This is a genomic window from Enterocloster aldenensis (genome assembly GCF_003434055.1).
Lineage (GTDB): Bacteria > Bacillota > Clostridia > Lachnospirales > Lachnospiraceae > Enterocloster > Enterocloster aldenensis.
The window spans coordinates 57672-155543 of record NZ_QVEX01000012.1 but is presented as its reverse complement, the minus strand read 5'-3'; the positions used below and the strand labels follow the sequence as shown (position 1 = coordinate 155543).

The following is a 97872-nucleotide window of genomic DNA, read 5'->3' as shown; positions in this document are numbered from 1 at the left end:
GGGGTACCTATGGTGGATTCCTTAGGGCAGATGGCGGGAATAAATTTTCAGACACGCTCTAGGATAATGGGGATGCCGCAGGTTCCCTGCCTGCGGCATTCCCGCTCCTTAAGGGTCCACGGACGGATTGTAATCAATCCTTTGCAGGCGGATACTCATTGCAGAGCAGCCTGTAAGGCGCTTCGTCTTCTTCTATGGTCGGGAATCTTCCCAGCGGATTCAAGAAACGGTTGTCCGTATTGTCATCATTGCACATGGATACTTCCCCAATCAGCACAGGTCCGCCCTCGGGAATGACGAACTCATGGTACAGGTATGGGTACAGGGTCAGGCTTTCGCCTGGATGCAGGATTACCTTGGTCCCGGCCGGCATGGTATACCGACGTCCGTCCTGACAAATCTCAACGTCCGTGTCAGCCAGCTGTTCTGTCTCCTTATCCGCATTGTAAAGGGTGAATTCAATGTCATTACCCCCTCGGTTGATAATGTCCTCCATCTTGCCCCAGTGGAAATGCATGGGGGATACCTGTCCGCTGTCACACATGATGATCTTCTCCGCATACGGTTTCTGGTACTTTGGATTATGTACATTCCCATTGCGGATTGTAATCAGCGCAAGGCCCAGCTTGTCAAAGTCCCCCTCGCCGTAATCCGTCACATCCCATCCCAGCATGTTATCCCGTATCTCATCATATTCATGTCCCTTATCCTGCCACTCCTCTGGCGTAAAACCCAAGTAGGGCGGAAGTTCAAAACAGTGCTCCTTCATCAGGGCTTCAAACTTTTTAATGACTGCGTTGATTTCTGATCGTTTCATTCTGGTTCTCCTTTTATTTTAATAATCCGTTCCCGGCAGTTCCTGATTGCCTCTTCACCTTCCAGTACCGTGAACCGGATCTGGTTCACTTCCTTTTCAAAGGGCTGCAGGTAATGGACCTTGTCCTGGCTGATATGATATGGCTTGCCGTACACACTGGAGTTGGAAGGTTCCAGGCCCAGGGCATAATCCCCGGAAGCCATGGACTTCCATTCCATGAAGTAAGGCAGGTTCTTCCGGTTAAATTCCAGGCAGAGGGCCAGTTTCCTGCCGTGGTTCACCACCATGGCCATGGTGGTGCCTGATTCATCCTCAGCCATGTCATGGAGGAAAACATATTCCGGTTCATTTGGTTTTGGTTCATCCATCCAGTTCCATCTGTCCACATGCTGTTCTGCAAAGGCTTCCCTTCCTGTCACCTGTTTTACCGGCAGCACCAGCTCGCAGGTCTCATCTAAAAAGGGATAACCCATATTGCAGTGGTAGAGCAGCATCAGGGGTTCCGGGCGGAATGCCTGGTTCTCTATCTCATCCGTAACCAGGATGGAGTTGGAACCCAGCCTTGTCTCTATGGTCCTTCTAAGGACCATGTTCTCCCCAAACAGTTCAGCTTCCCGCATCTCCCCCTTCACGGAAATCACATACTCGTCCCCCTCAAAGTAAGCGTCCGCCCCCGCATGTTCGGCCGGCGTTGTCCTCATCCTGCCATGCATGGGGTAATCCCTGCCATCCACATTGCAGGGCGCGCAGATTGTTTCCAGGCCGCAGGTGAACAGAAGCCCGCCCATGATACTTCTCTGGGCTTCCTGTCCATGGGTGTCATAATGCCCCCGCCCCATCAGCCCGGGCTTTGCCATAAATGACATATTCATGCCCTTATATGAAAGATCCGATATGTCCAGGCATTTATCCGCCATCACATGAAAGGCCATGTGGCCGGATTTGATTTCCCAGGCATTCATGTTTTCCGCACGGCCCTCTTTATATGCCAGCGGTCTTACATAAGCCAGCTGCTGCATGCTGCCGGCATACTTCATCCATTCCTTTTTCATGTCCCACACTCCAGTTTCCTTTGTTTCAGCCATCCCTGATTCAGGTTCCCCTGCTTGGGTTTTCCTGCTTTAGGTTTTCCTACTCCAGGTTTGCATGGTATTTCCACAGGCTCTTCATGTCAATCTGCTTTTTATCAATAATCATCTTGGCGACGGTATCTCCCAGTATCAGGAGGCTCTGCTCAAAAAGTGAGGTCATGGGCTGTACGGAATCAATCTCATCTTCCAGATAATTCTTGGTCCGCACGGGAATCCGCACCATGAACTCAGCCACGTCCTTCATCTCACTGTCCGGATTTGAGCCGATGTGCACCACCCTGGCCCCGGCTGCCTTTGCCTTTTTTGCAATCCCCAGGGGGAACAGGGTGGAACCGCTGCCTGAACCCACAATCAGCAGGTCATTGCCTGTAATGGCCGGTTCTGTGATTTCTCCCACATAGTGGGTGCAAATTCCCAGGTGCGCCAGACGTTTTGCAATGGACTGAAGGGACAGAAGCACCCTTCCCACACCCACAAAAAACACCTGGTCCGCGTCCAGCACAGCATCCGCCAGCGCTTCCACTGCCGCCGGGTCCACGCTGCCAAGGGCCGTATCCAGTTCCTTTAAAACCGTTGTATATGTATTTCTGTACTCATCGCTGTAATATCCCATCCCATCACTCCTTCGAATCCCCATTCAGGGTTTTTGCCAGGTCATTGACCGCCCTCAGGCTTCCCACCAGGTCGTCCTTTTTGATGCAGGTGCTTCCCGCCACGAATATGTTGGCAATCCCCCTGCCGTAATCCTCTATGTTCTTTGGGGAGATCCTTCCGTCCAGAATAATTCCGGTATCCAGTCCCCTGTCATCTATCATCTTCCTCAGGTCCCTGATTTTACGGTCCCCGTAGGATACCTGGGCCTCCCCTGCGCACTGGGCAAAACCGGGATTGATTAACATCAGCAGGACCGCATCGCACTTGTCCAGGACATAATCAAGGACGGTCAGGGGGGTCCCCGGCTTCAGGGCCACACCGGCCCGCACACCCTTTCCATGGATATAGTTTAAAAGCCCGTCCACATGGTCCGCTGTCTCAATGTGGAATACGATCTGCGAAACACCGCATTCCAACAGTTCATCAATAAAGTACTGAGGATTGGCCGTCATTACGTGGGCCTCAAATTCCAGGTCCGTCTTCTTCCTCAGCTGCTTTACCGTCTCCAGCCCCAGAGGCATGCTTGGACTGAAATGCCCGTCCAATATGTCCACATGCAGCATCCGGATGCCGCTTTCCTCCACCAGCCTGACCTGCTGCTCAAGGTTGCACAGGTCCAGGCAGATAAGGGACGGCGAAATAATGCAGGATTGGTTCCATATTTCTTTGCTCATCAGTCTTCCTCCAAATACAGTTCAATCTCCGCCCTGGCGGGAAGGGATGCAATGGCTCCCTTGGACTGGACGCACAGGGAACCGCTTACATTGCCGTACCTCATGGCGTCCTCCAGGATTTCCCTTGTAAATATGCCTGTTCGGTCAGCGCCTTTTATCAGCAGCCTGGAAAGGAAACCTCCCCAGAACGCATCCCCTGCACCCGTTGTATCCACAATGGCGTCCGCCCTGCGTCCCTTTACCACAAAGGAGGTTCCTGCGAAAAAGCACCTTGCCCCTTCCGATCCCAGGGTTTCTACCACCACCGCCACCTGGTTCTGCTTCATGACCCGGTCTATGTTTTGCCGCCCCCCAATCATGTCTGTCTCTTCCTCTGAAATCTTTAAGAGGTCCACGTATGGAAGGATACCCATGACAGCGTCCGCTGCCGCCTGCCTGTCGTCGTCCCACATCAGGTTTCTGTAATTCACATCAAAACTCACCATCTTCCCCATCTCATGTCCCCGTTTCAGCGCATGGATGGTTGCGGCCCTGGCCTCCCCCTTTGACAGGGAACAGGAACCTCCATGAATGACCTTGCAGCTCCCAAGGTACCCTTCCTGGATATCTGATACGCGCAGGAACATATCCGCGCCCGGCTTCCTTGCAAAGGTGAAGCTCCGCTCCCCGCCGGGTGTGAGTGAGACAAAGGCCATGGTGGTAACCGCCTCCCCGCACAGCTGCGGGCTTAAAGGAGTCACCTTATTGTCTTCCAGGGTCCGTATCAGGAAACGGCCAAAAGCATCGTCCCCCACCTTGCAGAAGATTCCGGCGGACAGTCCGTTCCTGGCCGCCGCAATGGCCACATTGGCCGGCGCACCCCCCGGATTGCGGATATAGCTGCCCTCCTCTGTTCCCGGGATAAAGTCTATGACCATCTCCCCAACCGTAATGATATCCACAGCATCATCTCCTTTTCCTTACTTTATTTTCATCATAATCCCTTTAATTAGTAAAGTCAATATACTAATTGAATATTGTATGATTTATCTATTAATTGGATGTTGTTTTTGTGCGATATGCACAGGACAGGGCTGAAAGTAGGACTGTATTACAAAAGTGGACTCCATGACAAAAGCAGGACTCCATCGAAAAAGGGCGTGCCCGGCATCCTCTTACGCCCCGGCACACCCCTTGGGTATGTCTAAAAAACATGCTCTAATCCAATAGCATATTCCCCTCGTACACCTGATTCAGCACATTGCAGACAGCTCCCAACAGCTGTGAATCCTCCCCAAAGTACGCCCGTTTCACCCCGGTCCTGCTCCTGTCCCTGGCGAATTTAAATTCATTGATTCCATCCTCCAGCTGTTTGACATACTTTTCAGGCAGATGGACCCCATCATATCCAAGCAGGACCAAGTCCAGGTTCAGCAGGTTTACGGTGCTCACCAGGGCAGAAGTTATCTTTTCCGTCACATCCTCGAATATTTCGCACATCCGGTCTGTTTCCTTCATCTGGCAGAATCCGGCAAAGCTCAGGGACTGGCCCGTGGCCTTCCTCAGCCGCCCCAGGATTTCATCCGTATTCACATACAGTTCCAGGCAGCCGCGGTTTCCGCAAATACATTTTTTCCCCCTGTAGTCAATGCTCACATGACCAACCTCAGGCGCCAGCTTCCTGGAGTCCACATACAATGCCCCGTTTTTTACAATGCCGCAGCCCACGCCCCTTGCTATGCCTAAAAGCATGAAGCTGTCCCTGTTCTTCCCATTCCCATAGAGTAGTTCTGCCAGGGCCGCGCTCTGGTTGTCATGGTCCATGAACACGGGCAGGGAATACCTGTCCTCCAAAAGACTGGCCACCGGTATGTCATGGATACCGTAAAAGTAAGGCGGGTTCAGTATCATGCCCCGGTCAAAATCAATGGGACCGATACTGGAAATCCCAATGCCCAGAATGTTCTTTTCATATTCAAGCATGGCGTCCGTCAGGGCGTAGATAATGGATATCAATTCCCTTTTATCCGGCTGCTGCAGCATGATGGTCTTCCTGTGCCGTACATTCAGGTAAAAATCACAGAGCACGGCCTCGCACCGGTCCCTGAGGATCAGGATCCCAATGGTATTAGGCGCGCCCGATGGTATCCTGAGGCTGATGGGGTTGCGGCCCACGCCATCGCACTGGTCCACGCCGCCCTCTTTTACAAGCCCCTTATCCGCCAGTTCCGACACCATGTTGGTTATGGCCATCTTGGTCATGCCCATGTGGGCCACCAGTTCCACACGGTTGTTGCAGGTCCCGGTGGCAATCAGTTTTAAGATCTGGCCCCTGTTATGTTTTTTTACATCAATGCGTTTTGTCCCCAGTGTCTTCATGATATGTTACTCCGTACCTTTCATTTTGGCTGTCCCGCGTTATAAGCAATCTTAAGGTCAGTTTACAAGAAACTACATACTACATACTACATACAGACCGTGAAACAGGCTGCTGACAAAAATCATTCTAAAAGAGGACTTGAAAAATCAAGTCCTCCATATATCATCTGTTTAGAAGTAATCAAAAGACTTTGCCCGTCTGATGATTGCGCTTCGGATGCATGGCAATTTATAGTTACCAGCTATCCTCTGATTTCGGTTCAACCATACATGGTTATTCTATCATGGAGGAGGTTCAAATACAATGTCAATCATGGATTATTTTAATTGCCATGAAAGAATTAATAATCCTCAACCCTGACCTCCCTTCCATCCTGGAACTTCCGCTCCATTGCATGTCTGGCCTTACGGTTCTCCACGCTGTCAAAGATAATGGAAAAATCATAGTCCTCCGGATATAGACGGTCGGCCTTGACCCTGAGTTTCAGGCGTTTGTAGTTCACCATGCGCTTCTCCTTCTTTACCTGCACCAGGACATTTCCCATCTGGTCCGCAGGCTTTACCACAATGCCAGGCTCCCCGGCCGGTTCCACGCTCACGCTGTCCCCTCTTGAGAATATCCCTGATACATCCGTGGACTCCGCTTTCTTCTTCATCACCGTGATACCCGGTTCATATATCCTCTTTATACCGTCCTCTTCTTCCTGTTCCAGCCCCAGTTCCTGCTTCAGGCTTTCCTTGATATCCCCGTAAGCCTCCCCTGCAGCCACCTTAAGCATGTGTCCTGGCATTCCCAGGCGTTTTGCAATGTAAAGCGCACAGCTGTCCCCGGATTTTCCCATTTCCAGGCAATAAAGAGGTTTTAGGTTTTCCCTGTCAAATGCCATTCTGGCGCTGATGATTTCCCCGTGTTTCCTTGCATAGGACTTGACTTCCGGGTAATGGGTGGTCACCAGGTACAGGCAGCCGCGAAGGCGCAGCTCTTCCAGTATGGCAATGGCAATCCCCATGCCTTCAGCCGGGTCCGTGCCTGAGCCCAGTTCGTCCAGGATTACCAGGCTGTCCCTGGTGGCCCGGCGGAGTATGTCCATTACATTGGTGATATGGGCTGAAAAGGTTGACAGGTTATCCGTAAGGTTCTGTCCGTCCCCTATATCGCAGAGCACCCGGTTCCTCATGGCCACATCACCGTAAGCGCAGGGCAGGTGCAGCCCGCATCCGGCCATCAGTGTAAACAGCCCCACGGTCTTTATGGCCACGGTCTTTCCGCCTGTATTGGGGCCTGTTATGATCATTCCGCGTTTCCCACCGCCGATTTCAAACTGCAGGGGCACATTGGAGTCAGGGGGCAGCAGGGGGTGCCTGGCATCCTTCAGGCAGATCCGCCCTTCTGTGTTGATGGAGGGTTCCCTTGCCTCCATCTGTGCGCTGAGCTTGCCTTTGGCAAAGATGAAGTCCAGCTTAGCCAGGGTCTCCAGGTTGCTTTTTATGGATGTTTCCTGGGATGCAATCATATCCATCAGGCTGTAGAGGATCTTCCTCTCCTCGCAGTCCTCTTCCACCAGCAGGATTTCCCTCTGGTCCTGGAACCTTGCCACTGCTTCCGGTTCAATAAACACCGTGGCCCCTGTGGATGAGCTGTCTATGACGCTGCCAGGCACCCTGGACTTATACTCTTTTTTCACAGGAAGGCACAGCCTGTGGTTCCTGGTGACCACAAAGGCCTCCGACATATACTTCTTATTATTTTTTAACAGGGAATCCGCCTTATCCTTAATCTTTTCTTCCAGCGCGCGGATTTCCTTGCGGATTCCCCAAAGCGCGCCGGATGCATGGTCGTCAATCCTGCCATGGCGCACCGACCGCTCAATCTCCTCCTTCAGTTCTGTAAGGGGATATAAATCATCACTGTAAAATGCAGCCGGGATGTGATGCATTTTCCCACGTTCCAGATATGACTGCATCCGCCTGACGGCTGCCAGGAACATCCCCACCTCCTCCATTTCCTCCGGAAGCAGCAGCTCCCCAAGCACTGCCTTTTCCACAATATGCCCGATCTGTTCCATGACAGGAAGCGGCGGCGTGCCAAGAAGGTCCAGCATCTGCCTGGCCTGGGTGGTGTCCCTCATATTCCGTTTAAGTTCCCCTTCATCCAGGTATGGCTGAAGGTTCCTTATCTTTTCCTTTGCCTGCGGTGAATTGGCGTATTCTGCCAGCTGTTCTATGATTTCTGTAAATGCGACTGCGTCAAATGTATGATTCATTGTATCTGTTTTCCTTTCCATCCTGTTTATTCCTTACCATCCGTTTCATGAGAATAAAAGTGGAAAATAAAAAACCCATGGACATCCACCAACAGGTTTCGCCACATAGGTCTGACAGGTGCTGCATCCACATGCCGCAGCACACAATTCCATATGTCCATCTGTTATGGATGACGGTACAACAAATTACGCCCGCAGACAATCCGGTATCCGAATCACACCCGGAACCCCATTACCTGCGCAGCACGGACCTGCTGTACACCATAGATTCATTATCTTCCACTAACAGATACAATTAACAAAAAGACGCCTCGCTTTCAATTTCAAAAATATTCTGATACAGATAATAACAGAAAGTTGATGAAAGGTCAACTGGAAAATTTTTCAGCACATACGGTCCTGCGCCATGATTTCCATCCCCACGCCCACTTCTGACACATTCAGGGTTTCTGCCATTTTTATTTTTGCCTTCAGGGATACACAGTGGCATGGATAAAGTGTCTTTACCCCCATCCTTTCCAGATAACGGATGGTCTGCTCCAGCCTGTTATCCACATCGAACAGATGGAATCCTCCCAGAATCCCCACAATCCTGGATTCCCCGCACACTTTGACCGCATAATCCACAATATTACAGATACCGCTGTGGGAACATCCTGTGATGATGAACAATCCATGCTCCGCCTTACACACCAGGGCCGAATCATCCTCCAGGGTGTCCTGCTGCCAGCCGTCCTCTATTTGTCCGTTCACACACGGTTTTCCCTGCCCCCCTGCATCTGCATATCCGCCGTCCCAAGGTTTCCTCACCCCGATTGCATCCCTGCCTTCAAACCCGTTTTTCCGGGGAATCTGCCCCAGGAACACACAGTTTTCAGACAGGAACCACGGTTTCACGGCAGGAATATAGCTAAAACACGTTTCAGCCACATTCCTTCCCCAGGGGGAACCAATGTCCTCGCCGTCACATACCTTGGGTTCAAAGCATCCCGGATGGGCAACCAGCCGGATGTCCGGGCGGGGATGCTGGATTCCCATGCAGTCCGCGCATACATGGGCAAGGCCGCCCGTATGGTCGTTATGTCCATGGGACAGAACGATGTGCGTTATATCTTTCATATCCATGCCCATGGCCCCTGCATTCTTAAGGAACACATCGGAATATCCTGTGTCAAATAATATACGCATGCCGTCCATTTCAATATAATAACACACCGCTGGTTCCCCCACAAAGTACCGGTCAATCAGTGTATTGTTGTCAACCAATACCCGTATCTTCATAAAGCCCTCCTTCAATCCGCCTTCCGGCTGTCCCTGCCGCCTGTCCGGCTGCCTGTCCCTGCCGCCCTGTCCCTGCATCCTGCGTGCAGATTACAGGCATGGGCGTCTTTAACATGGGCCAATCCATCAGATAAGCATGGTCAGCCCGTCCATATCCCCCAGCGCCTGCTTCATTATATCCAGGAATCCCACGGCATACCGGGCGCATTTTCCTTTTTTTACAAGATAATAAATCACGGATTCAGCGGGGCCGTCCTGCAGTCCGCAGATATCCGGCCCGCCCCCCGCCTCAAGCATCCTGGCTATGTATTCAGGCGCAATGACCCAGCAGCCCTTTTCCCTCAGGAAATACTCCATCAGCGACATCTGGTCCAGCATCACACGCGGCCTCACCCCCAGGCCGAACCAGTAATCGTGCCATGTGTCATATTCCGGGTTCCAGGGCAGGCGGATTTCCTTTTCCGGGTCAAGGCACGAGGGGGACAGCATTCTTTCCGGCTGCCTGGGAGAATCCTCCAACAGACCGGATACCGCCAGAACCATCTTCCCCTTAAAAGCCGGGACCGTAAGGACGTCCTGGGAAAACATGTCATCCGATACAAGAGCCAGGTCCAGGCTGCCATCCTCCACATACTTATAACCCTCAAAGGAATGGCATTGATGGAAATTCAGGGAGCAGTCCGGATTTTTTTCCATAAAACGTTCAAGGACCATGGGCATCAGGTATGTGCCCACGCTTCCCACCGAACCGATGTGGAAAACACCTGACCGGTCCATATCCTTAAGGGCCCTGCTTTCATTCCACACGGTCTTCCATCTTTCAGCCAGGGAAATGAATGCCTTGCCTTCTGCTGTCAGCCCAACGTTCCTCAGTCCCTTTTTACGGATGAACAACTGATACCCCAGCTCCTGCTCCAGGGCGCGGATGCGTCTGCTGAGGGCGGGCTGGGTCACATAAAGCACTTCCGCGGCCGCCGAGATGCTCCCGGTCCGGACAATGGTTAAAAATGCCTCAATCTCCCGTTCTGTCATGTCCTGTCTCCTAAAATATAAATAACCATTTATATAATAAGGCCATAATAGGCATTTTACAACTATATTTTTCCGGTATATCCTGTATGTGATTTGTTTTTACGATTTGGAAAGGAAAGGACAGCTTTTATGAAAAACCTTACATCAGGCAATATCAGATCCCAGCTCATGTTCCTGGCCCTGCCCCTCATAGCCGGCAATATGCTCCAGCAGTTCTACCATACCATCGACGCCCTGGTCATCGGGCGCTTTGCCGGGCCGGCCGCCTTTGCGGCCATCGGTGTTTCCGGTACGGTCATGAACCTTTTTATCTTTGTCATCAATGGATTCTGCACCGGTATATCCATTATCCTGGCGCAGTTTTACGGCCGCGGCGACCAGAGGGGGTTTTGCAGGGAATTTTTCACCTCCCTGGCATCGGGCTGTGTATTTACAGCTGCCATCAGCATCCTTGGGATAATGTCCCTGTCCGGCGTACTCCAGATGATAGGGACACCGGCCGAAGTTGCCGCACCGGCGCAGGCGTATCTGGTCATTATTTTCTGCGGGCTTATGACAACCTTTCTCTATAACTTCTGCAGCGCTGTCCTCAGGGCTGCGGGGGACACCAGGGCCGCCCTTTTTTTCCTGGCGGCTGCGGTGTGTGCCAACCTGGCGCTGGACCTTGTGTTTGTGGCGCTGCTTCACAGAGGCGTTGCCGGGGCAGGGTGGGCCACCATACTCTCCCAGGGAATTTCCGTGCTGCTCTGCCTCCTATACATGAAGCAAAAGGCGCCTGTCCTGCTTTTGCACAGGGATGATATGGTTCTGGAACCATTCCTCTTAAAGAGGACCTGGAGGTGCTGTTCTGTTACCGCGCTGCACCAGTCCAGTGTCTACATAGGAAAACTCCTGGTCCAGGGCACGGTCAATTCCCTGGGCACAGGGACAATCGCAGCCTTCACCGCCGCCAGCCGGATTGAAGGATTTGCCAATTCATTCGGGGACAGCGGCTGTGCCTCCGTGGCTGTCTTCGTGGGCCAGAACATGGGCACTGGCTGCAGCCGCCGGGCCAGGGAGGGATTCCTGGCCGGAATCCGCCTGCTCCTGCTTCTCGGCCTCCTGTCCTCCTTTGTCATGTATGTGACCGCCCCGGCTGCCATGTCCTTCTTGCTGGGCGCAGGAAGCGGCGCTGCCTTTTCCCAGGGAACGCAGTATCTGAGGACCATATCGGTCTTTTATGTATTATGCTTTGCCGGAAACGGCCTTGTTGGGTATTTTAATGGAACCGGGCGGGCCGCCATCCCCATGGCCGGGGCAATCATGCATCTTACGCTGCGTGTGGTCTTATCCTGGAAATTCGCCCGGATTACAGGGCTTGGGGCGGTTGGGGCCGCTACCGGTATAGGGTGGCTGGCAGCAGTCGCCCTTTGGTGGGGCATCTATCTCCATGGCAGGAGAAGCAGGGTTCTGGATGATTGTTCCGGATGATTAAGGGCTGTCTTTAAGCCCCAGCTTTTCGGCATTTTCCTTCATGCTCCCTTTGGTCTACCGGTTTACCTTGTCCAAGGTCATTCCCAGCATACCGCAGACCACTGACATGGGAAATGTCCCCTGCCCGCGCACTTAAGAAAGGCAAAGCCCGGGGCGTGTCTGAAAATCCAACACTGCCCCGGGCATCCTTTCCACATCCCTATGATTTTGCCGGATAAATCATGACGCGGTTCCCACGGATCATAATTTAGCCAGAACCTCATCCAGATCCATTGTCCTGGTGCCGTCCTCCATCTCAAAGAACGGGATTCCGATTCCGCCTGCCTGGCGGACCTTGTCATATAACCCGCAGCTTTCCCTCACGGCCAGGTATGCTTTCAGGTCAGGAAGGCTGGCGGACAGGTTCCTAAAATCCATTTCCGCGTTCTTTTCCCTCAACCTGCAAAGGGCATATAAGGTGTCGGGACATAAGTGGCTTCCAATTACAGTGATTTTCATATTTCATATTCTCCTCTCAAGTCTTTTATTTTTAGGCGCGTTCCAATCCCGGCGCCTCAGGCGTCATTTCCTCTTCCCTTTTTATCTGCCTGTTAAGCCAGTCCTTTCCTTCCACCATACGTGTGACCATCATGGAAGCAATGGTATCGCCGCTTGCGTTCAGGCAGGTCGCTGCCGGATCCACCAGGAAACCGATGGTTGCAATCAATGGAAATGCTTCTGCAGGAAAGCCAAAAAGGCTGACTATCAGCATTTCCCCGACCAGTCCGCCTCCAGGCGCGCCAGACAGTACAAATGCGCTGAGCACTGCAACCGCCATGGACATGGCATAGGTCCCCACGCCGGTAAAGGGCTGGTTAAAGATACCGAACAGGAAGCTGATTTTAACAATTGCAGATAACACGGAGCCGTCCATATGCATGGTGGCGCCCATGGGAAGCACGATATCTCGGATATCCTTTGGGACTCCAATCCGGTCGCAGGCCTCTGCATTTACAGGAAGGGCCGCAATGGAACTCTGGGTTGCGAACGCGGTAACCGCCGGGTTCAGGATATGCCCAAACATCCTGCCGACCCCTGCTTTGCCGCCTGCGAAATATGCATAGGCCGGAAACGCGGTAAAGAAGTATAAAAGGCACATGGGGTAATATACCAGCATGGCATGTCCATAATCCCCAATCAGCCCGGGGCCGAATTCCCCTACCAGGGAAGCAAAGTAAGCGCCTAACCCGATGGGCGCGTACATCATGATGATACTGACAATCTTCATGATAATGGCATTCAGGTTATTAAGAAGCTTTCCAACCGGACTTTCCTCGCCTCCGCAGGCGCTGACACAGAAACCGGACAGGATTGCAAATACAATAATCGGCAGCATGTTCCTCCTGCTCATCAGTCCTGAGAAATCATCCACGGTCAGGGCCCCCACAATCATGTCGCCCACACTGGACATTTCCTCCATCTGTGCGCTGGCAAACTGTATGCTGGTGCCGGCGGCAGGCGGGAAGATATTGACCACCACCAGGACCAGTACGCCTGCAATGGCGCCTGTTACCACGAATACGGTGACCAGGCTTCCCATAATCCTGCCAAGACGTTTCATGTTGACCATATTACCCACTGCGCTTGCTATGGACACAAACACCATGGGTACCACAATGGTAAACATCAGGTTCAGGAAAATATCCCCCAATGGCGCCAGTACCTTTGCCTTTTCCCCCAGGACAATCCCCAGCACTGCCCCGATAGCGATTCCTGATAATAAAATGATTGGAAAACGGTAATTTTTCCAAATAGTAGATTTATTCATACCTTCCTCCTCCTTCTCCTTTGTTTTTATAATCTGCCCACAGCTTCCTTAAGCTGGTTTAACGCCGTTTCAAGAACACATCTGGGGCAGGCCGCATTTAACCGCATGTAACCGGACAGGCTGCGTCCGAAGGTGTAACCCTCGTTTAATCCAAGGCCCGCCTCCTCAATCATGAAACTGCGGAGCCTTTCATTATCCATGCCAAGGGACCGGCAGTCCAGCCACACCAGATAGGTTGCGTCCGGGACAGTGGGCTTAATCTGTGGGATATGGGCTTCACAGTACTGCCTGATAAAATCAAAGTTGGCTTCCAGATATGGCAGCAGCTGTTCCAGCCATTCTTCCCCTTCATTAAAAGCAGCTTCCATTGCCACTGAACTGAAGGCATTGTTCCTGTGGATGTCCATGGCCATCCAGAATGTATCGAACTTCCTTTTCATCTCCTCATTTGGGAAAATAACCGCGGAGGCCTGGAGTCCCGCCAGGTTAAATGTCTTTGTGCCTGATATACAGGCAATCACTTTTCCCGCGATGTCTTCTGAAAGGGTTGCTGTGGGTATGTGCTTCTTGCCATGGAAAACCAAATCTGAATGGATCTCATCTGATACCAGCAATACATCATTCTCAATACAGATCCGTGCCATCCTGTTCAGTTCTTCCCTGGTCCACACAATTCCCAGCGGGTTGTGGGGGCTGCACAGAAGGAACATCCTGGCCTGCTTTGCCTTTTCCTCAAAGTCCTCAAAGTCAATGGACCAGGACCCGTCCTTTTCCACCATCTGGTTCTCAAGCACGTTCCGCCCCCAGGCCTCCGTTACATCGTAAAACTCAGAATATACCGGCGTCTGGATCAGAATGCTGTCACCTGGTTCTGAAAACAGCTTGACAAGAGAGGACAGGGCAGGCACCACCCCCAGGCTCCAGCTCATGAGCTCAGGCCTGATTTCCCATCCATTGCGCCTTTTCTGCCAGCCCCGTATGGACTCAAAATAAGAATCCGGTCTGGAGGTATATCCGAAAATCCCCTGTTCGGCTTTTTCCTTCAACGCATCTATGATGGGCTGCGCCGTCCTGAAATCCATATCCGCGACCCAGAGCGGAATCACATCCTGCCTTCCGAATTTCTTCATGCGTTCATCGTACTTTGCCGCCCTGTTCCGGCTTCTGTCGATTACTTCATCAAAATTATATTCCATTTTTATGCCGCCTTTCTTTTGGTATCCTGCTTCTGTGAATCTATTAAATATATAAGCAAAACCCGTGCCAACTTCCGGGAACAGCAGCCGGAAAAAAAATTAAAAAGGCCTGATTCACTGGGAAATCAAGCCTTTTTTCGAATATGGACAGGGACGGGGAATTATTTTCTGTTATTGTAAATATTTTCTTGACAGAGATGAGGGGTGGTATATAAGGATATTTTGATTTCAATCGGTTTAAACAGGTTCGATTAGGTTATATCGGGTTGTATTTGATTATATTTGGTTATATTTGGTTGCATGATGGACTTTCAGCAGCCCTCCCTGCGGTTCCTGTTTTTTATAGCAGTATGATGAAAGCGGTGCTGCTACTCCCTATGTTCCCAGATTTCACGTCCCAGACAGGTCATACGGCTTCCTCCCCTTCCCCTGCTGACCCGCGCCAGGCCATATTCCTTCAGGATACCAAGGATTGTCCTCACGCCAATCTGGGACAGGAAGAATTTCTCCTTCTTTGCACATTCCAGAATCCCCTCCCGCCCAATGGCCTTTCTTTCCTCTGTACATTGGTATAGAACCTTAAGCACAAACCAGTATTCTTCCGAATCAATCCCCTTTTCCTCCATGGCCTGCTGCCACGGTACAGGACTGCCTGGCCGGGGGCTGCCCGGAGCCGTTGTCCCAGATACCTGCTGCCCTTCTTCCATTTCCTTGTTCTCATATACAAAGGTTGGGGGAAGATCTTTAACCGTTATGACCGGGCTGCCTGTAAAGCTGAAGTATTCAGCCAGGTTCCTGAGCTCACGTATATTTCCGGGCCAGCTATAATGAAGGAACAGATCCTTTACTTCATCCGATAACACAAAATCCCCCTTCAGTTCACTGTTAAAACGCTCCATTAAAAGGAATACGTCATCGCCTCTCTGGCGCAGGGGCGGAATCAGGACAGGCAGGGTGTTCAGGCGGTAATACAGATCCCTTCTGAAGCTTCCGTCCCGCACCTTTTCCTCCAGGGATTCATTGGTGGCCGCCACAATCCGTACATCAATACTGATGATCTTGTTGCCTCCCACCCGCATGATCTCATGTTCCTGAAGCACACGCAGAAGCTTTACCTGCAGGGCAGGGCTCATCCCCTCCACCTCGTCCAGAAACAGGGTGCCATGATGGGCAAACTCGAACAATCCGGGCCTTCCGCCCTTTTTTGCCCCTGTAAACGCTCCCTCCTCATATCCGAACAGTTCACTCTCCAGCAGGTTCTCAGGCATGGCGGCGCAGTTAATTGCCACAAAAGGCCCCTTGGACCTCCGGGATGCCTGATGGACCGCATTGGCAAACAGTTCCTTGCCGGTGCCTGTCTCCCCGATAAGGAGAACCGGGGATTTTGTTACCGCCATGCGCCTGAGTATCTGTTTGGTCCTCTCAATGCCTTCGGATACCCCCACCACATCATCAAAACCATACTTGGCCCGGTAGCCCTTGTGCATCAGCTGGTTCCTTAATTCATGCTGGCGGTTCTCAGCATCGTTGAATCTCTGTAGAATGGCAAATGCACCTATGCAGTCATCCTTCCTCAAAACAGGGACCACGGTCACACCCACGTTAACCCCGTTAATCCGGATGACCTTTGGCTCTATTTTCTCCTTTGACTTCAGGCATTGCAGAAGAGGCAGGTAGGCCAGGGATGAGGACGCCTGTTTATGCAGGACCAGGGAACGTTTCAGACCTGTAATCTCCTCCGCCTTTTTATTCATGGCAAATATCTCCGCCCGCTCATTAATCCCGATAATGCCCTCGTCCAATATTTCCATGAGGATGTCAAACTGGCTTTCCAGCCTTCTGGAACGCGCAAACATCATATCAAAATTATAAGTGCTGGTGACAACGCTCCCAAAATATTCCTGGAACCTGGGAGTCTCCAGAAGTTCCTCCAGCCCCAGCTTCAGCGCTGCTTCAATCATGGTTTCCGATGTCAGGCACCGGTGCCCGATGTTCATCACATGTTCCACTCCCCGGGGCACATAACGCTCTTCATCCGGGGTCACTGCCATCGTGACGCCTTCCACCGGCTCAGCACCCGGGTAAAAGGGAATGAAGCTGATATGGTTGACTCCCAGCTGGTTCAAGGTAGCCGTGGCTTCACGGACCATCTTTTCCGTCATGTTGACAAACAGCGCCTTTGTACCGGCCGGAATGGTCCGCAGCCGCCGGATGGTCTCCCACATATAGGTCACGTGTATCTCACTGATCTGGGCATCAATGGGTATGTACTGCGGAACCTCCTCCCTGTTATCAAAGGCATCCGTGGACATCATGTACAGATCAGCCCTCACCATATTGGAAATAGTCCCCTCCATCACGCTGTAGGACCGCACCTTCACATAATCCCCAAATAACTCCTGCACCTGATTTCCATAAAACGCACTGGCCCTTGGGTCCAGGGCTACAATTGCAACCTGTTTTACCATATTCCCCTCCACTTTAACCATTAAAACCATTATATATCCGATACGCCTGGGATTTCAACCATAAATTGCATCATTTCCCCCAAAAAATGCCCCAAAAGCATTCAAATCCATTGCAGATACCCCATATGGAATCCGGCACGTTTCTTGCTTGTAATAATCAGTAACCATATCTGTACCTCAACACAGATATCCGGCACTGCGTCAACCGCGCAGTACGGGCCAAATCACAGATAACAGCAGGAGGAGACTTAGATGAATCGGGAAGAACTGATTACTTTATTAAAACAGGAGGTGGTTCCGGCCCTGGGATGTACGGAACCAGTATGCGTGGCCCTGGCCGCTGCCAGCGCAGCCAAGGCAGTGGGCGGCGGCATCTGTTCCATCCACGTAGAAATGAATCCAGGCATCTACAAAAACGGAATGTCTGTGGGCATCCCGGGATTTGACCGGGTCGGCCTTAAGTATGCGGCTGCCCTGGGCGCTTATCTGTCCAACCCGGAAAAGGGACTGCAGCTGTTAGAAAACCTGACCCCTGACATCAGCAGCCGTTCCATCCGGCTGGTGGAGGACAATCAGGTGGGTATTGAAATAAAAGCCAGCGAAGCACAGCTCTATGCCCATGCCGTGGTTACCACCACCGCAGGACGGGGAACCAGCACCATCCGCAATACCCATTCCAACATTGTATATACTGCACGGGAAATATTTCCGGAAGGCAGGCTTGAAATCCTGGACCAGAAAGAATACTCCCTGTCCGGACAGACACAGCTTCATAAGGAACTGACCCGGATGTCCATATCCGGCATCGTGTCCCTGATAGAAGAATGCAGCCAGGAGGAACTTGCCTTCATGAAGGAAGGCGCGGACATGAACAGCCGGATGGCAGGATATGGACTGGAGCATGAGCCGGGCATCGGCATTGCATCCTGCCTGAAAAAATACAGCGCCACCGGCATCATGGGCAGCAGCCTGATGACCAGGATCATGACCGTCATGGCCAGCAGCGCCGAGGGGAGGATGTGCGGCTGTCCCTATGCGGTCATGAGCAGTGCCGGAAGCGGCAACCACGGACTCACCGCCATCCTTCCCGTACTGGAGACAGCAGACTATCTGGGCGCATCCAGGGAACAGCTGGTCAAGGCCCTGGCCATCTCCCATACCCTTAATGTCTATATCAAGGAATTCACAGGGAAATTATCCGCCACCTGCGGCTGCGGTGTGTCTGCTGCCTCCGCTGCTTCCGCTGCCATGGTATGGCTCATGGGCGGCAGCCACCGGCAGATGGGCAATGCTATCATCAATATGAGCGGCAACCTGACCGGAATGATATGTGACGGAGGAAAAATCGGCTGCGCCCTGAAGCTGGCCACTGCCAGCAGCGCGGCCCTCATGAGCGCCTGTCTTGCCATGGAAGGCACGGTCCTTCAGCCAACGGACGGGATCTGCGCCGGCACGCCGGAAGAAGCTATCCGCAACATGGGCCGCGTCAGCAATCCGGGCATGGCGCAGACAGACCGGACAATACTGGAAATCATGATGGAGAAGGGATGATATAAGAGGCCGGCGGATATCTGCCTAAAAGAACGGGCCCTGGGACTATGCAAGGGCTATGTGCCGGTGTTTGTGTGCCCGGCCGGAATGCAAAAAAACAGAAGGCGGATCTGGAGCGCCCCACGCCCAAATCCGCCTTCTGTTTTTGCATTCCGGATACATCCCCGCCCCATTACACCCCTTAATTTAAATCAAATTTTCCGGATTCAGGCACTTCAGTTCATCCAGCACAAACATCCCGTCCTTGCGGATCAGCACATCGTCAAACCAGATTTCCCCGCCGCCGTATTCCGGTGTCTGGATACAGATTAAATCCCAGTGCACCGCAGAGTGGTTGCCGTTATCCGTGTTGTCATAAGCATTGCCCGGGGTCAGGTGGAAGCTTCCGGCAATCTTCTCATCAAAAAGGATATCCCCGATTGCCCGGTGGATCTGGGGGTTTACGCCAAAGGCAAACTCTCCCACATAGCGGGCTCCCTCATCAATATCAAATATCTTATTCATGCGGTCCGTATTGTTGGAGCTGCATTCCACAATCTTACCGTCCTTAAACACCAGCTTCACATTCTGATACACAAAGCCGTCATACGGCGCCGGGGTATTGTATGTTATCACCCCATTGACAGACTCCCTGACCGGCGCCGTGTAAACCTCGCCGTCCGGTATATTCTTATTGCCGTGCATGCCATAACACGGGATACCCTTGATGGAAAAGGTGATGTCGGTCCCAGGCCCCAGGATATGTACCTTGTCCGTGCGGTCCATCAGCGCTTCCAGCTTCTCCATGGCCTTTCCCATCTTATCATAATCCACCAGGCAGGCTGCAAAATAAAAATCCTCATATTCCTCAGTGCTCATGCCGGCCAGCTGGGCCATGGCATCATTGGGATAGCGCAGCACGGACCACTTGGTGTGGTTGCAGCGTTCCGCCAGATGGATGGGCCCCCAGTAATGCTTGCGGTAGTATCCGTTTTTCTCATCTGAAACACGGTTCCACACACTGATGTTATCCGTGGCCCGTATGTCGATGTAGGCGTCCATGTCCTTCATCCGTTCCAGCTCATAGGATGCGATTTCAGCCATGTGCGCCTCGCTGCTTCCCTCAATCAGGGCGCCTTCCACCTCATAATCAAAGATGTGTACAAAAGGCTTTCCTCCGGCCGCGTAGGCCTCCTCCACCAGCGCCTTTAAAAGGCCTGTCTGCTTTCCGTGCAGCTCCAGAAGGATTTTCTCATCCTTCTGGAGATACACTGCATGGTTAATTAAAAACTTGGCAAATTTACGTATACGTGGGTCTTCCATAATAAACCGATTCCTTTCCTTTCATATCCCAGGGCATTAAGCGCAGCTCCCTGGCACTGAACCTTATTAAGATTTGCTGTCCTTATACAGAAGCTTATAGGTCTCTTCCCCCTTGAATCCGGTCAGAGCGCTGACTAACACAATCACAACCACTGCTGCCGGGACAGCCACAATGGCGCTGGCAATCCCGTAGGGGCTGTTAAGCGCCATGGTCCATACAACCGTCACCACGCCGCCGGTCAGGATTCCCGCAATGCCGCCAGCCTTTGTCACCTTCCTGGAGAACAGGGCAAACAAAAGGGCCGGGGTAATGGCCGCACCATACATGGTATAAGCTGTCATCTGCAGGCTCAGGATGGTTGGGAAGAACAGGGTCAGCACGACCGCCAGGATGGTGAGCACCAGGATGGTGGCGCGCATGAAGCGGATTTTCTGCTTATCATCCGCGTTCTTGTTCAGATATTTGCCCCATACATCATATGTAACATTGGTGGCAGCGCTCAGCAGATAGGAATCAGCCGTTGTAACGATAAATGCCACGCAGGCTACCAGCACCACTGCGCCCAGCACAAATGGCAGGTAATTAACCGCAAGTGAGAAAATAATGTTGGACGGCACGTCCAGGCTTGGGAACAGGGCAATTCCTATGGTACACATAAGGATAATCAGCACACAGACCGTGATTTCTGCTGCAAACAATCCAAGATTGGACTTCTTTGCCTCTTCCGCACTCTTGGCGGACGCAAAACGCTGCATCATGTTCTGGTCGCCTAACAGCAGGGAAATGGTCGGTATCATGTAGCCGAGAATCGCAATCACGCCCAGTCCCCCGGTTCCTGTCAGCCGTTCCGCGGGTATGGCAGCCATGGCCTCAGACCATCCGCCGGCCTTGCCGATCAGCATGGGGATGGCAAGGAGGAAGCCGCCTACCATCAGCAGCGCGCTGACAGCATCCGTATAAGCCACGGAAATCATCCCGCCGGAAACAGTCAGGAGCAGGATGCCGACCGCTGACAGCACGGTTGCCAGGTTTGCATCCATGCCCGTAATCAGGCTGATGATATTGCCGGCCGCCTTAATCTGTGTTGCGCAAAGACCCACATAAGCCAGCATGATGCAGATAACAGCAATGATGCTTGCCCCGTCGCCGTAGCGTGCCGCAAATACCTCAGGCACCGTAATCTTCGTGCTGCTGCGCACCTTGCTGGATATAAAGTACAGAAGCAGCATGCCGATGGGCGCTCCTGCAAAGTGCAGGGTTCCCACAACCGGACCATACAGGTACACCACACTGGCGCTTCCGGTAATACCGCCGCCTCCGCACCAGCTTGCAAGCAGGGTCCCTATCAGGATCATAAATGGCAGCTGACGCCCCGCAACCACGAAATCGTCAGATGTCTTAACTTTTTTCTTACCCATCACAATGCCATAGATGATGATTCCGGCAATGTAGAGCAGGATACAAACCAAATATCCCATATCTAACCTCCAATTTATAAAATTTTAATAAAATCATACCAATTAATTGCAGATTAGTCAAACATGTTTTCCTTTCCCGTACCCCCGGTCCCTTTTCCGTGTTCCAGGTGTATGATCCTGGTGCATCCGGTCAGGGTGGACATCCGATGTGATATGATCAGCAGGGTTTTATGGGAATATTCTTTTTCCAGGGTCTTTAACAGCTCCTTTTCGTGCAGTATATCCAGGCTGCTGGTGGGTTCATCCATCACCACCACGTCAGGATCAGCCAGCATGACCCTGGCAATGCCCACCCGCTGGCGTTCCCCTCCGGACAGGCGGCTGCCCATGGCGCCCATTTCAGTTGCATACCCGTCCGGCAATGTCCGGACAAAATCATGGAGGCCCGCACGTTTTGCCGCTGTCATGATTTCATCCATGGACGCCTCCGGTTTTCCCAGGGCAATATTGTCCGCAATGGTGCCGTTGAATAGAAAGGTATCCTGTTCCAATACCGCTATCCTGCGGTGCAGTTCTTCCAGTGAAATCTGGTCAATGGAAATGCCGTTAATCCGGATGGAACCTTCTGACGGATTCCAGAACCGCAGCAAAAGGCGCAGCACCGTGGATTTGCCGATGCCGCTTTCACCCACGATGCCAACCTTGTCCCCTTCCTCAATCTTAAGGTCAAAGCCGTCCAGGATTTTTCCCCTTTCCTGTGAATAGCCAAAGGAAACATGGTCAAATTCAATGCTTCTTATGGTCCCTGCGGTCTGGGGATGTGCTGTTTCCACAATCTCAGGCCGCGTATCCTCAATGATGAACAGCCGCTCCGCTGCCGCAAAAGCCTCCAGCAGGCTGGATATGACCATGGTCAGCGAAAACGTGGAGGAAAAGGAAGCTACCGCCACAAAGGATATCACGACCGTGCCAATGGGATTGGAGGCGCCGTTGGCAGCAAGGACAGAGGCCGCCAGAAGGATCAGTATCCTGGCCAGGTACACGAAAAAGGTAGGGGCTGAGGACACGGCCTGCTTATGCATGGTCAGCCCGTGGGCTGCCTGGTTTACCTTCCTGTTCTGTTCCAGCACACGCTCCAGCTGCCTGTTCCCAAAGCCAAATATCTGGATATCCTTGATTCCATACACGCTTTCCAGCACAAGGGATTTCATCTCCCCAAGCCTTGTCCTGTAACGCATGCCCACCGGCCTTCCCGCTTTCATGGCAAGCAGGGGCAGCAGGATGCTGATTATCGCGTACACGGGCAGCAGCGCTGCCGCAAACAGGGGATTGATATACAGCGCCAGCCCAAGGGTTGTGCACGGAAGGATGATTACCGTAAACATAGGCCCGATGGTGTGTGCAAAAAAATACTCGATTGTCTCAATATCCGACACAGCCACGTTCAGGATATCACCCTTGGTCCTGTCCATCAGGCAGGCGGGCGCCAGTTTTCGTATGGTCTTAAACAAATGGATCCGCATGGATGCCAGGAGCTGATATGCCCCTGCATGGGAGGCCACGCCTTCCAGATAACGGCAGGCCACTATCAGGATGGCACAGGCCGCCATCAGCGTCCCAAACAGCACAGGACTTCCCTCTGGCAGCCAGTCTGCGCAGGCAAGGATCCAAAGGGCGCCAAATCCCATAAGCCCCATATGGGAAAGATTCCCCACAATACTTGCAATGGCTGCCGCTGCCAGAGGCGCTTTGACCGGAGCCGCAACCTTTAACAGACGGATGGTCATCTCACGGATTGAATATTGGAATTTACGCTTCATGATTCCCGCCCCCTTTCTGCCAGTGCTTCCGGCTGCGCCTGTCCTTCCAGCTGCGCCTGTTCCGTCACCAGCCTGTGATACAGGCCATGCCGCTGCATCAGCTCCTCATGGCGGCCGCTCTCTGAGATTTCCCCTCCGTCCAGGACATAGATGCAGTCAGCGCTGCGGATGGTGGACAGCCGGTGGGAAATGATGATCAGGGTCCTTGTCAGGGCCAGCCTGTCAATGCAGTTCCATATCTCCTGCTCGCTCTCCACATCCACGCTGGAAGTTGCCTCATCAAAAATAATATATTCAGCCTGGCACAGAAGCGCCCTGGCGATTCCGATTTTCTGCCTCTGCCCGCCGGACAGCCTGCCGCCGCCATCGCCCACATCCGTAAGAAGACCGTCCGGCTGTTCCAGGACCCAGTCCTTCAGGCGCACCTGTTTAAGCGCCTCAAGCAGTTCCTCCTCAGAAGCATCCTCCTTTGCAATCCTCAGGTTGTCGGCAATGGTTCCCGCAAACATGCTGACGGACTGCGGAACCATGATAATATGCTTTCTAAGCTCCTCGGGCGTAAAGCTGATATAGTCCCTGCCTTCCAGTACAATCCGTCCGCCTGCCGGGTCAAAAAAGCGCATGAGAAGCCCGGCCACCGTACTTTTGCCGCAGCCGGAAAGCCCGGCCAGGGCAGTCACCTTTCCCCGCCGGATTGTCAGTGAGACATCCTTAAGCGCAATGTTCCTTCCCGTATAAGTGTGCGAGACATGCTCCATCCGTATTCCCATATAACCCGTCTCATCCTTTGGGAAATCCGGGCAATAGGGCCTGGAAGTATCCATATCCAGCAGATCCGATACCTTCTCCGCCGCCGATACACCTGCCAGCGCCGTATGGGTGGCTCCCATGAGCTGGCGCACAGAGTCAAAGAAGCTGTAGGACAGAAGCAGCACCATAAGGGCCGCGCTGAATGAAACATTTCCCCGTACCAGGTTAATGCATATGATTCCAGTGGCAGCAAGGACGGCGCCGTATATCATACCGTCCGTCATCAAAAAGGACAGGAAATTGACCTTCATCACATCCATGATTTTCCGGTTAAACGCATCTGCCTTACCGGTCAGCACAGCGGTCCTGTCCTCATCCCTTTCAAACAGCTTAAGCGTGGCCAGCCCCCGGACACTTTCCAGGTAATAACCGGTCAGGTCCTCCAGTGAGGTCCAATACTCTGTCTTGAGCAGTTCAATCCTGGACCGGAACACATTATTCAGCGGCAGCAGGATAAATGCAATGGCAAACAGCAGGATTGCAACTGTAAGGGAGGCCCCCTTGAGCTGGAAAAACAGATAGACCGGGGCGCACATGCAGTAAATCAGCCCCGGAAGATACTGGCTGTAATAAGTCTGCATGGATTCCACACCGTCAACCGATGACGTGATGGCTGAAACCGGTCCTATTTTCTCGATGTTGCCTGCGTCCAGCTCCAGGACCTTGGAAAAAATCCTGGCCCTCAGCCCGGTCCTGGCCCTGGCCGTGCAGCGGTACTCCGCCTCTCCCCGGAGAAGTTCGGAACAGAGCATGAGAAATGCCGCCGCCAGCGCGGAAAGGATGGCAGCGCCAGCATCCTTAACCGTCAGGGACGGCGAGGCAATATTGCCCAGAAAGCCTGAAATCGTTTTTGCAAACGCTGCCGCCCCAATCAAAGTCACCATCTTAAGTCCGGCGATTGCCGCCATCCATCCCCACAGTCCCTTTGATAGTTTCAGCAGTGTCCGGTTCATCAAAAGCATATGGTTACCCCCTGTCCTATATGTACCGGTACCGCCATGGACCGCACGGTACCGGAATTCATGAAAACGCTATGAAGCGGCATAGCCTTATGGTGGCCATGCCGCTCCGTTCTATTAGCATAAGCTAACTACTCTTATTCTACTACAAGGCCCGTATAAGGTCAAGCAGTTTAACTTCCTCATTAATCCACAAGCTTATCCAGTTCCTTCACATGCTCTGTCTCATTGGATGTCTTATGGTTTGCCTTGGAGGCATAAAGGTTCACTGCTGCCTGGGATTTCTTTATGGGCTGCATGGTTCCTGCCCCAGCCACGCATCCGCCCGGACACGCCATTCCCTCTAACAGGTAACCGTTGTATTTGCCTGCCTTGGCCATGGTAAGAAGCTTCCGGCAGTCCTTAAGCCCTTCTGCGTTGGCAACCTTGATTTCCCTGTCCGGGAAGCGCTGGTGGATGACGTCAACCACTGACTTTGCAACGCCTCCTGACACGGCAAAGTTACGCCCGTCCATGGACGCGTCATTGACACCGTCCGGGTCCTCCTCCATTTTCTCAATCTCCACATGCTTTGCATCAAAAATCCCGTCCATCTCCTCAAAGGTCAGCACAAAGTCCACATCACTGCGGATATCCGTCCGCATGGCTTCCAGCTTCTTGGCCGCGCACGGACCGATGAACACAACCTTGGCGTTCTTATGGTGCCGTTTAATCAGACGGGCTGTCAGGGTCATGGGGGTCAGGGCCATGGAAATGCAGTCAGCCTGTTCAGGGAACAGCTTCTTAGCCATCATGGACCAGGCCGGACAACAGGATGTGGCCATGAACGGAAGCTTTTCCGGTACCTCCTGCATGAAGTCAATAGCCTCCTGGGTGGCGCACAGGTCGGCGCCCACAGCCACCTCAAAAACATCGGCAAATCCCAGCGCCTTCATGGCCGCACGCAGTTTGCCCGGCGTCACCTTCTGGCCGAACTGTCCCACGAATGCGGGCGCCACGGCAGCATACACACGCTCGCCGGACTGGATGGCGCGGATGACCTGGAATATCTGGGACTTGTCCGCAATGGCCCCAAAGGGGCAGTTCACAAGGCACATGCCGCAGGATACACATTTATCATAATCAATATCCGCCTTGCCGTTTTCATCTGAGTGTATGCAGTCCATGCCGCAGGCCGCTGCACACGGACGTTCCTGGACAATGATTGCATGGTAGGAACAGACATCCGCGCACCTTTTGCACCGGATGCATTTGTCCTGGTCAATATGGGAGCGTCCGTTGGAACGGTCAATGCTCACAGCATCCTTAGGGCACACCTCCACACAGGGGTGGGCCAGGCAGCCCTGGCATCCGTCCGTCACCATTACCCGCATTTCATGGCAGGCATTGCATGCAAACTTCATCACATTGATAAGGGGAGGCGTATAATACGTCTCAGGCTGGTCCGCGGCTTCTATATTATCCGATATCGGCGCAGGGTCAGCCGCGCTGCGGTAGGGAAGCCCCATGGCCAGTCTCAGCCGCTCCCCCACAATGGCCCTTTCCAAGAATACGTCGCTGCGGTAATTGCCAATCTCTCCCGGAATGATTTTATAGGGAAGTTCTTCTATCCTTTTATCCACAGGCCATTCCGTGTGGTAAGCCATGCGGGCCACTTCCCTGAATATCCTGTGCCTGATTTCCTGTATACGCGTTTCTACGCCTCTCATGGTGTGCCTCCTTAACATCTATCTGTCAACCGGTTCTTTTTTACTTGATAATACAGTACCGATTATATAGGAAAGGCACGCAAATGCAAGTATATTAACTTATTTTTAACCATTGTTCCTGATTTTAACCATCCGCCAGCTCCCTGACGGGCAGCAGTTCAATGTATCCCCTGGTTCCTATGGGTTCCAGCTGGATCCGGGGATTGTCCCTGTCCCATCTGTACCCGGCCGCCGACGGTTCATACCGGCTGATGGCTGCCTGCACCTGACCGATTGCTTCACAGTAGTCTTCCTCGGCAAATGGTTCCCCCTGGAACATCAGGTATCTGCATGCAGGAAACGTTATCACATCAAAACCTTCAGGCACCACGCCGTCATAATCCGCCGCCACCTCCACGCCCTGCACATACACGGACGTGCCCGGCTTTACATAGGCGCCCGGCAGCCACAGGCACACCGGCTCCCCGCTGATGGAACGGATGCTTGTGAGCAGTCCCCACACATCGCATCCCACCTCTTCACAATACGTAAAATACTCCTCCGCCTTTACGCCCCGTTTTACCAATACCTTGCGCTCCGGCTTTTGGATTTCCCGGATAAATACATTTTTAACTGCTTCCATGCTTTTCTCCCTTCTGATATACCTGTACTTGACTCCGTAAGGTGTAAACAGATTGATAGGAACCGGGTTCAGAGCATATTCCTTTGGATTGCATCCAAATTCCCTGGAAAATGCCCTCTGGTAGCCGTCCACACTTTTAAATCCCATTTCAAAAGCAACATCCACAACCTTTATCTTCCCATCCCTCAGTCTGAGCGCTGAACGCGAAAGCCGGAACCTGCGGATATAATCCGAAGGAGTCATTCCCACATGGCGTACAAAAAGCCGGTAGGAATACCAGGGTGAATACAGGGAACATGCGGCCAGGGCTCCTAAGCTGATTTCCTCATCCAGATGCCCGGCTATATAATCCTGCATCCTCTGCACCGCTTCAATCTGCACCGCATCAACCTGCGTGGATACGTCCTGCCCCGCTTTGTCCCGCGCTGCTTCAATCTGTCCCGCGTTCCCTTTTATCTGTTCCATTATCTGTCCACCGCCTTACACACACATTATAATCATCATAAGGAAAATGCTCTCGACTTTTTTTGCCCTGTTCCATCCCAGCATTCCCAGGGTGCGCCAGAACAATCATTCCAGCCGTCTGAGCGCCCCGGTACATATAAAAAAAGGAGGGGCAGGAATCAATCCGTCCCACCCCCCGGCATGTCAGAAAACACGTATCATACGCAGCACTGCTTCCGCCCCGCCGCTGTCATGGTCACCGGTAACATAATCGGCCCGCTCCTTTAATTCCTCAGGACTGTTTCCCATGGCAATCCCATAACCTGCAAACTCAATCATTTCCATATCATTGTCACCGTCCCCAATGGCAAGGGTTGCCTCCCGGCCAATGCCAAGGCGGCCGCACAGCCACTCCATGGCCCTGCCTTTGTTGACAGACGCCCCATTGATTTCAATGTTGCCTGCCATGGAACTGGTAATCCGGACGTCCCCTCTGGCCTCCAGCCTGGCTTTCAGCATTTCCCGGTGGCGGTCTTCCAGGAAGAATACGTTCAGCTTCTCTGCTTCCTCCCATAAAGCCTCAAGCCCGTACAGGCTTGGCACCATCACATGGTCCTTTTGGAAATACCGGATGAAATTATCATCTGTTACTTTCCGGGCCGCCTTTTGCACATCCCCTTCATTTATATAGGATCTGCCCTGGGAAAACAGCTCAATGTATCCTTCCTTCCCTTTCATGGCCTCCAGCACCTCTTTTACCACGCCTGAGGGAAGCTTTACCCGGTACAGGGAGGTCAGGGACCCAACATCCCATATCTGCGCCCCGTTTGCCGTTATTGCATACCTGATTTTCCCCATCTGCAAAAGCTCCCTGGGAATTGACCCCAGATATCTGCCTGTACACGGCACCACCAGACAGCCGGCCTCATTCAGAAGCCCTATCCGGCGAATGGCCGCCTCCCCTATGTGGTTGGCGCTGTCCATAAGGGTACCGTCCAGGTCAACTGCGGCCAGCCTGATATCCTGCGTTATTTCCATACTGTCCCACACCTTTCACAGGCAGCAGCGAAAGCAGGGAATCTTCCTGCCGTCAATCACTGAAACAGCCTCCCCATCCCGCTGCGCCCCCATCTTTTCATAAAAACCTGCAGCCTCCCAACTGGTGACAAAGTGTATTCTGCGAATACCATGATTCCTGCACCAGAAGGTTAAATGCTCCCACATCCGCCTCCCATATCCCTTACCCAGATATGCTTCTGCAATGTAGAAATATTCCAGCACGCACCTGTCCCCCTCGGGAATCACTCCCCAGAAAGCAGCCGGTTCCCCATCCTTCTGAAAAACAAATACAGGATGTCCTTCAATGAATTCCTGGGTGATGTTGAATTTCCTGTCAAATGTGTCCATAAACGCCTCATCAAAGCCCCAATGGGCCTCTGATTCCCTGGCAATCCGCCTCAAACAGCCAGTATCCCCTGCCGATGCCCGGCGCCACTGCCCGCTTCCGGCCTTCTCATACCGGTCCCCATAAAGGGATTTTGCTTTCTGGGTATATTTCCTGACAAATCCAGCCTTGCTGTCAGTGTAGGCGTCACGGTCATGTTCATACTGCTTCCACAGTCCCAGCTTCAGCGTCTCATACTCCTTAGCCGCATCCGGATAATCCCGCATATAATCCCTGAAATACAGCTCATCATGGTCCCCGTCCTGTCTCAGATGAAGGTGGTATACACGCTCTGCAAACCCTTGGGGTGTATATCCTTTATTAAAGGACAGCCTGCTGCCTGTTTCCGACATGCAGACATACCCGTTCTGTTCCAGTATGTCCCTCACGCCCCCCATGTCTTCCCCTGGCTTCATTTCCACAAGGATATCAATAATCGGCTTAGCCCATATGGTTTCCATGGATGTGCTGCCCACATGTTCCACCCTGCCGATACGGTCCATGGGCAGCATGCATTCCAGGCAATGGGCCTCCTCCTCAAACCATCCGGCCCAATCCTCACTGTGACCTGTCAGGAAAATCGGAAACAGCTCCCACAATTCTTCCAGCGGCAGTTCAGTTAATTTTCTCTCCACTTAAATCCTCCCCGGCCCTGTCCGGTATTCTGGCCCTGGCCTCCTCCCGGTCCCTGGACTCCTCCTGCTTCCTGGACTCCTCCCGGTCCCTGGCCTCCTCAATCTTCCTCTCCCAGGCTTCCTTCGTCCCTTTCATCCTGCGGAAGTAAGAGCTCATTTCATCCGCCATGCCGGACAGCCGGTTCAGCAGGGTGGAGAAATCCTTAAGCATCTCATCATCCTTAAAATAAGGATACACGATATCGTGGTCAATCTCGCTCCAGCCTTCCTCAAACAGGGTCCTGCCCTGAATCTCCACGTAATACCCCTTATACTTGATGATATAATGGAGGGAACGGTAAATGCCGTCCGACCGGATTTCAATCAGGTCCTCATCGTATATCCTGGAATCCCCGTTACGCCTGTAGACCTTGGGCCGCTCTGCAATATAATAATGCCTGGAATCCCCGTCAAAATCCTGGATCCTGTCCCGTACATAAAGCCTGGGGTCATTCTCAAACACACTGGTAATATAGTTATGGAAATGGATCCAGTCCTCACGGTACAGGAAAAAAACGCGGATGCCGATAAGGTCTGTCACATATTTATGGTAATTGGTCCGGTTGATATCCTTAAACCGTTCAAAATGCTCCACCCTCTTCCGGATGATTTTTTCCAGAAGATGCCCCGGGTCCTTTGTTCTGTAGCGGTAGGAATGGATTCCGGCCCGCTCGATATCATACAGATAATCGTAGACGAAATCCTTGCCGATATTGCGCAGCTTCCCCTCCATTGCCTGGTAATCCTCATAAATGGCAGCCAGTTCCTCCCACGGCATGTCCGCTGCCTCAAAATCTTCCTGTTCTATATTATAGCTTTTTAAAAACTCGTCCCTGTCAATCATCATAAACCTGTGGTCCCTTCTATAAATTTATACGGAAGGGGCATTTTCCTAAAGCATCCCTGATACTGCTTTAGTGTTCCTTCATCACAAATGCCCTGTCATCAATTGCCCTCATGGTTGCCAAAATGCCGTCAAGATGGTCGTATTCATGCTGTATCAGTTCCGCCATATCACCTTCCAGTGCCAGCGAACACTCTTTCCACTGCCCGTCCCTGTAATGGATGACGCACCGTTTATGCCGCCTTACCCGTACCAGCAGGTCAGGAAATGACATGCAATCATCCATGACATCCATCTCCTCCTCATCCGGAAACTCAAGCCTAGGATTGATGAACAGCACCGGCGTGTCCAGATGCCTGTATATAACACGCTTTTTCACGCCAATCTGAGGCGCGGCAATGGCCCGTCCCACGCCATAACGCTTCCGGAATGCCAGAAGCGTGTCCTTAAGGTCCTCCTTCACTTCCTCCATCCAAGGCAGCTCTTCCCTGGTCACCTCACCGCACACCTGGTATAATTCAGGATTACCCAGCAGTAAAATCGATTTCTCCATTCCATCATCCCCTTGTACTATTTTCAATCATAATGCATGACGCCATTATAACACGTTAACGCAAAAAAATCCTCCGGAATTTTAACCCAGAAGATTATTTGGGGAGGATGGTCTTGGGGCGTATGGCCTTGGGCGTATGGCCTTGGGCGAATATCCATAAGAGGATGGCCTGGGAGGATAGCCTGGGAGGATAACCTTGGGATGAACCGGGGAAATGGATTTCTTGAACCTTCGCCGGTAAAATGCTATACTATGGGTAAATCCCAAGGAGGAACACAATATGAAAACAATCGGATTAATCGGCGGCATGAGCTGGGAAAGCACCGTCACCTACTATAAGATTATCAACGAAACCGTTAAAAAAGAGCTTGGCGGCCTCCACTCCTCCAAGTGCATCCTCTACAGTGTTGACTTTGATGAAATAGAAAAATGCCAGTCCTGCGGGGACTGGGACAGGAGCGGGGACATACTGGGGCAGGCCGCCCGTTCCCTGGAAAAAGCCGGGGCGGACTTTATTGTCATCTGTACCAACACCATGCACAAAGTCGCTCCCCGGGTCCAATCCTATATTTCCATCCCCCTGCTCCACATTGCAGATGTAACAACGGAGTGCCTGAAGTCCAGGGGAATCAGGACCGTGGCCCTGTTAGGCACCCGTTACACCATGGAACAGGATTTCTATAAAGAGCGCCTGATCCAAAGCGGGCTTAAGGTCCTGATTCCCGAAACACCCCAAAGGGAGCTGATTAACCGTGTTATCTTTGATGAACTCTGCCTTGGCACCATTTCCCCTGAATCCAGGTCCGGGTTTCTTTCCATCATCCGGGAGCTGGCACAGAAGGGGGCCCAGGGCGTCATCCTGGGCTGCACGGAAATCGGCCTTCTGATCAGACAGGAGGATACGGAGATTCCTCTTTTTGATACCACGGTCATTCATGCCAGGAAGACTGCCATGGCGGCTGTGACCGGCCGGATATAGGTTCGCCCCCTTTGCTCCGCATCTGATGACGGCTACTGCTTCACGATAAATGACTTCCGCTTGCTGACAACATCAAATATAACTGCCGCCAGCAGCACCGCGCCCTTGACCACCTTCTGCAGGTTCTGGTCCACACCCATGATACTCATGCCCAGGTTCAGCACGCCCATCAGGGTGGCCCCGATGATGACTCCCGGAACCGTGCCTGTACCGCCGTATGCAGAGGCGCCGCCTATGAAACAGGCGCCGATGGCATCCATCTCATAGTTGTTGCCCGCAGTGGGATTGGCGGAATTAAGCCTTGCCACGGTAATCATGCCAGCCACTGCTGCCAGAAGCCCCATGTTAAGATACGCCAGGAAATACACCCGGTTGGTGTCAATACCGGAAAGCCTGGTGGCTTTCTCGTTGCCGCCCACCGCGTAAAAATAACGCCCGGTGGTTGTTTTTGATGAGATGTAACTGTAGATGCCAATGATTACGCTCACCCAGAGAAGGGCGTTGGGGATTCCTTTATATTGCGCAAGCTTGAACATGAAAAACAGTACAACCACGCTGATAACCACAATCTTTGCAACTACCCCGCCAAATGGGTCCACCCGATAGCCCTTCTGCATTTTCTTCATGCGTCCGCGCAGCACGCTGGCGGCGTAAACCATGCACACGGCAATCCCTGCCAGCATACAGGTAATGTTAAGTCCCTTACCGCCAAAGAAATCCGGTACGTATGTATTAAACAGGTTTAAGAACCGGTCCGGAATCGGCGACAAGGTCATACCCTGAAGCACCACGTTGGAAAGTCCCCTGAACATCAGCATACCGGCCAGGGTTACGATAAAAGGCGGAATCCTCACATAGGCAATCCAGAATCCCTGCCACGCCCCCACAAGCATGCCGATCAGCGCCATGGACAAAAGGGAAAGGTAGGGGTTGATTCCCATCTTAATCATCATGCTTCCGCCGATGGCGCCCACAAAGCATACCACGGATCCAACCGACAGATCAATGTTGCCTCCTGTCAGTATGCAGAACAGCATGCCGGTTGCCAGAATGAATACGTAGGCGTTCTGGGCAATCAGGTTGTTTACATTCTGGGGCAGGAGCATTTTCCCGCCTGTGTTGGCAGTAAACAGGATAACCACCACGGCCAGCACAATTACCATTGTATATTTCTTCAGCACCTCGGATAATTTCAACTTGTTTTCCATACTCTACTCTCCTTTATCTGATTTCAGGATACAGGACATGATATATTCCTGGGTGGCTTCCCCTGCATTTACCTCGCCCGCCATCCTGCCCTCATTCATGATATAGATACGGTCAGACATCCCCAGGACCTCCGGGAGTTCTGAGGATATCATGATAACGGATTTCCCCTCCGCTGCCAGCTGGTTGATGATGCAGTATATCTCATACTTGGCTCCCACATCAATTCCCCTGGTTGGTTCATCCAGAATCAGGATATCCGGCTCCGCAAACATCCACTTGGCCAGCAGCACCTTCTGCTGGTTCCCTCCGCTGAGGTTTCCCACGTTCTGTTCCACCGAAGGACATTTGGTCTTCAGCTTATCCCTGTACTCCTCGGCAACCAGATATTCCTTATCTTTATCAATGATGGTCTTACTGCTCACCGCATCCATGTTGGCAAGGGTTGTATTCGTCCTGACTGAATTAGAAAGAATCAGCCCATTCCCCTTCCTGTCCTCTGTCACATAAGCCAGCTTATGGCGGATGGCGTCCCGGACCGAATGGAGGGTCACTTCCTTTCCATGGAGAAAAAGCCTGCCTGTAATATTGGTTCCGTAACTTCTGCCGAAAATGCTCATGGCCAGCTCCGTCCTCCCTGCCCCCATAAGGCCGCAGATTCCAACTACCTCTCCCTTTCCCACCTGGAAGGAAACACGGTCCACCACCTTCCGGTCCGGATACAGGGGATGGTATACGCTCCAGTCCTGCACCTTAATGGCAATATCCCCCACCGCGATGCCTTTACGCTTTGGGAAACGGTCCACCAATTCGCGGCCAACCATGCCTTTGATGATCCGGTCCTCTGTGATGGCATCTGTTTCCTTATCCAAGGTCTCTATGGTAGATCCGTCGCGGATAACCGTAATCTTATCCGCAACATAGGCTATTTCATTCAATTTATGGGAAATGATGATGCTTGTCATGCCTTCTGATTTGAACTTCAAAAGCAGCTCCAGCAATGCCTTTGAGTCGTCCTCATTGAGAGAAGCCGTGGGTTCGTCCAGGATAAGAAGCCTGGCATGCTTTGCAAGGGCTTTGGCTATCTCCACCAGCTGCTGTTTTCCCACACCGATATCCTTTATTAAAGTATGGGAGGATTCAGAAAGCCCTACTGTCTTCAGGTATTCGTCGGCCTCACCATACGTTTCATTCCAGTTAATTGCATATTTTTTCCCTTTTTCATTGCCCAGATACATGTTTTCAGCAATGGACATATACGGCACCAGGGCCAGTTCCTGGTGAATGATTACAATGCCTTTCCTCTCGCTGTCATTGATATGGCTGAACTTACACACTTCCCCGTCATAGATGATATCTCCCTCATAGCTTCCATAGGGATAAATACCGCTGAGCACATTCATCAGCGTGGACTTCCCTGCACCATTTTCCCCTACCAGGGCATGGATTTCCCCCTCGTCCACCCGCAGGTTCACATCATCAAGAGCCTTCACGCCCGGAAATGTCTTGGTGATATTTTTCATTTCCAATAATATTTTTGCCAACGTTCTCCCTCCCTAAGCCTATTTCAGTCAGGGACGGCTGTCCTGAAGCATTTCAGGAGAATCCCTCCGCTTCATGTACCAACCGTCCCTCTATTGTCTTTGTCTTACTTTACCTGGTCCTCCGTGTAATAACCGGACTCAATCAGCATTTCCTTATAATTGTCAATGGTTACAACTACCGGCTCACATAGGTAGGTGGGGATGATTCCTGTTCCGTTGTCATAAGATGAGGTATCATTGATTGCCGCCTCGCCGCCCTGCATGACAGCGTCAACCATCTTAACCACCTGGGTTGCAAGGGTACGGGTATCCTTAAACACGGACATGGCCTGCTTGCCATTTAACATGTTCTTCACATTAGCAATGTCACAGTCCTGTCCGGTAATGACAGGATATGGGCCTGTGTAGGAAGCTGCCAGGGCGTTCTCAACCCCAAGGGCAGTGGAGTCATTGGAACAGAGCACTGCATCCAGGACCGTCCCGTCAGAATAGTTGCCTGCAATAATGGTGTCCATACGGTTCTGCGCTTTTTCAGAATCCCAGTTGGCAGTAGCTACCTGCTCAAATGCGGTCTGTCCTGATTTCACAACCAGCTTTCCTTCATCAATATACTTCTGTATCACATCCATTGCCCCGCCAAAGAAGAACACACAGTTGTTATCAGCCGGGTCGCCTGTAAAAAGCTCGATGTTCTTTGGTTCGGCTGCATTTTCCAGTCCCAGCGCCTCCACCAGGTATTCTCCCTGCTTCTGGCCTACCTTATAGTTATCAAAGGTTGCATAATAGCTGACCGCGTCTGAGTTCATGATCAGACGGTCATAGGAAATAACCGGTATGCCTGCCTCCTTGGCCTGGGAAAGAGGCTCGCCCAGGGAACTTCCGTCAATGGACGCAATTACCAGCATCTGGCAGCCATTGGAAATCATGTTTTCAATCTGTGATACCTGGGTCTGGACATCATTGCTCGCATACTGTAAATCCACCTCGTATCCAGCTGCCTCCAGCTCTGCCTTCATGTTGGCGCCGTCCTGGTTCCATCTCTGAAGGTCCTTGGTAGGCATTGCAACGCCGATGAGCGCGCCTGCGCCGCCTGCCGCCGGAGCGCCGTCCTGGGACGCCTCTGTCTTTGCCTCCTCTGCCTTTGCCGCCTCCGTGTTTCCCGCATCCGCTGCGGCTGTTGCCGCCACGCTCTCCGCCGGTTTGCCGGAACCGCCGCATCCGGTCATCATACCAGCTGCCATGGCCATTGTCAGTGCCGCTGCAATCAATCTCTTTTTCATTATAAAATCCTCCTCCAGACACTTATTTTTGATAGTTTTATCCTATCACAGGACGGACTGGACTTGCTTGTGAACCATTAGCACAAAACTATCGGTTTGCCAATGGGGACCTGGACAGCTGGACAGCCTGACAGCAAAAAAATGCTATATGGCTGTATTTTGTTCCGGTAAAAACATGAAAAAAGCAGCCATATCAGAATCTGATATATGCTGCCTGGACAATCTGCAGTATGGGGCTTACTTCTTTACATTCAGATAAACATCCTCCTCAGCGTGGAACCCGCCCTTTATGATTACATCATCCATGTTCTCCTTTGTGACCGCAACCGGAAGCAGTTCCCGGTATGGGACATCATAAGTGCCGTCATGAATGGTCTTGGTAATACCGGTAAGTTCCTCGCCCCTGCCCAGCATGACCGCATACTCCGCTGCCAACCTGGCCTCTTCCTCCACTGACTTGAAGGCAGTCATGTTCTGCGTCCCTTCCACAATCCGCTGACATGCCATCAAATCCCCGTCCTGTCCGGTAAGGATTACCTTACCTGCCAGCCGTTCCTCGGATAGCGCCCGGAATGCCTGGGTTGCCAGGTCATCGTTGCCGCACATGACCCCCACGATATCTTTGTGCCGGGAAAGCCCTTCTTTTACATAGGTAAATGCATGCTCTGCCAGCCATCCCTCACAGTTGGCCTCGTATACAACATTCAGCCTGCTGCCTCTTATGACGTCGTCAAACCCTTTCCTAATCTGATGGACATTGCCATCGGTCTGGGGCCCCTGAATCATGAAAATGTCCCCGCCATCCGGCGCGTATTCCAGGAAACATTCCGCCATCAGCCGCCCCACCAGTTCATTATTAAAGGATATGTACAGGTCGCAGTCTGAATTGTTAATCAGCCTATCATAGCTGACCGTCTTAATGCCTGCGTCCTTGGCCTTCTTCATCACATCGGACAGGGCGTCGCAGTCCCCGGCCACCACCGCAATCACATCCATCTGTTTCCTGATGAAATATTCAATCTGCGCAATCTGCTCCTGCACGTCTCCGTTGGCGTTCTGCACGTTCACATCCGCCCCCAGTTCCTTGGCCGCGGAGACAAACACATCACGTTCCCGGATCCAGCGCTCAATCACATAGGATTCAAAACTCAGGCCAATCTGCAGACGGTCCCCTGTCTCCTCCTGGCTGGTTTCAGGCACCTCCTCTGTCTTCCGGCATCCGCCCAAGGCCATACATGTGTATATGGCCAGAATAACGGCAAGTACGGCAGTAATCATTCTTTTTCCCGCCCCAGCGGTCTTATCCGCCATCTTCCTGCCCCGTTTTCCCTTCTCCATCCCATCACCTCTCCCTGTACTCGCTTGGTGTCATGCCCTCATACTTTTTGAAAATGCGGCTGAAATAATTGGGGTCGCTGTAACCGCACATCAGGCACACCTCCTTTATGCTGTACCTGGAATCCTCCAGCAGGCGCATGGCATGGGTTATCCTGGTACGTGTCAGATACTCGATGAAGTTCTCCCCTACTTCCTGCTTAAACAGCTTGCTGAAATAATAGGGACTGATGTCCACCAGCCGTGACACATCATCCAGCGAAATATCCTGGGCATAATTATCATTGATATAACTCTTTACCCTGAATACCACGTTTTCAGATTCCCGTTCCCTGGATGTACTGATGTTATCACAGACTTCCCTTGTTTTCCTGACGAACCAGCAGCGCAATGCGGCCATGTCGGCAGCGCCCTGGATTTCCTCCAGATAATTTTCCCTGTAACGGAACCCATAACGGACGCTTCCCTCCTCAAATGCCATCATTTCCAGGCGTATGATCAGTTCCAGCACCTTTACCTCGATATTGGCCCTCACATTCCCGTCATGTTCCAGCATCCAGTCAAAGAACTCGTTGGCACAGGCTGCGGCACCTTCCTTGTCCGCCTTTGCCCCTCTCTGAAAATACTGGTTCTCCAGTTTTAAGGGATACTCCCCGTCATAATTCGCAATGGCCGGTATATCTGTTATATGTACCACATGGCTGTCGCTCTCCCTCAAGGCCCTTAACGCCCCCTTGTAGGAATCCATAGCCTCCTCCACAGGAGTCACCATGCCGATGCCTCCCCGAAACTGCATGTCAATGCCAGCTTCCAGCCTGTAAATCATGTTCCTGGTCCTGGTAATGATTTCCACCCGCTCTTCATACCGGGTTTTCTCCCTCTCAAAGGGCACGAACAGCACAATCCTGTTCCCCATGACAGGCCCTGTGATACAGTCAAAGTAGTCCTTTACCAGTTCCCGGAGCTGGGTGTAATACTTATTCAGCCTGACGTTTGCCCCCACTGCGTTGGTCATCAGTCCGTCCACCACACCATCGCCAAATTCCAGGACAATGGCAAAGCCATACCGGACTTTTATATCCAGCATCTCCAGATAATCCTTCCGGTATATATCCGTGTCATCCCGGAGCAGATTATAGATAAATCCACTCTCAATCATGGGGACCACCAGTTCCAGCTTTTCCCGGATTTTCAGGTCATCGCTAAGTTTCTTCCTGGCCTCCTCCACCTGGTGCATGGCGCGGATGCACACATCCAGTATCTTCTTTTTGTTCACTGGTTTTGTGATGAACTCCATCACCCCCAGGTTGACTGCTTCCTGGGCATAGGAAAATTTGTCATAAGCAGTAATGATGATGAACACCATGGAGGAGTTGAACCTGCGCACCTCGCGGATGGCCTGTATGCCGCTTAAACCAGGCATCTGGATATCCACAATGGCAATATCCGGCCGGAATGCCTCTGCCTGCTCAATGACGGCCCGCCCGGTTTTCACACAGGCCACCTGGCATTCGCTTCCAAAGTTGGACAGGATAATACTTTTAATGGATTCCAGCATGATCCCTTCATCGTCAGCCACTAATATCCGGAACATCTCCATCTTCCTCCTTCTTCGGGATGGTCAGGATAACCGACGTGCCCTGATCCGTACCCTTGCTGTTAATACTGAAAATCTGATCCGTACTGTAATAAAGCCTTAGCCTGGCAATTACATTCCCCAGCCCGATGCCGGTGGAATCACTGTCCACGGTTGTATGGCTCCCCGACAGGATCATCCCAACCTGTTCCCGGGTCATACCTTTTCCATTGTCCTCCACCCGTATCTCAATCCGCTCCCCCTTGTCCTGCACCTTAAGATGTATTTCTCCCTGCCACTCAACGCCGCGTATGCCATGGTTCACTGCATTTTCAACCAGCGGCTGAAGAATCATACTGGGTATCTTATAATCCAGGACCGTCCCATCCAGATCAGAGTCATAGAGGATATCCCCTGCAAACCGCACATTGAGGATGTAGATATAGTTGTCCACGGTTTCCACTTCCTCCCGTATGGTGGCGTCCCCCGACCCCTTTTTTACATTGTACCGGAAAAAGTCAGCCATTTTTTCTATAAACACCGAGGTTTTCTCCGCATCCTCCATCACTGCCAGCTGCACCCCTGCGTTCAGGGAATTAAAAAGGAAATGGGGGTTGATTTGGGACTGAAGGTATTTAAGACGCGCTTCCTTCAGGTGGTTTGCCATCAAAAGCTCCCGGGCCTTCATCTCCTGCTCTTTTTCAGCGCTTTCCTTAATCTTATTCACATATTCGTCCAGGCTGTCCACCATCTGATTGAAGGTTCCCGTAACAATCCCCAGTTCATCCCTTGTTTTTATGGGTGTCACCTTAACATGGAAATTCCCCTGGCCAACCAGCTTGGCCGTGTGCGCCAGATTGGTTAACGGGGTCACAATATCCCTTGTCATCATCATCATGACCGCAAGGCTGATTACCATCACGATGCAGAGGATCACAAGACTGATGATTTCCAGGTAGCGCAGGGCGGACTGAAGCGTCTTGTAGCTGGCTGAGTTATTCTTGAACTGACGGCCGTTCAGTACGGAGATATCATCATTGATGAATTTGTAAAGGCGCAGGGCGGACTCATAGGAGCTTTTGTATTTCTCCACGTTCAGTCCCCGCTTGGCCTGCACGGTCTCATCCGTGATGGAAAGATAGGATTCAGACATGCTGCGTATATTCTTTTCCAGAATCTGGATGGGATTGTCTGTAATCTTCCTGCTAAGTCCATCCAGAAGGTCCCGGTATTCCTGTTCTGCTTTATAATAGGCGGTCAGGGAATCCGAATCCTTGACCTCCAGATATTTGTACATGTAGTTCTGTACCTCTGCCAGACAGTCAGACAGTTCATTCAGGTTCACATTGCTGGAGTACACGGAATCCATCCGCACCACCATACGGTTGATTTGGGCATAGATTAACAGGTTGCTGGCAAAAAGCGCAGCAGCCGTCAATGCGATTTCCAGAAACAGTTTATGTGCAATCGGGATATTTCCCCAGATCCTGTCCCAATATCTCCCCATACACGCCCACCTATCCTTGTATCCATCCATGCCCGTATACATCCATGCCCATGTACATCCATCGCATGTCCATCCAATCACCGTACCGGTCCCATACGGGCACCGGCCTGTCTGAGACTCAGCGTCCCCTGCGCATAAAGCCGGATACATTTTCACTGTCCACAAACTGCAGGTCCACACTATAAAATGAATTGGTCCGGCCGTCCCGGATGCACTCCATCATGGCCTGGACGCTGTACTTTCCCATCTGTTCCGTATCAATATAAAGGGACATGGCCATGGTTCCCCTCCGCACGGCATCCAGTGTGGCAGGAGATTTGTAATATCCGATTACCTGGGTTTCCCCCACCCGGTTATAATCAATCACGGCCTGGTACACTGCCTCGGTATCCACCTCATCCATGCATACAATGATATCCGGGGCCCCCTGGTCATTCTGGAACAGGTTCCAGACAATCTCCTCGGATTCAAAGGCCCGTTCAGAGGAAATCCTGATTTCCTCTACCCTTACCCTTCCCTGGGTCTCCTCGGAGGTAACCATCAGGTTGTTGATCTGGCTGAAAATCTGCGACTGGTTACTGTCAATGGCATTATCATGAAGAAGGACCGTAATCCTCAGGTTCTCTTTCTCTTTTGGAAGTATATTCCATATCTGGGCCGCATACTCCTGGCCCAGCTGGTATGGATTAATTCCCACATAACTCTTACGCCCGGTCTTTGGCGCATCATTCAAAATGGTAACAACCGGTATTCCTTTTTCATTGGCTTCATTGATTTTCCCTTCCAGGGCCTCCTCCGCCGTGCACTCCAGCAGAATGCCGTCCACCTTGGCGGCAATACTCATATCCATAAAGTCCGTCATGGTATAGGAGGATGACTGGCTGGTTCCTTTAAGTTCCACATAAGCATTCTGGGCAGCCGCCTCTTCCCTGACACAGGTATATGTATCCTTCCAGAACTGCGACTCCGTATTGCCTACAATCATCACAAAGTAGCGGTCATAGGTCCTGGAATTCTCCGCGTACTCCACCCCTATCTTCTCCAGCACGTAACCATAAAAGGAAATGGTCAGCAGGGTGAGGAATACAATACAGAACAAACCAGCCAGTACCAGCCAAAACAGTTTTTTTTTATTCCGGTCCATCTCCCCACCTCCTCTCCTTTTAAATCCCGGGTCCCGGTCCAGGCACCGGGCAATACTTATCTTCTGTCATCATACAGAAAATATGCCTCACAAACAAGCAAGGCGGGAGAGCCCATATAAGGCTTTCCCGCCTGGTTTACCGGCAGTCTGTCCGGGGCCGTATGGCGGACGTCCCTTTTACAGTCCACTTAATCCTGCTAAAGCATTTATTTACGCAAACGGATTCTCCGTCTTATAAAGCATGCCCGCAGGCTGGTTAAATCCAATTTCCTCCACATCCACGCCGATGAATTTGAATATCTCGTAAATTGCCTTCCCATAATGTCCGAATGCAACCGCGCCGTGGTGCGGGAAGTTCTTTTCAATCAGCACATGGCGGTAGAACCTGCCCATCTGCGGGATTGCAAAGATACCGATGGCGCCAAAGGAACGGGTGGCAACCGGCAGCACCTCTCCCTGGGCAATGTAGGCCCGCAGCTTGTTATCAGCCGTGCTCTGGAGACGGTAGAAGGTAATGTCGCCAGGGATGATGTCGCCTTCCAGCGTGCCCTGGGTCACTTCCTCAGGAAGGGCCCTGGCCATGATTAACTGGTACTTCATCTCACAGAAGGACAGCTTCCCTGAATTGGTGTTGCCGCAGTGGAAGCCCATGAAGGTTTCCTTCTGGGTATAACCGTACCTGCCCTTGATATCCTCTTCATAAAGGTCGGCCGGAACCGAGTTGTTGATATCCAGCAGGGTGACCGCATCCTGGCTCACGCATGTGCCGATGAATTCGCTGAGCGCGCCGTAGATATCCACCTCGCAGGACACAGGAATCCCGCGTCCGGTCAGACGGCTGTTGACGTAACAGGGCACAAAGCCGAACTGGGTCTGGAATGCGGGCCAGCATTTGCCTGCAATGGCAACGTACTTGCGGTATCCCCTGTGTCCGTCTATCCAGTCAAGGAGGGTCAGCTCATACTGTGCCAGCTTCTCCAGGATTTCCGGCTTTTTATTGCCTGTACCAAGCTCTGCTTCCATATCTTTTACCACATCCGGGATGCGGGGATCCCCTGCATGGCGGTTAAATGCCTCGAACAGATCCAATTCCGAGTTTTCCTCAATCTCAACCCCCAGATTGTAAAGCTGCTTAATCGGCGCATTGCATGCAAGGAAGTTAAGGGGTCTTGGACCAAAGCTGATGATCTTAAGGCTGCTAAGTCCAATCACTGCCCTTGCAATGGGCACGAATTCCGCAATCATGTCCGCGCATTCCTCTGCCGTGCCCACCGGATACTCAGGGATATATGCTTTAATATTGCGCAGCTTCAGGTTATAGCTGGCATTGAGCATGCCGCAGTACGCATCGCCCCTGCCCTGGACCAGGTTGTTCCCGGATTCCTCTGCCGCTGCAATGAACATGGACGGTCCGTCAAAATGCTTTGCCAGTAATGTTTCAGATATCTCAGGGCCAAAGTTGCCAAGATAAACCACCAGGGCGTTGCAGCCCGCCTTCTTCACATCCTCCAGGGCCTGCACCATGTGGAGTTCGCTTTCCACGATACAGATTGGACATTCGTATAGATTGGATGCATCATATTTCTTCTTATACGCCTCTGTCAGGGCCTTCCTCCTGTTTACAGAAAGGCTTTCAGGGAAACAGTCGCGGCTTACAGCCACAATACCTATCTTTACTTCCGGCATGTTAATCATAGTTATGTATCCTCCGTTTGATTATTTTAATGTTCCACTGTCATTGGGACAGGCGTGTCCTTGCGAAACGTTCTATCCTACAGGGAAATGTTCTCCCCCTTAAGGCCAATCCACGCGCCTTCGTCCAGTCCGCCCTCTTCATGGCCAATCAGCCATTTATTCCTTGCCGTTATCAGCTTTTCCTCGCCGCACCTCACCTGCGGCTTGTGGTCAAGGTCTGTGTTGGTTCCTCTTGGAAGCACCACCACGCACCGGAACCCACTGTCCGCTGTCTGGCACGGCGCGTAGTGGAGGGTGGTGGCATACACTTCCACCAGGGTGCCTGCCGGGACCAGGAAGGCCTTTACCTTGGATGTGTCATATGTAAAATCCTCTTCTATATCCTGCTGCCTTCCTAACAGCAGTACCAGGTCCGTCACAGCCAGGTTCACCTCGGAATCCCTGTGGTACTCCAGGGCATTCAGTTTTTTATTATGGCCGTTGCAGTATCCCAGCTGGATTCCCATCTGCCCATAAATCCCGTCAGACAGTTCCCTGCCTATGGGCAGCGCCTCCAGCCCGGGTACGGAAGCCACATAGACCACACCCTCAGGAAGGGGCGTGGATTCCATGGCCTTCATAAGACCGCTTACATCGTATCCGCTGATTACGCGCCCATATGGCCTGAACTCCGGGCTGGACACATTCAATAACTCCATATCATTTCCTCCTCATCATGGGCATAGGTAAGCCCTTTGGCGGGCCCGGCGCCGGGCAGCGCCGGGTCCGCGGCTGTTTTGGTTTTACCCCTTCATCCCGGCCAGGTCCTTAAAGCCGTCCTTCAGGCTGCGGTACAGGTTCTGGTATATCCTGTGGTAACCTGCATAAACAGCGGCTTCCTCCTCCACCGGTTCCGTGCTGCTCTTTTCACGGATGATCCGGCCGCAGGCTGTCTCCACATCCGGATAAATGCCGCAGCCCACGCCGGCCAGTATGGCTGCCCCAAGGGCAGGTCCCTCATCCATCGCCACGGTCCTGACCGTGCAGTTGTACAGATCGGCCAGCATCTGCCTCCAGACAGGGCTCTTGCCGCCGCCTCCGCAGGCCATCATCTGCGTTACCTCCACTCCCATCTCCTTCAGTATCTCATTGCAGTCGCACAGGGAGTAGGAAACGCCCTCCATCACAGCCCTTAACAGGTGCTTCTTGGTGTGGATGGCGGAAAGCCCGAAAAATACGCCCCGGCAGTCCGGATCCAGATGGGGGGTCCGCTCCCCCATCAGGTAGGGCAGATAAATCAGCCGGCTGCTCCCTGGTCCGATTTCCGCCACATCCTTATTAATCAGGTCGTAGACATCGCAGCCCCTGGCCCTGGCCTCGGACACATAATCCTGGCAGAACTGGTCCTTGAACCACTTAAGGGAAAGACCTGCGCCCTGGGTCACGCCCATGATATGCCATGCGCCCGGCACCGCACAGCAGCATGTGTGCACCCGGCCCTTGGGGTCAATGGATACCTTGCTGCTGTGCGCAAACACCACGCCGGAGGTCCCGATGGTGGTAAATGCAGTGCCGTCCTTCACGATCCCGGTCCCCACTGCGGCGGCCGCATTATCCCCTGCGCCCCCAACCACCTTCACATCCCCGGTCAGCCCAGTCTGTTCCGCCACCTGGGCAAGCACGGTCCCTGTGACCTCACAGGACTCGTAGACCCTGCCCAGCATGGATTCATCAATATCAAGGGCCTTTAACACTTCCTTGGACCAGCGCCTGGCCGGCACATCCAGAAGCTGCATGCCGCTGGCATCCGACACCTCGGTGGCAAACTCCCCGGTCAGCACATATCGTATATAATCCTTTGGAAGAAGGATATGGCGGCATCTGCTGTAATTCTCCGGCTCATGCTTCCTGACCCACAGTATCTTGGCTGCCGTCCATCCGGTAAGGGGCGGGTTGGCCGTAATCTCAATCCACCGCTCCCTGGGCATGATTTCAAGCATATCCTCCACTTCCCTGCCGGTCCTCTGGTCGCACCAGATGATGGAGGGGCGGATGACCTCACCCTCTCCGTCCAGCATCACAAGTCCGTGCATCTGCCCGGATATACCGATTCCTTTAATGTCTTCTGCCGGCACGCCGGACTGCTCCGTCACTGCCTTGAGGGTTGCAAGCACCGCATCCCTCCAGTCCTCCGGCCTCTGCTCCGCCCATCCGTTCTCCGGCTGATACAGCGGGTATTCCCTGGAAGCAGATGCTGCCACGGCTCCATCCTCATCAAACAGGACGGTCTTGGTTGCAGACGTCCCCACATCAACCCCAATCAGATAATTCATCTTGCCATTCCCCTTTCTTTGGCAGCGTATGATTCCAGTAACCGGAACCTGCTGTAAACGCATCCTATCTACGATTATACCAGAACAGGATTGTCTTTCCAGATTCAAACTTGACTTCATGACAGCACTTTTTTGCCCTTTTCAGCCTTCCCCGCCGGGATGGGCGGACATTTTAATTTTCCCCGTCCATCACCTTCCTGTATTCGCTGGGCAGGCACCCGTACCGCTTCACAAATGCCTTGGAAAACGCCCGTCCGTTGGGAAATCCGTTGTTCAGCGCCACTTCGCTTAAGCTGTGGCTGGTATTCATCATTTCCCGCAGCCCGTACTCCGTCCTCAGGTCCAGGAGATAGGTCTTGTAGCTGACGCTGGCATACCGTTTGAACATCCTTGAGAGATAGGTGGGTGAAAAGCCAAAGGTGGCTGCCACGCTTTCCAGCGTTATATCCTTATCGTAATTATTCTTCAGATACGCGGTTATATTGGACAGCTTATCCAGATGGCGCTTCTGCCGGATGCTGCCCTGGTCGTCCTCCTTTTTCATGAACCGGGTGACCAGCAGGTAAAGCAGCTCCAGGAACAGGCTCCTGACCTTCAGCTCATACCCAAACCCCTTTTCTTCATAAGTCCGGTACATCCGTACGATCAGCTGCACCAGGTTCAGGTTATCCTCCTCTTCCTGTTTGGTGAACAGCGCATAGTCCCCGTCCTCAAGATACCCTGCAAAACAGGAAACCGGTATCTGCACCACGACGGTGAAATTGGGGTCCGGGACCTCAATGGAATGTATCTCATTGGAATTGACAATCACAAAATCAGCGGCCTTCAACAGAAGCCTCTTATTGTTGATGAAAAATTCAATCTGCCCGTCCAGCACCAGGAAAACCTCAACCGAACGGTGCCAGTGCTTAGCCACCCTGTAATTGCCGTCCCTGCCCTCAAACAGGAACAGCCTGAACGGCAGATCCTCATTGGGCATTACCAGTTCGTGCTTATAATCCATATCCATCCCCCCTCCTGCACATAGAAACCCTGAAGCAGGGCCTGACACAACGTATGACACTGCTCCTGACACAACTCTTTCTTGCTCTTTTCATTCTATCAGAAATGCCGGTGATTTGGAATAAGAATCCAAAGTATTAAGGGCCGGGAAACCTTTTGGAAGTTTCCCGGCCCGGAACAGCCCCGTCTTTTCAATTATCAGCAGATCATATCCGCGCCCCCATCTTCCCCATGGCCCCGTGCAGGCGCCTGAGGCTTTCCTCATCCTGCCCCACATAAGGTGAATCAATGAGATATTCTTCCAGAATCCTAAGGTTTTCCTCATTGCCCTCCACGCCCAGGTCATCCAGGGTAAGGGGCATGTCCATACGTTCCATGAACCGCTTAAGCTGCTCCATCTCACCCTCCAGCTGGTTGTAGTAGAGCTGGGCAAACAGCGCCACGGCCACGATTTCACCGTGCAGGGCTGCCTCTGCCTCCTTTGTGAAGAAGGTGCGCACCCCGTCATACATCATATGGCCCAGGGCGGACTGGCTGAAGCTCTTGGTTATGTTGGCTATGACACCTGTTACCGCTATGTTGATGAAGGTTATGTCCTCCACTGCCTTGGTAACCTTGCGGCAGCGGATGTCCTCGATGGCCTGGGGACCGTATTTCTCCAATACGTCGTAGGTGTATTCCGACATCTTAAATGCGGTGAACAGGTCAAAACGGTTGTCCTCCAGCGTCATCACCGGCTTACCGTTCTGGATTTCAATCCGCTTGGCCATGGCGTCCAGTATGCCTGCGGCCGCGTAACGGATGGGACAGCTGGCAATCACGTCCATGTCCACCAGAACAGCGTCCACCTCATGTTCAAACCTCCAGCAGGTCTTCTTGGCGCCCTGCGGTGTGTACATGACACTCATGGTTGTAAATGCGGCGCATGTGGCTATGGAGGTGGGGATATTTACCGTCCCAAGCCCTGCCGTCTCAGCCAGGGCCTTGGAGAAATCCATGATCCTTCCTCCTCCCACCCCCACTACTTCATCACAGCCGGCTGCCAGGCATTTCCCCGCATATTCCCCTGCCGCCTCAAAGCTGCAGGGACCGCTGTAAATCTCTACCACATAGTCCAGGCCCGCTGCCTCAAATCCCGGAATCAGCTGCCCCTTAACCGCGTCAAAGGCCCGGGGTCCTGCTATCACAAAGGCCTTTTTGCCAAACCTGCGTATCTCCTGCCCGCACTCCTTCAGGATGTTCCTGTCCTGGCGGTAACGGCCCGCCCCGAATTTTATGGCGCTGTCCAACACAATCTTCTCCATGGTATCTGCATCCCTTCCTTTTTCTGAAATTGATTCTGGATGCATCATACCATCTCAAATCCCGCGCTTCAACAGGACCTCTGTTTTTCTAATCGCTTTCGGTCATTGTAACACTATTTTATACAAATTTGTCTGTTTAGGTCCAATGCCTCCCATGGGATTTCCGCCCGTATGCCAGCTGCTTCCCATATGCCAGCTTCTTCCCGTATGCCAGCTTCTTCCCGTATGCCGTCACCAGTCTTCCATCAACCGGCTGCGTATGACCATCAGATGGTACTCCATGGCATCATATGCATCCGCCCCGCGCTTTAGCGCAATGGCCCTGGCAATACGCCTGTGCTCCTTCACGGTTTCCTCCATATGGCGGGTGGCGGAAATGCTGTCATGAAGCACCAGCATCTGATGGATATAGGGAATCAGGTTGTGGATTGCCGCGTTCTGGCTGCAGTTGGCCACTGCCTGGTGGAATTCCATGTCTTTCCTCACATAATTCTCCCCTGCCGCCACCATGGCCTCCAGCTCATCGCACAGCCGGAACAGCAGTTCCCTGTCCTGCCGCTTCGCGTTCTGGGCTGCCAGGGAAGCGGATTTTGGTTCAATGAGCAGGCGCAGCTCCAGAAGGTCCCTGGCCAGCTTGGTTTTATCATAAATCAGGGAAAATCCCAGGGGATCCTCATTGACCCCCATGCTGCCGGATACGAACGTGCCCGCCCCCCGCTCAATGACCAGGATTCCCCTCTGTTCAAGGATTTTCTCCGCCTGGCGGATGGTGGAACGGCTGACCTCGAAACGCTCCGCCATCTTGATTTCATTGGGAAGCTTCTGTCCTACCCCGTAATTTTCATGGTGGAGCATGGACATGACCGCGTCCGCGGTCCGTTCCGGCAGGGATTTCTGGTTTACCTTTTCCATCTTTCGTACAGAATCCGGGACGCCGGGGTCTGTACGGGAATCCATTCCAGCCATCTGTACCTCCCCTCTACCGGGATTCCGGGAAGTCAAACAGGTTCAGTCCGATTTCCCTGCTCATCCTGCGGCCCACTTCCCCGGGCAGGATGTCCACGAAAATTTCAGCGGTGGCGCTGATCACAGCCCGCACCAGATGGCCGCCGTGGCATTCTCCCTTGACCGGGTTTCCTATCACCCCATGGAGGTGCAGGTATGGTTCCCCGTCCTTTCTCGTTATGCTGCCTGTCAGGGATGCGATTTCATAAGCCCCCTTAAGGCATTTTCCCTGAAACGCCTTTGTATCCGTATCAAACAGGCCCAGTTCCACCTCAGAGGCGGCCCCAAGCCCTGATACCTCTGCCAGGCTGATATCCTCCTGCTCACAAAGCTTTGTCAGGCACTGCACCACTTCTTCCTCCGGATCCAGCCTGAGTACCAGCTTATGTCCAAACCTCCTGTATTCCATCACAAGTCTCCTTTCCGCTTTTATGAAGCCCCCATGAACGCCTTTATCCCTGAAAACGCCTTCATGGCATCTTCCCTTCCCAGCCTGTACATCTGCTCAATCCGCTCCGGCCTGCGCTCGGTACGGCTGATCTTAATGCGCCTGCTTGGGCGTATGACCAGTATCTCCCCTTCCCGTTCCAGGCGGCTGATTTCATCCAGTTCCCGGTTATATACCAGGTGGCGGCTGGCCGCTGTCTCCACAAATTCAGGATATTCCCTGTAGGCCCTGCGTATCAGGGGCAGCATGGGGTTCTGTTTCTTGCGGTATCCCTCAGGCCGGGTCAGTATCACCAGGTCCTTCTTAAACCCCATCTTCCGGAACGCCATGACCGGGATGGAATCAGCCACGCCCCCGTCCAGCAGCTTCTTCCCATCCAGTTCCACGATCCGGGAGGCCAGCGGCATGGAAGCGGACGCCCGCACCCAGTCAATCCGGTCGCCTCTCAGGCTGGGACAGCGGTGGTACACCGGCTGTCCTGTCTCCACATCCGTGCATGTGACATAGTATTCCGTGGAAGACGACTCAAATGTCTCATTATCAAATGGGTCTAACGTTTCCGGCAGTTCACGGTAACAGAAATCTATCCCAAACATATCCCCTGTCCTTATCAGGGACCGCATGCTCATGTATCTCGGGTCGCGGCTGTACTTCAGGTTATACCGGATGGAACGTCCCTTCTGTCCTGAGACAAAGCTGCATCCGTGTATTGCCCCGGCAGACACGCCGATAAGGCCGTCCGCCTTTATGTCATTCTCCAAAAGCACGTCCAGGACACCGGCGCCGTATATACCGCGCATCCCTCCGCCTTCTACAACGATTCCTGTTTTCATTCCTTCACCTCTTGCTTCATTCCGTCATTACTTTATTCTATAATTGCTTTATTGTGTCATTACTCAATCCATCCACCGGTGCATTGTCTCCAGCAGGCGGTCCAGGTCCAGGGGCTTGGTGACATGTTCATTCATCCCTGCCTGTTTCGCCTTATATGCATCATCTGCAAAGGCGTTGGCTGTCAGGGCGATAATGGGAATCCCGGCCCCGTCCGGGCGCCTCTGGTCCGCGCCCATCCGGCGGATGGCCATGGTCGCGCCGTATCCGTCAAGGACCGGCATCTGGATATCCATAAGGATAAGCCCAAAAGTGCCCGGAGGATTTTCCTCAAATAATTCCACTGCCTCCCGGCCATTTGCAGCGCATGTTATCTCCAGTCCGCACAGGGACAGAAGTTCTTTTACGATTTCCCGGTTCAGCTCATTATCTTCTGCCAGGAGGATCCTGGTGCCGGGCCGGAATGTCCTTGGCGCCTTAACAGGGGGTTCCCGGTCCTGGCTGTGGGTTTTGTCCTGGTCCATGACCAGCTTCAGATATATGGTTACCACGAACCGTGTCCCCTTATTCAGATGGCTCTCCACCTGGATGGTCCCGTTCATCATCTGCACCAGGTTAAGGGTAATGGGCAGGCCCAGCCCTGTTCCCTGGGTCTGACTGACCCGCTCATCCTCCGCCCGCTCAAAGGGAGTGAACATCTTTTCCTGAAATGCCTGAGTCATGCCGATCCCGTCATCCTCCACAATGAACTCAAAGCAGCCCACACCGCTCCGGCTGGACAGCTTTTCTTCCAGTGAAACCTTGATTGTCCCATTTTCAGGGGTGTATTTGACCGCGTTGGACAGGAGGTTGAGAAGGATTTCCTTGACACGGACCATGTCCCCGTGCACGGCGTCATGCACCAGCCCTTCCAGGCGCACAAACAGATGCTGCCCTTTCTGCCCGATATCCGTCTGGATGATTTGTGCCACCTCCTCCATCATACCGGACAGGCTGAAGGGATTTTCCACCAGGCAGACGCTGCCGGATTCTATCTTTGACATATCCAGCACCGCATTAATCAGCTCCAGGAGATGGTCCCCTGACGTATGTATCTTCAGAAGGCAGTCCTTGAGCTTATCCCTGTTATCCAGATTATGTTCCGCAACAGCGGCCATTCCCAGGATGGCATTCATGGGGGTACGGATATCATGGCTCATCCTGGACAGGAATTCGGATTTGGCCTGGTTGGCCCGGTTAGCAGCTGCATAGGCCTCCTCAAGGGCCTGTTTGGCCTTCTTTTCCTCTTCCCTGTGCTCCAGTTCCTTCTGTTTCTCAGAACTGATGTTGCGGATTGCAATAATAATGGTCTTGGGACGGCTCTGCTCCATCGCCACCAGGTGGATCTCCAGCCGGTACCAGGATCCCCCGTCCTCCTGTCCGGCCAGACGGAACTCGGCCTCCATATGTTCATTTTCCTGGGTGATTTCCTGAAGCAGCCAGTCCCTGGCGCACATGTCCCCCACCCGCTCCCGGTCAGCCTCGTCCGTCTGTTCCAGGATATACCGGTTCAGGCTTTCCGAAAACCGCCCTGTCCTGGGCAATGGTTTCTTCCTGCCGGCATCCGGTAACCGCACGGCGTAATAACTGTCCTGGATAAGATTTACATAAAACATGCTGACATACACGCCATTGATTGCCTGCAGGGCCGACTGGTTCATATACAGGTGTTCGCTGTTTTCAGATAAAAGGGATTTCATCTCATGGATATTATAGATGGCGCCCACCACGCGGTCCGGCTTCCCTTCCTCCACAATCAGACGGCAGTTCACCCTGTACCATGTATAAACGCCGCGCTGCCCTTCAGGCGTGGCGCAGCGCACTTCAAAGCATTCCGCCCGCCCCCCGCAGATATTATCAAGCACAAGGGGGATATCCTCCGGATGGATGATTTCCTGTTCCAGAAGGATGTTGGAATAATTGTGGAGTTCATTCCTCCAGACCCCCATGCCGGACCGCGGCTCATAGCTGATGAACACATCCTCATCCATAAGGTATTCAAACATCACGGCGGCGCTGGCTTCCATGGACACCCGGTACATCTCCTGCTCACGTTCCAGCTGCACCTGAAGCGCCTTGCGCTGTGTAATATCCACTATGGTCCGCTGGATGATATGGTCTCCCTCCGGCGTGGTCCCAACCACCATGTTGGTCCCTTCCATCCAATGGACGGAACCGTCCTTCCACCTGGCCCGGTACTCCTTATCCTGCCTGCCACCGGGCTGTTTCAGCATGGCGTAGCAGCTGCGCAGCAGATCCTGGTCCTGGGGAAGCACATTTCCCAGCACACCGTCATGCCAGTCAGCAAGTCCCTCCTCCATACTGTCATAACCCTGCAGCAGGATGGCTGTCCGGTTCGTGGAAATCAGCCTGTAGCTTCCGTCCCTGCCGTGGGAAAAACGGACAATGCCGCAGGGCACGGTATCATAAATACTGGCAAGCAGCTCTGTCTGTTCCCGCAGACGCTGGGCATTTTCCTCTGACTGGGTAATATCCAGATATATGCTGTTCACCATCCATCTGCCGTCCGCATCCTGGGCCTTCTTGCCGCTGTCAATAATCCACTTAAGGCTACCGTCCCTGCAGCGCACCCTGTAACGGGTAGAATAGGTAAGGCCGCCGTTTTTAAAGGCCGCCTCACAGTCAGCCAATGCGCCCGGCAGATCAGGCGGGTACACGTTGCCCACCGCTGTCCCCCCGGTGGCTTCCATGAATTCATCCACCGTATATCCAAACAGGGCCGCTGCTTCCCTGCTGACAAATGCATAGGAATAGGTATCATCATCATTGCTGATTTTCAACCCGCCTGCAATGGAGGACATGATTACCTCCATCTGCCGGTTCTTCTGGCGCATCTCCTCCTCCAGGATTTTCATGCGCTCCTCCACATAGTCAAAAGACTGGCGGCCTATCTTTTCAGGAAATCTTTCTCCCTCCATCATCTCCTGGTATGGATTGGAGCAGTGGATGTGCGCGCATAAGAGCCTGTCCCCTTCCTCCTGAAATACAAAGGACACCCGCTGATGCGCCTTCAGGTACATCCGGGTGCTGGGATCTGTGGCAATCCACATCCGTCCTGTAACAAGATAGATTCCCTCTGAAGGCTGTATGGCGTCATATTCCTCATCCCATATATTGCACCGCGGGATGCTGCCTTTCATCTGCGCAAACGCCTTCACGCACGCTTCCCGGCCCACAATATATTCATCCTCCCCTGCCCCCATCCACAATATGTCCGGGGCAAACAGGGAAACAATCCCTTCCACGTCATTTTCACAATAATGCATATGCATCATCCGGCCGGCAGTCTCTTTTGCCTCTTCCAGACGCCTGTAATCTGTTCTTCCATCCCATTTATTCACAATAAAAACCGCCTTCTCTGTTGCGTGGACATTATATCAGGTCTTAGGAACTGCCGCAAAATGACTTGTGCGGGTCATTTTGCGGCAGTCCCTTACTTTATGTCCGCCTCTCAGATTCCGCTGCGGGCGCATATATCGCCCAGACAGCATGCATCACAATGGGGCCTGGTCCTGGCCGTGCACACATCCCTTCCATGGTAGACCAGCCTGTGGCAAAAGTCGCTTCCCTCCTTGGCCGGAACCAGCTTCCACAACGCCATCTCCACCTTCTTCGGGTCCTTAATCCCATCCACAAGGCCCATGCGGTTCACCAGGCGGATACAGTGGGTATCCGTGACAATGGCCGGCTTGCCGAACACATCCCCCATGATCAGGTTAGCGCTCTTGCGTCCCACTCCGGGCAGCTTGAGAAGGGCGTCAAAGTCATCCGGGACCCTGCCCCCGTATTCTTCCTGAAGGATTTTCATGCAGGCGCTTATGTCCCTGGCCTTGCTGTGCCCCAGGCCGCAGGGTTTTACAATCCTTTCAATATCCTCAACCTTGGCATCCGCCAGGGACCGTACATCCGGATATCTGTCATACAGGTCCTTAACCACCACATTAACCCTGGCATCCGTACACTGGGCAGCCAGGCGGACACTGACGAGCAGCTTCCATGCCTGGTTATAATCCAGGGTACATCCTGCGTCCGGATATTCTTTTTTCAGGCGTTGTATGATTTCCAATGCCAGTTCTTCTTTTGTCATGTCACACTTCCTCCGATATTGGTATTCCATGGCCGTCCATGGTCAATCCCTGGAACAGGTGCCTCCTTATAAGCCACAAGTATATTCTATCGCATTTATATTTCCGTAGCAAGCCACATAAACGGAATGTTTCATCCACCGCGGAATATATATGACATAACGGAACGGAAATCCAATCATCCAAATAAGGAGGGGTGCAAATGTGTACAGCAATCACCATACGGACTTCCCAGGGCAATACCTGTTTTGGCCGTACCATGGACTTTTCCTATCCCCTTGACCCAGAACTTTACATATCGCCAAGAGGTTATGAATGGAACAACCTGACAGCTACCCACAGAATCCGCAGCCGCTACAGTTTCATAGGCGCTGCCCAGGATCTTCCCCCTGTGATTTTCGCGGACGGCGTCAATGAGATGGGTTTTGCGGCAGCTGTCCTTTATTTTCCCGGTTATGCGAAGTACGATGACAGTGGATCCGGGGATATCCCTGAAGATCCAAGACCTCCCATTGCAGCCATTGAGCTGGTCAGCTTCCTGCTGGGGCTCTGCGCGTCCGTAAGACAGGCAGCCTCCATGCTTGACACCATACGGATCGTGGGGCGGAAGGACAGCATTACCAATACGGTGGCTCCCCTGCACTGGATCCTGGCAGACCAGGACGGGGCCTGCATGGTTGCCGAGCGCACGGAGGGTGGACTGCGGCTCATGGATAATCCAATGGGCGTGCTGTCCAACAGCCCTGATTTTCAATGGCATATGACAAATCTCTGCAACTATATGAACCTGTCGCCTTACCAGCCCCAGGAGGCTGAATGGGGCCGCGTGAAAATGGCGCCCTTGGGCCAGGGCGCGGGCACACTGGGCCTGCCCGGGGATTTTACACCTCCCTCCAGATTCGTAAGGGCCGCCTACCTGAAAAGCCATTCCCCCATTCCGGCCAGCCAGAAGGAAGCCCTTAACACAGGATTCCATATTCTGGAAAATGTCAGCATCCCCAAAGGCGCGGTGATGACGGACCGCCATACGGCTGATTACACCCAGTACACCGCAATGATCGACCTGTCCGCAAGGAAGTACTCTTTCCGCACCTATGACAACAGCCAGATTGTTTCCGCCTGCCTGGAGCCGGGCCGGGATTATGGCAGCAATATGGTATCCCTTGGAAAACTTAGCAGTCCGGCGGTCACGGACAGCTGGGAGGTCACGTCAGCTTAGGCAGGATTTCCTCCAGTGCCTCCACCGCATCATTTAACCTCTCAAGCTCATCCTGGGTCAGCTTTTCCTCCAGCATCTGGATGAATGCCGTATTCTTAAGGTAATATTCATCCAGATAGGAGACTGCCCCCGGCGTCAGCCGTATCCATGTGACCCTGCGGTCATCCGTGCCCTGCACCCGTTCCACAAACCTGCTTTGGCTCAGCCTGTCCACCAATTTTGTCATCTGCTGCTTGGGTACCTTCATCTGATGGGCCAGTTCCGACATGGTGGCTGTACCGCATGCCCGCAGCGTCTCCAGGCAGTAGTATGTCTCCAGGCTCATCTCATTGTCCAGCGTGTCCCGAAAAGGCTTTACCAGTTTGGAATGCCAGTCCGGCATTACCAGCAGCAGGTTTTGGACAAACCGTTCTGATGCTTTTGCATTCTTCATATTCTTCTCCCATTGACAAATTCCCATTAAAATGCTATCCTTGTTAATTAGTAAATAAAATATGACTATCATACTTCTATGACTTTTTCTCTTTGATTATATATGAAATGTAATCAAAGTCAACCACTATCCAATTATCAGCCAGAACAAAGGAGATGCATACATTCATGAACATCCGGTTTAAGATTCCCGCGCCGGTACGGGACAAATTCCGCTTCGGCACACTCAGTTTTATTTTTATTGTTGCATACATCAATGTCTTCCAGCTCATTTTCGGCCCGGAAAATTCCATTGTGGGCGTCATTTTCACAATCATGATGTCCGCCTCCATGGCCCGTGACCTGACCGCTGCTCCTGTCCGCCACCTGATTGCCCAGTCCCTGGTGCTGGTCTGGATGGCGCTGGCCGCCTACTGGGTAAATGCCCTTCCCATGCCCATGTCGTTTATGATTAATTTCGTCACACTGTTGGGGATCCTGTATGCATTTACTTATGAGTACTCCAGCCATCTGTATTTCCCTTACATCTTATCCTATCTGTTCCTGATATACATTTCCCCTGTCAGCGGGGCGCAGCTTCCCAGAAGGCTTATGGCCATGCTGGCCGGGGCCGTGTCCATCATGCTGTACCAGTGGTTCATGGGAAGGAAACGGGTGGTTGAGACAGCAAAGGATGTCTTATGCGGGATGATTGATATGATCAGCCATTATATTGGCAGCCGTCTGGAGGGCAGTGTGGATGCGCCGGATTTCCCTTATATGCGCAGCCGGCTGTATCAGCTAAGCCGGACCGTATATGAGCGCAGGAAACGGATCCTCTGTATCTCCGACGCCAGTTTCTACATGGTAGACGCGGGCCGCGGCCTGGAACACCTGCTGGTCCTTATCAATGAACTGCCTGCCCCCCTGTGCCGCAATGACCGTGACCTGCTAATAAATGTACGCTCCCGGCTGGCTGCTTTTCATTCCTTTCTCCAGCAGGAAACAGGTGGCATCCCCCTTATTGATTCCTCTGTCCCTGCTGCCCCTGAAAGCAGCAAGACCTCTGTCCTGTTCCAGAACAGCCTGAATTATATCCGCGACAGGCTACTGCACATGACAGACCCCCAGAACAGGTCCCGCTACCGCGAAACCTCCCTGTCCTTCCGGTTCCGCCTCATGGCAGCCCTGGACCTAAGCCCGGTGCGGGCTGTTTACGCGCTGCGCACGGCCCTGGTGCTGTCCGCAGCCGCCTGCCTGGTGCAGGCCCTTGGGATGCCCCACGGCAGATGGCTCCTGTTCACCCTGGCCTCCGTATCCCTGCCCTATGCAGATGATGTGCCTGCCAAGACAAAGAAGCGGATTCTGGCAACTATAACCGGCGGCCTGGCCTCTGTTGTGATTTATTCCCTGGTTCCCTCGGCCGCCGGACGCACCGCCGCCATGATGCTCTCCGGTTACCTCTCATTTTATTTTACCGATTACGCCGAGACATTTGCCTGTTCCACCATCGGCGCCCTGGGAGGCGCTGTGTTCATGAATGCATTCGGCTTTTGGCAGGTGGGAAATATATTCATCATCCGCCTGGGTTATATCCTGGCCGGCGCAGCCCTTGGACTGATTGCCAACTGCTATATCATCCCCTACAGCCGCTCCATGGCCACCAGACATCTGCTGACCAAATACCAGACCCTGACAGAACTCCTGACCCGTATATGCAGCGCCGATTATGTGGATACCCAGCTGTATTACAGCCTGGTCATCCAGGCCCATCTTCAGGAGGAAAAGCTGGCCAGCAACGCGTATCTGGAGGATTGGGCGGAGGTTCCGGACATTCTGGCAAAGTGCAGGGAAAAGGTACATAATGCCCACCGGATGCGGATTGAGGAGCGGATGGATGCCCCGGTATTCGAGGCCGGGCACCTGGTTTGACACACGGTGCATTGGTTCCTGCAGCGGAAAAAAGATGGCGTGCCGGTTAACTGAGGCCGGCACGCCATCTTTTTTTATCTTAATCTTACCTTATCTTAATCTTACCTTATCTTAATCTTATCTTATTTTATCCTGTCTTATCTTAATTTCATCTTCCTGTCATCACCCTCTGTCTTTTTATTCCTTTCCTTTATTTTATGCCCTTACCTTGACGGGATCCACAGCTTCATCCTTCAATGGGGATATACTTCTTATCCTCCACCGCGGGCCTGTTCTCTGCTTTCGGAACCAGCATCTTCAGGGTGCCGTCCTCAAACTTAGCCTTGATGTCCTGCTCGGTCACTGCATCCCCCACATAGAAGCTTCTGCTGCAGGAACCTGAATAGCGCTCCCTGCGGATGTATCTGCCGTCAGACCCCTTCTCGTCCTTGCTGGTATTGGCCGTGGCCCGGATGGTAAGATAACCGTCCTTTAATTCAGCCTTTACATCTTCCTTTTTTACTCCAGGCATGTTCATGGTAATCTCATAACCTGCATCCGTATCCTTGATATCTGTATTCATCATATCAAAGGTGCTGCTTCTGCCAAATGGGTAGTCAAAAAAGTCATCCAATAAGTTTTCTCCAAAAATACTAGGCATCAACATAAATCATCTCTCCTTTTCTATGAAATAAAGTTGTTGTTTGTTTTGTTCTATATGTAATATAACACGCATTTTCTATGTTGTCAATATACCCTGCTGACTTTATATTTTTTTAATATTTTAATAGCCCCCATGGCCCAGATAGTCCCCCGCCCCCCAAAAAGAGGCCTGGTGGGGCAGCGGCTGCCGGGCTCTTCGTTAAATTTTGCATGAAATCCAAAAATCTTACCATGGAAAAACCGGACCATACCTCCTATACTTATAAGAACATGAATTGAATGTTCTACAAAGGAGTGAATACTTATGACAAGCATGTTAGTCAGGTTCGAACAGCCAAATCAGGTGGTTGATTTTGTCAATACCATCAGCCTCTTTGATTATGACGCTGATATCAAATATGGCCGCCAGATTGTGGATGCCAAGTCCATACTGGGTGTTCTCTATCTCGCAATTTCACGCACCGTGGAATTGGTCCTTCATATTGACGAGGACGGATGCAGGGATTTGAGGAAGAAAATCGCAAAGTTTATTGTATAGGAATGTTGTTCCGCTTGGAATCCTGAGACGGACAAAAGCCGGGGCAGTCTGCTGCCACGGCTTTTGTTTACATCCTTCAACTATATTTCCTGCCTTAAACCTTTCTTTTTCCCGCTGGTTGGCCGCGGTTCAGGCAGATTTTTCCATACCTCACATTTTCATCAGCCGTCCTAAGGCATGATCAAAGAACATTTTGTAGGACCTGCAGAAGTAATTGCGCCCTTGTCCGTTTTCTTCCCGGACCCTGCGGCAGCCTCCCCTGCAAAGCTTAAAATACCGGCAGCTTCTGCATTCCCCGTCCTGGTTCCGGGACAGTTCCATGAACTTCACCGCCTGTTCTTTTGCGGCAAAACCCCCAAACTCCTCTTCCCGTATATTGCCCAGCTTCCATTGGTCCAGCACATAGAAGTCACAGGGATATATGCTTCCGTCAGCCTCCACCACATGCTGGATACTGCATTGTCCCCGCATGTCACATGCCTCGGGCGGATACCCCTTAAGCATGCCCAGATAGTTATCAAAGTTGCGGATGGATATCAGGTGTCCATGGCAGTAATCATCATACCACAAATCGAACAGTTCACAGAGAAAACGCCCGTATTCCTCGGGTAGAAGGGAATATTCCTCCTTTCCCTTTTCACTGCCCAAGGGGTCCAGGCAGGGGATGAACTGCAGATAACGGAAATCCTGCCTGCGGTAGAACTGGTATACTTTCCGTACGCTCATGGCCGTGGCCTTATTGACCACGGTCAGGATATTATATTCTGCCTTATATCGGTTACAGAGCCCAATGGTATCCATGACCTGGTCAAAGGATCCCTTTCCATCATAATTCTTTCGGTAGCGGTTGTGGGTATGTATGGTCCCATCCAGGGAAATTCCGATGAGGAAATGGTTATCTGCCAGGAAACGCACCCATTCCTCAGACAGAAGGTATCCGTTGGTCTGTATGAAGTAGCTGATTTCCAGGTTCTTGTGGTTGTATTCCTTTACCAGCTCCACGAACGTTTGGTAGAAATCCAGACCGATCATGGTCGGTTCCCCTCCCTGGAACCCAAACGAACACTGGCCCGTGGCATATGCAAGCGCCTTGCGGATCAGCGCCCGGCTTGTCTCTTCCGACATGAAGCCGTAAGACGGGACCTCCCTCTTACTCATCAGGTCATGGTAAAAGCAATAGGTGCAGTTCAGGCTGCACATGCCGGAAGACGGCTTTATTAAAAGATTTAACGGCGGCATCTCATTCTTCTCCTCTTTTGGTCTATTCTGCGCACTGCTGACAGCATCTATTATACACTAAAAATCCAGTCCGGGATAGTCAGATTATCTATCCCACGGATCTGGCCGCGGCGGCGGCCAGATCAGACTTCATCGGAGTTAGCTGCGATATCTTTTATAGATGTCTTATACGGGGTCTGCCATGTATTTCAGGGCCGGGAATCATGATTCCTCCATGACCGGCGCGCCTGTCATTGCAGTTTCCCGCCTGATATGACGGCACACCAATATAAGCGTAATACCCAGACACACTGTCTCCGAAACCGTCGGCGCCCACCAGATTCCCCGGCCGGCCGCCAGGGCGATACAGCCGGCCAGGGCCCCGGCCATGATGACCATTCCCCTTCCCAGGGAAATCACCAGGGACTCCTTAGGCCGCTCAATGGCTGTAAAATATCCGGCGCCCACAATATTAAATCCCAGCACCAGGAACGATAGGCTGAAAATCCGGAACACGGCCGCGGAGTACTCCCTCAGGCTTTCCAGGTTTTTGGAAATAAACAGGGAAACCATCCCATCCGCGCCTGCCATGGATGCCAGGAATGCGGTTCCTGCCATACCCACAGCGGTTGTAACCGCATACCTGAGCAGCCTGTTGCACGCCTCCTGCTGCCCTTTTCCATAATAAAAGCTGATTAACGGCTGGATGCCCTGGGCAATCCCCACCATGGACATGACCACGATGGTATTCACATATGCAATGATGGTATAGCTGACAATCCCCTGTTCCCCAATACAGCGTAAGATGGCGTGGTTAAACATAAACACCGTGAAACCGGCCGACAGTTCCGTAAGTCCTGAGGAAAGCCCGATCTTCACCACCCGGCAGAACTGTGCGAAATTCCAGTCAGGTTTTGCAAACCTTATGGTTGCCTTTTCACTAAGGAAATGCCTCAAGTATAAAAATACGGTCAGCATCTGTGAAATCCCGGTTGCCACACCGGCGCCCCCTATGCCCCAGTGGAACACCATGACAAACAGGTAATCCAGGACGCAGTTTGTCAGCGCGCCCGTTGTCACCGCAATGGCGGCAAAGCGCGGGTACCCATCGGTCTTAACCAGTGTCTCAAAGGTGTAGGAGCTTATAAAAAACCAGGTAAACGGCAGGATGGACAGGATATACTGCCGCACGTATCCAACCGTGGATTCAGTTGCCCCCAAAAACATCACCAGCGGGTCCAGGCACAGCCATACGGCTGCCATGATCATCAATGCAATCAGGCCTGAGACCGCCAGGTTCTGCGTATTGGCCTGGTTGGCTTCCCTGTGCTTTCCCTGTCCCAGGAAAATAGCCACAATGGTGGATGTGCCCACTGCAAAAAGAATGGACACGGAAAACAGGAAATTCACAAAGGGCGACGCAATGTTAACAGCTGATAAAGCCACCTCCGACACACCCCTGGCCACAAACATCCCATCCACCATGGTATACAGCGCAAATATCCATTGGGCCAGAACAGACGGCCAGACAAACCTCCAAAATGATTTCTTCAGTGACACTCCTTCGAAATTCATGATCCTTCTCCTTTTTATTCACACAGCTAATCTTGCAAATAAAGTATAAACCTTGGTATAATACCAAGGTAAACAGCAATTTTTGCCATATTTAGGAGAGATGACATGTCAACATTTTATAAGATTGGGGAGATTGCAGCATTATACGGCATCAGCACGGACATCCTGCGCTATTACGAGGAACTTGGCATCCTGGTTCCCCGCCGGGCGCCCAACGGCTACCGCGTGTACCGCACCGAGGACCTGTGGTGCCTCAATGTCATCCGCGACTTAAGGGAGCTGGGCTTTTCCATGGACCAGATACGTTCCTATATTGAAAACAGAAGCATCGGCTCAACCCTGGAGCTGTTCCAAAAGGAAATGCATGTAATAGACCAGCAGATTGCAAGGCTCAACTCCCTGCGGGATAATATCATAACAAGACGGGAAACCATAACCCAGGCCGGGAAGCTTGTCCTTGGCCGGATTGTTTTAAAAGAAATGCCGCCCAGGCCCTGCCACCGGATCATGCAGAGCTACGAGACGGACGAGGAAATGGATATCCTGATTAAGCAGCTGGTATCCTTTGGACCGGACCGACAGTATATCATCGGCAACAACCAGATGGGCTCCTTTGTCAACCTGTCCGATGCCCTGGACGGGCGCTGCCAGCAATATGACGCAGTGTTCATCCTTCATCCGGACGGGGAGCATCACATTGAGGCAGGATCCTACCTGTCGGTATGCTACTGCGGCAGCTTCAGGCAGACGCGCACCTATGTGCCCCAGCTTCTCCAGTATGCCAGGGACAATGGCATGGCAATCCGGGGTCCCCTGCTGGAGCTTTTGTGGATTGACATCCATACCACCAAGCATGTGGAGGAACAGGTGACGGAACTGCAGCTGAAGGTAGAGGTCGGGCAGGCCGGGATTTCATGACCCAGTCTCCATACCGCTGTCATCCATGTGATCCGGCAATACGGAAGCGGCTTTCCCTCAGCCCTCAAAATACAGCTGCTACCTGACCTTAGCCGGAACCCCCACCGCAACCGCGTAATCCGGTATGTCCCGGATTACGGCGGCTCCGGCTCCAATCACCACTTCTTTTCCCACCCTAATATCATCAATAACCGTACTCCCGATTCCTATAAACGACTTTCTTCCAATCCGTGTATGTCCGGCCATGGACACTCCCGGACAGATATTCACAAAATCCTCCACCACACAGTCATGTTCCACAATCGCACCGGTATTTATGATACATCCAATCCCAATCCGCGCATTGGGGTTAATTACCGCGCGGGCCAGCACGGTACACCCCTGGGAAATACTGGCGGACGGGCTGATGATGGCAGTGGGATGGACGATTGCCGCCAACGGAATCCCCCATGCCTTCACCTGGTTAATCTTCTTCTCGCGCAGTTCATTACTGCCAACTGCAGCAATAACCTCATCATAGGATTGAAGGAAATGCTTTAAATCAACCTTTGCCTCTTCATGAATATGATATCCCGGAATCTCCCGATGGCCTTTCTCCTTCATATCCAGAAAATCAATCCCATCGTATTGCCTCATTGCCAGGGCACAGTCCAAAGTCACAGTCCCCTGGTCCCCGGCTCCCCAAATTAATAAACGTTTCATATCCATTTCTCCCATTTTGTTATGTATTGCCCGGCAGCCCTGCCGGCTAAACATGATTCCATGTCTTTTTGAGACTGTGGGATGAGTGACTACCGTTCCAAAGCGGCCCATGGAACACGCCTGCATTTTATACGCTTTTCCATCAACTACAAGATGCACACTGATCTGCCGTGCATATTTCCTGTCCGCAGTCAGTCCATCCAGCCTTACATCCATACTGTCAATCCGCGGCACCGCAATATACTGTACATGAAAAGGGTTCAGGATAAAAAGCGCGGCCAGTTCCCCGCCTTCCTCATCAAGCCAGAATGTACTCCATTCCATTTTACATTCCCGGCTGGCATGAAAGGACGTTCGAAGGGGAAGCCTCTGCCTGAGCCAATACAGCAGGAACGGGGAACCGATAAACCACCCGGCATACAGTGGAAGCAGCCAGAAAAACAGGGGACTGATCCTGGTTCCGATACTAAGCAGACGGTCCACCGCCGGCCAAAGCGCCAGCATGACAATATAATATATATAATTTATTTTCCTCATCATCCCCCCGTCCGCCTGATTCAGCCTGACAATCCCATAACAAATCCCGGTACATTACCGGTTATGGCTATATAAACGGCAATCAGAATTGTGATTATGACAAGGGCCAGCAGATAAAAAAATATGCCAAGAAGAATATACCGGATGATTCTGGCAAACAGGGATATCTTCTTGGGTTCTGGCCGTATACCGGATGGGTGGGGATTGGATGGCTGGGGGGTGGATGACCGAGGGTTGGATGACCGAGGGTTGATGGCTGGGGGGGTATATGGCCGGGGGTTGAATGGCCGGGTGCCGCCAATCATTACATGGCCGTTCCCTTTCATTTCCAGATCCGCTTCTCCGTTTTCCGATTTGCTGTTTTCCGCTTTACTGTTTTCTACTCCCCCGTTTGTTTCTACCTTACTTAACATGTCCTTCATACGCCCTGTTAATACAGCCACGGACCCCACCACTTCACTAGCCGTTTGTATGGTACACTCCGGGCAGGCGCCTCCCTTATGGCTGCATCCACATACAGGGCATTTATGTTCGAACTCAGATGCCCCGCAGTTAGGACACTGTAAACAGCTGTCCTCTATCTCACTTTTGCAGTATGTACAGATTTTCATCAACCACCACCCAAATGAATCTTTGGTTTTCCTTACCTGATTTTAAATAACTGTCTGTCCCGGACCATCAGTGCCTGTCAAACGTATTTTTATAAGCCCATTCTTTCAGACAGCTGCATGAACAGGGCTTCCCCTTCTCCTGCATTGCCCCTTGATTTTACGTGTTAAAGTATTTCCGTCTGCTTTAAATCCAGGCATGAGGCGCCTTTATTTACGTGTTTTCTAACCCGGGTCATATGTTAAAGGAACTCCGACATATTAATACACGGACGTATTTTCTTTTCTGTTTCCAGGCCATGCCGCAAATCATATTCCTTGATTGCCATCCGGTATATTCCGGCCAATGTGGCGATATTGAGATGTGGGTCCCCAAAATGATACGATGCTTTTCGAATGGTCTCATTCAGTATTTCATTTATTTCGTCCTGATTCTTTTTGGTGATTGTGCGCGCCCAACATTTTTGGCAAAAATTCTCAACATTTTTGGCAAAATATTTTGGGAAAACGGGAGCCTGAAATAGTTCTCTTCAAGCTCCCGTTTTTGTCACTTATTTTGAGAATTCTGCTTTAAGAATTTCCTTCTCGCTATCCGTCAATTTCGCATAGGAGTTAATTATCTCTTCCGCACTTCCCTCTCCATTTTGAAGTCTTACTTTTATTGAATTAACGAATATTACTTTCTTCCATGCTTCCATAAAGTCAACCTCCCATTATTTGAGCAAGTGCTACTGACATGGCATCAATCAACTGCACGTTATTATCTACCTTACGTTCTAAATCACTTTTTTTCAACAGCCTTATTGTAATCAGATTATCAATTAGAGCTGGCTCTGCCGTCACCTCTTCTGAAACGGTATGGCCTTCTTCATCCACAATAGCTGACCAGCCCCCTATAGCTTCTTTAACAATATAATCATTCTGAATGTTATATGTATCTAACTTAGAATAATTCATGTACTGATTTTCGAGGATTCCCTGGTCTGACATCAAAGTAAGTGTAGAAAGCTCACTCTCTGTCTTGAAAAGTTTCAACAGGTCAATTTCCTGGGCCTGAGACTGTAATATTTGAACTTCTAGGGATGGAACATTTTGGTTCCTTATTACATTAAAAACTGGAACGGATATTCCTGTCATAGTGACCAATCTTGACATCACATTTCCTCCTCTTCTTCTGAATCATCTATACCGTTGTTATTGCAATCAGATGGTCCCCCTTTACCACTTTGATGTTTTCCCGGAAATGGTACATTTGCCGGCGCATCATACAGATATGGAGTTGGCTGCTTTTCTGCAAAATCCGGTCCTATTTCTTTCTTCTGTTTTGACATAATCTTGTCCTCCTTGTTTTTGAATAAATATTTAGACTTTGTGGTTATATAAATGATAAAAATCAGTGCATAGTATCACGCAATACGGATTTAACAATGAGTGCAGTCACACTGATTGAAGATATCATAGATTCTGAAATAACGGGTGAAATATACTATCGTGTAAAATCAGGCATATGCTACATAAGGTGCCGGATTATTACGCCATCTGCTTCTGCAAGGGAAAACGTGCTTATTTGTAGTGGGATGCCTAAATCTGCCATAGGACAAAGCCGCTACTGCTCGAACGGTATAGGAACTGCTGCTATAGGTGTGGTTTACATTGATAATAATTCGACCGAACTGAAGATTAATTTGTCAGGCCAGGCGGGGAATGGATATGTTTCCTTTTCATATCCCATTAATCAATAAATGATTATTTTGATGTTATCATGAAAGTTCCAATCATAGTGATTTGACTATTTGCTGCTAATGTTTGATTAGTGTTAACATTCCCGTTCACGGCTATGTAAACAGCCTTTTCATTATGCTTTATATCCCATGCTATAGTATGTTCTGCTACCTGCCTTTTGAATTTGAGTAAACATGTGTATGGACTAGCATCTTTTAAAATATCAACTACTACATAACTGTGTACCAATAGTCCATAAGTACAGATAGCGCCAAAATCAGTATGTATTTTTGCATAATCTGTATCTTCAAACCAAGATGCACTAGGAAATTCTCTTTTATAATTCAAATCCGTATTGCGCACATCAGTATGTTAATTCATCAAAAACTCATTTTTATTCATTTTAGTTGCTGTGTACAATACGGATTTATCAGACCATGGAATTGTTAAGGCATATTCTGGGGATGCCGTCATTAATTCGGATTGGGTAAGTGCTGGAACCGTGGTATACAAAGTCCTTAACGGTACGTGTTTTGTGGATTTTGATATCACTGTAAAGCAGATTACAGCAATAAACACGCTGATTGTAAGCGGACTGCCTGAATCAACAATCGTCAGGCACGGGCGCATTACAGGCTGGGAAAACGGCGACATTTCTATGCCGTTTTACTTAAATAAAAAGGATATCATTGCAAATCCCTGTGGTGCAGGGAGGTATGCAGGATGTCTTTCCTTTTCAATTATATAGTTCGCCAACCGGTCCAACCGATTCCAGCAAGAGTATAACTTCGGACAAACAAGTTAGTATCTGACACTGCAAAAGCAACCTGAATAGCCCAGGCAAGCTCAAGAGACATACCGATAACAAAGCCATTACCAAATCCACTGACTCCCTGCTTATATGGTGTATTGAGTGTATTATTATCCCAAATTGCCATTACTACCGTCTCGCTTTTACCCTCAGTAAGGAAATTGCAGTCAGCAACTCTGCTCGCAAACCTGTTACTTAAATCCGTATTATGCCCGGAAATGCAAAAATATAGCACGCATAACAATTCTATATAATTATAACTGTGCTCAACATCCCCCATAAGCGTACTTTAAGTAAGCCTCCCATCTGGCAGGCCAAAAAAATCCTGTCAGATTTTAAGAGTTAGGATGCAGCATACATGTCGTACTCATATCTAATCTTTCCGGCACCATTTTTTGCATATATCCTGGTGGTTTCTACACTCGAATGCCCCATCAAATCACATAATGTTGGAAGCGGCATACCTTTGTTCAATGCACGCGTGGCAAATGTGTGCCTCAGCAAATGCGGAAATACCCGCTTACCCAGCCCTGCCTTTTTTGCAATCTTCCGGATAATGTTCTCCAGGGCATTCTTCTTTAATCCTTGATAAGGTGCCCTTTTTGATAGTATCACAGCCCCGCTCCTACGGTCCCCCAAATATCGTTCCAAATATTCCATCGCACGGTCATTAAAGAACACCATGCGCTCCTTCTTTCCCTTTCCTAATACTTTCCCACATCCCGCCTGAAGGTCCATATCTTCTACCCGCATACTGACCACTTCGCTGACACGACAACCACTTGCCAGGAACAGCTCCAGAACTGCATTGTCACGGATATTGGTTCCACAGGCAATACGCAGTTTCTCTACTTCACGGCTGGTCAATGCCTCCCGTATTTCTGCTACATACTTGATTGGGTCCACGGTGGACATAGGATTTTTTGAGATGTAGCCTCGTTCATGTAGAAAAGTAAAGAAGGAGCTTGCAATGCGCCGTTTGTGGTCTTTGGTGCTGGAGCTAATCTTTCTAGCCTGCTCATAATAATTAAGGCATTCCACCACATCCTCTCCCGCGATTTCCTGTACTGGCTTACCTACATAAATCAGTAAGTCCGTCAAAAAACGCTGGTATTGATTGACTGTACTAACCGAATAATTTTCAAACCTGATTTTCCCGATGAAAATATCCAATTCTGGAAAGCTGATTATGTTGGTACTCAACCCGGTTTCCCTTTTGGATATTTCGTAGTTTCGCAACACTGACGATAGTGCCCCGTCAATCACCTGCAGCGCAGGCCGGTCCAGTTCATTGGACAACCTGGCCATAAGCTCATCTTTTAACCTTACTTCATCCATTTGTTCTACCTCCATACAATAAATTTGGTATCTTTATTGTATGATAGGAGGCTTGGCAGCACCAGACTGCTTTACTGTGCGCAATACGGATTTAATTAACCCATTGCTTATAAAAACATTTACATATTCACAATCCATAACTCTTGCGCCTAATGGTGGACAGGAGATACGTATACCGATTACTGTACCAGATGGATATATGTTTCTATGTGTTACCAATGTAAAAAGCAATGGGAACGTTGCATACGCATGTTACATAGCGTCATCTTCAAACATCCTGACTTGTTTCGTGGGCAATGACCGAAATGAGCAGAAAATAATCCCGCAGGGTATTTCGGCAGATGCGCTGTTCATGAAAAAATGGTGGTGAATAATCATTTAAGCTATTGCAACTTTCCAGTCCATGAATCTTTCCAGGTACCATCAGTATCTAAAAATCGCAATGTAATACGTTTCTCGCCACTGTAGTAGAAATGTATTGCGTAGCCTGCTGCCATCGACATATTGTAATAGGAGCGAAAACCGAATGATTGGTCTGCATCATCGAAAAAAGGCTGTATTATAGCTACTTTTTCAAAGTTAAAACATGAAGCAAGTAATTTTAAATCCGTATTGAGCCCACTAATACTTTTTTGCAGCCCGTCTGTTATCTTCGTGATTTTGGGTCCCACATCCGCTGCCAGGACCTGCTGTGTGTTGACGCTGTCCAGCACATGGCACAACATGCTTTTTTCTATCATCTTGTTTGCCAGCCGCTCCAGGAATGCATCATTGTTAATCAGCTTCCCGAACAGGGCATTGTATACATCCGCGTGGACCGGGTCTGAGGTTTCCAGCTTTCTCAACTCCCGGATGAGCGCCGCCTGTTCTTCATTTATCTCAAAATTCGCCATCTTCCCTGCCTCCTAAAAGATATCGTCAAACGCAAAGGTCATCTCCTCGTCATCATCCTTGTTCTTGTCCGAACAGGTGCGTATCATCACCAGGTCACCCTCCGCATCACACAATGCCATCTCATTGATGGACGTGTTGGCCAGTTCCTCCCTGGATAAGGTACAGATATACCGGAAGTTGGTGTCCGTCACCTGCTCGATGCTGCTCAGGTCCTTCCGTAACAGCTCGTTTTTCAAGGTGTTATCATCCTCTGATGGCGTCCCGTCCGCGCCGTTCCCAAATGCCATCTGTGTGACTGCCGGCAATGCCTTGATGCCCGCCCTGGCCTTCAGTATCTTATTCTTACTCAACTTGGTTATCGTTGTACTTGCCATCAGATTTCCTCCTCTATGACTTGTGCATCCATATGTTTGGCTCCATCATTGTACGTGCTCCCATCATGGATTCTCCAGTGATGCCAGGTTGTACATGTCAGCCTTCCCTCCTCATCCTCCTCCATCCGGCTGCGTATGTGCAGGTAGGGCAGGTGGTTTCCAATCACATTGTCATGATGGATGCTTCCATCGTTGTCGTGCTCCCCGTTCAGGATGTTATTGTTATACCAGCGCATCTCCGCCCGTATCAGGATGTCATGGGGGCGGATGCATTCTTCCAGTCCTGCGTCCTGAATCCGGTACAGGAAACGGTAACGGTCCAGCCCGCTTACCTTCTTTACCCGCCGTACCTCCCGGCGGATGATATCATGGCCGAGGTCAAAGGAATCATCTATATCCCGGGACAGGATGACATAAAATTCCGCCCAGTGCTCCCGGCTGCCCTCCAGTTCATACGCCGGCACCATCTCCACATCGGTAAAGCCCAGGGACCGCACCGCCTGGAGCGTGCCCACCTCCGTCCCGCCAAGCCGGCAGGTGTCTGCATACATCATCAGCCGTACCCGGAAGTTTTCCCAGGTTTCGCCCTCATAGCGCGTCAGTTTCCGGTCCAGGCCATGCTCCGGAAGCATCCGTGGGCTGGCTGTCCTTACCATGCCTTCCTCCCGTGCCCGCCGGAGCATGGTCTTGTTTTCATCGAACAGCCGCCCGGTCACTTTGAAATAGATATACCACTGGTTCCTGGCCTTCCTTGCCTGTTTGAAGGGCGTGGACAGCAGATAATACATATATTCCCCGAATGTCTCCAGCATGGCGTCCCTCCTATGTGTTCCTTACCTTGACCGTGATACTCCCCAGCATGACCACATTCCCGGCCGGCAGCTCCACATCCACTGCGGGGGCCGTGAATACGGTCTTACGGTAGTCCGGTATGCTCTGGCGGAGCACATACCGGATATCATCCTGTAAGAATAAGTTGAAGTCCGTCCGGTTGGACAGGGACATGGCCCCCGCTATCAGGGACCGGGCCGTTTCCTCCACATCCGTCACCCCTGCCCCCTGTTTGAGGTACAGGGTGATGTCCACATCCTGATAGGTGATGGTTCCGGACTTTGCCAGGTAGTCCTCGTAATTATCCTTCAGCTGGTCCGCCGCCGCCTGGGCCTTGCGCACCAGCTCCTCGCTGGCTTCCCCCGCCGTCCCCACCACAATCACATCCACCGTTCCCTGCCCCCTTGGATGCTGGTCATCAATGTAGGCGCACATCACACCCGGGATGGCCTCCACGGCTGCCTTCAGCTTGGCCGATGTGGTATTGGTGGACAGTTCCTCCCAGCTGGACAGGGTCCGGCTGCGTAAGCCGGCTTCGCTCTCTTCATCTGCCCCCTCGGAATATATCCATCCCTGCCGGTTCGTGACCTGCGACACGCCCTCCAGGTATATCATGCTTACCCTTATCTGGTCCTCACTCACATTGTAGCGCGCTCCGGCCGCTTCCGCCTCCACCAGCACGCTGCCCTCCGCCTGGCCGGCCTGTATCACCGTATCCTCTAACGTGTAGTAGACCAGCTCATCCCCGTTGATGTCCGGGGCCGTCTTGAACATATGTCCCTTCGTCACGGTCAGGGCCTGCCCGTAATCGGACCTGACAAGGGTCACATATCCCTGGGTCCGGGTCGCCGCCTTCCGGAACTTGGAAAAGTCCGCCGCCTTCAGTTCCAGCCACCTGCCTTCCGCATGCCGCAGGAACTGGTTGTTCAGGATGGTCCGCGCCAGACGGAGCAGCTCGATGTGTATCTGCACGCAGATACGTGTCAGCCAGTAAAAGACGCCTCCGCTGCCCCACTTGGTGATGGTAAACCCTTCCGCCGCCAGCTCCTCCTTCAGCTCCTGCATCTTTGTATCGGCATCAGGGACCGGTATGATTTCATCCAGAATGCTTTCATCAATCAACGAGTTTCACCTCCGCCCCGTCCAGTTCCAGGTCCATCTGATAGGACACATCCTCATTTGCAATCTTAAATCCCACATGGATGTTCACTATGTCATCCCCCATCCGGGACACGCCAACCCCAATGCTGTGCGGGTTGATTTCATCCCGCTTCCTTAACTTTTCCGTGACCCGGTTCTTTATCTGCAGCTCCTCCAGTTCGCCTATCTCCCGGTGGCAGAAATCCAACAGCGACCATCCGTAATCGGAATCAAAAAAACATTCCCCCTCCATGGTCAGGGCCTCCAGGCGGATGTCCTGCAGGAAACAGTCCAGGCCGCCCGCCAGTGCTTCCTCTCCCGATGCCAGGGGGACCGGCTGCCCGGTATCGTCTAACATCAGGTCCGTTTCCGTCAGTATCATAAGCATCTCCCCAGGATGTACGGCCGGCACTGCCCATATAAAAGCCCGACTGCCACTACATCCCCTTTCTTCAGGACCTGCTCCGTCCTTATATAAGGAATCGCGGGAAAGGCTTCATCCGTCTCCCCGTTTTCCTTCAGCAGCCGCAGCGTCACATACGATGCCCCATCCTTCACGGTCCCTTCCATCACCTTTGCCTGGTACAGGGCCGGATGGCGTATATGCGGATAGTCTGTCCCTATGGTCTCATTCACCGTCAGTTTGACAAATTCGTCAAGAAAACCGGCCATTTTGAATCCCCTTCCTTCCAGCTAAAATGATACATACATCCTCACGCTTCCCGTTTCATCCGCCTTCACCCGGACCGAGGTCACAAGGGCCTCCCCGTCAAACTTCCGGTGTCTTATCCGGATACGCTCTCCCTGGTGAATCCACGGGACCCCGATGGTCTTGATTTCGTTACCGCCGTTCCATTGGTTGAAGGAAAGGATGTTCTTCCCTTCCTCCAGTACATAGATAAGCGTCTGCTCTTCCCCGGTCCCCCAGAAAAACCGGCCGGACCGGAAATAAAAGGATGCCTCCAGACCCCAGACCCGGCCCACCTCCTGGATAAGCTCCGCCACATTCATGCGCGGGACCGGGACCACATCCTTTTTGGGGTACATGGTATCGGACAGGCGGTAATCCGCAATCCCGGCCCTTCCAAGGCCGAACCGGATGATATCCTGCGGACAGCAGTCCAGGAAGGTCTCCTTTACGTAGGTCCGTTTCAGGAACAGTGTATCGTCCAGTATCCGGTAAGGCCCCAATGCCTGGCCGTCCGCCATGTATCCGGTTAAGAGCGTGTCATAATCCCCGTCATAGCCCAGTTCCACCTGGGCCGGGGCCATGGATGCAAGGTCCAGGAGCCCGGCATAACCGGGGTCATATTCCAAGGTGGCCCAGCTGCACTGCTCCCTCCGGCTGGAATGGCATTCCACACGGATTCCCTGCGTGAATACCTGGTCCCCAACGGTTATCCGGAACCGTGGCGTAATCAGTTTCCGTTCTGCCATGCTACCTCCTATGTATCCCGGGCCGGGCTCTCCGATGTCTTATCCTTAATCCTGGGGGCCTGGCCTCTCTGTGTGTTCAGGTATTCCTGGTAGCCGGTACTGATTCCCTGGGCCTGTGACGTCCCTGCCTTGCTGCCGGAGGATGCGTTTTTCCCGCTTCCCGCCGCCTTGGTCTGCACGGTGACCGGCAGGCACTCCCAGAATTCCAGCGCTGCCTCCCCATAACTGTTTTCCGTCTTCTTGGACAGGTCGATTCCTTTAAAATACACCAGGTTCAGACCGCAGGCTGCGGCCTGGCTGTTCACCACCGGCAGCGGTATGGCAGCCGTCTGCCCCGGCGGCTTGAACAGCAGCTGGATGGTCTGCACCATGCCCTCAACGCTTTCCCCGGCACTGGGTTCCAGCAGCAGGTCCACATTCATCTTCAGCGGTTCGTACCCATTGGGCTGGTAGCCCAGGGTCACGTTATTGTCATCCGTCACCGCGTCAATCACGGCGGCCCCGGTTATCTCCAGCTTCTTTACGAGGCCCGGGACGGCCACCCCCGCCACCAGCATGGATGTATCCTTTATGTACAGCATTCTTCCTTCCTCCCAGCCGCTTTCTATGCAGGCGTGACCGATACGTTCCCGTTGGTCTTTTCCTTGATGTCGTCAATCAGCTTGAATAAGAGCGGCAGGTCCTTCAGCCGTTCCAGGGACACATGCAGCTCCAGGCGTTGGATGACGGTCCCGCCTCCCTGCTGCCTCTGGCTCCATATGTTTCCCTGGCCGGACGGTTTCCTTTCTTCCTTCCCTCCGGTCAACAGCCTGGCAAAAGCCGCGCCTCCTTCCTGGTTTTCATCACTCAGTGCCTGGAATGCGTCCCTCGCCGTATCCGCCGGCAGGGAGGCCGTCTGGCTCATGCCGGTATGGATGGTCTCAAACACACGCCGGCCGGACAGGGTAAGCTGGGACAGGGGTCCCTCCTTCGCATCGGAAAAGGGCAGCATCTGCCGGATTCTGGACAGGGCCCCCTTCACCGCCTCCACCGGCTTGTTCACGGCGGAACGGATTCCTTCGGTAAAGGTCTCCATTATCTTGGTGCCGGACTGTTTGAACAGACCTACTGCCCCGTCCACCACACCACGGACCTTTGCCAGGCCCTGGCTCCACAGCTCCTTGATGCCGTTCATCTTTCCTCCCGTCAATGTATTCAGGAAATCAAAACCTGCCGTATAGTAGCCCTTGACGCCCTCTACCGCAGCAGCCGCAATCCCACGTATGCCCCCGCCATTCTGTTCATAGGCATTTTTCATGTTGTCCAGCTTCTGTCTGACAGTCCCGACCGCAGCCCCCATCACGTTGCCCATCACGTTCCGGACCGCCTCCATCCGGCTGCTGACAGCCCCGCGGACCCGGTTGAACACATTTGATACCGTGGAGACAATCGCGCCGCCAATGTTGAAGAAGAAGTCCTTCATGGCCTGCAGGCCCGCCCGTACTTTCTCCACACAGGCATTCCAGACGTTCTGGATGAAGGCGGATACCTTATCCCAGTTCTTCCAGAGCAGGATAAGCCCGGCCGTCAGGGCCGCAATCCCGATGACAATCCAGGTCACCGGATTGGCTAACAGGGCTGTTGTGAAGCCCCACACACTGGATATCAGGCCCGGAAGGGCCGCAGCTGCCGAAGCAATCCCCTGCCGGACCATGTTGAGCAGGCCGGCCCCCATGGCCTTGATTCCATCCGCGGCGTACATCCCGTAAATCCGCAGGGTCTCAAAGCCGCTTTTTAAGCCGCCCACCATGCCGATGGTCCGTGTTATCGCCGTCCCGAAGATGCCGATGATGGAGGTCACGCTCCCCGTCACGGTCAGGAACATCCCGAGGAACAGGACCGCGTTCAGGATGCCGGATGCAAGCCCCTGGTTCTCCGCAATCCATTCGGACGCCTTCCCCACGGCCTGCCCTGCCTTCCCAATCCAGTCATTCACGGTCGGCAGCAGGTTCACCCCCAGCTCCTCCGTCACGTTGTGTAACCGCTGTTTTAACACCGTATACTTCTGGGATTCCGTTGCGTTGATGGCCGTTGCCATCTCCTGGGCGGCGCTGCTTCCTCCTCCCAGTGCATCATACATATCCAGGATGCCCGTCTGCAGTTCGCCTGTCTTCCCGTACAGGAGGTCGATGACGGCCACCGCCTCGTCCGAGCCGAAGGCCTCTTTTATCTTTTTCTTCTCCACCGCATCAATGGTATCCCCATACTTGCTTTTCAGGATTCCCAGGATTTCCGGCAGGCTCCTGAGCTGCTTGTCAGCGTCCAGGAAGTTGAGCCCCAGCTTCTCACCCGCCCCGGTGGCGGCATTTAATAACGCCTTATATTTGGTGGCTGCCTCGCTGCCCGACATGGTGGCCTGCAGCATGCCCAGCACGGACAGCTGCTCCTCCAACGGCACATTGGCCGATGTGGCGGTCCCTCCCAGGGCGCTGATGGCCGAGGCCATCTCCGAGCCGCTGGTCTTATACGCCTTGACAGCGGTCGCAATACCGCCCGCAAACATCTCCCCGAATTCCAGGTCTGACAGTTCTGAGTAATACCCTTTATAAATGCCATACCCGGTCGCAAACAGGGAGGTCATCTCCCCGGTCGTGGACTTGGTGGCCTTGGCCGTCAGGCCGGCCAGCTCCGTGAACTGCGCCACCCCTTCGTCCGTCAGGGACGCGATGCCCGATTTGATGTCATAGGCGGCTGTGATGAAATCAGCCTTTGTGGTCCCGGCCCAGGTGTCTGAAAACTGTCTGGCCGCATCCTCCACCGCTTTCAGGTCTGTGATTCCCAGCGACTTAAGCTCTGCCAGGGCATCCTGGGTCTCGAAGGTGGAACCGGCAATCTTCATCATCCCGTTTGTGATTCCCACGCCCGCCGCCGTCATCCCACCTCCGGCCAGGGCCGCCATCCCAAAACCGGACTGCAGGCCCGACAGGCGGGAACCCAGGTTCTGGGACGCCCTCCCCATGGGGGCGGTCAGCTGGTCCACCATGTTCAGTACCACGCTCAGCTTATAAACAGATTCCATCCCCATGGTTCGTTCCTCCTTGTGTCACGGGCTCGCTTATGTTATGATGATGGTATAAAGATGTGTTTGGAAAGGAGGCGCTTGTATGTTCCATGGGCTCTGGCTCATAATGGCACTCATACTGGCCGTCAGCCTGTCACTGTACCTTGTGGTCATGGCCGTCCTTGTCACCGCATATCTCCTGTTCTGTGGTCCCTATCTGTGGTGGGCCTGTGCCCATCTCCCCAAGGACAGGCGGCCCTTCTCCATGGGACGGGATTTCCACAACGCATGGCGTTTTTACCGCTCCAGGCTGACAGGCAAGCCCCCGGTCTTTCTATGACTGGGGCTTTTTTATTCCTGGAACAGGTTTCCCAGTGCCCGGGTGAATCCCTGTTCCAGGTCATCCTGCCGCCAGCGGCGTGCGCACCTGGCCAGGCCCGCCAGACGGATGAAGTCATCCGCGTCCATCCCGTCCAGTTCTCCCGGTATCATGCCGGAAGGCAGGTACATATGGATGAGCAGCCGGCTGGTCCCCACGAAGTCCGCCTCCAGTTCCCCCTGCGCATCCTCTATAACTTTTTTACTGCGGTCGCCTTTGACAGGCCAAGCATGGCCAGCAGCTTCTCCCCAACCGACAATGCCATGGCCGGGTACTCCTTAAAGTCCGCCTCCAGCGTCTCCCGCTGGTCCGGATGGATGTTATCCAGGCAGAATGCCGTCAGGGCCTTGCTGTTTGAGGTCTGGACCGTCTTTAAGTACCGGTCGTAGGATGGGGTTTTGGGTTTACGGAAGAAATAGGTCTTGTCCTCCTCCGTCTCGTCATCCACCTGGAGGGTGACGGTCACCTCGTAATACTTCTCATCCGTCCCCTTTAGCTGCTCTCTCAGTTCCTTTGCTTCCATTTCTTTCTCCTCTTTCTTATAATTAGAAATTCACGCCGTTTAACTTCCCGCCACGGCAGGCAAAACCGTCCAGGGATACCGTGTTCTCCTTATCCCCCTGCTTTGCGGAAAAGCTGTGCTTGTTAAGGATGACCTTGTTTAAGACATCCGTCACCGTATCCTGGTCCTCATTGGCATAGGATACGGTTATCTTGTCAAGCAGCAGGCGGGACAGGGTCTTTCCCTTCCGTTTGCACCAGGCTAACAGCACGTTGTAATCCTCACGCCCCATGACCACCTTCACCGTATTCTTCTTGTTTCCGGTCCCATAGCCGCATGGTGCGCCTCCCCTGCGGTAAATGAGCTCCGCTTCCTGCTCAAAGTCATAGGATATCTCCGTGATGGCGATTTCCTCCAGCCCCGGGACATTGATGGTGATGTCCTCCCAGCTGTATACCTTTCCGTTGACCATTTCCCAGTCCCTCCTAATTCCTGTATGGGTTCTCCATGGCCAGGCTGAACCGGAATTCCCGGACATACCCCCTCGGCACAAAGGATATCACCAGGTCCAGGCGCTCATCCTGCAGGATGTTCACATGCTCCAGGTCCTCAATGGACACGGAACCGCTTGACAGTTCCCCGGCCTCCGCCATGTCTTCCAGGGGGATGTTCAGGGTCTCCAGGATGTTGTTGATATCCGTCTCCATGTCATCGGAGGCGCTGATATCCATCTGCACCATGTTGACAGCCCGCTTGTAGATTTCCCGTATCATCTTGTTCAGTACGCGCACATGCTCCGCATACCGGTAATCGCTGCCCTCGCGGCACAGCACACGCGCGTTGTTTACATAGCATCCGTCAATGCCGTAGTACTTACGCCAGGTCAGGTAGCCGGCGTCATCCAGCTCGCTGATATGGTCCTCAATGCCCTCCGGCATGAGCCGGGTCATCTTGGCCTCCGAGATGGAAAAGGTATCCACGCGGCCTATGGACTGGGCCACGCCGGCTATCCCGTACAGCCCCGCCACAATCCCGGCGTTGTTGATGCACTGCTCCCGGCCGTCCCAGCGTGTGTACTGGGACCAGGCGCTGCACACCTGGACGTAATAGCTGTCTATCCCCTTGGCCTCCGCCTTCAGCGCGGCGGTATATTCATCCAGGCTTTCCTCCGCCCCTTTATTACGTGCCTCACACAGGAAGAACACAGGGCGTCTGTACAGGGACAGGAACAGTTCCGCACTGGCAGCCAGGGAGGCCCAGAGTGCTTTCGCGGATGTCCCGGCCACATGGATGAACTCAAAGTCCAGGTCACTGTTATACAGGCTTTCCACCGCCTTTAGGACCGCGCTGTTGCTCACGGCCGGGGCCGTGGTTGAAAACCGGTAGGTATCCCCTGCCTTGAATTCTTCCGCAAATGTAAGGGTGATTCCGGTACCGGCAAGCTCCTTCTTCCCGCTGAGCGGGATGGTCTCCTCCGCTTCGTAGCTGTATCCGCCATTGACGGAGCAGCAGAAGGCTGCCGTATTGGGCGGTCCGTCCTCCGTTATCTTCAGGATGATATCATATGCGTTGTTCGGTGTCCCGCTTACGCTTACGGTCCCTCCCCCCGTCCCGCTGTGGGCAACCTCCCCGTTGGTACCTGCGGTCTCCGGACGGACCGGCACGCAGTAAATCCGGGATGCCCCGTTCTCAACGCTGTCAATGCAGGCGTCCGCCAGGGGGCTGAGCCCCAGCTTTTCCTTCATCTGCTCCGGTTTCATGCTCCCTGTAATCAGGATGGGGACCGTTGTCTCAACCGGGGAAGCCCCAATCTTTACGTGGACCCCGGTCCCGGTGCTTCCGGAATTGCCCAGGCTCCCGTCCTCCACAACAAATGTCACGTCCCTCAAGCTCATCTTGTTCCTCCCGTTCCTGCCATGGGTCCCTCCTTAAATGCAGTGACGGCTTCCAGGTATTCCTGCTCCGTCACCTGTTTCCCGGGCCTCCAGCCCTTCAGGCACAGGGTGCCGGCGTAGACGGCCGGACCCGTGCCGTGCACGTTGTACCAGTGTTCTATGGTCTCATGGACAGGCACAGCCGGTTCTGCTGCGGTCTCCGCGCCCGTCCCCTTTTCTTCCTTTGCCATTGCCTTTTTCCTTTCCCTTTCTCAGGCCGGCCGGATTCCTCCGACCGATGCCGCTTTCTTTTTGTCATCCCGGTAAATGCCCCCGTGGAAGGTGACCGGTATCTGGCATGCGATGTTGGCCTTCAGGATGCTGTCCTCCTTATCGACCCACTCCACCTCTCCCAGTTCAATGTCCACATAGTTTCCATCCAGACGGATTCCTTGTCCCAGCGCTTCTAAGAACGCCAGGAAGATGGCCTCACAGGCCTCCTCCGAATATTCCCCGATGACCACCTTGAAGCGGGTGTCCACGGCATAGACCTTGGTCCGCACGCACCGAACCCCGTTTTGGTCTTCATAGTTGCGTTTTGAGCCGTCTCGCGTGATGGTCTGGCCTTCCCGCAGCACCGCTCCCACATGGCTGTCCGTCTTCAGCTGCAGCCGTTTCCAGGTGGTAATCACTTCATTTTTGATTCCTGCCTTTTCAAGGCATTCCTTCAGGTATTCCTTTTCCCGTCTCATCAGGCCCTCCTGACTGCGTATTCCACTTCGCTTCGGATTTCCTGCAGGTCCTCATCTGAAATCCCTAAAAATGGCCTTGCAGGGATATGGATGGTCACCCTCTTTGCCGTGACCCACACACCCTTGTACCGGAACCTCAGGTACTTTGCCTTCTTGGCCCGGATGGTCCTCTCATCCCCGTACTGGTGCGTGGCCGCGTAAATGGTATTGGTCCCCACCGCCGCTCCGGTGGAATCCGCGATGGCCCGGATGGACTGCTTCAGGCGGGTGGTCTGGGTCAGCGTGATGCCCTGTCCCTCCTGTTCCCGCAGGGAGACAGGCCAGGGCTTCCCCTCCGGGCTTTTCCTGCTCCGGAACCGGTCCATGGTGGTGGACCGCAGCCCCTCCGCCACGTCCTTCATCAGTGCGGACCGGTTTATGCCCGACAGGCCCGCCAGCTTTTTCTGGAGCTCCGGGAAATCCCCGGACAGGGTTGTGGTCATCCGCATCTTAAAGCCCCCTCATGGTTGCCCTGGAAAACAGCCTTGGGCTGGATGATATCCGGAATCCCTCCGCTGCTGCTTTTGACGGGTCCGTGCCTTCCTTCACGATGTCGGTCTCACCTTTTGCCACCTTTGTTAAGAACGCGATGGCGTTCTTATACCGCGTCAGGTAGTTGTTCTCCCGTTCCCCTTCATCGATTCCCGCCCGTGAAATCAGGTTATAGACCGCGATGTCCTTTGAGTACTTCCGGATGACCGCCGGCACGGGGGACATGGGGACCGGGTACCGCTTCATCAGGTACCCGTCTATCTCCGCATCTGCATCCCCTATAGCCTCACGGGCCAGGGGTTCCAGCATCTCCCGGCGTTTTTCCGGGTCCTCAATGTACCGGTCGCCGATAATAGGGTTCATGGCATCCTCTTTCAGCATGTCCATGACGTCCCCCGCTTCACAGTATGCCATGTCTGTCTCCTTCTCTTCCCTTAGCTTGATTCCCCTGTGCTGCCATAAGCCATCTGCCAGAAACCGTAGCCTACGTTATTGCGCCCGTCCGCGCCGTACAGAAATTCGTCCCGCATGAATACATTGTCATCATTATCCGCCGTCTTACTGACCAGCTTTATCTTCTTGCGCTCCTGGTAGATGATGGGTTTCAGGGACCTCCTGGTGCACAGGAGATACCACGCGTCCTCCTGGGCTGCCAGTTCCGGCTCCACCAGAAGTTTTGCTGTCCCCTTGTACACATTGGAGCTGCCGTTTATGAACTCCGCTTCCAGTATCTGCCGTCCCATCTCCTCATTGGCCGGGGATACCACTAACAGGTCCGGCACCAGGCCCAGGCTCTTGCCCTTGTCCCCCACCAGGCTCATGATGGCGGTACGTCCCGCCTTGTAGGCCTCCATGGATAACTTCCTGGTGCCCAGGTTGGATACCTTTTTCTTTTCTACCGGGTGGTCCGCACTGAAAAAGGGCTTACCATCATAACACGCGTTTTTAAACCCGGCCATGAGTGCACCGTAGCACTGTTCATTGGGATGACGTGCTGCACACTCGCCAAGGTTCTGGAACATCGGGTTGTATACGCCGTAGGTATCATCCTCAATGTCATCCCGCGGGACCGCAATGGTCATCTCAAACTTCTTGTTCTTGATGACATAATCATAGGCACTCAGGTTCTGGATTTCACGGTCCCCAATCCATTCCCGCATCTGCGGCATCTGCCCCAGCCAGTTATAGGACTGGTCCCGGGTGGTGCTGGGTACTGTGGTTGCTATCTGCTGGTAGGTCGTTGGCGTTTCCGCCAGGGCCTTGTTGAAAATCACGCTGTATCCGATGGACATGCTCCGGATGTTCGCCTGGTTAATAATCATGGCTGTTTCCTCCTCATTCTTATGCTTGCTTACTCCGCGGCCGGCATGGCCGGCTGGTTGAACCACACCGTCACCCCGTCCGCTTCTACCGCCAGCACCGTTCCGGCCGGGCTGCTTCCCGTGGAGGCCATGCTGATGGTGACCGCATCCTCCAGATAGCAGGTCCTTAAGATATCCGTTGCCTTTGCCTGGCTCCCCGGGGTGGCGGAATTCTCCATCACGAATGCCCCGCGGCGCACCTTCACCCGGATGTCCCCGGCCTCCCCGTTCCGGTTATCCGCCGGCTCCAGGGCCACCCCGGCCACCGTGAGGTTGGCCGCCTTCGAGGCCGGCACCGCATATCCGTCCGTCCCAAGGGCCACCATGGTGGCCTCCGTGATGGCCGCGCCGGCTGCCACCGGCAGCACCAGCGTATTAGGGTCTAACTTCTCATTCCCCGTCCGTATCATCTTCCATACCTCCATACTTCTTTAAATCCTCCTCGGTCACGCCCTGGTTCTTTAAAATCCTCCAGTCAACCCCGTCCTGTTTCCGTTCATCCGCCGCAAAGGCGGTCTTTCCCATGGGGACCACCACCGGGGCCTTCTCCACAAATTTGGCAAAGCCCTTGGGGTCGGACAGGGCGTACGCGACCGCCCATTCCTTCTGGGCCGGGGACAGCTTCCCATCCTTCATGGCCAGGCCCACCAGTTCCTCCGCTTTCTGGCTGGCCGCCTGCTTTTCAAGCTCCGCCACCCGCCGCTGCAGGACAGAGTCACCGGCCTTGAACGCCATGATTCTTGCCGTCACATCCTCTGTCCTTGCATCTTCCGGAAGGCCTAACAGGTCCAGCACGGTCTTGTTGGCTACCAGCTGTGTCCCTTCCTTTGCCGGGCCCTCCTTTCCTTCCTGGCCCCCCTGTCCTTCCTCCGCTGCCTGCTGTGTAAGCTCCTTAATCCGCTTCAGGACGTCCTCTTCTGCCGTCCCTTCCTCCAGCCCCAGAAGTTCAATCAGTGCACTTAATTCCATTCTTGGTTCCTCCTCTTCCTCAATGCTCAATGCATCGGAATTTATGATTGCAAACATACCGGTGATGGCCGGGGTATTGGTCAGCGCCGCGCTGTGGAACACCGCCGCGTGCTGGTCTGCCTTTTTAACCAGTACCACCGGGGACAGGTAGCGGTATTCCTTGTTGGCGATATACTCCCGCCCCTTTTTGGTCCACTCCACCCGGGCCATCAGGGCATCCTCACCCGGATACAGGTCCTTTATCCAGCCGGCCGCCGGGGCCTGCACGTCACTCAGGGTCTGGTGCTCATAATCAATCACCAGGTCCAGCCGGCGTGCCTTGAACTGCCGGATGATTCCGGCAATATCCCGGTCATCCACCTCAAAGTCTCCCTTTGTGCTGCTCACATGCCCTTTGGGCAGCACCCGGATGACCTCCGGCACCCCGCTCAGGTCGATTCCCGACAGGGGCCGGACCGTTAATTCTGTCTTCTTCATCCCATGCGCCTTTCTGTTTTGCGTTTTAACGCGCCATTGACGCGTTTTGACGCGTTAAATTTATCCGGGGCTGGAATTCCCCGCCGGACGGTCCGGATTGGCCTTACGCGCCTTCTGCTGTTCCTGGTACAGCCTCCTTAAGACCGGTGGGAATGCAGCCAGGTCCGGCTTCCACTCCGCCTTCGCCGGGTTCGTCCGGAACTTCGGGTCCGGCAGCAGCGCCTCCGTCTCTCCTGTGGCCATATTGGACGTATCCGGCAGGGCCTGCTCCACGGTAAGCCCCATACGCCTTACCTGCTCCTCCGTCCTGGAGACAACCATACACCGGCAGCCGAATCCGTTGGGCGGATACCAGATATCCCACACCGGGGAATCCGCTGGGAATACCCGTCCGTCCATGGCCGCGTGGCTTTCCCTCACGTGCCCGTCCCCGGCCGTCTGGTACTGCCAGTACCTCCGCCGTCCCATCACATCCGGGTCCGTCATCTGCTGGTAATGGCCTACGCTGTAGGCTGTAAGCATGTTCTGACGGAAGATACGGTCCGCATGATAAGGCGTCAGGCCGTCATAGCCCCTCTCCTCCAGGAAACGGTCCATGTTTTCCTGGAATCGTGCCTTCGTGGTCCCTTCCTCTATGGCCCTTTTCAGTTCCTCCAGGAACTGGTTCAGGACCTCAAGCTCCGTATAACCGGCAACCGAAAATGCCAGGGGGCGGTACCATTCCTTCAGTTTCCTGAAGTCCTCATACCGGATGACCCCCTTCCGTTCCAGGAACGCTAAGGCTTCACCGAACACCTCCGGCTCCGTCCCTTCCTTCAGTTCCTTTAATATCTGCTCATCCATCCTGCATCCGCCCCAACATGTTTGATACATACATGACCTGCTCCACCAGCTGGTCAAAATCCTTCACCTTCATGGCATTGTATAACTGCCGCAGGGCCTCCTCGTCCTTCAGCTGCTCCTGCAGGCCTTCCAGGCTGTCGCAGTGCTCCACCAGCTCCAGGACCGGTGACATCATCTGACGGAAAAAGGCACCGGACTGCTTCACGGCCGCCGCCTCCAGGCGGTCCAGCACCCGCTGGCCGTCTGCTTCCTTTCCATCGGCCTTCAGTCTGAGGCCCTGGAACATGCCGGTGCCAGGCTGCCCCATCCCCTGCATCCCGGGAGCTGCCGGGGCCTGCCCAATGGTTTCCTCCCCCTTTTCCGGGGCCGGGATATTGAACTTCTTGTACAGCCAGCTCTTGGGGATTTCCAGACCGGTGGCCGCCAGGGTGTTCACGATTTCCGCGGTTTCCTTCAGGTCATCCGTATCGGTGGCGTTCAGGACGAAGTACGGTACATGGGCCCGGACGCCGAAGTTGAACTCCACCAGCGGCCGGATGAGGTCCCGGCGCACCGTCTCCATCACCGCCTTGCAGTCCGCCTCCGTCAGGTCCTTCCTCACATCGTTATGGGTCTTGGACTGGGCGTAGGAACCGCCGGAATCCGATGTCAGGGTCTGCCCCACGATGGCCTTGCTCATCTGTTCATCACAGAACCGGGCCAGCCTTTCATAGATATCCACGCTGGACTGCTTGTTGGATTCAATAAACCTGATGTCAGTCCCGGACGGCACGATACCCGCGGCATCCGTCCCCATCCTTACGATGGCATCCATCAGGGCTGCCTTATCCTTTTCACTGGCCGTTGCGTCATAGGTCCCCAGCCGCAGGGGCATCCCGTAGACCTCGCAGAAACTGACCCAGTCCTTCAGGTCATAGTTTTTAAACAGGTACATCCAGGCCACCACCCGCAGCACGCCATACCGGGAAGGGTGGCCCGAACGCGCCTTGTAACGGTGGACGATGAACTTGTTTTCCGGAAGGGGTATCCCTCCCGGGAACGCCTCCGTCCGGAGCATGAGCGCATCGGTCAGGGTATCATAATAAAACTTTTTCTGGTGGACGTACTCAATGTTCCCCACCACCACATGGCCGTCCCGGTATTCCCACTCGATTTCCTGGAAACTGATGCCCTTTCCGATGGCATCCAGGATGTCCATGAGGTTGTCGCTGAACCCGTCCAGCTCCTTCAGCTGTTCCTCCACGAAAGCCGCTATCTCCTGGTCTGTTCCGTCCTGCGAAAAGGGCTGCACCTCCCAGTCCAGGCCCGTCACCGCAAGCTTGCGGGTCTGCAGCTGGGAGAACAGATGGGTGTCCTTGCTTTCCATCTCCTCGAACAGCTCCATCTGCCGGAAGGGGTCCCCGGCGTCCGCCTCCTTGAATATCCGGGCCAGCTTTACCGGTGTCAGGCCGTCAGACGGGTAGCTGCTGAATTTATCGTTCACATCCCGGATGGCAACCGCTGCCATGATGGGCCCCCCGCCTTTTGCCATTTCCGGTGGGAATCCCTTCTTATTCTTCTTTGCCATCAGTATGCCCCCTCCCCAAACCGCATGGCCCGCCTTAACACGGACTTATAGTCTGTCTTCTTCGCCATGGACTTCACCGCCACCGCCAGGGCCACGGCCATCTGAAGGCCGTCCGGGGCATCATCATTCCTGCCCATCGGGAACTCCTCCAGCTGCTTAAGCAGCGTCTTATGCTTCCGGTTAAACTTGATATACCCGTTTTTAATGTAGGGCTGCAGGGACTGGATGCGCAGCATCTTGTTGGCAGTGGACTGGATTTCCTCGATGGGGATGTACTCCCCCAGTTCTGCCGACAGCTGCGCCATGACTTCCTTGAAGAAGTACTGGAACTGCACCGTCTCCACCCCGAACCGGAAGAACCCCTTATGGTAATCGCGCTTCAGGCGCCTTGACATCTCAAACACGTCCTGGATGATGGCATCCGGCTTCCTGCGTTCCACGCTGGCCGCCTCCACATACATGTATCCGGTGTACTGGTCCAGGGCCAGGTTGATGATGGAGGACGTGTCCGCCTTTTTGTTCTTCCCCAGGGACGGGTCATTGGACCCGACAAAGAGGTAGCGGCTGTCCGTAAAGTCCACCAGCTCCTCCTCGTAGTAATCAAACCACTCCGGGTTGAAGGCCGCATTGTCCGGGTCGATGGGGTTGTTCTGCAGCTCGCTGTTAAAGGCCGCCTCCCCGTCTGATACGCGGATGACCATCAGCTTGTAATAATCCATCTTCTCCGGCCACAGGACCTGGGTTCCTATCAGCATTTCCGCCTCGTTTGCCTCGTAAAATTCCCGGGCGTGTTCCTTGTGCTTATCGTCAAACAGGTTGGTATAAATCTCTGTCCAGCGCTCCCACAGGTCCTCCCGCCTTGCAAAGGACAGCACGGCCTGATAGGTCCGGGAATCATACTCCGGATTCTTCAGTACCCCGCTGAGCAGGGAATCGTAATGGAGCACCGTACCGATGTACATGATATCCGTATAGGTATCCCCTGCTTTGGATACCGCCTTCTTAAACCAGGATTCCAGCTTCCGGCGCTGCTCCGCCGTGTTGACGTTCTCGTCATTCTCCACATCGTCCAGGACAATCAGGTCCGGCCTCCAGGCCCGGTGCCGGCGGCCTCGTATCTTCTTTCCGGAGCCGATGGCCTCAATCTTGATGTCCTGGGCCGTCAGGATGACATTCCCCTTCCACACCTTTCCCTGCTGCCGGCCGAAGTCCTCCTGGATGTCCCGGTTTTCCTCCAGCTCTGTCTTGATGTCCGTTAAGAACCCTTCGGCCTGGTCGGACGAATCGGACAGGATGATGATGTAATGCTTGTACCGGTACAAAGCCGCGTGCAGGGAATCCTTAAATGTAAAGTTGGTGGACTTTGCATGGCCTCTCGGCGCTGCCACCACGTTCCGGCTCCCGTCCAGCCGCGAGATGACGGCTGCTTCCTGGTATGGATTGCGCCCCTTCAGCACACCCTTAGTCCAGACCGTGTCCAGTTCTTCATGGAAGGCTGGGGATTTGCGGACAAAGTAGTGTTTTAAATAGGCCCGCCCAAAATATCCCAGGTCGATGGCCGCCAGGCGCTTTCTGAGCCCTCTCGAACCCGTCAGGGGATGCCCGTCCTGGTACAACCGCATCAGTTCCCGGCGCTCCGGCTCATGGTCCGTCCGGCGCAGGACATAGGCCTCAAACAGCTCCCGCTGATAGGCTTCCCGTTCCTGTTCCTCCCGGCCTTCCTCTTCGTCCAGGCGCTCCAGGTATTCGTTGATATCAATCATGCAGCATCAGCTCCTTTGCACGGGTCAGGATTTCCTTCAGTCTTACCTTCAGCTCCGGGTCTGACTTGATGGTCTTCATGATTTCCTCCTCCATTTCCTTAAAGGCCAGGTCCGCCTTATCCTTCATGTCCTGGCGGACCTTATCCTTATAGACCTTGGTCCGGCTCAGGGATGCAATCAGCCGTCCCACCTTGTCTAATGGCAGGTAGTCAAACTCATCCTCCGCTGTTGCCAGGCGGTTAATCAGACCATCCATCATCAGCATCAGGCCCGCCTCGGTATAATCCGCATCCGGGTTCTTTCGGACCACATTTACTAGAGCCTCGGTCCGGGACTGGGCCTCCAGTAAGCGCTGGGCGGCCGTGTTGCTCCGGACCGCATACCGCCCCACGCTGCTTTTGCTGATTTCATAGCCCTTTTCCTTCAGCCAGCCGCTGACGTCCTGGTAGCTGTTGGATGTATCGGAAAGCATCACGTCTACCTGTCCTTTGATTTCAGACGGCAGTTCGTCAATCTTGGAGGATATGCGGTTCTTCTTCCTCGTCCTTCCCATCAGACATCCACTCCCGCGTCCTCTATGGTGCCCTCCGCCAGGTCCACACCGGCCTTGGTCAGCCGTATCACGGCGTCCTTGGCGTATGCGTTGTAGGCGGTCACCTTCAGGTTCGTAAACTCAATGTATCCGGCGTCCTTCAGGTAGTCCAGGTATTTGGTGATGTCCGGGGATACGATTAATCCCGCCGCTATCATGGAGTTGGACAGCTGCCTGGTCAGCGCCGTGTTGTTATATCCCTTTACCAGGGACCGTATGATATAGCCCCTGACTGCCTTGTTGTGCTGGATTTCAGCCAGCTCCCTATCATCCATCCGTTTTGCCTCCCTGTCTTACCAGTAACCGGTCCAGCTTACTGTCCATGGACCGCATCTTGTCCTCCACCCCGTTCATGCTCCGGAAGAAATCCTCCCGCAGCACGAAGGTCGTGGCAAAATCCCCCTTGATGGAGCTCAGCTCCTTCTGTACCGCCTTGATGTCCGCCTCCTGCTTGTCCTCCAGCTTGGTGACCCGCTCGTCAAACCTGGCAATGGTGCTGTCCAGCTTGCTCCCGACACCGCTTACGGACCGCTTGAAGTCATCAATCATCATCTTTACCAGGAACCAGAGGACCGTCCCCACCGCAGTGGCTGCCATGCCGATTGTGACTGCATCGTTCATGCGCTTCCTCCCGGATGTCTGTATCTTGCCCACAGCTGTGCCAGCTTCTCCCAGCCGTACATGGCCAGGAAGGCCACATAAAAGGCCACTACCAGGGCCAGGACCGGTCCCCACCAGGCGGCCGCGGCCTCCGTGCCGGTCACATACCACCAGTAAACCAGCTGGCATAGGATGACCGACAGCACAATCACCTGCACGGCCGTGGGTATCCTCCCCAAAAAGCCGATTTCCTTGGTTACCTCCGTGATGACGCTGACCGTAAAGGCCGCCACCGCAATGGCTGCCATCATGAGGGCCAGCTGCTGGGTATACTGCCCCGCCAAGGTCTGTAATACGTTCTCCATTTCCCATTCCTCCTCGCTCGTTCTGTCTGTCCTGGGACAAAAAAACAGGACATGACTTTCGTCATGTCCATAGGATAATCCATCTGGAAACATATTGTTAGCCCAAGCATTTTGGACAACTCATCTTTTTCCAGCCTCTCCGGATTCCCCGTCCAGGAACTCAAACAGGCTGATTTGTGCCGGGTCCAGGTCCCGTACAATCTGTAATATCTGGTTGGTGGTCAGGTCGTACTCCTTGGCCAGTTCCTTGGCGTTCCGACCATTGTATTCCCGCCGTATCCGGCGGTTCCGCGCCGGGGCCAGGATGCGCTCCGCCTTGGGCAGGTATATCTTGTCCCCCATGAAATACCGGGACAGCTTCAGCACGTTCTTTAAACCTATCATTTCCACCACCAGGCGGTACGGCTCCGCGATATCCTCCAGGGTGGTATCCGCTTCCAGCTCCTCCATCAGCTCCCTGCGCATCCGTATCCCCTCCTCTTATTCCGCCAGGCCTTCCCACTTAAGTGCGCCGTCCGCATCCGGGGTCAGTATGACCGGCTCCGTGACCATGCCGCCGGCTCCGTCCATCAGGTACCATTTCCCATCTATGGTCTGCTGTCCCTTTACCATGGCACCATCACTTCCCAGATAGTACCAGTCCCCCTGGTACTGGTACCAGGTGTCCCTGACCATGCGGCCGGCCCCGTCAAACCAGTACCAGCGGCCATCCACGTCCAGGTACCAGGCGTTACGGACACATTGGCCTGTATCCCCCAGGTAAAACCGCCAGACGCCGTCCTCTTCCTGCCAGCCGGATTTCCTGGCCGGCTCCTCCGGGACCACGTCATCCAGCAGGTAGCGCCGGACGCACACCAGGCCCTTGTTCCCGCGTTTGGTGGATGTCTTCGTGTTCTGGCGCTGGGTACAGTAGGATACCATGTTCTTATAGGATGGGCGGCCGCTTCCGTGCCCGCAGATGATGGTATCCTCCCCGTCCAGCGTATGCACCATCTCCACATGGCCGATGGTCTGCGGCCGGCTCTCGTCCGTCCCGGCAAACTCCAGCATGTCACCTACCCGCAGCAGGCCGATGTCCCGCACCTGGCCGTCCCGGATGGGGACGTCCACCGTCACCAGCCGCGCGGACTGGTAGATGCCGGCTGTGTTCAGGATGCCGAAACCATATCCGGCTTCCTTGTATGCATAACAGATGGAGCTGGAGCAGTCGCTGTAATAGTTCCCATCACTGTGTTTCCGGTAGCAGTAGTCCCGCAGCGGCTGGCTGTAGTGGTTCCTTCCGATGAGCTCGTCATACTTCCTGGCCACGGCCTGTCTCTTTTCGTCTGCTTTCATCACTTGTCCTCCCTTTCATAGGCAATTTCCAGCTTCAGCTTGGATGTCACAATCAGGGACCGCTTGATTTCATCCATGCTCCAGTCAATCCCCTCATCCGGCAGGATGGCCTGTATCAGTTCTGCGTTTTTAATCTTTGATATGTAGTACAGGTCCATGTCCAGGTTGGGGGCGGCGGCCTCCGCGGCCTCCTCCGTGGTCCCCTTGCCCAGATACCCCAGGACGGACAGCAGTGTCTTCTTATCCTCCTTGTAGTCCCCCTTCAGCCTCCGGGCCAGCACCTCCCTCTGGCCCTCGCTCACCGGTACGCTCATCTCCTTCAGGTAATCCTCCAAAGTATACTCAAAGGTGTAATCGTTGGCGGCAATGGCCTTCAGGGCCTTCTGCAGCTTTTTATCCAGGGTATAGGTGGTCTTCGTGGTCTCCGTCACCAGCCCTGTGCACACATCCTCACCGATGGCCTGTTTTAACCGGGGCATGTTGAGGATGTCTATCTCCTTCGGCTCCGACACGGCCACATAGCTACCGTCCGTCCCGTACATGCGGCAGTACTGGTTATTCCGGTCCTTTAAGACCGACAGTCCCCGGTTCTGGATTTCCGCCTTGTATTTCTCCAGGGCGGACTTGGCATCCTCAGCCACCTTCATGGCCGCCACGGCCAGGTCCACCAGCTCCTTATCATTTACCAGTCCCAAATCCATCATGCAAGCTCCTTCCGTTTCTGCTTCACGTATTCATCCACCAGCTGGTCTGCGCAGGCACGGCAGACCCCTTTGCCATTTTTCTTAAGATGGATTTCCCCGCTGCCGCAGTAGATGCAGCGGGCCTGGTAGGCCCGGATGACCAGCTCGTTCCTGTCATTGACCTCCAGCTCAATGGCGTCCCTGGGTTCCATCCCCATGGACCGCCTGAGTTTCACGGGGATATTGACCCCGCCCTTGCTTGTAATGCGCTTGTATTCCATTGCTTCCTCCTTCTTATCCCATATCCCAGGTATGTCCCTCCCGGATGTCCTGGGCATGCTCCTCATCCAGGCGGGCCGTGGCCGCCAGGAAGATGTCCAGCATGGCGTCCTTGACTTCCTCCACGCCCATTCCGCGTTTTACTGCCTCCGCTGCCACGATGGCGGCGAACACCCCCAGCATCCGGGCCATGTCCTCCATGCTCACGTCCGTCCCGCCCATCCGGATGGTCCCGTCCTCCCGGACCAGCTCTATCCGGGCTTGTGTTGGTTCCATAGGCCCTCCCTTAAAACTTCTTTTTTCCTATCAGCGTGTTGACGATGGCCTCCACATCGTCCGCGGCCCGGGCCAAGCCGGCCCGGCTGCTGCGCATGACTGCCTGGTACCCTTCACACATCTCCTTCAGCAGACGGATGCGCTCCTGGTATTCCTGTATCTGTCCTTCCCCCTCCTGCAGGATGGCCTGGTAGGCACGGTTCTGCTCCTCCGTTTTACGCCTTGTCTCCTCCAGGCGTCCCTGGGCTTCCTCCAGGCGCTGGACCATCCGTTCCACATACAGCTTGTCCAGGTCCGGCCCGCAGCCAAGGTCCACCCGGTACAGGGTGATGACGTTGTGGTTCTCGGCATTGGCCAGCAGTATCCACAGGCCGTTCACATATACCTCCTTGGGTACCCGGTCCTTCCCGCCCTCCGTCCGGCCCGTATAGACCCGTTTCCCGTAACGCAGCATCCGGTTGATTTCTTCCTCTATCCGTTGGCTGTGCTCTGCCACATAGGCGGTTATCTCCAGCCGGCTGTCCCGGTCCTTGCACCGCTCGGCATAACGTTCCTTTGCGTGGTTGCTCACGGTATACATGGATGTTTCCTTTCCTGTCTCCATCCCTTCGTCCCTCCTTATTCATCCTTCGGCATGACATAGGTCTTGGGTGGGATGGCCACAAAGGCCGGCTGATGACGTCCGGTAACCAGGTCCGTCCCTCCCGTGCAGGAGATGTAATTTGACTGTTCCTTCAGGATGGCCTGGAGCACCTCCTTCGCCCGCTCCTTCCGGCGGTAAAACCCTAAGGCAAACTCCTTCCGGTCCGTCTTCCGGTTAAGCAGGAGCACGTAATCCGGCCGGCCGGTACCCGGGGCTGCAATGCGTATCTCATCCATGGATTCCGTGGTCAGCAGCCGCTCCTTATTCTGTGTCAGTATCCACATGTTCCTTCCCCCCTTCACCATCCGGTTCCATGCCGGTCTCCTCCGGCACTCCCGTCACCATCTCCCTTATGTAGCGGTGCGGCACGTTGCAGTCCACGGCATTTTTCATCAGTTCCGCGGATGTGCTTTCCCGTATGAGCCGGTAGAAATCGGAAAAGGTGACCTCCACCCGGTCCTCTTTTGAGATTGCATCCAGTAGCGTTCCCATCTGTTTTTCCTTCCTTTCTCTAAACTATATTTCAGTTTACCGATGTAATGTGTGAATCTATGGATATCAATTCTCTGCTCATTTTTAATTCCTGGAAGTATTCCTTTCGCAAAATCACATAACCATTATCAAGTAACAAACAATTATCAGAACATATGAATGGCTTTGTTCGCAAATTTTGTATTACCTTCTCGGCGTCTCTTCTATCCATTTTTTCACCTCCAAAATCTTAATTCTCTGTCCTATAATTCCACTTATCAAACGTTTCCTGCTTTGAATGTCCCAAAGCGTATGGGTGTATTTTACATTGTTCATTTTCGCAAGATACCGTATACTGTCGTATGGACGGAAAGCCTTTTCTGTATTCTGGTATTGCTCCGCAAAACGGACAAGGTTTTAATTCTTCCATGATTTCCTTTCCCGGCCTTCGCCGTTAAATGCTAATTTTTCTTAGTCTCCATAGCCTTTCTAATGGCTTTTAACTCCTTCAGGATTTCAATTAGCGCCTTCAGAATCTCGACCTTAGTCGTATACTCAAACATTGCCATGATTTCACCTCCATAACCACCCCGGCTCCTGGCCTTTCCTCTTCCGTACCGGCCTCAGGACCTTCAGCCTGGTACCATCCCACAGGACCTTCAGTCTGGCATGGTCCCACTCCGCTGCCCAACTTCCACGCATGGGTTCCTCTATCCGTTCAATCAGATAACGCGCCTTATACTCCCTGCCTGTATCACTATAATACGCAATCAACTGATGGTGACGGATATCCAGCAGCTCCATAAGCTCAAAGTTTCTGTACTGCCCTATGTACCTGCCATGGTCATACAGCCTGAAATAGGCTGCCCGTCCTGCCATACCGGTCCCCCCTTCCCCTCAAAACCAGGCCTCATCTACCGGAGCGCTTCCACCATGAGCTGGATGCCTGCCTTCATCCCGGCTATGTAGTTCTCTTCCTGGGCCCTTCCTGATAGCTCAATATCCATTTCCTCTAATTCGTCAAACGCCTCCAGCTGGCCTTTTTTTAATGTTTTCCGGAATCTCTGGTGGGCTTCATAGTTCTCCTTCATCCAGCGTTTATATGCGCGGGAATAGTCCATTCCGTCAGCCGGACGGAAATCACCATGGAATATGCGTTTAAAGAGCTTCGTATGTTTCCCTGGCATGACTACACCTCCTGTCCTGCAAACGCAAAACACTCCGTTCCGATTCCTTCTTCATCCAGGACAATAATCCCCTTCCCATTCGGGATACCAAAGAGTCCATAAGCCACCCAGTTGCAGCCAGACGCATCTCCCGCCTTCGGGGCCCCCTTTCCCGTATATCTTCCAAGGCACTCCTGGCAGGCACAGTTTGGTCCTTTGGCTCCGGCCTCTTTAAAATCCCTGATTGATGCAATATGTCCGCACATAGGGCACTCAAACTTCCAATCCATGTAGTCCTTACCAAAACGTCTTTTTCCTTCCTCCCTCCATTCCTGGATTGTCATTATCTTATGCGTGGCATCCTCAACGACCTTGGTCGCTCCTGTGTGTAACTTAATTGTCCGTTTCATCTCCACTCTCCTCTCTTTACTATTCTATCCTATGGCTCCGGCGCACTATCTCCTCATGGTACTGCTTTGCATTCTCCGCCTTCCGGTCCCATAAGGCCCACATGCAATGCAGGACCCCCAGAAGGTAGGACTGGGCAAGGGCCGCATCCGCCCAGGACTTTTCATCCAGATAATCCTGGTATTCCCGGTATTTCCGGTCAAACAACTGCATCAGTCCTTCCATCAGCTCAGCATCCCTTCCGGCGTATCCTTCTTCATCTGCTCCTTCTCTATTTCCCGGCGCACATGTTCCCCCAGCTCCAGGGTCTGCTTCAGCTGGACCGCCTCCCTGGCAAGCTGGCTTTCACGGAGAAGGGCCTCCACCTCCAGCTCCATCCAATCGGATTTTTGTTGCTGTGTAGCTGGATGCCCCAGGTAGATGGCCGTGGCTTCCAACTGCGCACATAGGAACCCCGCCATAGCAGACCCAAACGTCCCCTTACCTTCCTTATCCTTCATCCCCGGCCATCCTCCCTTTCCGGCTTCCGCTCCAGGATGGCCTTCATGGCCTCAATCAATCCCTGGCACTGGTAATAGGTCAGCCATTCCACTGCGTCCACCCAGTACATCCGGTGGCACAGGGCACGGACCTGCCGCTCCTCCCAGCCCAGCTTCTCCTTCAGCTGGCCTATCTTTCGGCGCTGCCGTCCGGTCTGCGGGTTCCCCCTGCGCTCCGGCAGCCTCCCTTCCTGCCGTTTGATATCGTCCTTCTGTTTCTGCAGGATATGGCAGACATGGGACAGCTCCGACCGGTTCAGCTCACGGATGCTGTCCTTCCCGGTCTCACGGGCCACCAGCAGGTGCAGCTCCTCCTCGGTCAGCCCCAGCTCCTTTGATTTGGCTAACCCCCACAGGGTCTTGATGGTATACCTATATCCCGTTCCCATAGGCTTCCCCTCCTCCTGGCAGGCAGGGCACTTCCCTCCTGAGCCGGCTCCTGCGTTCCTGTAGGAACACAGGGATTTGGGGTCCCGTCTCCCTGACCTTTGGCGCAGCCGGTTCCCGCACCTCCGCGGAACTGGCCTTCAGGTTGATATCATAGGCCCCCAGCTCCCCAAGTTGCTGGAGGATATATCCCATGATGTCCGCCTCCCCCAGGTTCACCTTGTCCTCCGGGCATGTGTATGTGATGGTCAGTATCTTGCGTTTCATCGTCCATTCCCTCCCTACAGCAGCATCATGGCGGATGCCTCGTTGATGATTGTTTCCGTGATGGTCGTCTGTTCCCGTTCCCGCATCAGACGGATGATGTTGTTCATGGTCCGGTCAAACAGCCGGAAACAGCCGTTCTTGCTGTTCCTGGCCCGGCTGGTCAGCACCTCCATGGCCCTCTCCTCCACGCTCCAGTCCTCCAGGTAGCGCTCTACCTCGGCTTTTCCCAGACCATGGAGCCGGTACGCAAAGTCCATACGGTTGGCAAACCGTTCATCATACGCAGCCAGGTGGGCCTCCAGGGACAGCTCCCCGGCCAGTACCATCCCCACCGCGGCCGAATCCATGATGGTGCGCAGCAGCTCAATCTTCTTGATGGTGTACTTATTGATGAGCTTGTCCGCCTCGTCCACTATCATCAGATACCCCCGGTTCACGTTGAAGAACTCACAGATTTCCTCCAGACGTTCGTCATTCGTACCGTAGCGCTTTGGCAGGCACAGCTGCTTCTCTATCCGCCTTACCAGGTCCCGGCAGCTCATGGACTCGTTGCACTCGATGTAGATGACACGGGGCAGCCTGGCGTACTGCTTCAGGCTGTAGGTCTTACCGTAGCCGGACCGCCCCACCACGATGGCGCTTCCCTGCTGTTGCTGGCACAGGTTGCAGATGCCTACTATGTTGATGTAATCATCGGATTCAAACACATCCGGCTTGCTTCCCATCCGGGGCGGCTCTTCCTGAAGCGGCTCCTCTGGTGCTCCTTCCTCTGGCTCTTCCTGGGTAGCAAACTCACGCGCAATCTGCTGGGCATACTTATTTGCCACCTGTGGTTTCTCCTTCCGGAAAGCCGTTTCCTGCTCCTTTGTCTCCTCCAGCCACCTCTCCAGACGTTCCTCCAGCTTTACTGGCTTGCTTGGATATTTCCCGTTTAGGTACTGGCTCAGCATGGAGCGGGAGCACTTCATCCCTTCCTTATCAAACTGCCAGGCCAGTTCCGCCTTGTTCATGTTTATGATTCTTAATCTGAGGCACACACGTTCTGCCAGACTTTTCATTTACGATACCCTTCCTTTCCGCTTGATTGGTTTATGTGTTGGGACTTAACCCATGTTGCGCAGTTTCTCCAGCGCTTCGCGGCCCTGTCTGGCGATATATTCCGACTGCCGCGCCGCCTTCCTGTGTTCCCGGTAGCTCTCCTCCTTCGGCAGCGTGATGACCTTCCGGCTGTTCCCTGCCCCTTCTATCATCATGCTTCCCACGATGGTGTTGGCTTGGGCCGCGCCGGTAATCCGTTCATCCAGCGGGCATCTCATTTCCTTCAGCTTCTCACGCACATCCTTCATCTGCTGCTTCTGGAGCCGGATGTGGCGTTCCAGCGCCTCCTGTGGGACCTTGTGGGCAATCTTTAACAGTTCCTGGCTCTCGGCCTCACAAATCATATGGCCGTCCTGGGCGTCAAACACAAGCAGCCGGGTCACGTCCTCCGGGTCATACTTGATGTCCACAGGCTTGTCCATGTAATAAATCAGCTCCGGATGGTTATAGACCTGGCCGAATTTCCGGATTCCCACGTTATATACCCGTGCCCGTTCTGACTTCATCAGCTGCAGCAGGGCAAAGGATTTTGGCGGCAGGGCCTTCTCATACCGTTCCCCTTTGTCAAACAGTTCCTGCGGGGTACAATATGTTTCTCCCTGGTTTTTCAGGCCCCTGTGGACCTTCACCGCGTACACGTTGTGCAGGTAGTGGCTCCACTTCTCATAAAACTCCTCCATGGTCAGCAGCTTCCCCTGTTCAAGCATACGCTTGATGTCCTTGTCAATCTTGGCGCTGGTCCTGCTTCCTGTCAGTGTACCCGTGTAACTCTTAAACCACCGGGAGAATCCATCGCATACCGTCTTAAACAGACGCTCTATTTCGGATTTACTCCATGGCTCATAAGGACGGCTCCGGTGGAAGTCCTCTATCCCAATGGTGTGATAGAATCCCGCTTTTACCTCCCCAAATCCGGCATACCGTTCTGTTTCTTCCCGGGTGGGATAGCGTTTGACGCCGGTCAGCTCCCTGGAGGTATAGTCCTTTCCGTTGTCAATGTTCAGGTATTTCGGCATCCCTCCCGGGGTTCCGTACAATACCTTAATCAGGGATTGCTTCAGTATCTGGGCATTGGCATCCCGGCAGATGATATCCCCCAGCACCATGCGGCTCCTGGCGTCAATCCAGGCCACCAGCTTAGGCTTGATGGCCGTCACCTTCCCATTAGGCAGCTTATAGGAGACCCAGCAGTCAAAGGTATGTTCATCCCCCAGAAGGACCTCCATGACCTGGAGGGACCGGGTATCGCGCAGGGCCTTCACCATCCGCTTGTTCTTCC

At 53.2% G+C, this 97872-nt stretch carries 106 protein-coding genes and 1 pseudogene (1 of these 107 cut by a window edge); 9 read left to right on the top strand and 98 right to left on the bottom strand.

Annotated elements, in window-relative coordinates:
* Positions 1-133: 133 nt before the first annotated feature.
* The 10 genes from DWX59_RS20460 to DWX59_RS20420 form a co-directional block, all read right to left on the bottom strand.
* Positions 134-817 carry a D-lyxose/D-mannose family sugar isomerase gene (locus tag DWX59_RS20460; protein ID WP_117560999.1) on the bottom strand — a complete coding sequence of 228 codons (684 nt, stop codon included), beginning with the start codon at positions 815-817 and terminating at the stop codon, positions 134-136.
* Positions 814-1869: an aldose 1-epimerase family protein gene (locus tag DWX59_RS20455; RefSeq protein WP_180215670.1), complete on the bottom strand. Its 1056-nt coding sequence runs from the start codon at positions 1867-1869 to the stop codon at positions 814-816. Before DWX59_RS20455 ends, DWX59_RS20460 begins: the two co-directional genes overlap by 4 nt.
* Before the next feature lie 79 nt (positions 1870-1948).
* On the bottom strand, positions 1949-2521 hold the full coding sequence (gene hxlB, locus DWX59_RS20450; protein ID WP_117560998.1) for a 6-phospho-3-hexuloisomerase: 573 nt from the start codon (positions 2519-2521) through the stop codon (positions 1949-1951).
* 4 nt (positions 2522-2525) lie between these two features.
* The gene (locus DWX59_RS20445) at positions 2526-3236 is read right to left on the bottom strand and encodes a ribulose-phosphate 3-epimerase (RefSeq protein WP_117560997.1); all 711 of its coding nucleotides are present in this window, start codon (positions 3234-3236) and stop codon (positions 2526-2528) included.
* The gene (locus DWX59_RS20440; protein ID WP_117560996.1) at positions 3236-4177 is read right to left on the bottom strand and encodes a carbohydrate kinase family protein; all 942 of its coding nucleotides are present in this window, start codon (positions 4175-4177) and stop codon (positions 3236-3238) included. The genes DWX59_RS20445 and DWX59_RS20440 overlap by 1 nt, the downstream gene beginning before the upstream one ends.
* Before the next feature lie 256 nt (positions 4178-4433).
* On the bottom strand, positions 4434-5594 hold the full coding sequence (locus tag DWX59_RS20435; RefSeq protein WP_117560995.1) for an ROK family protein: 1161 nt from the start codon (positions 5592-5594) through the stop codon (positions 4434-4436).
* A 341-nt stretch (positions 5595-5935) separates the two neighbouring features.
* Entirely contained in the window at positions 5936-7858 is a 1923-nt protein-coding gene (locus DWX59_RS20430) for an endonuclease MutS2 (RefSeq protein WP_117560994.1), read from the bottom strand.
* 384 nt (positions 7859-8242) lie between these two features.
* Positions 8243-9139 carry an MBL fold metallo-hydrolase gene (locus DWX59_RS20425; RefSeq protein ID WP_117560993.1) on the bottom strand — a complete coding sequence of 299 codons (897 nt, stop codon included), beginning with the start codon at positions 9137-9139 and terminating at the stop codon, positions 8243-8245.
* Positions 9117-9266, bottom strand: a complete 150-nt coding sequence (locus DWX59_RS28835; RefSeq protein ID WP_165640909.1) for a hypothetical protein — start codon at positions 9264-9266, stop codon at positions 9117-9119. Before DWX59_RS28835 ends, DWX59_RS20425 begins: the two co-directional genes overlap by 23 nt.
* Entirely contained in the window at positions 9266-10171 is a 906-nt protein-coding gene (locus DWX59_RS20420) for a LysR family transcriptional regulator (protein ID WP_117560992.1), read from the bottom strand. The genes DWX59_RS28835 and DWX59_RS20420 overlap by 1 nt, the downstream gene beginning before the upstream one ends.
* Before the next feature lie 129 nt (positions 10172-10300).
* Between DWX59_RS20420 and DWX59_RS20415 the strand changes: the two genes are divergently transcribed.
* Entirely contained in the window at positions 10301-11641 is a 1341-nt protein-coding gene (locus tag DWX59_RS20415) for an MATE family efflux transporter (protein WP_117560991.1), read from the top strand.
* 243 nt (positions 11642-11884) lie between these two features.
* Here the strand turns inward: DWX59_RS20415 and DWX59_RS20410 are convergent, their stop codons facing one another.
* The 4 genes from DWX59_RS20410 to DWX59_RS20395 form a co-directional block, all read right to left on the bottom strand.
* Positions 11885-12142, bottom strand: a complete 258-nt coding sequence (locus DWX59_RS20410; protein ID WP_117560990.1) for a glutaredoxin — start codon at positions 12140-12142, stop codon at positions 11885-11887.
* A gap of 31 nt (positions 12143-12173) precedes the next feature.
* Positions 12174-13451, bottom strand: a complete 1278-nt coding sequence (locus DWX59_RS20405) for a dicarboxylate/amino acid:cation symporter (RefSeq protein ID WP_117560989.1) — start codon at positions 13449-13451, stop codon at positions 12174-12176.
* Between the two features lie 26 nt (positions 13452-13477).
* Positions 13478-14647, bottom strand: coding sequence for a MalY/PatB family protein (locus DWX59_RS20400; protein ID WP_117560988.1), 1170 nt, complete (start codon positions 14645-14647; stop codon positions 13478-13480).
* Positions 14648-15015: 368 nt separating this feature from the next.
* Positions 15016-17115: a sigma-54 interaction domain-containing protein gene (locus tag DWX59_RS20395; protein WP_117560987.1), complete on the bottom strand. Its 2100-nt coding sequence runs from the start codon at positions 17113-17115 to the stop codon at positions 15016-15018.
* Between the two features lie 252 nt (positions 17116-17367).
* Between DWX59_RS20395 and DWX59_RS20390 the strand changes: the two genes are divergently transcribed.
* Positions 17368-18666: an L-cysteine desulfidase family protein gene (locus DWX59_RS20390; protein WP_117560986.1), complete on the top strand. Its 1299-nt coding sequence runs from the start codon at positions 17368-17370 to the stop codon at positions 18664-18666.
* Positions 18667-18852: 186 nt separating this feature from the next.
* Here the strand turns inward: DWX59_RS20390 and DWX59_RS20385 are convergent, their stop codons facing one another.
* The 10 genes and pseudogenes from DWX59_RS20385 to DWX59_RS20340 all read right to left on the bottom strand — a co-directional run bounded on the left by DWX59_RS20385 (position 18853) and on the right by DWX59_RS20340 (position 31266).
* Complete coding sequence (locus DWX59_RS20385; RefSeq protein ID WP_117560985.1) at positions 18853-19968, bottom strand: aminopeptidase; 1116 nt, start codon at positions 19966-19968, stop codon at positions 18853-18855.
* Between the two features lie 66 nt (positions 19969-20034).
* Entirely contained in the window at positions 20035-21447 is a 1413-nt protein-coding gene (locus DWX59_RS20380) for a sodium:solute symporter family protein (protein WP_117560984.1), read from the bottom strand.
* A 53-nt stretch (positions 21448-21500) separates the two neighbouring features.
* The gene (cydC, locus tag DWX59_RS20375; RefSeq protein WP_117560983.1) at positions 21501-23207 is read right to left on the bottom strand and encodes a thiol reductant ABC exporter subunit CydC; all 1707 of its coding nucleotides are present in this window, start codon (positions 23205-23207) and stop codon (positions 21501-21503) included.
* A complete protein-coding gene (locus tag DWX59_RS20370) occupies positions 23204-24979 on the bottom strand; it encodes an ABC transporter ATP-binding protein/permease (RefSeq protein ID WP_117560982.1) in 1776 nt (591 codons plus the stop codon). The genes cydC and DWX59_RS20370 overlap by 4 nt, the downstream gene beginning before the upstream one ends.
* A gap of 182 nt (positions 24980-25161) precedes the next feature.
* Complete coding sequence (locus tag DWX59_RS20365; protein ID WP_117560981.1) at positions 25162-26685, bottom strand: 4Fe-4S dicluster domain-containing protein; 1524 nt, start codon at positions 26683-26685, stop codon at positions 25162-25164.
* Positions 26686-26809: 124 nt separating this feature from the next.
* Positions 26810-27664 (bottom strand): helix-turn-helix transcriptional regulator, encoded by an 855-nt coding sequence (locus tag DWX59_RS20360; protein ID WP_117561011.1) that lies wholly within the window; start codon positions 27662-27664, stop codon positions 26810-26812.
* 291 nt (positions 27665-27955) lie between these two features.
* Positions 27956-28789, bottom strand: coding sequence for an HAD family hydrolase (locus DWX59_RS20355; RefSeq protein ID WP_117560980.1), 834 nt, complete (start codon positions 28787-28789; stop codon positions 27956-27958).
* A gap of 15 nt (positions 28790-28804) precedes the next feature.
* Positions 28805-29830, bottom strand: coding sequence for a bifunctional GrpB family protein/GNAT family N-acetyltransferase (locus DWX59_RS20350; RefSeq protein ID WP_117560979.1), 1026 nt, complete (start codon positions 29828-29830; stop codon positions 28805-28807).
* An 85-nt stretch (positions 29831-29915) separates the two neighbouring features.
* Positions 29916-30713, bottom strand: a pseudogene (locus tag DWX59_RS20345) (GTP pyrophosphokinase); the annotation flags it as partial.
* 70 nt (positions 30714-30783) lie between these two features.
* Positions 30784-31266, bottom strand: coding sequence for a peptide deformylase (locus tag DWX59_RS20340; RefSeq protein WP_117560978.1), 483 nt, complete (start codon positions 31264-31266; stop codon positions 30784-30786).
* A 280-nt stretch (positions 31267-31546) separates the two neighbouring features.
* Here DWX59_RS20340 and DWX59_RS20335 point away from each other — a divergent pair, with 280 nt between their 5' ends.
* Positions 31547-32245, top strand: coding sequence for an aspartate/glutamate racemase family protein (locus DWX59_RS20335; RefSeq protein WP_117560977.1), 699 nt, complete (start codon positions 31547-31549; stop codon positions 32243-32245).
* Positions 32246-32277: 32 nt separating this feature from the next.
* On the opposite strand, the gene mmsB is transcribed toward DWX59_RS20335, so the two are convergent.
* The 17 genes from mmsB to DWX59_RS20250 all read right to left on the bottom strand — a co-directional run bounded on the left by mmsB (position 32278) and on the right by DWX59_RS20250 (position 54581).
* The gene (gene mmsB / locus DWX59_RS20330) at positions 32278-33453 is read right to left on the bottom strand and encodes a multiple monosaccharide ABC transporter permease (RefSeq protein ID WP_117560976.1); all 1176 of its coding nucleotides are present in this window, start codon (positions 33451-33453) and stop codon (positions 32278-32280) included.
* Between the two features lie 3 nt (positions 33454-33456).
* On the bottom strand, positions 33457-34995 hold the full coding sequence (gene mmsA, locus DWX59_RS20325; RefSeq protein ID WP_117560975.1) for a multiple monosaccharide ABC transporter ATP-binding protein: 1539 nt from the start codon (positions 34993-34995) through the stop codon (positions 33457-33459).
* A gap of 104 nt (positions 34996-35099) precedes the next feature.
* A complete protein-coding gene (gene chvE / locus DWX59_RS20320; RefSeq protein ID WP_117560974.1) occupies positions 35100-36275 on the bottom strand; it encodes a multiple monosaccharide ABC transporter substrate-binding protein in 1176 nt (391 codons plus the stop codon).
* A gap of 237 nt (positions 36276-36512) precedes the next feature.
* Entirely contained in the window at positions 36513-37553 is a 1041-nt protein-coding gene (locus DWX59_RS20315; RefSeq protein WP_369910751.1) for a sugar ABC transporter substrate-binding protein, read from the bottom strand.
* 64 nt (positions 37554-37617) lie between these two features.
* Positions 37618-39204 (bottom strand): response regulator transcription factor, encoded by a 1587-nt coding sequence (locus DWX59_RS20310; RefSeq protein ID WP_117560973.1) that lies wholly within the window; start codon positions 39202-39204, stop codon positions 37618-37620.
* A complete protein-coding gene (locus DWX59_RS20305) occupies positions 39182-40693 on the bottom strand; it encodes a sensor histidine kinase (RefSeq protein WP_117561009.1) in 1512 nt (503 codons plus the stop codon). The genes DWX59_RS20310 and DWX59_RS20305 overlap by 23 nt, the downstream gene beginning before the upstream one ends.
* Positions 40694-40811: 118 nt before the next feature.
* Entirely contained in the window at positions 40812-41837 is a 1026-nt protein-coding gene (locus DWX59_RS20300; RefSeq protein ID WP_117560972.1) for a substrate-binding domain-containing protein, read from the bottom strand.
* Between the two features lie 210 nt (positions 41838-42047).
* The gene (locus DWX59_RS20295) at positions 42048-43532 is read right to left on the bottom strand and encodes an L-fucose/L-arabinose isomerase family protein (protein ID WP_117560971.1); all 1485 of its coding nucleotides are present in this window, start codon (positions 43530-43532) and stop codon (positions 42048-42050) included.
* A gap of 77 nt (positions 43533-43609) precedes the next feature.
* A complete protein-coding gene (locus DWX59_RS20290; protein WP_117560970.1) occupies positions 43610-44230 on the bottom strand; it encodes a DUF4867 family protein in 621 nt (206 codons plus the stop codon).
* An 84-nt stretch (positions 44231-44314) separates the two neighbouring features.
* The gene (gene xylB / locus DWX59_RS20285; RefSeq protein ID WP_117560969.1) at positions 44315-45844 is read right to left on the bottom strand and encodes a xylulokinase; all 1530 of its coding nucleotides are present in this window, start codon (positions 45842-45844) and stop codon (positions 44315-44317) included.
* A gap of 172 nt (positions 45845-46016) precedes the next feature.
* Positions 46017-46847: an AraC family transcriptional regulator gene (locus DWX59_RS20280; RefSeq protein ID WP_117561008.1), complete on the bottom strand. Its 831-nt coding sequence runs from the start codon at positions 46845-46847 to the stop codon at positions 46017-46019.
* Between the two features lie 205 nt (positions 46848-47052).
* Entirely contained in the window at positions 47053-48150 is a 1098-nt protein-coding gene (locus DWX59_RS20275; protein WP_117561007.1) for an iron-containing alcohol dehydrogenase family protein, read from the bottom strand.
* Positions 48151-48381: 231 nt separating this feature from the next.
* Positions 48382-49116, bottom strand: coding sequence for a FadR/GntR family transcriptional regulator (locus tag DWX59_RS20270; RefSeq protein WP_117560968.1), 735 nt, complete (start codon positions 49114-49116; stop codon positions 48382-48384).
* 13 nt (positions 49117-49129) lie between these two features.
* Entirely contained in the window at positions 49130-49564 is a 435-nt protein-coding gene (locus DWX59_RS20265) for a PPC domain-containing DNA-binding protein (protein WP_117560967.1), read from the bottom strand.
* Positions 49565-49584: 20 nt separating this feature from the next.
* A complete protein-coding gene (locus tag DWX59_RS20260) occupies positions 49585-50436 on the bottom strand; it encodes a patatin-like phospholipase family protein (RefSeq protein ID WP_117560966.1) in 852 nt (283 codons plus the stop codon).
* A gap of 63 nt (positions 50437-50499) precedes the next feature.
* Positions 50500-53838, bottom strand: a complete 3339-nt coding sequence (locus tag DWX59_RS20255; RefSeq protein WP_409337942.1) for an ATP-binding protein — start codon at positions 53836-53838, stop codon at positions 50500-50502.
* A 107-nt stretch (positions 53839-53945) separates the two neighbouring features.
* Positions 53946-54581 carry an endonuclease III domain-containing protein gene (locus DWX59_RS20250; RefSeq protein ID WP_117560965.1) on the bottom strand — a complete coding sequence of 212 codons (636 nt, stop codon included), beginning with the start codon at positions 54579-54581 and terminating at the stop codon, positions 53946-53948.
* A 200-nt stretch (positions 54582-54781) separates the two neighbouring features.
* Between DWX59_RS20250 and DWX59_RS20245 the strand changes: the two genes are divergently transcribed.
* Positions 54782-55798 (top strand): linear amide C-N hydrolase, encoded by a 1017-nt coding sequence (locus DWX59_RS20245; protein ID WP_117560964.1) that lies wholly within the window; start codon positions 54782-54784, stop codon positions 55796-55798.
* Here the strand turns inward: DWX59_RS20245 and DWX59_RS20240 are convergent.
* Positions 55785-56231 (bottom strand): MarR family winged helix-turn-helix transcriptional regulator, encoded by a 447-nt coding sequence (locus tag DWX59_RS20240; protein WP_117560963.1) that lies wholly within the window; start codon positions 56229-56231, stop codon positions 55785-55787. The genes DWX59_RS20245 and DWX59_RS20240 overlap by 14 nt on opposite strands.
* A 167-nt stretch (positions 56232-56398) precedes the next feature.
* Between DWX59_RS20240 and DWX59_RS20235 the strand changes: the two genes are divergently transcribed.
* Complete coding sequence (locus tag DWX59_RS20235; protein WP_166460275.1) at positions 56399-58141, top strand: FUSC family protein; 1743 nt, start codon at positions 56399-56401, stop codon at positions 58139-58141.
* Positions 58142-58367: 226 nt separating this feature from the next.
* Here the strand turns inward: DWX59_RS20235 and DWX59_RS20230 are convergent, their stop codons facing one another.
* Entirely contained in the window at positions 58368-58787 is a 420-nt protein-coding gene (locus DWX59_RS20230; RefSeq protein ID WP_117560961.1) for an Hsp20/alpha crystallin family protein, read from the bottom strand.
* Between the two features lie 300 nt (positions 58788-59087).
* On the opposite strand from DWX59_RS20230, the gene DWX59_RS20225 reads away from it, so the two are divergent.
* Positions 59088-59321 carry an HPr family phosphocarrier protein gene (locus DWX59_RS20225; protein WP_117560960.1) on the top strand — a complete coding sequence of 78 codons (234 nt, stop codon included), beginning with the start codon at positions 59088-59090 and terminating at the stop codon, positions 59319-59321.
* A gap of 150 nt (positions 59322-59471) precedes the next feature.
* Here DWX59_RS20225 and DWX59_RS20220 read toward each other — a convergent pair whose 3' ends face one another.
* Together DWX59_RS20220 and DWX59_RS20215 are read right to left on the bottom strand one after the other, a co-directional pair.
* Entirely contained in the window at positions 59472-60560 is a 1089-nt protein-coding gene (locus DWX59_RS20220) for an anaerobic sulfatase maturase (RefSeq protein WP_117560959.1), read from the bottom strand.
* Positions 60561-60761: 201 nt separating this feature from the next.
* On the bottom strand, positions 60762-62114 hold the full coding sequence (locus tag DWX59_RS20215) for an MATE family efflux transporter (RefSeq protein ID WP_117560958.1): 1353 nt from the start codon (positions 62112-62114) through the stop codon (positions 60762-60764).
* 105 nt (positions 62115-62219) lie between these two features.
* On the opposite strand from DWX59_RS20215, the gene DWX59_RS20210 reads away from it, so the two are divergent.
* Complete coding sequence (locus tag DWX59_RS20210; RefSeq protein ID WP_117560957.1) at positions 62220-63032, top strand: MerR family transcriptional regulator; 813 nt, start codon at positions 62220-62222, stop codon at positions 63030-63032.
* A 78-nt stretch (positions 63033-63110) separates the two neighbouring features.
* Here DWX59_RS20210 and DWX59_RS29430 read toward each other — a convergent pair whose 3' ends face one another.
* The 6 genes from DWX59_RS29430 to DWX59_RS20180 form a co-directional block, all read right to left on the bottom strand.
* Positions 63111-64274: an acetyltransferase gene (locus tag DWX59_RS29430; RefSeq protein WP_235845121.1), complete on the bottom strand. Its 1164-nt coding sequence runs from the start codon at positions 64272-64274 to the stop codon at positions 63111-63113.
* 17 nt (positions 64275-64291) lie between these two features.
* Positions 64292-64882 (bottom strand): hypothetical protein, encoded by a 591-nt coding sequence (locus tag DWX59_RS20200; protein WP_117560956.1) that lies wholly within the window; start codon positions 64880-64882, stop codon positions 64292-64294.
* A 548-nt stretch (positions 64883-65430) separates the two neighbouring features.
* Positions 65431-65577: a hypothetical protein gene (locus tag DWX59_RS28830; protein ID WP_002593045.1), complete on the bottom strand. Its 147-nt coding sequence runs from the start codon at positions 65575-65577 to the stop codon at positions 65431-65433.
* A gap of 4 nt (positions 65578-65581) precedes the next feature.
* On the bottom strand, positions 65582-66034 hold the full coding sequence (locus DWX59_RS20190) for a hypothetical protein (RefSeq protein ID WP_002595063.1): 453 nt from the start codon (positions 66032-66034) through the stop codon (positions 65582-65584).
* Entirely contained in the window at positions 66034-66210 is a 177-nt protein-coding gene (locus tag DWX59_RS28825; protein WP_002593043.1) for a hypothetical protein, read from the bottom strand. Before DWX59_RS28825 ends, DWX59_RS20190 begins: the two co-directional genes overlap by 1 nt.
* A 415-nt stretch (positions 66211-66625) precedes the next feature.
* On the bottom strand, positions 66626-66949 hold the full coding sequence (locus DWX59_RS20180; RefSeq protein ID WP_227138288.1) for a hypothetical protein: 324 nt from the start codon (positions 66947-66949) through the stop codon (positions 66626-66628).
* 64 nt (positions 66950-67013) lie between these two features.
* Here DWX59_RS20180 and DWX59_RS20175 point away from each other — a divergent pair, with 64 nt between their 5' ends.
* On the top strand, positions 67014-67349 hold the full coding sequence (locus DWX59_RS20175; RefSeq protein WP_008718569.1) for a hypothetical protein: 336 nt from the start codon (positions 67014-67016) through the stop codon (positions 67347-67349).
* On the opposite strand, the gene DWX59_RS20170 is transcribed toward DWX59_RS20175, so the two are convergent.
* The 11 genes from DWX59_RS20170 to DWX59_RS20115 form a co-directional block, all read right to left on the bottom strand.
* On the bottom strand, positions 67342-67692 hold the full coding sequence (locus DWX59_RS20170; protein ID WP_008718570.1) for a hypothetical protein: 351 nt from the start codon (positions 67690-67692) through the stop codon (positions 67342-67344). The genes DWX59_RS20175 and DWX59_RS20170 overlap by 8 nt on opposite strands.
* Positions 67693-67754: 62 nt before the next feature.
* A complete protein-coding gene (locus DWX59_RS20165; RefSeq protein WP_002593041.1) occupies positions 67755-68750 on the bottom strand; it encodes a tyrosine-type recombinase/integrase in 996 nt (331 codons plus the stop codon).
* 383 nt (positions 68751-69133) lie between these two features.
* On the bottom strand, positions 69134-69643 hold the full coding sequence (locus tag DWX59_RS29425) for a hypothetical protein (RefSeq protein WP_235845120.1): 510 nt from the start codon (positions 69641-69643) through the stop codon (positions 69134-69136).
* A 12-nt stretch (positions 69644-69655) separates the two neighbouring features.
* The gene (locus tag DWX59_RS20150; RefSeq protein ID WP_002593039.1) at positions 69656-70018 is read right to left on the bottom strand and encodes a phage tail-collar fiber domain-containing protein; all 363 of its coding nucleotides are present in this window, start codon (positions 70016-70018) and stop codon (positions 69656-69658) included.
* A complete protein-coding gene (locus DWX59_RS20145) occupies positions 70018-70830 on the bottom strand; it encodes a hypothetical protein (protein WP_002593038.1) in 813 nt (270 codons plus the stop codon). The genes DWX59_RS20150 and DWX59_RS20145 overlap by 1 nt, the downstream gene beginning before the upstream one ends.
* 10 nt (positions 70831-70840) lie before the next feature.
* Positions 70841-71971, bottom strand: a complete 1131-nt coding sequence (locus tag DWX59_RS20140; RefSeq protein WP_002593037.1) for a baseplate J/gp47 family protein — start codon at positions 71969-71971, stop codon at positions 70841-70843.
* Positions 71964-72371 (bottom strand): hypothetical protein, encoded by a 408-nt coding sequence (locus DWX59_RS20135; protein WP_002593036.1) that lies wholly within the window; start codon positions 72369-72371, stop codon positions 71964-71966. The genes DWX59_RS20140 and DWX59_RS20135 overlap by 8 nt, the downstream gene beginning before the upstream one ends.
* Complete coding sequence (locus tag DWX59_RS20130; RefSeq protein ID WP_007868010.1) at positions 72368-72661, bottom strand: hypothetical protein; 294 nt, start codon at positions 72659-72661, stop codon at positions 72368-72370. Before DWX59_RS20130 ends, DWX59_RS20135 begins: the two co-directional genes overlap by 4 nt.
* A gap of 21 nt (positions 72662-72682) precedes the next feature.
* Positions 72683-73426 carry a hypothetical protein gene (locus DWX59_RS20125; protein WP_002593035.1) on the bottom strand — a complete coding sequence of 248 codons (744 nt, stop codon included), beginning with the start codon at positions 73424-73426 and terminating at the stop codon, positions 72683-72685.
* Positions 73427-73434: 8 nt separating this feature from the next.
* A complete protein-coding gene (locus DWX59_RS20120) occupies positions 73435-74007 on the bottom strand; it encodes a hypothetical protein (RefSeq protein WP_002593034.1) in 573 nt (190 codons plus the stop codon).
* Between the two features lie 23 nt (positions 74008-74030).
* A complete protein-coding gene (locus DWX59_RS20115; protein WP_007868014.1) occupies positions 74031-76490 on the bottom strand; it encodes a phage tail tape measure protein in 2460 nt (819 codons plus the stop codon).
* Between the two features lie 79 nt (positions 76491-76569).
* Between DWX59_RS20115 and DWX59_RS20110 the strand changes: the two genes are divergently transcribed.
* Complete coding sequence (locus DWX59_RS20110) at positions 76570-76806, top strand: hypothetical protein (RefSeq protein WP_002572712.1); 237 nt, start codon at positions 76570-76572, stop codon at positions 76804-76806.
* Positions 76807-76817: 11 nt separating this feature from the next.
* Here DWX59_RS20110 and DWX59_RS20105 read toward each other — a convergent pair whose 3' ends face one another.
* The 36 genes from DWX59_RS20105 to DWX59_RS19925 all read right to left on the bottom strand — a co-directional run.
* Positions 76818-77003: a hypothetical protein gene (locus tag DWX59_RS20105; protein WP_002593032.1), complete on the bottom strand. Its 186-nt coding sequence runs from the start codon at positions 77001-77003 to the stop codon at positions 76818-76820.
* Between the two features lie 32 nt (positions 77004-77035).
* Positions 77036-77368 (bottom strand): DUF6848 family protein, encoded by a 333-nt coding sequence (locus DWX59_RS20100; RefSeq protein ID WP_002593031.1) that lies wholly within the window; start codon positions 77366-77368, stop codon positions 77036-77038.
* 22 nt (positions 77369-77390) lie between these two features.
* A complete protein-coding gene (locus tag DWX59_RS20095; protein ID WP_002584815.1) occupies positions 77391-77819 on the bottom strand; it encodes a hypothetical protein in 429 nt (142 codons plus the stop codon).
* A gap of 13 nt (positions 77820-77832) precedes the next feature.
* Positions 77833-79242 carry a DUF2586 domain-containing protein gene (locus DWX59_RS20090; RefSeq protein WP_002593030.1) on the bottom strand — a complete coding sequence of 470 codons (1410 nt, stop codon included), beginning with the start codon at positions 79240-79242 and terminating at the stop codon, positions 77833-77835.
* Positions 79239-79472, bottom strand: coding sequence for a hypothetical protein (locus tag DWX59_RS20085; protein ID WP_002594543.1), 234 nt, complete (start codon positions 79470-79472; stop codon positions 79239-79241). Before DWX59_RS20085 ends, DWX59_RS20090 begins: the two co-directional genes overlap by 4 nt.
* Before the next feature lie 21 nt (positions 79473-79493).
* Positions 79494-79973, bottom strand: a complete 480-nt coding sequence (locus DWX59_RS20080) for a hypothetical protein (protein WP_002594542.1) — start codon at positions 79971-79973, stop codon at positions 79494-79496.
* On the bottom strand, positions 79973-80461 hold the full coding sequence (locus tag DWX59_RS20075) for a phage virion morphogenesis protein (RefSeq protein ID WP_002594541.1): 489 nt from the start codon (positions 80459-80461) through the stop codon (positions 79973-79975). The genes DWX59_RS20080 and DWX59_RS20075 overlap by 1 nt, the downstream gene beginning before the upstream one ends.
* A gap of 1 nt (position 80462) precedes the next feature.
* The gene (locus DWX59_RS20070) at positions 80463-80918 is read right to left on the bottom strand and encodes a gp436 family protein (RefSeq protein ID WP_008718591.1); all 456 of its coding nucleotides are present in this window, start codon (positions 80916-80918) and stop codon (positions 80463-80465) included.
* 20 nt (positions 80919-80938) lie between these two features.
* On the bottom strand, positions 80939-81826 hold the full coding sequence (locus tag DWX59_RS20065; RefSeq protein WP_002594540.1) for a Mu-like prophage major head subunit gpT family protein: 888 nt from the start codon (positions 81824-81826) through the stop codon (positions 80939-80941).
* A gap of 29 nt (positions 81827-81855) precedes the next feature.
* Positions 81856-82275, bottom strand: coding sequence for a hypothetical protein (locus DWX59_RS20060; protein WP_008718592.1), 420 nt, complete (start codon positions 82273-82275; stop codon positions 81856-81858).
* Positions 82256-83311, bottom strand: a complete 1056-nt coding sequence (locus DWX59_RS20055) for a phage protease (RefSeq protein WP_117560955.1) — start codon at positions 83309-83311, stop codon at positions 82256-82258. The genes DWX59_RS20060 and DWX59_RS20055 overlap by 20 nt, the downstream gene beginning before the upstream one ends.
* Positions 83312-83371: 60 nt before the next feature.
* Positions 83372-84184, bottom strand: coding sequence for a phage head morphogenesis protein (locus DWX59_RS20050; protein WP_008718593.1), 813 nt, complete (start codon positions 84182-84184; stop codon positions 83372-83374).
* Positions 84147-85721, bottom strand: coding sequence for a DUF935 domain-containing protein (locus tag DWX59_RS20045; RefSeq protein ID WP_040379959.1), 1575 nt, complete (start codon positions 85719-85721; stop codon positions 84147-84149). Before DWX59_RS20045 ends, DWX59_RS20050 begins: the two co-directional genes overlap by 38 nt.
* Positions 85721-87484 carry a phage terminase large subunit gene (gene terL / locus DWX59_RS20040; protein WP_040379962.1) on the bottom strand — a complete coding sequence of 588 codons (1764 nt, stop codon included), beginning with the start codon at positions 87482-87484 and terminating at the stop codon, positions 85721-85723. The genes DWX59_RS20045 and terL overlap by 1 nt, the downstream gene beginning before the upstream one ends.
* Positions 87477-88037 (bottom strand): phage protein Gp27 family protein, encoded by a 561-nt coding sequence (locus tag DWX59_RS20035; protein WP_002596417.1) that lies wholly within the window; start codon positions 88035-88037, stop codon positions 87477-87479. The genes terL and DWX59_RS20035 overlap by 8 nt, the downstream gene beginning before the upstream one ends.
* Positions 88037-88351 (bottom strand): hypothetical protein, encoded by a 315-nt coding sequence (locus DWX59_RS20030; protein WP_002593019.1) that lies wholly within the window; start codon positions 88349-88351, stop codon positions 88037-88039. The genes DWX59_RS20035 and DWX59_RS20030 overlap by 1 nt, the downstream gene beginning before the upstream one ends.
* Complete coding sequence (locus DWX59_RS20025; RefSeq protein WP_002596416.1) at positions 88344-88697, bottom strand: hypothetical protein; 354 nt, start codon at positions 88695-88697, stop codon at positions 88344-88346. The genes DWX59_RS20030 and DWX59_RS20025 overlap by 8 nt, the downstream gene beginning before the upstream one ends.
* Complete coding sequence (locus DWX59_RS20020; protein WP_002593017.1) at positions 88694-89041, bottom strand: hypothetical protein; 348 nt, start codon at positions 89039-89041, stop codon at positions 88694-88696. The genes DWX59_RS20025 and DWX59_RS20020 overlap by 4 nt, the downstream gene beginning before the upstream one ends.
* 120 nt (positions 89042-89161) lie before the next feature.
* Positions 89162-89506 (bottom strand): Mor transcription activator family protein, encoded by a 345-nt coding sequence (locus DWX59_RS20015; RefSeq protein WP_002595191.1) that lies wholly within the window; start codon positions 89504-89506, stop codon positions 89162-89164.
* Between the two features lie 15 nt (positions 89507-89521).
* A complete protein-coding gene (locus tag DWX59_RS20010) occupies positions 89522-90376 on the bottom strand; it encodes an N-acetylmuramoyl-L-alanine amidase family protein (RefSeq protein ID WP_002596415.1) in 855 nt (284 codons plus the stop codon).
* Positions 90376-91080: a hypothetical protein gene (locus DWX59_RS20005; protein ID WP_117560954.1), complete on the bottom strand. Its 705-nt coding sequence runs from the start codon at positions 91078-91080 to the stop codon at positions 90376-90378. The genes DWX59_RS20010 and DWX59_RS20005 overlap by 1 nt, the downstream gene beginning before the upstream one ends.
* Positions 91077-91340: an AbrB/MazE/SpoVT family DNA-binding domain-containing protein gene (locus DWX59_RS20000; RefSeq protein ID WP_002596414.1), complete on the bottom strand. Its 264-nt coding sequence runs from the start codon at positions 91338-91340 to the stop codon at positions 91077-91079. The genes DWX59_RS20005 and DWX59_RS20000 overlap by 4 nt, the downstream gene beginning before the upstream one ends.
* A gap of 13 nt (positions 91341-91353) precedes the next feature.
* Positions 91354-91614, bottom strand: a complete 261-nt coding sequence (locus tag DWX59_RS19995) for a hypothetical protein (protein ID WP_002593012.1) — start codon at positions 91612-91614, stop codon at positions 91354-91356.
* A gap of 10 nt (positions 91615-91624) precedes the next feature.
* The gene (locus DWX59_RS19990) at positions 91625-92218 is read right to left on the bottom strand and encodes a hypothetical protein (RefSeq protein WP_117560953.1); all 594 of its coding nucleotides are present in this window, start codon (positions 92216-92218) and stop codon (positions 91625-91627) included.
* 14 nt (positions 92219-92232) lie between these two features.
* On the bottom strand, positions 92233-92541 hold the full coding sequence (locus DWX59_RS19985) for a hypothetical protein (protein ID WP_117560952.1): 309 nt from the start codon (positions 92539-92541) through the stop codon (positions 92233-92235).
* Positions 92519-92749, bottom strand: coding sequence for a hypothetical protein (locus tag DWX59_RS19980; RefSeq protein WP_002593009.1), 231 nt, complete (start codon positions 92747-92749; stop codon positions 92519-92521). The genes DWX59_RS19985 and DWX59_RS19980 overlap by 23 nt, the downstream gene beginning before the upstream one ends.
* Before the next feature lie 229 nt (positions 92750-92978).
* Positions 92979-93158: a Lar family restriction alleviation protein gene (locus DWX59_RS30095; protein ID WP_117560950.1), complete on the bottom strand. Its 180-nt coding sequence runs from the start codon at positions 93156-93158 to the stop codon at positions 92979-92981.
* 143 nt (positions 93159-93301) lie between these two features.
* Positions 93302-93607 (bottom strand): hypothetical protein, encoded by a 306-nt coding sequence (locus DWX59_RS19965; RefSeq protein WP_117560949.1) that lies wholly within the window; start codon positions 93605-93607, stop codon positions 93302-93304.
* 35 nt (positions 93608-93642) lie between these two features.
* Positions 93643-93915 (bottom strand): DUF6809 family protein, encoded by a 273-nt coding sequence (locus DWX59_RS19960; RefSeq protein ID WP_002572741.1) that lies wholly within the window; start codon positions 93913-93915, stop codon positions 93643-93645.
* A 2-nt stretch (positions 93916-93917) separates the two neighbouring features.
* Positions 93918-94304 carry a VVA0879 family protein gene (locus DWX59_RS19955; protein WP_117560948.1) on the bottom strand — a complete coding sequence of 129 codons (387 nt, stop codon included), beginning with the start codon at positions 94302-94304 and terminating at the stop codon, positions 93918-93920.
* A gap of 19 nt (positions 94305-94323) precedes the next feature.
* Positions 94324-94527: a hypothetical protein gene (locus tag DWX59_RS19950; RefSeq protein WP_002572743.1), complete on the bottom strand. Its 204-nt coding sequence runs from the start codon at positions 94525-94527 to the stop codon at positions 94324-94326.
* On the bottom strand, positions 94527-94802 hold the full coding sequence (locus DWX59_RS19945; RefSeq protein WP_007868075.1) for a hypothetical protein: 276 nt from the start codon (positions 94800-94802) through the stop codon (positions 94527-94529). Before DWX59_RS19945 ends, DWX59_RS19950 begins: the two co-directional genes overlap by 1 nt.
* Positions 94799-95230, bottom strand: a complete 432-nt coding sequence (locus tag DWX59_RS19940) for a phage protein GemA/Gp16 family protein (RefSeq protein ID WP_117560947.1) — start codon at positions 95228-95230, stop codon at positions 94799-94801. The genes DWX59_RS19945 and DWX59_RS19940 overlap by 4 nt, the downstream gene beginning before the upstream one ends.
* A complete protein-coding gene (locus DWX59_RS19935; protein WP_007868078.1) occupies positions 95214-95495 on the bottom strand; it encodes a hypothetical protein in 282 nt (93 codons plus the stop codon). Before DWX59_RS19935 ends, DWX59_RS19940 begins: the two co-directional genes overlap by 17 nt.
* 14 nt (positions 95496-95509) lie before the next feature.
* Positions 95510-96553: an AAA family ATPase gene (locus DWX59_RS19930; RefSeq protein ID WP_117560946.1), complete on the bottom strand. Its 1044-nt coding sequence runs from the start codon at positions 96551-96553 to the stop codon at positions 95510-95512.
* Positions 96554-96598: 45 nt separating this feature from the next.
* On the bottom strand, positions 96599-97872 hold the 3' portion of the coding sequence (locus tag DWX59_RS19925; protein WP_117560945.1) for a Mu transposase C-terminal domain-containing protein. It continues 799 nt past the right edge of the window; the window shows 1274 of its 2073 coding nt (coding positions 800-2073); its start codon lies beyond the right edge, outside the window; its stop codon occupies positions 96599-96601.

Excerpts from the sequence above, each read along its gene's own strand:
- DWX59_RS20460 (WP_117560999.1), bottom strand. The coding sequence starts at position 817 with ATGAAACGATCAGAAATCAACGCAGTCATTAAAAAGTTTGAAGCCCTG.
- DWX59_RS20455 (WP_180215670.1), bottom strand. The coding sequence starts at position 1,869 with ATGAAAAAGGAATGGATGAAGTATGCCGGCAGCATGCAGCAGCTGGCT.
- hxlB (WP_117560998.1), bottom strand. The coding sequence starts at position 2,521 with ATGGGATATTACAGCGATGAGTACAGAAATACATATACAACGGTTTTA.
- DWX59_RS20445 (WP_117560997.1), bottom strand. The coding sequence starts at position 3,236 with ATGAGCAAAGAAATATGGAACCAATCCTGCATTATTTCGCCGTCCCTT.
- DWX59_RS20435 (WP_117560995.1), bottom strand. The coding sequence starts at position 5,594 with ATGAAGACACTGGGGACAAAACGCATTGATGTAAAAAAACATAACAGG.
- DWX59_RS20430 (WP_117560994.1), bottom strand. The coding sequence starts at position 7,858 with ATGAATCATACATTTGACGCAGTCGCATTTACAGAAATCATAGAACAG.
- DWX59_RS20425 (WP_117560993.1), bottom strand. The coding sequence starts at position 9,139 with ATGAAGATACGGGTATTGGTTGACAACAATACACTGATTGACCGGTAC.
- DWX59_RS28835 (WP_165640909.1), bottom strand. The coding sequence starts at position 9,266 with ATGGATTGGCCCATGTTAAAGACGCCCATGCCTGTAATCTGCACGCAG.
- DWX59_RS20420 (WP_117560992.1), bottom strand. The coding sequence starts at position 10,171 with ATGACAGAACGGGAGATTGAGGCATTTTTAACCATTGTCCGGACCGGG.
- DWX59_RS20415 (WP_117560991.1), top strand. The coding sequence starts at position 10,301 with ATGAAAAACCTTACATCAGGCAATATCAGATCCCAGCTCATGTTCCTG.
- DWX59_RS20410 (WP_117560990.1), bottom strand. The coding sequence starts at position 12,142 with ATGAAAATCACTGTAATTGGAAGCCACTTATGTCCCGACACCTTATAT.
- DWX59_RS20405 (WP_117560989.1), bottom strand. The coding sequence starts at position 13,451 with ATGAATAAATCTACTATTTGGAAAAATTACCGTTTTCCAATCATTTTA.
- DWX59_RS20400 (WP_117560988.1), bottom strand. The coding sequence starts at position 14,647 with ATGGAATATAATTTTGATGAAGTAATCGACAGAAGCCGGAACAGGGCG.
- DWX59_RS20395 (WP_117560987.1), bottom strand. The coding sequence starts at position 17,115 with ATGGTAAAACAGGTTGCAATTGTAGCCCTGGACCCAAGGGCCAGTGCG.
- DWX59_RS20390 (WP_117560986.1), top strand. The coding sequence starts at position 17,368 with ATGAATCGGGAAGAACTGATTACTTTATTAAAACAGGAGGTGGTTCCG.
- DWX59_RS20385 (WP_117560985.1), bottom strand. The coding sequence starts at position 19,968 with ATGGAAGACCCACGTATACGTAAATTTGCCAAGTTTTTAATTAACCAT.
- DWX59_RS20380 (WP_117560984.1), bottom strand. The coding sequence starts at position 21,447 with ATGGGATATTTGGTTTGTATCCTGCTCTACATTGCCGGAATCATCATC.
- cydC (WP_117560983.1), bottom strand. The coding sequence starts at position 23,207 with ATGAAGCGTAAATTCCAATATTCAATCCGTGAGATGACCATCCGTCTG.
- DWX59_RS20370 (WP_117560982.1), bottom strand. The coding sequence starts at position 24,979 with ATGCTTTTGATGAACCGGACACTGCTGAAACTATCAAAGGGACTGTGG.
- DWX59_RS20365 (WP_117560981.1), bottom strand. The coding sequence starts at position 26,685 with ATGAGAGGCGTAGAAACGCGTATACAGGAAATCAGGCACAGGATATTC.
- DWX59_RS20360 (WP_117561011.1), bottom strand. The coding sequence starts at position 27,664 with ATGCAGGATTATATAGCCGGGCATCTGGATGAGGAAATCAGCTTAGGA.
- DWX59_RS20355 (WP_117560980.1), bottom strand. The coding sequence starts at position 28,789 with ATGGAAATAACGCAGGATATCAGGCTGGCCGCAGTTGACCTGGACGGT.
- DWX59_RS20340 (WP_117560978.1), bottom strand. The coding sequence starts at position 31,266 with ATGGAGAAATCGATTTTACTGCTGGGTAATCCTGAATTATACCAGGTG.
- DWX59_RS20335 (WP_117560977.1), top strand. The coding sequence starts at position 31,547 with ATGAAAACAATCGGATTAATCGGCGGCATGAGCTGGGAAAGCACCGTC.
- mmsB (WP_117560976.1), bottom strand. The coding sequence starts at position 33,453 with ATGGAAAACAAGTTGAAATTATCCGAGGTGCTGAAGAAATATACAATG.
- chvE (WP_117560974.1), bottom strand. The coding sequence starts at position 36,275 with ATGAAAAAGAGATTGATTGCAGCGGCACTGACAATGGCCATGGCAGCT.
- DWX59_RS20315 (WP_369910751.1), bottom strand. The coding sequence starts at position 37,553 with ATGATTACTGCCGTACTTGCCGTTATTCTGGCCATATACACATGTATG.
- DWX59_RS20310 (WP_117560973.1), bottom strand. The coding sequence starts at position 39,204 with ATGTTCCGGATATTAGTGGCTGACGATGAAGGGATCATGCTGGAATCC.
- DWX59_RS20305 (WP_117561009.1), bottom strand. The coding sequence starts at position 40,693 with ATGGGGAGATATTGGGACAGGATCTGGGGAAATATCCCGATTGCACAT.
- DWX59_RS20300 (WP_117560972.1), bottom strand. The coding sequence starts at position 41,837 with ATGGACCGGAATAAAAAAAAACTGTTTTGGCTGGTACTGGCTGGTTTG.
- DWX59_RS20295 (WP_117560971.1), bottom strand. The coding sequence starts at position 43,532 with ATGATTAACATGCCGGAAGTAAAGATAGGTATTGTGGCTGTAAGCCGC.
- DWX59_RS20290 (WP_117560970.1), bottom strand. The coding sequence starts at position 44,230 with ATGGAGTTATTGAATGTGTCCAGCCCGGAGTTCAGGCCATATGGGCGC.
- xylB (WP_117560969.1), bottom strand. The coding sequence starts at position 45,844 with ATGAATTATCTGATTGGGGTTGATGTGGGGACGTCTGCAACCAAGACC.
- DWX59_RS20280 (WP_117561008.1), bottom strand. The coding sequence starts at position 46,847 with ATGGATTATAAGCACGAACTGGTAATGCCCAATGAGGATCTGCCGTTC.
- DWX59_RS20275 (WP_117561007.1), bottom strand. The coding sequence starts at position 48,150 with ATGGAGAAGATTGTGTTGGACAGCGCCATAAAATTCGGGGCGGGCCGT.
- DWX59_RS20270 (WP_117560968.1), bottom strand. The coding sequence starts at position 49,116 with ATGGCTGGAATGGATTCCCGTACAGACCCCGGCGTCCCGGATTCTGTA.
- DWX59_RS20265 (WP_117560967.1), bottom strand. The coding sequence starts at position 49,564 with ATGGAATACAGGAGGTTTGGACATAAGCTGGTACTCAGGCTGGATCCG.
- DWX59_RS20260 (WP_117560966.1), bottom strand. The coding sequence starts at position 50,436 with ATGAAAACAGGAATCGTTGTAGAAGGCGGAGGGATGCGCGGTATATAC.
- DWX59_RS20250 (WP_117560965.1), bottom strand. The coding sequence starts at position 54,581 with ATGACAAAAGAAGAACTGGCATTGGAAATCATACAACGCCTGAAAAAA.
- DWX59_RS20245 (WP_117560964.1), top strand. The coding sequence starts at position 54,782 with ATGTGTACAGCAATCACCATACGGACTTCCCAGGGCAATACCTGTTTT.
- DWX59_RS20240 (WP_117560963.1), bottom strand. The coding sequence starts at position 56,231 with ATGAAGAATGCAAAAGCATCAGAACGGTTTGTCCAAAACCTGCTGCTG.
- DWX59_RS20235 (WP_166460275.1), top strand. The coding sequence starts at position 56,399 with ATGAACATCCGGTTTAAGATTCCCGCGCCGGTACGGGACAAATTCCGC.
- DWX59_RS20230 (WP_117560961.1), bottom strand. The coding sequence starts at position 58,787 with ATGTTGATGCCTAGTATTTTTGGAGAAAACTTATTGGATGACTTTTTT.
- DWX59_RS20225 (WP_117560960.1), top strand. The coding sequence starts at position 59,088 with ATGACAAGCATGTTAGTCAGGTTCGAACAGCCAAATCAGGTGGTTGAT.
- DWX59_RS20220 (WP_117560959.1), bottom strand. The coding sequence starts at position 60,560 with ATGCCGCCGTTAAATCTTTTAATAAAGCCGTCTTCCGGCATGTGCAGC.
- DWX59_RS20215 (WP_117560958.1), bottom strand. The coding sequence starts at position 62,114 with ATGAATTTCGAAGGAGTGTCACTGAAGAAATCATTTTGGAGGTTTGTC.
- DWX59_RS20210 (WP_117560957.1), top strand. The coding sequence starts at position 62,220 with ATGTCAACATTTTATAAGATTGGGGAGATTGCAGCATTATACGGCATC.
- DWX59_RS29430 (WP_235845121.1), bottom strand. The coding sequence starts at position 64,274 with ATGATGAGGAAAATAAATTATATATATTATATTGTCATGCTGGCGCTT.
- DWX59_RS20200 (WP_117560956.1), bottom strand. The coding sequence starts at position 64,882 with ATGAAAATCTGTACATACTGCAAAAGTGAGATAGAGGACAGCTGTTTA.
- DWX59_RS28830 (WP_002593045.1), bottom strand. The coding sequence starts at position 65,577 with ATGGAAGCATGGAAGAAAGTAATATTCGTTAATTCAATAAAAGTAAGA.
- DWX59_RS20190 (WP_002595063.1), bottom strand. The coding sequence starts at position 66,034 with ATGTCAAGATTGGTCACTATGACAGGAATATCCGTTCCAGTTTTTAAT.
- DWX59_RS28825 (WP_002593043.1), bottom strand. The coding sequence starts at position 66,210 with ATGTCAAAACAGAAGAAAGAAATAGGACCGGATTTTGCAGAAAAGCAG.
- DWX59_RS20170 (WP_008718570.1), bottom strand. The coding sequence starts at position 67,692 with ATGGGGGATGTTGAGCACAGTTATAATTATATAGAATTGTTATGCGTG.
- DWX59_RS20165 (WP_002593041.1), bottom strand. The coding sequence starts at position 68,750 with ATGGATGAAGTAAGGTTAAAAGATGAGCTTATGGCCAGGTTGTCCAAT.
- DWX59_RS29425 (WP_235845120.1), bottom strand. The coding sequence starts at position 69,643 with ATGGCGAATTTTGAGATAAATGAAGAACAGGCGGCGCTCATCCGGGAG.
- DWX59_RS20150 (WP_002593039.1), bottom strand. The coding sequence starts at position 70,018 with ATGGCAAGTACAACGATAACCAAGTTGAGTAAGAATAAGATACTGAAG.
- DWX59_RS20145 (WP_002593038.1), bottom strand. The coding sequence starts at position 70,830 with ATGCTGGAGACATTCGGGGAATATATGTATTATCTGCTGTCCACGCCC.
- DWX59_RS20135 (WP_002593036.1), bottom strand. The coding sequence starts at position 72,371 with ATGATACTGACGGAAACGGACCTGATGTTAGACGATACCGGGCAGCCG.
- DWX59_RS20130 (WP_007868010.1), bottom strand. The coding sequence starts at position 72,661 with ATGGCCGGTTTTCTTGACGAATTTGTCAAACTGACGGTGAATGAGACC.
- DWX59_RS20125 (WP_002593035.1), bottom strand. The coding sequence starts at position 73,426 with ATGGCAGAACGGAAACTGATTACGCCACGGTTCCGGATAACCGTTGGG.
- DWX59_RS20120 (WP_002593034.1), bottom strand. The coding sequence starts at position 74,007 with ATGCTGTACATAAAGGATACATCCATGCTGGTGGCGGGGGTGGCCGTC.
- DWX59_RS20115 (WP_007868014.1), bottom strand. The coding sequence starts at position 76,490 with ATGGGGATGGAATCTGTTTATAAGCTGAGCGTGGTACTGAACATGGTG.
- DWX59_RS20110 (WP_002572712.1), top strand. The coding sequence starts at position 76,570 with ATGTTCCATGGGCTCTGGCTCATAATGGCACTCATACTGGCCGTCAGC.
- DWX59_RS20100 (WP_002593031.1), bottom strand. The coding sequence starts at position 77,368 with ATGGAAGCAAAGGAACTGAGAGAGCAGCTAAAGGGGACGGATGAGAAG.
- DWX59_RS20095 (WP_002584815.1), bottom strand. The coding sequence starts at position 77,819 with ATGGTCAACGGAAAGGTATACAGCTGGGAGGACATCACCATCAATGTC.
- DWX59_RS20090 (WP_002593030.1), bottom strand. The coding sequence starts at position 79,242 with ATGAGCTTGAGGGACGTGACATTTGTTGTGGAGGACGGGAGCCTGGGC.
- DWX59_RS20085 (WP_002594543.1), bottom strand. The coding sequence starts at position 79,472 with ATGGCAAAGGAAGAAAAGGGGACGGGCGCGGAGACCGCAGCAGAACCG.
- DWX59_RS20080 (WP_002594542.1), bottom strand. The coding sequence starts at position 79,973 with ATGAGACGGGAAAAGGAATACCTGAAGGAATGCCTTGAAAAGGCAGGA.
- DWX59_RS20075 (WP_002594541.1), bottom strand. The coding sequence starts at position 80,461 with ATGCGGATGACCACAACCCTGTCCGGGGATTTCCCGGAGCTCCAGAAA.
- DWX59_RS20070 (WP_008718591.1), bottom strand. The coding sequence starts at position 80,918 with ATGGCATACTGTGAAGCGGGGGACGTCATGGACATGCTGAAAGAGGAT.
- DWX59_RS20065 (WP_002594540.1), bottom strand. The coding sequence starts at position 81,826 with ATGATTATTAACCAGGCGAACATCCGGAGCATGTCCATCGGATACAGC.
- DWX59_RS20060 (WP_008718592.1), bottom strand. The coding sequence starts at position 82,275 with ATGATACGGACGGGGAATGAGAAGTTAGACCCTAATACGCTGGTGCTG.
- DWX59_RS20055 (WP_117560955.1), bottom strand. The coding sequence starts at position 83,311 with ATGAAGAAGACAGAATTAACGGTCCGGCCCCTGTCGGGAATCGACCTG.
- DWX59_RS20050 (WP_008718593.1), bottom strand. The coding sequence starts at position 84,184 with ATGTATCAAACATGTTGGGGCGGATGCAGGATGGATGAGCAGATATTA.
- DWX59_RS20045 (WP_040379959.1), bottom strand. The coding sequence starts at position 85,721 with ATGGCAAAGAAGAATAAGAAGGGATTCCCACCGGAAATGGCAAAAGGC.
- terL (WP_040379962.1), bottom strand. The coding sequence starts at position 87,484 with ATGATTGATATCAACGAATACCTGGAGCGCCTGGACGAAGAGGAAGGC.
- DWX59_RS20035 (WP_002596417.1), bottom strand. The coding sequence starts at position 88,037 with ATGGGAAGGACGAGGAAGAAGAACCGCATATCCTCCAAGATTGACGAA.
- DWX59_RS20030 (WP_002593019.1), bottom strand. The coding sequence starts at position 88,351 with ATGGATGATAGGGAGCTGGCTGAAATCCAGCACAACAAGGCAGTCAGG.
- DWX59_RS20025 (WP_002596416.1), bottom strand. The coding sequence starts at position 88,697 with ATGAACGATGCAGTCACAATCGGCATGGCAGCCACTGCGGTGGGGACG.
- DWX59_RS20020 (WP_002593017.1), bottom strand. The coding sequence starts at position 89,041 with ATGGAGAACGTATTACAGACCTTGGCGGGGCAGTATACCCAGCAGCTG.
- DWX59_RS20015 (WP_002595191.1), bottom strand. The coding sequence starts at position 89,506 with ATGCGCAGGGAGCTGATGGAGGAGCTGGAAGCGGATACCACCCTGGAG.
- DWX59_RS20010 (WP_002596415.1), bottom strand. The coding sequence starts at position 90,376 with ATGAAAGCAGACGAAAAGAGACAGGCCGTGGCCAGGAAGTATGACGAG.
- DWX59_RS20005 (WP_117560954.1), bottom strand. The coding sequence starts at position 91,080 with ATGATGGATTTGGGACTGGTAAATGATAAGGAGCTGGTGGACCTGGCC.
- DWX59_RS20000 (WP_002596414.1), bottom strand. The coding sequence starts at position 91,340 with ATGGAATACAAGCGCATTACAAGCAAGGGCGGGGTCAATATCCCCGTG.
- DWX59_RS19995 (WP_002593012.1), bottom strand. The coding sequence starts at position 91,614 with ATGGAACCAACACAAGCCCGGATAGAGCTGGTCCGGGAGGACGGGACC.
- DWX59_RS19990 (WP_117560953.1), bottom strand. The coding sequence starts at position 92,218 with ATGGAGACAGGAAAGGAAACATCCATGTATACCGTGAGCAACCACGCA.
- DWX59_RS19985 (WP_117560952.1), bottom strand. The coding sequence starts at position 92,541 with ATGTGGATACTGACACAGAATAAGGAGCGGCTGCTGACCACGGAATCC.
- DWX59_RS19980 (WP_002593009.1), bottom strand. The coding sequence starts at position 92,749 with ATGGGAACGCTACTGGATGCAATCTCAAAAGAGGACCGGGTGGAGGTC.
- DWX59_RS30095 (WP_117560950.1), bottom strand. The coding sequence starts at position 93,158 with ATGGAAGAATTAAAACCTTGTCCGTTTTGCGGAGCAATACCAGAATAC.
- DWX59_RS19965 (WP_117560949.1), bottom strand. The coding sequence starts at position 93,607 with ATGGCAGGACGGGCAGCCTATTTCAGGCTGTATGACCATGGCAGGTAC.
- DWX59_RS19960 (WP_002572741.1), bottom strand. The coding sequence starts at position 93,915 with ATGCCAGGGAAACATACGAAGCTCTTTAAACGCATATTCCATGGTGAT.
- DWX59_RS19955 (WP_117560948.1), bottom strand. The coding sequence starts at position 94,304 with ATGAAACGGACAATTAAGTTACACACAGGAGCGACCAAGGTCGTTGAG.
- DWX59_RS19950 (WP_002572743.1), bottom strand. The coding sequence starts at position 94,527 with ATGGAAGGACTGATGCAGTTGTTTGACCGGAAATACCGGGAATACCAG.
- DWX59_RS19945 (WP_007868075.1), bottom strand. The coding sequence starts at position 94,802 with ATGAAGGATAAGGAAGGTAAGGGGACGTTTGGGTCTGCTATGGCGGGG.
- DWX59_RS19940 (WP_117560947.1), bottom strand. The coding sequence starts at position 95,230 with ATGGGAACGGGATATAGGTATACCATCAAGACCCTGTGGGGGTTAGCC.
- DWX59_RS19935 (WP_007868078.1), bottom strand. The coding sequence starts at position 95,495 with ATGAAACGCAAGATACTGACCATCACATACACATGCCCGGAGGACAAG.
- DWX59_RS19930 (WP_117560946.1), bottom strand. The coding sequence starts at position 96,553 with ATGAAAAGTCTGGCAGAACGTGTGTGCCTCAGATTAAGAATCATAAAC.